The organism is Kineococcus endophyticus, assembly GCF_040796495.1.
Classification (GTDB): Bacteria; Actinomycetota; Actinomycetes; order Actinomycetales; family Kineococcaceae; genus Kineococcus; species Kineococcus endophyticus.
Genome location: NZ_JBFNQN010000014.1, coordinates 57,440 through 172,782, shown reverse-complemented (window position 1 = coordinate 172,782; position 115,343 = coordinate 57,440). Strand labels below are relative to the sequence as shown.

Annotated in this window: 104 protein-coding genes and 1 tRNA gene (1 of these 105 cut by a window edge); 60 read left to right on the top strand and 45 right to left on the bottom strand. The window is 74.5% G+C overall.

Features of this window, described 5'->3' with window-relative positions:
• Positions 1-163 precede the first annotated feature (163 nt).
• Positions 164-1,072, bottom strand: coding sequence for an aminoglycoside phosphotransferase family protein (locus AB1207_RS19640; RefSeq protein WP_367640110.1), 909 nt, complete (start codon positions 1,070-1,072; stop codon positions 164-166).
• Entirely contained in the window at positions 1,057-1,431 is a 375-nt protein-coding gene (locus AB1207_RS19635) for a VOC family protein (RefSeq protein WP_367640109.1), read from the bottom strand. The genes AB1207_RS19640 and AB1207_RS19635 overlap by 16 nt, the downstream gene beginning before the upstream one ends.
• Positions 1,432-1,531: 100 nt before the next feature.
• On the opposite strand from AB1207_RS19635, the gene AB1207_RS19630 reads away from it, so the two are divergent.
• The 4 genes from AB1207_RS19630 to AB1207_RS19615 are packed head-to-tail and all read left to right on the top strand — an operon-like array spanning position 1,532 to position 3,702.
• On the top strand, positions 1,532-2,011 hold the full coding sequence (locus AB1207_RS19630) for an RNA polymerase sigma factor (protein WP_367640107.1): 480 nt from the start codon (positions 1,532-1,534) through the stop codon (positions 2,009-2,011).
• Positions 2,008-2,598, top strand: a complete 591-nt coding sequence (locus AB1207_RS19625) for a methylated-DNA--[protein]-cysteine S-methyltransferase (RefSeq protein WP_437178987.1) — start codon at positions 2,008-2,010, stop codon at positions 2,596-2,598. Before AB1207_RS19630 ends, AB1207_RS19625 begins: the two co-directional genes overlap by 4 nt.
• Positions 2,595-3,131, top strand: coding sequence for a DUF1697 domain-containing protein (locus AB1207_RS19620; protein WP_367640106.1), 537 nt, complete (start codon positions 2,595-2,597; stop codon positions 3,129-3,131). Before AB1207_RS19625 ends, AB1207_RS19620 begins: the two co-directional genes overlap by 4 nt.
• 1 nt (position 3,132) lies before the next feature.
• Entirely contained in the window at positions 3,133-3,702 is a 570-nt protein-coding gene (locus tag AB1207_RS19615) for a DUF6328 family protein (protein WP_367640104.1), read from the top strand.
• Here AB1207_RS19615 and AB1207_RS19610 read toward each other — a convergent pair.
• Positions 3,654-4,670, bottom strand: a complete 1,017-nt coding sequence (locus AB1207_RS19610) for an ABC transporter substrate-binding protein (protein ID WP_367640103.1) — start codon at positions 4,668-4,670, stop codon at positions 3,654-3,656. The two genes, AB1207_RS19615 and AB1207_RS19610, sit on opposite strands and share 49 nt — an antisense overlap.
• 206 nt (positions 4,671-4,876) lie before the next feature.
• Here AB1207_RS19610 and AB1207_RS19605 point away from each other — a divergent pair, with 206 nt between their 5' ends.
• A complete protein-coding gene (locus AB1207_RS19605; RefSeq protein ID WP_367640102.1) occupies positions 4,877-6,043 on the top strand; it encodes a DegT/DnrJ/EryC1/StrS family aminotransferase in 1,167 nt (388 codons plus the stop codon).
• A 10-nt stretch (positions 6,044-6,053) separates the two neighbouring features.
• Here the strand turns inward: AB1207_RS19605 and AB1207_RS19600 are convergent, their stop codons facing one another.
• From AB1207_RS19600 to AB1207_RS19575, 6 genes are all read right to left on the bottom strand, one after another.
• Positions 6,054-7,142, bottom strand: coding sequence for a glycosyltransferase (locus AB1207_RS19600; RefSeq protein ID WP_367640100.1), 1,089 nt, complete (start codon positions 7,140-7,142; stop codon positions 6,054-6,056).
• Between the two features lie 73 nt (positions 7,143-7,215).
• Positions 7,216-8,361 (bottom strand): DUF418 domain-containing protein, encoded by a 1,146-nt coding sequence (locus AB1207_RS19595; protein ID WP_367640099.1) that lies wholly within the window; start codon positions 8,359-8,361, stop codon positions 7,216-7,218.
• Between the two features lie 67 nt (positions 8,362-8,428).
• The gene (locus AB1207_RS19590) at positions 8,429-10,267 is read right to left on the bottom strand and encodes a thiamine pyrophosphate-requiring protein (RefSeq protein ID WP_367640098.1); all 1,839 of its coding nucleotides are present in this window, start codon (positions 10,265-10,267) and stop codon (positions 8,429-8,431) included.
• A gap of 57 nt (positions 10,268-10,324) precedes the next feature.
• A complete protein-coding gene (locus AB1207_RS19585; RefSeq protein ID WP_367640097.1) occupies positions 10,325-10,654 on the bottom strand; it encodes a YtxH domain-containing protein in 330 nt (109 codons plus the stop codon).
• Positions 10,655-10,738: 84 nt separating this feature from the next.
• Positions 10,739-11,857 (bottom strand): aminotransferase class V-fold PLP-dependent enzyme, encoded by a 1,119-nt coding sequence (locus tag AB1207_RS19580; protein WP_367640096.1) that lies wholly within the window; start codon positions 11,855-11,857, stop codon positions 10,739-10,741.
• A 20-nt stretch (positions 11,858-11,877) separates the two neighbouring features.
• Entirely contained in the window at positions 11,878-12,093 is a 216-nt protein-coding gene (locus tag AB1207_RS19575) for a hypothetical protein (protein WP_367640094.1), read from the bottom strand.
• 150 nt (positions 12,094-12,243) lie between these two features.
• On the opposite strand from AB1207_RS19575, the gene AB1207_RS19570 reads away from it, so the two are divergent.
• The 9 genes from AB1207_RS19570 to AB1207_RS19530 all read left to right on the top strand — a co-directional run bounded on the left by AB1207_RS19570 (position 12,244) and on the right by AB1207_RS19530 (position 19,179).
• Positions 12,244-12,984, top strand: coding sequence for a metal-dependent transcriptional regulator (locus tag AB1207_RS19570; protein WP_437178993.1), 741 nt, complete (start codon positions 12,244-12,246; stop codon positions 12,982-12,984).
• Positions 12,981-13,910, top strand: coding sequence for a ribokinase (locus AB1207_RS19565; protein ID WP_367640091.1), 930 nt, complete (start codon positions 12,981-12,983; stop codon positions 13,908-13,910). The genes AB1207_RS19570 and AB1207_RS19565 overlap by 4 nt, the downstream gene beginning before the upstream one ends.
• Positions 13,907-14,908: a Gfo/Idh/MocA family protein gene (locus AB1207_RS19560; RefSeq protein ID WP_367640090.1), complete on the top strand. Its 1,002-nt coding sequence runs from the start codon at positions 13,907-13,909 to the stop codon at positions 14,906-14,908. Before AB1207_RS19565 ends, AB1207_RS19560 begins: the two co-directional genes overlap by 4 nt.
• 10 nt (positions 14,909-14,918) lie before the next feature.
• On the top strand, positions 14,919-15,356 hold the full coding sequence (locus AB1207_RS19555; protein WP_367640089.1) for a nitroreductase family deazaflavin-dependent oxidoreductase: 438 nt from the start codon (positions 14,919-14,921) through the stop codon (positions 15,354-15,356).
• 162 nt (positions 15,357-15,518) lie between these two features.
• The gene (locus AB1207_RS19550) at positions 15,519-15,935 is read left to right on the top strand and encodes a hypothetical protein (protein ID WP_367640088.1); all 417 of its coding nucleotides are present in this window, start codon (positions 15,519-15,521) and stop codon (positions 15,933-15,935) included.
• Positions 15,936-15,969: 34 nt separating this feature from the next.
• Positions 15,970-16,644 carry a histidine phosphatase family protein gene (locus tag AB1207_RS19545; protein WP_367640086.1) on the top strand — a complete coding sequence of 225 codons (675 nt, stop codon included), beginning with the start codon at positions 15,970-15,972 and terminating at the stop codon, positions 16,642-16,644.
• Positions 16,645-17,274, top strand: coding sequence for a nucleoside/nucleotide kinase family protein (locus tag AB1207_RS19540; RefSeq protein WP_367640084.1), 630 nt, complete (start codon positions 16,645-16,647; stop codon positions 17,272-17,274).
• Positions 17,275-17,384: 110 nt separating this feature from the next.
• Positions 17,385-17,753 (top strand): hypothetical protein, encoded by a 369-nt coding sequence (locus tag AB1207_RS19535; protein WP_367640083.1) that lies wholly within the window; start codon positions 17,385-17,387, stop codon positions 17,751-17,753.
• A gap of 25 nt (positions 17,754-17,778) precedes the next feature.
• Entirely contained in the window at positions 17,779-19,179 is a 1,401-nt protein-coding gene (locus tag AB1207_RS19530) for a threonine/serine exporter family protein (RefSeq protein ID WP_367640081.1), read from the top strand.
• On the opposite strand, the gene AB1207_RS19525 is transcribed toward AB1207_RS19530, so the two are convergent.
• Complete coding sequence (locus AB1207_RS19525; RefSeq protein ID WP_367640080.1) at positions 19,163-20,128, bottom strand: MsnO8 family LLM class oxidoreductase; 966 nt, start codon at positions 20,126-20,128, stop codon at positions 19,163-19,165. The genes AB1207_RS19530 and AB1207_RS19525 overlap by 17 nt on opposite strands.
• A gap of 55 nt (positions 20,129-20,183) precedes the next feature.
• Between AB1207_RS19525 and recC the strand changes: the two genes are divergently transcribed.
• From recC to recD, 3 genes are read left to right on the top strand one after another with little or no spacing between them, the layout of a single operon-like run.
• Positions 20,184-23,594 carry an exodeoxyribonuclease V subunit gamma gene (recC, locus tag AB1207_RS19520; RefSeq protein WP_367640079.1) on the top strand — a complete coding sequence of 1,137 codons (3,411 nt, stop codon included), beginning with the start codon at positions 20,184-20,186 and terminating at the stop codon, positions 23,592-23,594.
• Positions 23,591-26,977, top strand: a complete 3,387-nt coding sequence (locus AB1207_RS19515; RefSeq protein ID WP_367640078.1) for a UvrD-helicase domain-containing protein — start codon at positions 23,591-23,593, stop codon at positions 26,975-26,977. Before recC ends, AB1207_RS19515 begins: the two co-directional genes overlap by 4 nt.
• Positions 26,974-28,842, top strand: coding sequence for an exodeoxyribonuclease V subunit alpha (gene recD, locus AB1207_RS19510; RefSeq protein WP_367640077.1), 1,869 nt, complete (start codon positions 26,974-26,976; stop codon positions 28,840-28,842). The genes AB1207_RS19515 and recD overlap by 4 nt, the downstream gene beginning before the upstream one ends.
• Here recD and AB1207_RS19505 read toward each other — a convergent pair.
• From AB1207_RS19505 to AB1207_RS19490, 4 genes are all read right to left on the bottom strand, one after another.
• Entirely contained in the window at positions 28,832-29,359 is a 528-nt protein-coding gene (locus AB1207_RS19505) for a toprim domain-containing protein (RefSeq protein ID WP_367640076.1), read from the bottom strand. The two genes, recD and AB1207_RS19505, sit on opposite strands and share 11 nt — an antisense overlap.
• A gap of 27 nt (positions 29,360-29,386) precedes the next feature.
• On the bottom strand, positions 29,387-30,769 hold the full coding sequence (locus AB1207_RS19500; RefSeq protein WP_367640074.1) for an NAD(P)/FAD-dependent oxidoreductase: 1,383 nt from the start codon (positions 30,767-30,769) through the stop codon (positions 29,387-29,389).
• A 79-nt stretch (positions 30,770-30,848) separates the two neighbouring features.
• Positions 30,849-31,313, bottom strand: a complete 465-nt coding sequence (locus tag AB1207_RS19495; protein WP_367640073.1) for a VOC family protein — start codon at positions 31,311-31,313, stop codon at positions 30,849-30,851.
• Entirely contained in the window at positions 31,310-31,966 is a 657-nt protein-coding gene (locus tag AB1207_RS19490; protein WP_437178986.1) for a DNA-3-methyladenine glycosylase I, read from the bottom strand. The genes AB1207_RS19495 and AB1207_RS19490 overlap by 4 nt, the downstream gene beginning before the upstream one ends.
• A 67-nt stretch (positions 31,967-32,033) precedes the next feature.
• Between AB1207_RS19490 and aroQ the strand changes: the two genes are divergently transcribed.
• The 3 genes from aroQ to AB1207_RS19475 are packed head-to-tail and all read left to right on the top strand — an operon-like array spanning position 32,034 to position 34,792.
• Positions 32,034-32,519, top strand: coding sequence for a type II 3-dehydroquinate dehydratase (gene aroQ, locus AB1207_RS19485; protein ID WP_367640072.1), 486 nt, complete (start codon positions 32,034-32,036; stop codon positions 32,517-32,519).
• 40 nt (positions 32,520-32,559) lie between these two features.
• Positions 32,560-34,224 (top strand): FAD-binding oxidoreductase, encoded by a 1,665-nt coding sequence (locus AB1207_RS19480; protein WP_367640070.1) that lies wholly within the window; start codon positions 32,560-32,562, stop codon positions 34,222-34,224.
• A 1-nt stretch (position 34,225) separates the two neighbouring features.
• Positions 34,226-34,792 carry a PAS domain-containing protein gene (locus AB1207_RS19475; RefSeq protein ID WP_367640069.1) on the top strand — a complete coding sequence of 189 codons (567 nt, stop codon included), beginning with the start codon at positions 34,226-34,228 and terminating at the stop codon, positions 34,790-34,792.
• Positions 34,793-34,800: 8 nt separating this feature from the next.
• On the opposite strand, the gene AB1207_RS19470 is transcribed toward AB1207_RS19475, so the two are convergent.
• The 4 genes from AB1207_RS19470 to AB1207_RS19455 all read right to left on the bottom strand — a co-directional run bounded on the left by AB1207_RS19470 (position 34,801) and on the right by AB1207_RS19455 (position 40,259).
• Positions 34,801-36,480: an ATP-binding SpoIIE family protein phosphatase gene (locus AB1207_RS19470; protein WP_367640067.1), complete on the bottom strand. Its 1,680-nt coding sequence runs from the start codon at positions 36,478-36,480 to the stop codon at positions 34,801-34,803.
• A 50-nt stretch (positions 36,481-36,530) separates the two neighbouring features.
• On the bottom strand, positions 36,531-37,355 hold the full coding sequence (locus tag AB1207_RS19465) for an SDR family NAD(P)-dependent oxidoreductase (protein WP_367640066.1): 825 nt from the start codon (positions 37,353-37,355) through the stop codon (positions 36,531-36,533).
• A gap of 11 nt (positions 37,356-37,366) precedes the next feature.
• Positions 37,367-38,599 carry an MFS transporter gene (locus tag AB1207_RS19460; protein WP_367640126.1) on the bottom strand — a complete coding sequence of 411 codons (1,233 nt, stop codon included), beginning with the start codon at positions 38,597-38,599 and terminating at the stop codon, positions 37,367-37,369.
• A gap of 73 nt (positions 38,600-38,672) precedes the next feature.
• On the bottom strand, positions 38,673-40,259 hold the full coding sequence (locus tag AB1207_RS19455) for an EAL domain-containing protein (protein ID WP_367640065.1): 1,587 nt from the start codon (positions 40,257-40,259) through the stop codon (positions 38,673-38,675).
• Positions 40,260-40,468: 209 nt separating this feature from the next.
• On the opposite strand from AB1207_RS19455, the gene AB1207_RS19450 reads away from it, so the two are divergent.
• The 5 genes from AB1207_RS19450 (at position 40,469) to AB1207_RS19430 (ending at position 46,519) form a co-directional block, all read left to right on the top strand.
• On the top strand, positions 40,469-41,311 hold the full coding sequence (locus tag AB1207_RS19450) for an MIP/aquaporin family protein (protein WP_367640063.1): 843 nt from the start codon (positions 40,469-40,471) through the stop codon (positions 41,309-41,311).
• A gap of 62 nt (positions 41,312-41,373) precedes the next feature.
• Positions 41,374-42,909, top strand: a complete 1,536-nt coding sequence (gene glpK, locus AB1207_RS19445; protein ID WP_367640062.1) for a glycerol kinase GlpK — start codon at positions 41,374-41,376, stop codon at positions 42,907-42,909.
• A gap of 111 nt (positions 42,910-43,020) precedes the next feature.
• Positions 43,021-44,727, top strand: a complete 1,707-nt coding sequence (locus AB1207_RS19440; protein ID WP_437178985.1) for a glycerol-3-phosphate dehydrogenase/oxidase — start codon at positions 43,021-43,023, stop codon at positions 44,725-44,727.
• Positions 44,728-44,837: 110 nt separating this feature from the next.
• Positions 44,838-45,734: a CARDB domain-containing protein gene (locus tag AB1207_RS19435; protein WP_367640060.1), complete on the top strand. Its 897-nt coding sequence runs from the start codon at positions 44,838-44,840 to the stop codon at positions 45,732-45,734.
• A gap of 50 nt (positions 45,735-45,784) precedes the next feature.
• Positions 45,785-46,519, top strand: coding sequence for a glutamine amidotransferase (locus AB1207_RS19430; protein WP_367640059.1), 735 nt, complete (start codon positions 45,785-45,787; stop codon positions 46,517-46,519).
• Here the strand turns inward: AB1207_RS19430 and AB1207_RS19425 are convergent.
• The 3 genes from AB1207_RS19425 to AB1207_RS19415 all read right to left on the bottom strand — a co-directional run bounded on the left by AB1207_RS19425 (position 46,504) and on the right by AB1207_RS19415 (position 50,812).
• Positions 46,504-47,328 carry an SWIM zinc finger family protein gene (locus tag AB1207_RS19425; protein ID WP_367640058.1) on the bottom strand — a complete coding sequence of 275 codons (825 nt, stop codon included), beginning with the start codon at positions 47,326-47,328 and terminating at the stop codon, positions 46,504-46,506. The genes AB1207_RS19430 and AB1207_RS19425 overlap by 16 nt on opposite strands.
• Positions 47,328-50,390, bottom strand: coding sequence for a DEAD/DEAH box helicase (locus tag AB1207_RS19420; protein WP_367640057.1), 3,063 nt, complete (start codon positions 50,388-50,390; stop codon positions 47,328-47,330). The genes AB1207_RS19425 and AB1207_RS19420 overlap by 1 nt, the downstream gene beginning before the upstream one ends.
• Before the next feature lie 83 nt (positions 50,391-50,473).
• The gene (locus AB1207_RS19415) at positions 50,474-50,812 is read right to left on the bottom strand and encodes a hypothetical protein (protein ID WP_367640056.1); all 339 of its coding nucleotides are present in this window, start codon (positions 50,810-50,812) and stop codon (positions 50,474-50,476) included.
• A gap of 27 nt (positions 50,813-50,839) precedes the next feature.
• Here AB1207_RS19415 and AB1207_RS19410 point away from each other — a divergent pair, with 27 nt between their 5' ends.
• The 9 genes from AB1207_RS19410 to AB1207_RS19370 all read left to right on the top strand — a co-directional run bounded on the left by AB1207_RS19410 (position 50,840) and on the right by AB1207_RS19370 (position 62,239).
• Complete coding sequence (locus AB1207_RS19410; protein ID WP_437178992.1) at positions 50,840-52,207, top strand: sugar porter family MFS transporter; 1,368 nt, start codon at positions 50,840-50,842, stop codon at positions 52,205-52,207.
• Between the two features lie 80 nt (positions 52,208-52,287).
• Entirely contained in the window at positions 52,288-52,416 is a 129-nt protein-coding gene (locus AB1207_RS19405; RefSeq protein WP_367640054.1) for a hypothetical protein, read from the top strand.
• Positions 52,413-52,502: a K(+)-transporting ATPase subunit F gene (kdpF, locus tag AB1207_RS19400; protein ID WP_367640053.1), complete on the top strand. Its 90-nt coding sequence runs from the start codon at positions 52,413-52,415 to the stop codon at positions 52,500-52,502. Before AB1207_RS19405 ends, kdpF begins: the two co-directional genes overlap by 4 nt.
• A 14-nt stretch (positions 52,503-52,516) precedes the next feature.
• Entirely contained in the window at positions 52,517-54,190 is a 1,674-nt protein-coding gene (kdpA, locus tag AB1207_RS19395) for a potassium-transporting ATPase subunit KdpA (protein ID WP_367640052.1), read from the top strand.
• Entirely contained in the window at positions 54,187-56,310 is a 2,124-nt protein-coding gene (gene kdpB, locus AB1207_RS19390; protein ID WP_367640051.1) for a potassium-transporting ATPase subunit KdpB, read from the top strand. The genes kdpA and kdpB overlap by 4 nt, the downstream gene beginning before the upstream one ends.
• Before the next feature lie 5 nt (positions 56,311-56,315).
• Positions 56,316-56,909, top strand: coding sequence for a potassium-transporting ATPase subunit KdpC (gene kdpC / locus AB1207_RS19385; protein WP_367640050.1), 594 nt, complete (start codon positions 56,316-56,318; stop codon positions 56,907-56,909).
• A gap of 30 nt (positions 56,910-56,939) precedes the next feature.
• On the top strand, positions 56,940-59,543 hold the full coding sequence (locus AB1207_RS19380; protein WP_367640049.1) for a DUF4118 domain-containing protein: 2,604 nt from the start codon (positions 56,940-56,942) through the stop codon (positions 59,541-59,543).
• Entirely contained in the window at positions 59,540-60,220 is a 681-nt protein-coding gene (locus tag AB1207_RS19375) for a response regulator (RefSeq protein WP_367640048.1), read from the top strand. The genes AB1207_RS19380 and AB1207_RS19375 overlap by 4 nt, the downstream gene beginning before the upstream one ends.
• 60 nt (positions 60,221-60,280) lie before the next feature.
• A complete protein-coding gene (locus AB1207_RS19370) occupies positions 60,281-62,239 on the top strand; it encodes an APC family permease (RefSeq protein WP_367640047.1) in 1,959 nt (652 codons plus the stop codon).
• A gap of 3 nt (positions 62,240-62,242) precedes the next feature.
• Here AB1207_RS19370 and AB1207_RS19365 read toward each other — a convergent pair whose 3' ends face one another.
• The 8 genes from AB1207_RS19365 to AB1207_RS19330 all read right to left on the bottom strand — a co-directional run bounded on the left by AB1207_RS19365 (position 62,243) and on the right by AB1207_RS19330 (position 71,128).
• Positions 62,243-62,533: an SAV_915 family protein gene (locus AB1207_RS19365; RefSeq protein ID WP_367640046.1), complete on the bottom strand. Its 291-nt coding sequence runs from the start codon at positions 62,531-62,533 to the stop codon at positions 62,243-62,245.
• 92 nt (positions 62,534-62,625) lie between these two features.
• Entirely contained in the window at positions 62,626-64,134 is a 1,509-nt protein-coding gene (locus AB1207_RS19360) for an HNH endonuclease signature motif containing protein (RefSeq protein WP_367640045.1), read from the bottom strand.
• Positions 64,135-64,220: 86 nt separating this feature from the next.
• A complete protein-coding gene (gene glpK / locus AB1207_RS19355) occupies positions 64,221-65,741 on the bottom strand; it encodes a glycerol kinase GlpK (RefSeq protein WP_367640044.1) in 1,521 nt (506 codons plus the stop codon).
• 37 nt (positions 65,742-65,778) lie between these two features.
• On the bottom strand, positions 65,779-66,534 hold the full coding sequence (locus AB1207_RS19350) for an IclR family transcriptional regulator (RefSeq protein WP_367640043.1): 756 nt from the start codon (positions 66,532-66,534) through the stop codon (positions 65,779-65,781).
• 13 nt (positions 66,535-66,547) lie between these two features.
• Positions 66,548-67,054 carry a beta-class carbonic anhydrase gene (locus AB1207_RS19345; RefSeq protein ID WP_367640122.1) on the bottom strand — a complete coding sequence of 169 codons (507 nt, stop codon included), beginning with the start codon at positions 67,052-67,054 and terminating at the stop codon, positions 66,548-66,550.
• 32 nt (positions 67,055-67,086) lie between these two features.
• A complete protein-coding gene (locus AB1207_RS19340; protein WP_367640042.1) occupies positions 67,087-68,997 on the bottom strand; it encodes a DUF2264 domain-containing protein in 1,911 nt (636 codons plus the stop codon).
• 10 nt (positions 68,998-69,007) lie between these two features.
• Positions 69,008-70,000, bottom strand: a complete 993-nt coding sequence (locus AB1207_RS19335; RefSeq protein ID WP_367640041.1) for a hydroxyacid dehydrogenase — start codon at positions 69,998-70,000, stop codon at positions 69,008-69,010.
• A 33-nt stretch (positions 70,001-70,033) separates the two neighbouring features.
• Positions 70,034-71,128, bottom strand: a complete 1,095-nt coding sequence (locus AB1207_RS19330) for a substrate-binding domain-containing protein (RefSeq protein ID WP_367640040.1) — start codon at positions 71,126-71,128, stop codon at positions 70,034-70,036.
• A 23-nt stretch (positions 71,129-71,151) separates the two neighbouring features.
• On the opposite strand from AB1207_RS19330, the gene AB1207_RS19325 reads away from it, so the two are divergent.
• Positions 71,152-71,757, top strand: coding sequence for a histidine phosphatase family protein (locus tag AB1207_RS19325; protein WP_367640039.1), 606 nt, complete (start codon positions 71,152-71,154; stop codon positions 71,755-71,757).
• Positions 71,758-71,796: 39 nt separating this feature from the next.
• On the top strand, positions 71,797-73,197 hold the full coding sequence (locus tag AB1207_RS19320; protein WP_367640038.1) for a putative bifunctional diguanylate cyclase/phosphodiesterase: 1,401 nt from the start codon (positions 71,797-71,799) through the stop codon (positions 73,195-73,197).
• 6 nt (positions 73,198-73,203) lie between these two features.
• Here the strand turns inward: AB1207_RS19320 and AB1207_RS19315 are convergent, their stop codons facing one another.
• The 3 genes from AB1207_RS19315 to AB1207_RS19305 are packed head-to-tail and all read right to left on the bottom strand — an operon-like array spanning position 73,204 to position 75,340.
• Positions 73,204-73,611, bottom strand: a complete 408-nt coding sequence (locus tag AB1207_RS19315; RefSeq protein WP_367640037.1) for a RidA family protein — start codon at positions 73,609-73,611, stop codon at positions 73,204-73,206.
• Positions 73,608-74,396: an IclR family transcriptional regulator gene (locus tag AB1207_RS19310; protein ID WP_367640036.1), complete on the bottom strand. Its 789-nt coding sequence runs from the start codon at positions 74,394-74,396 to the stop codon at positions 73,608-73,610. Before AB1207_RS19310 ends, AB1207_RS19315 begins: the two co-directional genes overlap by 4 nt.
• Entirely contained in the window at positions 74,393-75,340 is a 948-nt protein-coding gene (locus AB1207_RS19305) for a sugar kinase (RefSeq protein WP_367640035.1), read from the bottom strand. Before AB1207_RS19305 ends, AB1207_RS19310 begins: the two co-directional genes overlap by 4 nt.
• A gap of 63 nt (positions 75,341-75,403) precedes the next feature.
• Here AB1207_RS19305 and AB1207_RS19300 point away from each other — a divergent pair, with 63 nt between their 5' ends.
• Entirely contained in the window at positions 75,404-76,687 is a 1,284-nt protein-coding gene (locus AB1207_RS19300) for a type III PLP-dependent enzyme domain-containing protein (RefSeq protein WP_367640034.1), read from the top strand.
• Positions 76,684-78,288 carry an N-acyl-D-amino-acid deacylase family protein gene (locus AB1207_RS19295; protein WP_367640033.1) on the top strand — a complete coding sequence of 535 codons (1,605 nt, stop codon included), beginning with the start codon at positions 76,684-76,686 and terminating at the stop codon, positions 78,286-78,288. The genes AB1207_RS19300 and AB1207_RS19295 overlap by 4 nt, the downstream gene beginning before the upstream one ends.
• Positions 78,289-78,304: 16 nt before the next feature.
• Here AB1207_RS19295 and AB1207_RS19290 read toward each other — a convergent pair whose 3' ends face one another.
• Complete coding sequence (locus AB1207_RS19290; RefSeq protein ID WP_367640032.1) at positions 78,305-79,957, bottom strand: acyltransferase; 1,653 nt, start codon at positions 79,955-79,957, stop codon at positions 78,305-78,307.
• Between the two features lie 165 nt (positions 79,958-80,122).
• On the opposite strand from AB1207_RS19290, the gene AB1207_RS19285 reads away from it, so the two are divergent.
• A complete protein-coding gene (locus AB1207_RS19285; protein ID WP_367640031.1) occupies positions 80,123-80,785 on the top strand; it encodes a PadR family transcriptional regulator in 663 nt (220 codons plus the stop codon).
• Here AB1207_RS19285 and AB1207_RS19280 read toward each other — a convergent pair.
• Positions 80,763-81,401 (bottom strand): hypothetical protein, encoded by a 639-nt coding sequence (locus AB1207_RS19280; RefSeq protein ID WP_367640030.1) that lies wholly within the window; start codon positions 81,399-81,401, stop codon positions 80,763-80,765. The genes AB1207_RS19285 and AB1207_RS19280 overlap by 23 nt on opposite strands.
• Positions 81,402-81,554: 153 nt before the next feature.
• Here AB1207_RS19280 and AB1207_RS19275 point away from each other — a divergent pair, with 153 nt between their 5' ends.
• Together AB1207_RS19275 and AB1207_RS19270 are read left to right on the top strand one after the other, a co-directional pair.
• Entirely contained in the window at positions 81,555-82,436 is an 882-nt protein-coding gene (locus AB1207_RS19275) for a DNA/RNA non-specific endonuclease (RefSeq protein ID WP_367640029.1), read from the top strand.
• A gap of 31 nt (positions 82,437-82,467) precedes the next feature.
• Positions 82,468-82,830 (top strand): hypothetical protein, encoded by a 363-nt coding sequence (locus AB1207_RS19270; protein WP_367640028.1) that lies wholly within the window; start codon positions 82,468-82,470, stop codon positions 82,828-82,830.
• A gap of 3 nt (positions 82,831-82,833) precedes the next feature.
• On the opposite strand, the gene arfA is transcribed toward AB1207_RS19270, so the two are convergent.
• Entirely contained in the window at positions 82,834-84,345 is a 1,512-nt protein-coding gene (arfA, locus tag AB1207_RS19265) for an arabinosylfuranosidase ArfA (protein ID WP_367640027.1), read from the bottom strand.
• Positions 84,346-84,476: 131 nt separating this feature from the next.
• Between arfA and AB1207_RS19260 the strand changes: the two genes are divergently transcribed.
• Positions 84,477-85,523 (top strand): LacI family DNA-binding transcriptional regulator, encoded by a 1,047-nt coding sequence (locus tag AB1207_RS19260; RefSeq protein ID WP_367640026.1) that lies wholly within the window; start codon positions 84,477-84,479, stop codon positions 85,521-85,523.
• A 38-nt stretch (positions 85,524-85,561) separates the two neighbouring features.
• Positions 85,562-86,524: a quinone oxidoreductase family protein gene (locus AB1207_RS19255; protein WP_367640025.1), complete on the top strand. Its 963-nt coding sequence runs from the start codon at positions 85,562-85,564 to the stop codon at positions 86,522-86,524.
• An 11-nt stretch (positions 86,525-86,535) separates the two neighbouring features.
• On the opposite strand, the gene AB1207_RS19250 is transcribed toward AB1207_RS19255, so the two are convergent.
• Together AB1207_RS19250 and AB1207_RS19245 are read right to left on the bottom strand one after the other, a co-directional pair.
• Entirely contained in the window at positions 86,536-87,276 is a 741-nt protein-coding gene (locus AB1207_RS19250; protein ID WP_367640024.1) for a VOC family protein, read from the bottom strand.
• Positions 87,277-87,292: 16 nt separating this feature from the next.
• Positions 87,293-87,523 (bottom strand): DUF3072 domain-containing protein, encoded by a 231-nt coding sequence (locus tag AB1207_RS19245; protein ID WP_367640023.1) that lies wholly within the window; start codon positions 87,521-87,523, stop codon positions 87,293-87,295.
• Positions 87,524-87,651: 128 nt separating this feature from the next.
• On the opposite strand from AB1207_RS19245, the gene AB1207_RS19240 reads away from it, so the two are divergent.
• The 6 genes from AB1207_RS19240 to AB1207_RS19215 all read left to right on the top strand — a co-directional run bounded on the left by AB1207_RS19240 (position 87,652) and on the right by AB1207_RS19215 (position 94,630).
• Entirely contained in the window at positions 87,652-88,791 is a 1,140-nt protein-coding gene (locus AB1207_RS19240) for an acyltransferase family protein (protein ID WP_367640022.1), read from the top strand.
• Between the two features lie 10 nt (positions 88,792-88,801).
• Entirely contained in the window at positions 88,802-90,604 is a 1,803-nt protein-coding gene (metG, locus tag AB1207_RS19235; protein WP_367640021.1) for a methionine--tRNA ligase, read from the top strand.
• Entirely contained in the window at positions 90,601-91,419 is an 819-nt protein-coding gene (locus tag AB1207_RS19230) for a TatD family hydrolase (protein ID WP_367640020.1), read from the top strand. The genes metG and AB1207_RS19230 overlap by 4 nt, the downstream gene beginning before the upstream one ends.
• Before the next feature lie 261 nt (positions 91,420-91,680).
• Positions 91,681-92,844 carry a resuscitation-promoting factor gene (locus AB1207_RS19225; RefSeq protein ID WP_367640019.1) on the top strand — a complete coding sequence of 388 codons (1,164 nt, stop codon included), beginning with the start codon at positions 91,681-91,683 and terminating at the stop codon, positions 92,842-92,844.
• Complete coding sequence (gene rsmA / locus AB1207_RS19220; RefSeq protein ID WP_367640018.1) at positions 92,817-93,683, top strand: 16S rRNA (adenine(1518)-N(6)/adenine(1519)-N(6))-dimethyltransferase RsmA; 867 nt, start codon at positions 92,817-92,819, stop codon at positions 93,681-93,683. Before AB1207_RS19225 ends, rsmA begins: the two co-directional genes overlap by 28 nt.
• A gap of 5 nt (positions 93,684-93,688) precedes the next feature.
• Positions 93,689-94,630 carry a 4-(cytidine 5'-diphospho)-2-C-methyl-D-erythritol kinase gene (locus AB1207_RS19215; RefSeq protein WP_437178991.1) on the top strand — a complete coding sequence of 314 codons (942 nt, stop codon included), beginning with the start codon at positions 93,689-93,691 and terminating at the stop codon, positions 94,628-94,630.
• A 159-nt stretch (positions 94,631-94,789) separates the two neighbouring features.
• On the opposite strand, the gene AB1207_RS19210 is transcribed toward AB1207_RS19215, so the two are convergent.
• Both AB1207_RS19210 and AB1207_RS19205 read right to left on the bottom strand, forming a co-directional pair.
• On the bottom strand, positions 94,790-95,059 hold the full coding sequence (locus AB1207_RS19210) for a hypothetical protein (RefSeq protein ID WP_367640016.1): 270 nt from the start codon (positions 95,057-95,059) through the stop codon (positions 94,790-94,792).
• Positions 95,060-95,737: 678 nt separating this feature from the next.
• Positions 95,738-97,516 (bottom strand): ABC-F family ATP-binding cassette domain-containing protein, encoded by a 1,779-nt coding sequence (locus AB1207_RS19205; protein ID WP_367640015.1) that lies wholly within the window; start codon positions 97,514-97,516, stop codon positions 95,738-95,740.
• 336 nt (positions 97,517-97,852) lie between these two features.
• Here AB1207_RS19205 and AB1207_RS19200 point away from each other — a divergent pair, with 336 nt between their 5' ends.
• Entirely contained in the window at positions 97,853-99,340 is a 1,488-nt protein-coding gene (locus AB1207_RS19200) for a sugar transferase (RefSeq protein ID WP_437178990.1), read from the top strand.
• A 21-nt stretch (positions 99,341-99,361) separates the two neighbouring features.
• Here AB1207_RS19200 and AB1207_RS19195 read toward each other — a convergent pair whose 3' ends face one another.
• Together AB1207_RS19195 and AB1207_RS19190 are read right to left on the bottom strand one after the other, a co-directional pair.
• Positions 99,362-99,892 carry a MarR family winged helix-turn-helix transcriptional regulator gene (locus tag AB1207_RS19195; RefSeq protein ID WP_367640013.1) on the bottom strand — a complete coding sequence of 177 codons (531 nt, stop codon included), beginning with the start codon at positions 99,890-99,892 and terminating at the stop codon, positions 99,362-99,364.
• Entirely contained in the window at positions 99,889-100,518 is a 630-nt protein-coding gene (locus tag AB1207_RS19190) for a TetR family transcriptional regulator (RefSeq protein ID WP_367640120.1), read from the bottom strand. The genes AB1207_RS19195 and AB1207_RS19190 overlap by 4 nt, the downstream gene beginning before the upstream one ends.
• Before the next feature lie 108 nt (positions 100,519-100,626).
• On the opposite strand from AB1207_RS19190, the gene AB1207_RS19185 reads away from it, so the two are divergent.
• From AB1207_RS19185 to pth, 5 genes are all read left to right on the top strand, one after another.
• A tRNA-Gln gene (locus AB1207_RS19185) sits at positions 100,627-100,698 on the top strand.
• 133 nt (positions 100,699-100,831) lie between these two features.
• Positions 100,832-102,325, top strand: coding sequence for a bifunctional UDP-N-acetylglucosamine diphosphorylase/glucosamine-1-phosphate N-acetyltransferase GlmU (gene glmU / locus AB1207_RS19180; RefSeq protein ID WP_367640012.1), 1,494 nt, complete (start codon positions 100,832-100,834; stop codon positions 102,323-102,325).
• A complete protein-coding gene (locus AB1207_RS19175; protein ID WP_367640011.1) occupies positions 102,322-103,299 on the top strand; it encodes a ribose-phosphate diphosphokinase in 978 nt (325 codons plus the stop codon). Before glmU ends, AB1207_RS19175 begins: the two co-directional genes overlap by 4 nt.
• A gap of 174 nt (positions 103,300-103,473) precedes the next feature.
• Positions 103,474-104,133, top strand: coding sequence for a 50S ribosomal protein L25/general stress protein Ctc (locus tag AB1207_RS19170; protein WP_367640119.1), 660 nt, complete (start codon positions 103,474-103,476; stop codon positions 104,131-104,133).
• Between the two features lie 28 nt (positions 104,134-104,161).
• Positions 104,162-104,758, top strand: coding sequence for an aminoacyl-tRNA hydrolase (pth, locus tag AB1207_RS19165; protein ID WP_367640010.1), 597 nt, complete (start codon positions 104,162-104,164; stop codon positions 104,756-104,758).
• Positions 104,759-104,841: 83 nt separating this feature from the next.
• Here the strand turns inward: pth and AB1207_RS19160 are convergent, their stop codons facing one another.
• Together AB1207_RS19160 and AB1207_RS19155 are read right to left on the bottom strand one after the other, a co-directional pair.
• A complete protein-coding gene (locus AB1207_RS19160) occupies positions 104,842-105,186 on the bottom strand; it encodes an LAVTG motif-containing sortase-dependent surface protein (RefSeq protein ID WP_367640009.1) in 345 nt (114 codons plus the stop codon).
• Positions 105,187-105,341: 155 nt separating this feature from the next.
• Positions 105,342-107,123 carry a DUF4012 domain-containing protein gene (locus AB1207_RS19155; protein ID WP_367640008.1) on the bottom strand — a complete coding sequence of 594 codons (1,782 nt, stop codon included), beginning with the start codon at positions 107,121-107,123 and terminating at the stop codon, positions 105,342-105,344.
• Between the two features lie 113 nt (positions 107,124-107,236).
• Here AB1207_RS19155 and mfd point away from each other — a divergent pair, with 113 nt between their 5' ends.
• Positions 107,237-110,824, top strand: coding sequence for a transcription-repair coupling factor (mfd, locus tag AB1207_RS19150; RefSeq protein ID WP_367640007.1), 3,588 nt, complete (start codon positions 107,237-107,239; stop codon positions 110,822-110,824).
• 3 nt (positions 110,825-110,827) lie between these two features.
• Here the strand turns inward: mfd and AB1207_RS19145 are convergent, their stop codons facing one another.
• Positions 110,828-111,340 carry a Uma2 family endonuclease gene (locus tag AB1207_RS19145; RefSeq protein ID WP_367640006.1) on the bottom strand — a complete coding sequence of 171 codons (513 nt, stop codon included), beginning with the start codon at positions 111,338-111,340 and terminating at the stop codon, positions 110,828-110,830.
• 111 nt (positions 111,341-111,451) lie between these two features.
• Between AB1207_RS19145 and AB1207_RS19140 the strand changes: the two genes are divergently transcribed.
• A complete protein-coding gene (locus AB1207_RS19140; protein ID WP_367640005.1) occupies positions 111,452-112,114 on the top strand; it encodes a nucleoside triphosphate pyrophosphohydrolase in 663 nt (220 codons plus the stop codon).
• Positions 112,115-112,125: 11 nt separating this feature from the next.
• Positions 112,126-113,073: an ROK family protein gene (locus tag AB1207_RS19135; RefSeq protein WP_367640004.1), complete on the top strand. Its 948-nt coding sequence runs from the start codon at positions 112,126-112,128 to the stop codon at positions 113,071-113,073.
• A gap of 26 nt (positions 113,074-113,099) precedes the next feature.
• Here AB1207_RS19135 and AB1207_RS19130 read toward each other — a convergent pair whose 3' ends face one another.
• The gene (locus tag AB1207_RS19130; protein ID WP_367640003.1) at positions 113,100-113,369 is read right to left on the bottom strand and encodes a hypothetical protein; all 270 of its coding nucleotides are present in this window, start codon (positions 113,367-113,369) and stop codon (positions 113,100-113,102) included.
• Between the two features lie 159 nt (positions 113,370-113,528).
• Here AB1207_RS19130 and eno point away from each other — a divergent pair, with 159 nt between their 5' ends.
• Positions 113,529-114,824, top strand: a complete 1,296-nt coding sequence (gene eno, locus AB1207_RS19125) for a phosphopyruvate hydratase (protein ID WP_367640002.1) — start codon at positions 113,529-113,531, stop codon at positions 114,822-114,824.
• A 36-nt stretch (positions 114,825-114,860) separates the two neighbouring features.
• Positions 114,861-115,343: the 5' portion of an FtsB family cell division protein gene (locus AB1207_RS19120; RefSeq protein ID WP_367640001.1), read on the top strand. 153 nt of this gene lie beyond the right edge of the window; only the first 483 of its 636 coding nucleotides appear in the window; it begins with the start codon at positions 114,861-114,863; the stop codon falls past the right edge of the window.

The following is a 115,343-nucleotide window of genomic DNA, read 5'->3' as shown; positions in this document are numbered from 1 at the left end:
CCAACGCCACCACCAACGGGGTACTCCGGGACCACTGATCACCGGCTCACCAGCTCGCGACATCCCTTGATCTTCCCGGCGAAGGCGTCTGATGTCGACGCCTGCCGATCATGCGGCCATCGACATGACCGTGAAGTCGCCCTCACGATCCCTGGGACGAACCCTAGATCTCGGGCAACAACCGCCGAGCGGACTCCAGCAGAGCGTCCGCGAGGTCCTCAGCACCCAGCGTCCGTGCGTACGTCCCGGTGCTCACGCGTTCCAGGAAGGCCCACTCCCACACGGCCTGCGGGTCGGTGCCGGTGCGCGCTGCCGCCTCCGCGCACCAGCCACGCAGCAGGCCGGCCGGCCGGGCGTCGGCGAGGAGTTCCGCGGACCAGTCGCGCAGGGCGACCCCGACGTCGTAGGCGGCGTCGCCGACGAGCCCGTCGGGGTCGACGAAGGCGGCGCCCGCGGGCCGGGCGGGGGCGAGCAGGACGTTGGCGGCCGCGGCGTCGCCGTGCAGCGTGCGGGACCTCTCGGGTGCGAAGGCCCGCGACCGCCGGGCCGCGAACTGCAGCGCCATGGCCGTGACGTAGTCGACGGGGCCGGCGCCGACGAGGTCGAGCAGGAACGTCGTGAGTTCCGCGGCCTTGTCGACGGTGGCGCCGTCCGGGGGCAACCGCCAGACCCGCGGCAGCAGTTGGGCCAGCACGGCGAGCTGCGCCTGCGGCGTCCTGCCCGTCGTGGTCAGGGACGGGCCCAGGCGTTCCAGCAGAAGGTCGTCGCCGTCGTGGGCCAGGACCCGCACCAGCCCGTCACCGTCCGCCGCCAGGAGCGTCCGCGTCGACAGCGCGTTGCCGGGGTCGGGCACGGGCAGCTTGAGCACGGCCGGTGTCCCGTCGTCGCGGGTGACCGCGTGGACCACGGCGGCCGTCCCGCCCGCGAGCGGTTCGCCGAGGCGCAGGCGCCAGGGGTGGACGAGGTCGTCGACGCGGTGGGGCAGATCGCGCAGCCAGGCACCACCGCCGTCGGCGCGTGCGGCTCGAGCGGCGACGACGCGGTCCGCGGTCGGGCTCAGCCTTCCAGGCACAGGCAGAACGGGTGCCCCGACGGGTCGGCGTACACGCGCCACGTCGGGTGGCCGGCGTCGCCCTCGAGCAGCCGGCCGCCGAGGGCGAGGACCTGCGCCTCGGCCTCGGCGTAGCCGCTGACGTACAGGTCGACGTGGGCCTGCTGCGGGACCGGGCCGCTGGGCCAGGTCGGTGGCACGTGGTCGGCGGCGAGCTGGAAGGAGAGCCGCCCACCGCCCGGACCCTCGCCCCGCAGGGTGACCCACTCGTCGTCGGAGGAGTCCTCGACCTCCCACCCGAGCAGCGCGCCGTAGAAGGCGGCCAGGCCACGGGGGTCGGGGGTGTCGAGGGCGACGGTGCCGAGGCGGACGGTGCTCATGGCCCGAGCGTGGCCCGTCGCGTGCCACGCTGTCCACGCCCTTCCCGGGGTGACCTCACATCCGGGACCCGGGGAGCGTTGGTGGGGTGTGGGAGCAGCGGTGGAACCCTTCGAGCGCGTCGTCGAGCAGCACGGCGCGACGGTCCTGCGCGTGTGCCGGGCCGTCGTGGGGGAGCACGCCGCCGAGGACGCGTGGTCGGAGACCTTCCTCGCGGCCCTGACCGCCTACCCGCGGCTGCGGCCGGGCAGCGACGTGCGGGCCTGGCTCGTGACGATCGCCCACCGCAAGGCCGTCGACGTGCTGCGCGCCCGGTCGCGGTCCGCGGTGCCGGTGGCCGAGCCGCCCGAGCCGCCGCCGTCGGGGGAGCACCCGGGCGACGGACGGGCCGAGGTCTGGCGCGCCGTGGCCGCGCTGCCGCCCAAGCAGCGGCAGTGCGTGGCCTACCACCACGTCGGCGGCCTGCCCTACGACGAGGTGGCCGCCCTCGTGGGCGGCACCCCGGCGGCGGCGCGGCGCGCGGCCGCCGACGGCATCGCCGCCCTGCGGCGGACCTGGACGACGACGGAGGTGGACTGGTGAGCATTGCCGAAGAGCTCCTCGCGCAGCGGTTGCGGGACGACTTGGCGGAGCGGGCCGCCGCGGCGGGGGTGCTCGACGTCGCCTACCGGACGGTCGACTCCCCGCTCGGCCCGCTGCTGCTCGCGGCGACGACGGCCGGTGTCGTCCGGGTGGCGTTCGAGCAGCAGGACCACGAGGCGGCGCTGGACGAGCTGGCCCACCGCGTGAGTCCCCGGGTCCTGCGGGCCCCCGCCCGGCTGGACCCGGTGGCCCGCGAGCTGGACGAGTACTTCGGCGGCCGGCGCCGGGAGTTCGACGTCCCGGTGGACCTGTCCCTGGCGACGGGCGCCTTCCGCCGCACCGTGCTGGTCGCCCTGCAGCACATCGGGTACGGCGTCCGCGTCAGCTACGCCGCGCTGGCCGCGGACGTCGGCAACCCCCGTGCGGTGCGGGCCGTCGGGACGGCCTGCGCCCGCAACCCCGTGCCGCTCGTGGTGCCCTGCCACCGCGTCGTGCGGACCGACGGCAGCAGCGGGCAGTACGCCGGTGGGGCCGAGGCGAAGAGCCGGTTGCTGCAGCTGGAGCGCGAGGCCAGGGTGGAGGCGTGAGATGGGTCGTCCTCCTGCGCGGGGTCAACGTGGCCGGCGTGACCGTGCGGTCGGCCGCGCTCTCGGCGTGCCTCCAGCAGGCGGGTTTCACGGGGGTCCGCTCCGTGCTCGCCAGCGGGAACGTGGCCCTCGAGGCGGAGGACGGGGCGAGCGCGCAGGACGTGCGGTCGCGGGCCGAGGCGACGTTGCGGGCGACGTTCGGGTACGAGGCCTGGGTCGTGGTCCTCACCCCGCAGCGGCTGGCCGAGGTCGCTGCGGCGTACCCGTTCGACCGGAACGACGAGCAGTTCCACCCGTACGTCGTGTTCTCCTCCGACACCGGGCGGCTCGCGGCGCTCGCGGCCGAGCACACGGCGAACACTTCGGAGTCCGTCGCCCTCGCCGGTGACGTCCTCTACTGGCGGTGCCCGAAGGGGTCGAGCACGGACACGCCCTTCGCCCGGCTGTCGGGTGCGGCGCGCTGGAAACCCTTCGTCACGACGCGGAACCTGCGCACCGTCGGCAAGCTGCTCGCCGTCGCGGAGGGGTCCTGACGTGACGACGAGCACCCCGGACCCGGAGGACGCCTACCGCGGGCTGCGCCGCGAGACACCGACCGAACGGCTGGACCGCAACTGGGTCGAACTCCTCCAGGAACTGCGGGTCGTGCAGACCGGGGTGCAACTGCTCACGGGGTTCCTCCTGACGCTGCCGTTCCAGTCCCGGTTCCGCGAGCTCGACCGGTACCAGTCGTCGGTGTACGTCGTGGTGCTGCTGCTCGCGGTGACGGCGGTCGTGCTGTTCGTCGCGCCGGTGGGGTACCACCGGGCCCTGTTCCAGCAGCGGTCCAAGGCCCGGCTCGTCCGGGCCGGGTCGGCGTTCGCGAAGGCCGGGCTCGCGACCGTCGGGGTCGTCGTCTCGGGCGGGGTTTCCCTCGTCGTCGACGTCGTCGGTGGCCGGGTGGCGGGCTGGACCGCCGGTGGTGCGGTGGCCGCGCTCATCCTCGTCTGCTGGTACGCCTTGCCCCGCAGGGCGTTGGCGGCCGTGGTCCGCGAACGCGACCAGGCGCAGGAGGGTCAGGCCAGCGCCGCCGCGAGCTCGGGCACGAGCCGGGACACGCCGTAGGGGACGGACAGGACGCTGTTGTAGGTCATGGCGCCGCGGACGTCGAGGTCCGGCATCACGAGACCCCCGCGGCGGACGACGGGCAGGTCGGCCAGCACGCGGTCGGCCTGGACGCCCGCGCGGGTGGTGTCGTCGGTGAGCACGACGAGGACGTCCGCGTCGAGCAGGTCGAGCTGCTCGGAGGAGACGTCGATGAAGAAGCTCTCACCGGTGTCGAGTGCGGCGAGGGCGGGCGGCAGTGAGAAACCGAGGTCGCGCAGGAACGCGCCCCGGGCGTCCTGCGGCGAGAACACGCCGTACTTGCCCTCGTACGGGAGGGCGACCACACCCGTGCGACCGGCGAACTCCGGGTGGGCGGCGACGGCGTCGGTGAAGGCCGCGTCGGCGGCGTCGGTCAGGCGACGTCCCTCCGCCTCGCGGCCGAGCGCCCCGGCGACGGCGAGCGTGGTGGCGGTGCGGTCGGCGGCGTAGGCCGCGGACCCGGCCGGCCGCGCGAGGACGGGGGCGACCTGGGAGAGCTGGTCGTAGCGCGCCTGGTCGATCCCCGAGACGAGGGCCAGGACGAGGTCGGGCCGCACGCTCGCCACCTGCTCGACGCTCGCCTGGGTGTCGGAGGTGAGCTTGAGCAAGTCGCCGGTGAGCAGGCCCGTGGCCCACGGCCCGAGTCCCTGCTCGGGGTAGAAGCTGAAACCGGTGTTCGTCAGCGGCTGCAGCCCGAGGGCGAGCAACGGGTCCGCGTCGGTGACGCCGAGGACGGCGACGCGACCGGCGGGGCTCTCGACCACGGTCTCGCCGAAGGCGTGCCGGTAGCGGAAGGGGAACCCCGACGGCGCGCTCGCACCCCCGGGACCCGCCTCGGCCTGCGCGCCCGGCGTCCCCGAGCCGCCGCAGCCCGCGAGGGCGACGGTGCTCACGGCGCCCAGCACGGAGGCGGACAGGAGGTGACGGCGGGTGAGCGGAGACGGCATGGAGGTGAGCTTAGCCTGTCCTCACCAGTGTCATCGTCCGGAGGTGCCGCGGAACACAGCGTGACCATGTGTGACGCGTTGCGCGGCAACCGTTTCGGTACCCGGACGGGGGATGCCCCCGACCGGGTTCCGGGTGTTAGCTTCTGCCGTCCCGGGGGGTCGGGACGAGGAGGCCGGCCACGTCCGGCCGTGTGAGGGGGATGGACATGGCACAGGCGCCGGTCACGCAGCAGGTCTCGCAGCAGAGCGTGGAGCAGGTCCCGGTCTACCGGCCGTACCTCGGCCCCGAGGTCCAGCAGGCCGCCCAGGAGGCGCTCGCCGCGGGGTGGCTCGGGATGGGACCGCTCAGCAAGCAGTTCGAGGAGGCCGTCGAGGAACGCCTCGGCCTCACCGACCGTCGGGTCGTGTCCACGAACTCCTGCACCGAGGCCCTGCACATCGCCGCGCGGCTCATCGGCCTCGGCCCGGGGGACGAGGTCATCGCACCGTCGTTCACCTACGTCGCCGGCCACCAGGCCATCAGCCGCACCGGTGCCGAGGTCGTCTTCGCCGACGTCGACCCCGAGTTCCTCACGCTCGACCCGGCGCGGGTCCGCGAACTCGTCACCGACCGAACCCGGGCGATCCTGGTCGTCGACTACCTCGGCATCCCCGCCCGCGTCGACGAGCTGCGCGAGATCGCCGACGAGCGCGGGTTGCGCATCATCGAGGACGCGGCGCACGCGTTCGGGTCCAGCAGTCGCGGCCGTCCCGTCGGGTCCTTCGGCGACATCACCTGCTTCAGCTTCGGACCCGTGAAGACCATCACGACCCTCGAGGGTGGCGCCGTCGTCACCCCCGACGCGACGGACGTGCAGACGCTGCGGGAGCTGCGGCACCTCGGCATCAACTCCGACACCGACGCGCGCTACCGCAACCAGCGGAACTGGGACTTCGACGTCGTGCGGCAGGGGTACCGCTGCCACCTCGGTTCGGTGCCCTCGGCGATCGGTCTGGCGCAGATGCCGTTGCTCGACGAGATCGTCGCCAACCGCCAGGACTACTGCCGCTACTACGACGACGCGCTGCGGCCCCTCGACGGACTGCTGACCTTCGCCACCGGCTGGGACGGCGTGGCGCCCTACCTCTACGTGGTCCGCGTGCTCGGCGGGCGTCGGCAGGCGCTCGTGGAGCACCTGGCGCAGCGGGGGATCGCGACGGGCATCCACTACTACGGCGCGCACGGGTACTCGTTCTACGCCGGCTGCCGGCGCGGGGACCTCAGCGTCACCGAGGAGGCCTCCGAACAGGTCCTCACGCTGCCCCTGCACCCGTACATGGAGAAGGCGACCCTCGACCGCGTCGTCGACGGCGTGCGGTCCTTCTCCGCCTGAGGGGGGAACCTCAGCGGAACGCGTTCAGCGCGTCCACCCAGGCGTCGGCCATCGGGCCGCGGTCGAAGGCGCGCACGTGGTCCAGGCCCAGCTCGGCCTTGCGGCGCAGGGGCTCCGAGTCGCGCAGGTTCGCGCGCAGCGCCTGCGCGAGGGCGTCGACATCCTCGACGGGGACCAGGTCCCCGACGCGGCCGTCGTCGAGGGCGGCGCGCACGCCCTCGGCGCAGTCGGCCGCCACCACGGGCACGCCGAGGGCCACCGCCTCCAGCAGGGCCAGCGGCAGGCCCTCGTGCCGTGAGGGCAGCACGAACAGGTCGGCGGCGGCGACGGTGGGCAGCAGGGGCACGTCGGCGCCGGCGAACTCCACGCTCCCCGACACCCCGAGGTCGTCCGCGAGCCGCTGCAGCGCCGCCAGTTCCGGGCCGTCGTTGAGCACGAGCACGCGGTGCGGCGCGTCCGCCACGACCTGCGCGTGGGCGCGCAGCAGCAGGTCGTAGCCCTTCTGCGGCGCGAGACGGCCCGTGGCGACGACCACCGGCACCGCGTCGTCCGCCCGGCCGGCGAGCAGGCTCCCCGGTGCACGGGCGGCGGCCCGCACGGCGGCCAGGTCGATGCCGTTGCGCACGACGCGGATCCGGTCGGCGGGCAACCCGTTGCGCACCAGGGGTTCCACCAAGGCTGCGGCCACCGCGACCGCCCCGTCCGCGTGCGCGTGCGCGAACCGCGTCGGGCGCTGCCACCGCGGCGACACCCACTCCTGCAAGGCCTCGTCGAGGTCGGCGTGCACGGCGACCACGAAGGGGCGGCGCGCCAGTCGCGCGGCGAGGAAACCCGCCAGCACACCGGGACCGATCTCCGAGGCCGTCACCACGACGTCTGCGTCCCGGGCCAGCGCCACCAGACGGGGCAGTCCGCCGAGGAGGCCCTCCCGCAACCGGCCCGTGCGGGGGGAGAGCCGTTCGACGACCGTGCCCGCCGGGGGAGGGCGTTCGCCGTCGCCGCGGCTCAGGACCGCCAGGCGGGCGCCGGCGTCCGCCCACCGGCGCGCCAGGTCCACCGTGATGCTGACGGCCCCGTTGGTGCGCAGCGAGTCGGCCACGAACAGGACGCGGGGGGTGGACAGCGGAACCTCCGAGGCGGACGACGGCCGGACCTCGCCGGCACCCGCGAGCCTAGCCCGCGGCGACGGGGCGGGGCAGGAACCGCTGCTGCACCCGGGCGCCCGCCGCCTCCAGCGGACCCCTCCGCCCGGTGCGCGCCAGCAGGTGCGCCACGGCGAGGACGACCGTGGCGACCAGGGCGTACACGAGGAGCGTGAGGCGGGGACGGTCCGCCGTGGTCGCCGCCCACCCCAGGCCCCAGCCGTAGCAGAGCGCCGACGCGAGGAGGTTCTGCAGCACGTAGCAGGACAGGGCGCACCGCCCGACCTCCGCGAGGCGGCGGCCCAGCCAGCGTGGACCCTGCGACGCCCGGCGGTCCTGCGCCTGCAGCACGAGCGCCAGCACGCCCAGCGCGACGAGGACCGCGGTGCCGTAGCGGGTGGCCAGGACGGCGTACCCGCCGCAGGCGACGAGCAGCACTCCTTCGGCGACGAGCCCGACGACCCCGAGCACGACGAGGCGGCGCCGCAGCCGCACCGCGCCGGGGTCGAGCAGGCCGGCGCGCACGAGACCCGCTCCGAGCAGGAAGGAGGCCACGGACAGCAGCAGCAGCCCGACGGGTTCGGCGCGGAACACCAGCAGGTTCTGCAGCCGGAAGACGACGAGGTCGAGGAACGAGCCGTCCGCGTAGGGAGTGTCGAGACCCGCCCCCACCCCTGTTCCCCCGCCGCCCACTGCCCGTCCCAGCACGAGCACCAGCGCGGTCAGCGCCACCGCGTGCACGGTGAGCAGCACGACGACGAGCCGGCGCCGACGGCGGTCCGGCCAGGCCAGCACGGGCCCGGCCACGAGCAACGCGACGGCGTACCCCATGAGGACGTCGAACTCGGCGACCAGCAGGAAGTGCACGGTGGCCTCGGCCAGCAGGACGAGGGCCCGCGCGCGGTGCGCCCGGCCCCAGGGGATCCCGCGCCGGACGGCGGACCGGTGCTGCAGTTCCAGCCCGATGCCGAACAGCAGGCTCAGCAGGGCCAGCGACTTGCCCAGGGGGAGCACCTGGGCCAGTGCCGGTCCCAGGCCCGCGTCGAGCGGTTCCAGGACGCTGCCGAGGAGCCCGTCGGGGTGGGTGAACACCCAGACGTTCGTGGCGAAGGTGCCGAGGACCGCCAGTCCCCGGGCCACGTCGAGCCCGGCGTTGCGGGGAGTCGCGAGGTGCACGCGCCCACCGTGGGGGGAGCGGGTGCACCCCCGCGTCGGCGGGAGGGAGTGCGCGGACGCGAGCCGGCTACTCCGAACGGCGTACGCGGTCCCGGACCGCGCGGGCCGCGGCCCCGACCGTCTCGCGCACGCCCTCGACGACGATCTCGCGCGCGGCCGGGTCGCCCTGCGCACCGGCCCTCAGGGTGGCCTTCGCCGTCGAGACGACCTGGTCGAGGCTGACGTGCGGCGGGATCATCGGCACATTCGGGTCGACGACCGCGTCGAGGACGAACGGCCGGTCCGCGCTCATCGCGGCGGTGAGGACGTCGTCGAGCCCCTCGGGCCCCTCGACGCGCCGGCCCGCGAGGCCGAGCAGTTCCGCCCACCCGGCGTACGGGACGTCGGGCACGTCCATCGCCGCGTCGAACGGCACCTCGCCCTGCATCGCGCGGGCCTCCCAGGCCACGAACGACAACTGCCGGTTGTTCATGACGACGACGACGAACCGCGGGTCGGCCCACGTCCGCCAGCGCTGGGCGACCGTGACGAGTTCGGACAACCCGTTCATCTGCATCGCCCCGTCGCCGAGCAGCGCGAGCACGGGTCGGTCGGGGTGGGCCTGCTTGGCCGCGATCGCGTACGGCAGCCCGCCGCCCATGGACAGCAGGGTCCCCGACAGGGACGCGGTCATCCCCGGTCGCAGGTCGAGGTCGCGCGCGAACCAGCTCGTGACCGTCCCGCAGTCGACGGCGACCTGGTGGTCGTCGGCGAGCCGGTCGGACAAACCGCGCACCACGAGTTCGGGGTTCAGGGGATTCGCCTCGGCCTGGGCCCGTTCGGCGCCCCACGCGTCCCACGCGTGGTTCCACCGGGCGATGTCCTCGCGCCACGACGGGTCCGGGTCGGCGCCCTCGAGCAGCGGCAGCAGGGCGGCGAGGGTCTCGCGGGCGTCCCCGACGAGGTTGACCTCGGTGGGGTAGCGCAGCCCGCAGCGGGTGCCGTCGACGTCGATCTGCACGGCACGGGCCTGGCCCGGGGCGGGGTAGTACTCCGAGTACGGCATGGTCGTCCCGACCATGAGCAGCACGTCGCACTGCCGCATGAGGTCGTAGCTGGGGCGGGTGCCGAGCAGGCCGATCGCGCCGGTCACCCAGTCGAGGCGGTCGTCGAGGACGGCCTTGCCGAGCAGCGCCTTGGCGACCCCGGCGCCGAGCCGGTCGGCGACGGCGGTGAGTTCCGCGGTGGCGCCCAGAGCGCCTGCGCCGGCGAGGATCGCGACCTTGCGGCCCGAGCGCAGGACCTCGGCCGCCTGCGCGAGCGCCTCGGTGCGGGGAGAACCCGGCAGCGACCCCGGGACCGCGGAGGTGTGGGTGTACCCGTGCCCCTGCGGGACCTCGACGACGGCGTCGGCGTCCTGGACGTCGCTGGGCAGCACCACGGCGGTGACGGTCCGCCGTTCCAGTGCGGTGCGCGCGGCGCGGTCGACGACGTGCTGCACCTGGTCGGGGCGGGTCACCTGGAACACGAACTCCCCGGCCACGTCGCTGTAGAGCCGGACGAGGTCGAGTTCCTGGTAGTAGCTCGTGCCGAGCGCGTTCGACGCGGTCTGCCCCACGAGGGCGACCACCGGCACGTGGTCGAGCTTGGCGTCGTACAGGCCGTTGAGGACGTGCACCGCGCCGGGGCCGGAGGTGACGACCGCGACCCCGAGGGGGGAGCCGCCGTACTTCACGTCGGCGGTGGCGGCGAAACCCGCCGTCTCCTCGTGCCGCACCTGGACGAACTGCGCGTCCCCGGCCTCGACGGCCCGACCGATCGCGGAGACGACGCCGCCGATGCCGTCGCCGGGGTAGCCGTAGAACCGGCGGGCGCCCCACAGGCCCAGACGCGAGACGACGTGGTCACCGACGGTGGGAGAACTCATGTCCCCACCCTCGGTGCCACGTCGTCGGTGCGCACCCGCAGGAGCGCGGCTCCCGGATCAGTCCGTGGGCATCCGGGTGTGGTGCTGGTCCCCGAGCGGGGAGTCGCCGGCGCTCGAACCGTTGGACCCGCTGCCGGACACCTTGTCCTTGACCGTGCTGGCCACGGACCCCGCTGCGGCGCCGACCTTCTCCTGGGCGACGGAGCCGGCCTGTCGGGCCAGGTCACCGGCCTTGTCCTCCAGGTCGACCACGCGGGACTGCACCTTGGGGTTTCCCCACAGCCGGCTCACCGAGCTGCTGATCTGCTCGTACCGTTCCCGGCCGGCGCGCGCGCCGAGCACGTACCCGGCACCCGCCGCCGCCAGCAGCAGAACCTTGCCCACCATGAACTTCCTCCTCTGCGCAGAACTGTCGGTCGGTCTTCTACCCAACCTTGGCAGTGCGGAACACGGGCCGCCCGCCGGAAGAGCTCAGGACCGGCCCAGGAGGGCGGTGACGAGCGCCTCGACGTCCGCGGCCGTGGTGTCGAGGTGACCGCTGACGCGCAGCACGGGCGTCGTCATCTCCAGCGGGGCCCGCTCGACCCCGGCCGCGGTGGTGACGATCCCGTCGGTGGTGATGAGGTCGGCGCGCAGCCCGGCGACGTCGAGGGCCTGCAGGGGGCGCAGGGTGACGGTCGCGCTGGGTTCGTCGAGCGGTTCGCAGACCTCCCAGGACCCGGCGAGGCCGTCGGCGAGGAGGCAGCGGGTGGCCGCCCCGACGGCGGCGAGGCCGGCGTGGACCGCGGCGGGGCCGAGGTCGACGTGCGCGGCGAGGGCCGCCGCGAAGCCGACGCGCCCCGCGATCGTCGCCTCGGCCTGCTCCAGCGGACCGCAGCGCTGCGCGAGGGGACCGCGGACGGCCAGGAGCCCGACCCCCCGCGGCCCCGCGAGCCACTTGCGCGAGGTGCCGTACACGACGTCGGCGTCGCGCGCGGCCGTGGTGTCGAGGTGCCCGAACGCCTGCGCCGCGTCGACGACGACGGGCAGTCCGGCCGCCCGGCAGACGGCGACGACGTCGGCGAGCGGCTGGACGGTCCCGGAGTGCGAACCGAGCCAGGTCAGGTGGACGAGGTCGGGCCGTTCCGCGGGCCGTGCCAGCGCCTGCGCGAAGGCGTCCGGGTCCCAGCGGTGCGGCCCGTCCACGACGAGCGTGCCGATCCCGAGCGACCGCAGGACACCGAGGTTCGGGCCGTACTCCCCGCGCGGGTGGGCGACCGCCACCGGCAGGTCGCCGGGCCAGCGCAGCAGCAGCTGCCGCAACGCGTCCTCGGCGCTGTGGACGAAGGCGACGACCCCCTCGCCGGGCTGCCAGCCGAGCAGGGCGCGCACGTCCTCGCGGGCGCGGTCCAGGACCGGTTCGGCCTCGAGGGCGGCGACGTACCCGCCGCGGGTCGCCTCGGCGCGCAGGTGGGTGGTGACGGCGTCGAGCACGGCCCAGCTGCTGCGGCCGGCGGCGGCGGAGTCGAGGTGCCGCACGGACCGCGGCGGACGGGTGCGGCGCCAGGAGGCGGCGAGGTCAGGAGCCAGGTCGGTCGTTGGGTCGGTCACCCGCCGATCCTGGCACCGCGTCAGCCGGCGGTGCGGGCCCGTCGGACGGGGCGGGTGCCACGGAGGCGGCCCACGCGCCACCAGGCGGCGGCCCACCACACGAGCGCGACGACGGTGGCCAGGGCCGCCGTGGTCCAGCGCGCTTCCGCTGCGCTCACACCGGCGACGAGCAGCAGGGCCAGTCCCACGAGGACGTCGGCCGCCGAGACCACGGTGTCCCGTCCGTTGCTGCGCACGTCGCCCTCCTCGCCGGTGGGTCTCGCGACCCGTCGAACAGTGCTCTCCGATCGACTGTAACCCGGAGTTCGGCGCACCGAAACCCGGATGCGACGAGCGGCCCGCCCAGCGTCCGGGGGAGGGTCGGGGCGAGGTGGCAAGCTGTGGCCGTGCCCCGCGCCTCGACGACTCCCACGACGGCGGCGGCCACGCCGGCCGCGGAGGACTGCCTCAAGACCGTCTACGCCGCGGGGGAGTGGTCCGACGCCAAGATCACGCTCTCGATGCTGGCCCAGAGCATGGGCGTGTCGCCGTCCACGGCGTCCGAGGCCGTCCGCAAGCTGACCGACGCCGGTCTGCTGCGCCACGAGCGGTACGGCGGGGTCGAGCTGACCGACGCCGGTCGCACCCGGGCCCTGGCGGTCGTCCGCCGGCACCGGCTGCTGGAGACGTTCCTCGTCGCCGACCTCGGGTACTCCTGGGACGAGGTGCACGAGGAGGCCGAGGTGCTCGAGCACGTCGTCTCCGACCGCATGCTCGACCGCCTCGACGCGCGCCTGGGCCACCCCGAGCGCGACCCCCACGGCGACCCCATCCCGCGCGCGGACGGCACGGTCCCGCAGCCCGGGGCGCACAGCCTCTCCGACGTCCCCGAGGGCGGGACGGGCGTCGTGGCCCGCATCTCCGACGCCGACCCGGAGGTCCTGCGGTACTTCGCCGAGCTGGGGATCGGGCTCGACGTCCAGCTGGAAGTGCTGCAGCGCAGGGAGTTCGCCGGGACGACGGTTGTCCGGCTGGGCGCCGGGCGCACGGTCGACCTGGGCGACCCCGCCGTGGCGGCGATCTGGGTCCTGCCCGTGCGCGGCGAGACGGGGACCGCGACGGGGACCCAGACGGGGGAGCGCGCGTGAGCATCACCTACGACAGCCACGGCAAGCCGCACGCGGAGAAGACGCGCGACGTCACCGTCGTCGGCAGCGTCAACGCCGACCTCGCGATCCGGCTCGACGAGCTGCCTCCGGCGGGGCAGACGGTGCGCGGCGCCGACGCCGAACGCGGCCTCGGCGGCAAGGGGGCCAACCAGGCCGTCGCCGCGGCCCGCCTCGGCCGCCGCGTCGCGATGGTGGGTGCCGTCGGCGACGATGCCGAGGGCCGCGGGCTGCGCGACGTCCTGGCCACGGAGGGCGTCGACGTCGAGCACGTCGCCGCCCTCGACGTCCCCACGGGGGTCGCCGTCGTCCTCGTGCACTCCGGGGAGTCGACCATCGTCCTGAGCCCCGGGGCGAACGACCGCGTCGACGACGCCCGGGTGCGGACGGCGGCCGCGGCGGTCAGCTCGGCCCGCGTCGTCCTGCTGCAGTGCGAGGTGCCCGACGAGGCGCTGCTCGCGGCGGCGGAGCTGTGCACGGGGCTGCTCGTCCTCAACCCCGCGCCGGCCCGGCCGCTGCCGCCGCAGCTGCTGACCCGAGCGGACCTGCTCGTGCCCAACGCGGGCGAACTGGCCGTGCTGGCCGGCGAGCCGGTCGCGACCGACGTCGACGGCCTCGTCGCGCAGGCGCGGGCCGTGCGCCCCTCGGGCACCACGATCGTGACCCGCGGGGAACGCGGGTCGCTCGTCGTCACCCCCGGTGGGCACGCCGAGGTCGCGGCCGTGCCGGCAGACCTCGTCGACGCCACCGCCGCCGGGGACAGCTACGTCGCGGCGCTCGCCGACGGGCTGCTCGACGGGCTCGGCCTCGTCGAGGCCGCGCAGTGGGCGGCCCGCGTCGCGGCCGTGACCGTGAGCCGGGCCGGGGCCTCGCAGTCCCTGCCCCGCAAGGAGGAGGTGCCGCAGTGAGCATCGGGTGGGGTTTCGTGGGCACGGGCGGCATCGCCCGGGACGTGGCCGGGGCGCTGGACCTCGCGCCCGGGGGGCGGCTGGCGGCGCTCGCCTCGCGCGACGTCGACCGCGCGCGCCGCTTCGTCCCCGAGGGACGGCAGGACGTCGGGGCCTACGGGTCCGTGGAGGAGATGCTGGCCGACCCCGCGGTCGACGCGGTCTACGTCGCCACGACGCACCCCCAGCACCACGCGCCGGCCAAGGCGGCGCTGCTGGCCGGCAAGGCGGTGCTCGTCGAGAAGCCGATGACCGTGAGCCTGGCCGCGACGCGGGACCTGGTGGACACGGCGCGCGAGCGCGGCGTCTTCCTCATGGAGGCGTACTGGACGCGGTTCCTGCCCGGGACCGTGGCGCTGCTGGACCTCCTCGGCCGCGGTGAGGTAGGGCAGGTGCACGGCCTGCACGCCGACTTCGGCTTCCCGGCGCCGCAGTCGCTGGCGCGGTTCCACGACCCCGCCATCGGCGGTGGCTCGCTCTTCGACCTCGGCCCCTACCCGGTGGGCCTGGCGTTGACGCTGTTCGGGACGCCGTCGACCGTGCGGGTGGCCGGGTCCCTCGCGCCGTCGGGCGTGGACCGGCAGGTCGCGCTCGCCCTCGGCTGGGACTCCGGCGCCGCGGCGGCGCTGTCCACGACGATGGTCGCGCGCACGCCGTCGCGCGCGTGGATCGAGGCGGAGCAGGGGTGGATCGAGGTCGGGTCACCGCTGCCGGCCGCGCCCCGCTTCACGGTGCACCGCACCGGTCCGGACGGCACCGAGCACGTGAGCGAGCACGACCACTCCGTCGCCCACGGGCACCGGTTCATGCTCGAGCACGTCCACGAGTGCCTCACCGCGGGTCTGACGAGCAGTCCCCTGGTGACGCCGCAGTTCTCCTTGGACCTCGCGACGGTCTTCGAGACGGCCGTCCGCGAGCTCGGGATCACCCGGGCGGCGGAGCTGCAGGGCGCTGACTAACCTCCGGAGCATGCCCTTGACCGGAGAGTACGAGCCCAGCCCCGAGGCGTGGGTCCGCGAGCAGGTGGAGCAGTACGAGTCCAGCGGCGGGACGGAGGCCACGCAGCTGCGCGGCATGCCGGTCGTCGTCCTGACGACCCTGGGCGCGAAGTCGGGGAAGCTGCGCAAGCAGCCCCTCATGCGCGTCGAGCACGACGGTCGGTACGCGGCGGTGGCCTCGCTCGGCGGGGCCCCGAAGAACCCCGTCTGGTACCACAACGTCAAGGCCAACCCCCTCGTGGAGCTGCAGGACGGGCCGGTGAAGAAGGACTACACCGCGCGCGAGGTGACCGGCGAGGAGAAGGCGCAGTGGTGGGAGAGGGCCGTCGCGGCCTACCCCGACTACGCCGACTACCAGCGCAAGACCGACCGCGAGATCCCCGTCTTCGTCCTCGAACCCGCCGAGTGATCCACCTGCTGGGCCTCTGACCTGCGACGACGCTGCTCACCCGGACGGCCGTTGGGCCGTCCGGGTGACTTGTCCTCAGATCATGGTCGCTCCTGTCGGACACTGGTTGTCACACAGAGAACACTCTGGGCAACTACCTCGGACACAGGACAGGAGACGACGATGCGACTCGGAACGGTGACCTCGGCCCCGGCGGTCCGCACCGCCTCCCGGCTGGACGGCGTCAGCGGCACGGAGTCGGTGACCCCGGCGCGCCGCATCACGCCGGAGTGGATCGACGAGGACCCGCTCGACGAACTGACCCAGTCCGACCGCGCGCTCCTCGGGCACCTCTACGGGGGCCTCGACGAGGCGGTCGACGTCAGCGCCGCGCCCGTGGCCTCCCTCGCCCGGGAGATCAACCGCGAGCGTGCCAGCGGCATGGTCTCCGACCACCGCGACCTCACGGCCGAGGACCTGCGCCGCATGATCGGCCGCCTGACGTTCACGGCCAAGGAGCCGGTGCCCGTCGAGGTGCAGCTGCGGCTCATGACCATGCTCAACGGGTCGACGCAGGGCCGCCTGGACGTCGTGCTCTGAGGCGGTCCGGAACGGGTTCTGCGATCGTGGCGGCGTGCGACTCCTCCTCGTCCGTCACGGCCAGACCCGTTCCAACGTCGAGCACCTGCTCGACACCGCCGTCCCCGGCGCCGACCTGAGCGAGCTCGGCCGCGACCAGGCCGCGGCCCTCGTGCCCGCGCTCGGCGGGCTGGGCATCGGGGCGGTCACCGCCTCGACGCTCGTGCGGACCCAGCAGACGGCGGCCCCGCTGGCCGCCCACCTCGGTCTGCCGGTCGCCGTCGCCGACGGCCTGCGCGAGATCGAGGCGGGGGACCTGGAGATGCGCGGCGACGAGGAGTCCGTGCGCCGCTACCTCGACGTCGTCGCCGCCTGGTTGCACGGGGACCTGTCCGTCGCCGAACCCGGCGCCGAGGACGGGCACGCCTTCTTCGCCCGCTACGACGCCGCCGTCGCCGACGCGCTCGCAGCGGCCCGCGCCGCGGACGTGGAGACCCTCGTCCTCGTCAGCCACGGCGCCGCCATCCGCACCTGGGCCGGCTCCCGCGTGCGCAACGTCTCGGCCGACTTCGTCATCGCGACCGGCCTGGAGAACACCGGGGTCGTCGAGCTCGTCGGCTCCCCCGAGGAGGGCTGGACCTGCGAGCGCTGGGCCGGGGCCGTGGTGGCGCCGGAGCAGGCCGCGGCGACCGGCGCGGGCGCGGCCGCCGAACCGGGCTCGGTGTTCTGAGTGGCTCCCTCGAACCCCGCCTACGAGGTCCTCCTCGAGCGTGCCCGCGCCCTGACCACCGGTGAGCGCCGCGTCCTCGGGCTCGTCGGGCCGCCCGGCGCGGGCAAGTCGACGCTGGCCGCCCGGCTGGTGGCCGACCTCGGTCCCGAGCTCGCCGTCCTCGTCCCCATGGACGGGTTCCACCTGGCCAACCGGGTGCTGGAGGCGCTCGGCCGGCGGGACCGCAAGGGCGCCCCGGACACCTTCGACGCCGGTGGTTACGTCGCCCTGCTGCGTCGGCTGCGGTCGCGCGAGGAGGCCGTCGTGCACGCCCCCGAGTTCCGCCGTGACCTCGAGGAACCCGTCGGCTCGGCGCTCCCCGTCCCGCGGGAGGTGCCGCTCGTGCTGACCGAGGGGAACTACCTGCTGCTGCGGGAGGGGGAGTGGGCCGGCCTGGAGGGGCTCCTGGACGAGACGTGGTACGTCGGTCCGGACGAGCGGACCCGGCTCGAGCGGCTCGTCGCCCGGCACGTGGCCTTCGGCAAGGACCCCGAGGCGGCCCGGGCCTGGGCCCTGGGCAGCGACGAGGCCAACGCGGCCGTCGTCGCGGCCGGCCGGCACCGGGCCCACCTGGTCGTCGACCCGGGTTGAGGAGGTTCTGCGGAGGGCGGTCCGCGGTGCAACCGGCGGGGGGCCCCGTGCGTCCACTCCGCGAACGCGCACGACCCGCAGAACCGCCAGACCACCGGGAGGTCGGATCCATGAACCGCCGCACCACGCTCACCCTGACCGCCCTCACCGCGCCCGCGCTCGCCCTCGTCCTCTCGGCGTCGAGCTCCTCGGCCAGCACGACGGGCGCGGACACCGACGCCGCCGTCGCGCAGGCCGTGACGACGAGCCCCCTGACCGCCGGCGTCCCCGCGGGCTCCTTCACCGTCGGCGACGTCCGCGTCGCGGGGACGTGGGCCGCCGCCGACCTCCAGCCCACCGACCCCGACGCGCTCGACCCGGCCACGGCCGTCCTGCGCTCGGACGGCACGCGGTGGACGGTCGTCGACCTCGGCACCGCCGGCGTCGGCTGCGACGTGGTCCCGGTCACCGACCGTGCGGCCCTCGCCCTCAGCTGCTGACGGAGCGCTTCGATAACGTCACCGCGTGGCGTTGCGCACCGGACTCTCGACGGCACGGTGGCGGACCCGGCTGGCGGAGATCGTCGCCGGGGACACCCCCTCGGTCGAACCGGTCGTCGACGGGGGGCTGACCCAGCCCGAGGCCCTCGACGCCCTCGACGCCGTCGCGCGCATGGCCGAGGCCCTGCTGTCGGCAGGAGCCTCGGCGGCGGACGTCACCTCGCTGGCGCTGCGGGCCGCGGCCGGGGCGGGCCTGCGGCACACCCAGGTCGACATCAACTACACCGCCGTCATCGTCTCGACGGCCGGGGCCGACCGCGTGCCGCTGACCTCGGCGCGCGTCGTGAAGGTCCGCGCCAGCGACTACTCCCGCCTCGGGGCGCTGTACGAGCTGGCCCACGAGGCCGGTGACGGCCTGCCGGCCGAGGAGATCAACACGCGCCTGAAGCGGCTGCTCTCCCAGCGCCGTCCCTACCGGCCGTGGATCTCCGCGGCCGGGACGGTCGGGCTGGCGGCCGCCGTGGCCGTGACGATCGGCGGCACCTGGGCCGTCGCCGTCTGCGCCGCGTTCGTCACCTGCGTCCTGCAGGTCGTCCTGTCCGCGCTGAACCGCCGCGGGCTGCCCGCCTTCTTCCAGCAGTTCGCGGGCGCGGCCATCGCGACCGCGTTCGCGCTGGCCCTCCTCGTCGCCGGACCGCACCTGCCCGACTGGGTCGGCCGGCTGCCACCGTCCCTGGTCGTCGGGTCCGGGATCGTCGTCCTGCTCGCCGGGCTCTCGCTCGTCGGGTCCGCCGAGGACGCGATCAGCGGCTTCTACGTCACCGCCGGCGCCCGCGCCTTCGAGACGGTACTGCTGACGACGGGCCTCGTCCTCGGCATCGCCGCCGTCCTCGACCTCGGCCAGCGCGCCGGCATCGGCCTCAGCCTGACGTTCTCCAGCGGGGAGTCCTACCCCCTCGCCGTCCAGGTCGCCGCCGGCGCCGTCGCCGCCTTCACCTGGGCCGTGTCCGGGTACGCGGGGCTGCGCGCGGTCCTGCTCGCCGGGCTCGCCGGGGCCACCGCCGTCTTCGCCGCCGGGGTCGCGACCCTGCTGGGGACCGGTCCGGTCGCGGCCGCCGGCCTCGCGGCGCTGCTCGTCGGGCTCCTCGCCGAGGGCACGGCGTGGCGCTGGGGCGTCCCGGGCCTCGTCGTCTCCGTCTGCGGGATCGTCCCGCTGCTGCCCGGCCTGGCCATCTACCGCGCGATCTTCTCGATCGTCGGGGGCGGCACCTCCGCGGGGCTGGCCCAGCTCGTCACGGCCTTCGGCACGGCGCTCGCCCTCGCGGCCGGCGTCACGCTGGGGGAGTTCTGCTCCCAGCCGCTGCGGCGGGAGTTCGACCGCATCGAGCAGCGCGTGCGGCGGCGTTCGCTCAACCGGCAGTTCTGAGGTCCCGCACCACCTCCACGAGCCGGGCGTCGTTGCGCGCCTCGACCTCCTCGTCGTACGGGGTGGCGGCGAGGAGGAGCTCGTCGGCGCCCGTCCGGTCCAGCAGCTCCTGGACCTTCGTGCGCACCTCCTGCGCGGTCCCGGCCACGGCGTCGGCGAGGTGCCGCTCGACGTCGGCGCGCTCGCGGTCGGTGAGGCTCGCCGCGGCCGCCTCGTCCGGGGTGGGCAGCGGACCGAACTCGCCGCGGCTGCGCGCGCGGGCGAGCGCCACCGCCTGCGGCAGGAGCTCCCGCCGCGCGGACGCCTCGTCGCGGGCGACGACGACGTCGAGGAGCAGGCTGACCCGGCCCGCCGGGTGCTCGCGGCGGTAGCGCCGCACCGGGTCCGCCTCCCGCAGCAACCGCCCGCCCACGACGACGGGCAGCCCCAGCCGCGCCGCCGTCCGCAGCCCCTCGCCCGTGGCCAGCAGCCACACCGGCGGCGCCGGGACGCGGGGGCGCAGGGTGAGCGGCCCCCGGCCGTGCAGCCAGTCCAGCAGTTCGGCGAGGCGCTCGTCCGCGTCGGCGCTCGCGTGGGCGCCCAGCGCGCGCCGGACCGGCGCGGTGAACCCCAGCGAGCGACCCACCCCGACCTCCACGCGGCCCGGGTGCAGCGCCGCGAGGACCGCGACCTGCTCGGCCACGACGAAGGGGCGGTGGTTGGGCAGCATGACCCCGGCGGTGCCCACCCGGACGCGGGACGTGGCCGCGGCGACGGCCGCCAGCAGCACCGTCGGCGCCGGGCCCACGACGCCGGGGACGGCGTGGTGCTCGGCGACCCAGAACCCGTCCGCGCCGAGCGCCTCGACCCGCCGTGCGCGGCGGACGGTGGCCCGCAGGGCCTCGGCGTCGTCCTGCCCGGAGCGGACGCGCGAGCGGTCCAGGATCGACAGCGCAGGAGCGGTCGGCACCGGGTCAGCACACCACGCGGACGTCGTGTCCGAGCGGTCGGGTAGACAGGGGACCGTGCTCCACGTCCACCGTTCCGAGAGCGCGACGGCCCTCGTCGCCGGGCTCGCCGACGTCCTGCGGACGCCCGCCGCCGGCGCCGACCCCTTCGCCCCCGACGTGCTCGCGGTCGGCGCGCGTGGCACCGAACGCTGGATCGCGCAGCGGCTGGCCCACCACCTCGGGGCCGGCCCGGACGGGGAGGACGGCATCTGCGCGCGCGTCGACTTCTCCTCCCCGGCCCGGCTCCTCGACGGCGTGGTGGCCGACGTCGTCTCCCGGATCCGTCCCGACGCGGCCGACGCGGTCGAGCGGTGGGCGCCGGACGCCCTGACGTGGCACGTCCTGGAGGTGTTCGACGAGCTCGCCCCCGCCGACGGCCGCCCCGGCACCGACGCGGGGGCGCGGTTCGCGGTGCTGCGCCACCACCTGCGCGCCGTCCCGGGCGAGGACGTGCCGCGCGTGCGCCGGACGGCCGCCGCGGCCCGGCTCGCCGGCCTGTTCGCCCGCTACGGCGCCGCCCGCCCGGGCCTGCTCCTCGACTGGGCCGCAGGTGGTTCCGACGTCCCGGACGACCTGCGCTGGCAGCCCGAGGTGTTCCGGGCCGTGCGCGAGCACGTCGGGGTCCCCGCCCCCGCCGAACTGCTGGACGACGTGTGCGCGGCGCTGCGCGCGGACCCGGCCCTCACCGGCCTGGGGGAGCGCTTCGGCGTCTTCGTCGTGACGCGGCTGGCCGAGTCCCGGTTGCGGGTGCTGGCCGCCCTGGCGGACCACCGCGAGGTGCACCTCTTCCTCCAGCACCCCAGCCCCGCGCTGTGGGCGGCGGCCCGGCGACCCGGCAGCCTGCGCCGCGCCGACCAGGGTGCCGACGAGGGGTCGGGCCCCGTGCGCCACCCGCTGCTGCTCTCGCTCTCCCGCGACGTGCGCGAGCTGCAGGCCCGGCTCTTGGACGCCGTGCCCGAGCTGCACGACGTGCACCACCCGGCCCCCGCGCCGCGGCCCACGCTCCTGGGGCGGCTGCAGGCGGCGCTCGCGGCCGACGAGGTCCCCGCTCCGGTCCCGGACCCGGACCCGGCCGACCGCTCGGTGCAGGTGCACTCCTGCCACGGCCGCGCCCGCCAGGTCGAGGTGCTGCGCGAGGTCGTCCTGGGGCTGCTCGACGACGACCCGACGCTGCAGCCGCGCGACGTGCTCGTCATGTGCCCCGACGTCGAGGCGTACGCGCCGCTCGTGCAGGCCGTCTTCTCCACCGACTCCCACCCCGGCGGCGGGCTGCGCGTCTCCGTCGCCGACCGGTCGGCCCTGCAGACCAACCCGTTGCTCGGGCTCGCCGCGCGGCTGCTCGTGCTCGCCCAGAGCCGGCTCACGGCCAGCGAGGTGCTCGACCTCGCCGGCACCGCGGCCGTCCGCGCCCGCTTCGACCTCGACGACGAGGACCTCGAGCAGGTCCGCGAGTGGACGGTCGACGCGGGCGTGCACTGGGGCCTGTCCGCCGAGCACCGCGCCGCCTGGTCCCTCGGGACGGTGGCCCAGGGGTCGTGGCGCGCCGGGCTGGACCGCCTGCTCGTCGGCGTCGCCGTCGGTGGCGGTGCGCAGGACGAGCTGCTGGGCGAGGTCGTGCCGCTCGCGGACGTCGAGTCCTCCCGCGTGGACCTCGCCGGGCGCCTCGCCGAACTGCTCGACCGCCTCGACGCCGCGGTGGCCCGGTTGTCCGGCAGGCGCGGGGTCGCCGCCTGGTGCGAGGCGCTGCTCGACGGTGTCCTCGACCTCGCCGACGTCCCCGCCGACGGCGCGTGGCAGCTGGCCCAGCTGCGCCGCGAGCTCGGGGCCGTCGCGCAGGACGCAGCACGCGCCGGGACGGCCGAGGTGGGGCTCGCCGACGTCGCCGCCCTCGTCGCCGAGCGCTTCGCCGGCAAGCCCCAGCGCGCCAACTTCCGCACCGGCGCCCTCACGGTCTGCACCCTGACGCCCATGCGCTCGGTGCCGCACCGCGTCGTCTGCCTGCTGGGCATGGACGACGGGGCCTTCCCGCGCGTCACCAACCCCGACGCCGACGACGTCCTCTCGCGCGACCCGCACCTCGGCGACCGGGATCCCCGCAGCGAGGACCGCCAGGTGCTGCTCGACGCCGTCTGCTCGGCCCGGGACACCCTCGTCGTCATCTACTCCGGCCGCGACGTCCGGACGGGGGCGCAGCTGCCGCCGGCCGTGCCCGTCGGGGAGCTGCTCGACGCCCTGGACGCCGCCCACCCCGGGGTGCGCGAGCGCGTCGTCGTCCAGCACCCGCTGCAGCCGACGGACCCGCGCAACTTCGCCGAGGGCGCCCTCGGCCGCCCCGGCGCCTTCAGCTACGACCGCAGCGCCCTGGCCGGCGCCGCCACGGGTGCCGCCGAACCGGCTGCGCCGCAGCCGTTCCTGGCGGCCGGGCTGCCGCCGGCCCCCGCGGCCGACCTCGACCTCGACCAGCTCGTGCAGTTCTTCCAGCACCCGGCCAAGGGCTTCCTGCGCCAGCGCCTCGACGTGGCCACCGCGACGCGCGAGGACGAACCGGCCGACGCACTGCCCGTGGAACTCGACGCGCTCGCCAAGTGGTCGGTCGGTGACCGGGCGCTCGCCGCCCGGCTGCGCGGGGCCGGCGCCGGGGACGTCGTCCGCCTCGAGACCGCCCGCGGGTCCCTGCCGCCGGGTCCGCTCGGGACGGCCGTGCTGCGCGAGGTGGGTCCGCTGGTCGACCGGATCGCCGGTGTGGCCGCCGAGTTCGACGCCGGGCCCGCCGGAGCCTCCCCGCGCAGCGTCGACGTCGAGCTCGACCTCGACGTGCCGGGCACCGGACCGGTCCGCCTGACGGGCGGCGTGCGCGGCGTCCGGCCCGTGCGTCCCGGGGGACGTGCGACCGGCGACGTCGCCGTGACGACGATCTACTCGCGGGTCAAGGCCAAGCAGACGGTCCGCGCCTGGATCGAGCTGCTGTCCCTGTCGGCCGCGCACCCGGGGACGGACGTCCGTGCCGTCGTCGTCGGGCGCGGCGGGCAGGGCAGTGTCGCCCTCCTCACGCTCGGTCCGGTGCCGGCGGCCGTCGCGCGCGGGCTCCTCGTCGACCTCCTGGAGCTGCGGGCCGCGGGGTTGTGCGCGCCCCTGCCCCTGCCCGTCGACACCGCGATGGCCTACGCGCAGGCCGCGTGGGCCGGTCGTCCCGCGCCCGCCTGCCGCCGCGCGGCGACGGGCGCGTGGACCTCGGACTGGTCCTTCCCCAAGGAGGACGCCGACGAGGAGAACGCCGGCGTGTGGGGGGCGGCGGCCCCCGTCGACGTCCTGCTCGACTGGACGCCGCCCACCGGCTGGCCGCCGGGAGCGCCGACGACGTTCGACGCTGCGGTGCAACGGTTCTGGGAGCCCCTCCTCGGCGCCTACCGGATGGACGAGCGGTGAGCGCGCCGACGGTCCACCGCACCTTCGAGGTGACCGGGCCGCTGCCGGCCGGGACGACCGTCCTGGAGGCCAGCGCGGGCACGGGCAAGACGTGGACGATCGCGGGTCTCGTCACGCGGTACGTGGCCGAGGGGGTCGCCGCGGTCGACGAGCTGCTCGTCGTGACGTTCGGGCGGGCGGCGACGGCCGAGCTGCGCGACCGCGTCCGCGAGCGCCTCGTCAGCACGCGCGACGCGCTGGCGGACCCGGCCACCGCCGCGACCTCGGCCGACGCCGTCGTCCGGCACCTCGCCGCGGGGCCGGAGGCCGACGTCGCGCAGCGGCGGGCGCGGCTGTCGGCGGCGCTGGCGGGCTTCGACGCCGCCACCGTGGCGACCATCCACGAGTTCTGCCAGCAGGTCCTCACGAGCCTGGGCACGGCCGCCGACGTGGACCCGACCGCGACGCTCGTCGAGGACGTCGACGACCTCGTCGAGGAGGTCTGCGACGACCTCTACGTCCGCTTCGCGGTGCGCCCCGGCGGCGGACCGCCCCCGTTCTCCCGGGCCGTCGCGCTGCGCATCGCGCGGGAGGCCGTGGGCCGCGCGGACGCACGCATCGAACCGCGGGGGGCCGCCCCCGAGACACCGGAGGACCTGCGCGTCCGGTTCGCCCAGGGCGTCCGGCGCGAGGTGGCCGCCCGCAAGCGCTCGCGGCGGGTGCTGGGGTTCGACGACCTCCTGACGCGGCTGCGCGACGCGCTGACCGACGATGTCGCCGGGCCCACGGCCTGCGACCGGTTGCGGCGCAGGTACTCCGTGGTCCTGGTCGACGAGTTCCAGGACACCGACGCCGTGCAGTGGGACGTGCTGCGGACGGCGTTCCACGGGTCCTGCCCCCTCGTCCTCATCGGGGACCCGAAGCAGGCCATCTACGCCTTCCGCGGGGCGGACGTGAACAGCTACCTCGAGGCCGTCGGCGTCGCGGACGAGACCGCGACGCTCGGGACGAACTTCCGCAGCGACCCCGCCGTCCTGGCGGGGACGGCGGCGCTGCTGCGCGGCGCCGCGCTCGGCGACGGGCGGATCGTCGTGCACCCCGTGCGGGCCCACCACCGCACGGCCGCGCTCGTCGGTCCCGCGGGGCCCGACCCGGCGCCGGTGCGCCTGCGGGTGCTGCGCCGCGACGGGTTGCCGGTCACGGCCCGCACGGGCGTGCCGGCCGTGGCCGACGTGCGCTCGGCGGTGGCGCGCGACACCGCCGAGCAGGTCGTCGGCGTCCTGTCGGAGGGGCTGCGCGTGCATCCGCACCGGGAGGCCGGCGGGCAGGAGCGCGACCTCGCCGCCGGGGACGTCGCGGTCCTCGTGCGCACCCAGTCCCAGGCCCAGCTCGTCCAGGAGGAGCTGCGCCGCCGCGGGGTGCCGTGCGTGCTCTCGCGCGGGCCGAGCGTCTTCTCCACTCCCGCGGCGCGGGAGTGGGTGTGGCTGCTGGAGGCCGTCGAGCAGCCGCACCGCGCGGCGCGGGTCCGGCGCACGGCGCTGTCCTCCTTCGTCGGCTGGACCGCGGCCGAGCTCGACGCAGCCGGGGACCGCGCGACCGACGAGGTGTCCGTCGCACTGCGCGGCTGGGGCACGGTGCTCGCCGAGCGCGGGGTGTCGGGCATGTTCGCCGCCCTCAACGAGGAGCAGGACCTGCCGCGCCGGCTGCTCGGCGTCGAGGGCGGTGAACGCCGGCTGACCGACCTGAGGCACATCGCCGAGGTCCTGCACGCCGAGTCCGCCCTCAACCCCGGCGGCGGTGTGTCCACCCTGCTGTCCTGGCTGCGCGGGCGCGTCGAGGACGCGGCCGGCGACGTGGACCAGGAGCGCTCGCGGCGCCTGGACACCGACCGGGACGCCGTGCAGATCGCCACGGTCCACACGAGCAAGGGCCTGGAGTACGAGGTCGTCTGCGTCCCGTTCGGGTGGGACTCCACCGGCGGCGGCTCCAAGGACCGGCTGCCCGTGGCCCACGCCCCGGACGGCCCGCGCGCGCTGCACGTCGGGGGGCCCTCGGCCCCCGGGTACGACGTGTTCTGCCGCGCGGCCGACACCGAGGACCTCGGCGAGGAGCTGCGTCTGCTCTACGTCGCGCTCACCCGCGCCGTCTCCCGGCTGCTCGTCTGGTGGGCGCCGGCCACGAACACCCAACGCGGTGCGCTGCACCGGTTGCTCATGACCGACGACGCCCTGGCGGTGCCCGAGAAGCTGCCGCTGCCCGCCGACGACGCCCTCCGCACCCGGCTCCAGGCGCTGTTCCCGCCGGCGTCGCCGGTCGCGGTCGAGGACGTGCCGCTGCGGTCGACGCCGCGGCGCTGGTCCGGACCGGTCACGCCCGTGGCCGAGCTGCGGGCGGCCCGGTTCGGCGCCGAGGTCGACCTGGGGTGGCGGCGCACGTCCTACTCGGGCCTGACGCGGGGCGTCCACGACGCGCACCTGCCCGGCCGGGCGGTGCTGTCCGAACCGGAGGTGGAGGTGACCGTCGACGAGGTCGACGGTGTCGAGCTCCCGGCCGCCGGGGCGGGGACGGACGACCCGCAGGGGTGGCGGTCCGTGCCCTCGCCGCTGGCCGACCTGCCTGCCGGCACGGGGTTCGGGACGCTCGTGCACGCCGTGCTCGAGGGGTTCGACCCGGCCGTCCCCGACCGGCCGGCCCACCTGGCCGCCCTGGCCCGCGAGCAGTACGCCGCCCCGCTGGCCGAACCGCTCGCCGCGGCCCTCGACCCCGTCCTGCGCACCGGGCTCGGGCCGCTGGCCGACGACCGTGCGTTGCAGGACTTCGCGGTGGCCGACCGGTTGGCCGAGCTGGACTTCGAGCTGCCGCTGGCCGGTGGCGACGACGCGGGGCCGTCGGCCGGGGGCCGGCTGGGGGACCTCGCCGTCCTGCTGCGCCGGCACCTGCCCGCCGACGACCCGGTGCACGCCTACGCCGGGCAGCTCACCGAACCGGCCCTGGCCGCCGAGGGCCTGCGCGGCTACCTCACCGGCTCGATCGACGCCGTCCTGCGGTGCGGGTCCCGGTTCCTCGTCGTGGACTACAAGACGAACCGGCTCGCCGGCCCGGGGGAGGAGCTGACCGCCTGGCACTACCGGCGGCCGGCCCTGGACGAGGCCGTCCTGGCGGCGCACTACCCGCTGCAGGCGCTGCTCTACAGCGTTGCGCTGCACCGGTTCCTGCGGTGGCGGCTGGCGGGGTACGACCCGGACGAGCACCTCGGCGGGTCGCTGTACCTGTTCCTGCGCGGCATGTGCGGACCCGACGTCGGGCCCGGGCCGGACGGGGTGCCGCCCGGGGTCTGGTCGTGGAAGCCCCCCGCCGCGCTCGTCGTGGCCACCTCCGACCTGCTCGCCGGGAGGACCCCGTGACCACCACGACCACCACGACCACCACCGTCGTCGACGAACCCGACCGCTCGGCCTCCCTCGCCCGCTCGGCCACGGGCCTGCTGGGCGAGGTCAACGGGCTCGGTCTGCTGCACGCCGCCGACGTCCACGTCGCCCGTCGGCTGGGCGCGGTGGCGGGGGAGGACGACGAGCGCGTCCTGCTGGCCGTCGCGCTCGCGGTCCGTGCCGTGCGGCACGGGTCGGTCGTCCTGCGCCTGTCGGCGGTGGGCGACCTCGTCCCCGAGGACGCCGACGACTCCGGCGCCGTCGCGCCGGTGGCCGTGCCGTGGCCGGAGCTGGAGTCCTGGCGGGAAGCCGTGCGCCGCAGCCCCCTGACCGTCGAGCACGGGCCGGGGGAGGACCCGGACGAGGGCGGACCGACGGCACCCCTGCACCTCGTCGGCGACGGGCTGTGGCTGGACCGGTACTGGCGGCAGGAGCTCGCCGTCGCCCGGGACCTGCGCGACCGCAGCCGCACCGTCGCGCCGTACGACCCGGCGGCGGTGGAGGCGGTCCTGGGGCGCCTGTGGCCCGGCGACCCCGCCGACGACCAGCGCGCCGCGGCCGCGGTGTGCCTCTCGCACGGTGTCTCGGTCCTGGCCGGCGGTCCGGGGACGGGCAAGACGACGACGGTGGCCCGGCTGCTGGCCGCCGTGCACGCGTTGTCCGACGGACCGGCCCGGGTGGCGCTGGCGGCCCCGACGGGCAAGGCCGCCGCCCGTCTGACGGAGGCCGTCGTCTCCGCGGCCGACGAGGGGGCGTTCACCGACGCCGAGCGCACCTTCCTGCGCGCGGCCGCCGCCTCGACGCTGCACCGGCTGCTCGGCATCCGGCCCGGGTCGGTCCGCGCCCGGTTCGACGCCGAGCACCGTCTCCCGCACGACGTCGTCATCGTCGACGAGGCGTCGATGGTCGGGCTCGGCGTCATGGCCCGGCTGCTGTCGGCGTTGCGTCCCGGCGCGCGGCTCGTCCTCGTCGGGGATCCGCAGCAGCTCGCCTCGGTGGAGGTGGGGGCCGTCCTGGCCGACCTCGTCGCCCCGGCCACGTCCTCGCCGCAGGCGGCCCCGCACGGGGTGGCCCGGCTGACGCGGACCCACCGCTACGCCGCCGGTGGGGGGATCGCCGCCGTCGCGCAGGCCGTGCGGGAGGCGCGGTCGGCCGACGTCGTGGACCTGCTGCGGGCCGGCGGCCCCGACGTGGAGTTCCTCGAGGTCCCCGACGGCGAGCTCGTCGCCGGCGCCGCGCTCGAGGTCGTGCGCGCCGACGTGGTCGTCCGGTCCCGGGGCGTCGTCGAGGCGGCCCGCGCCGGCGACGCCGCGACGGCGCTGACGGCCCTGGACACCCACCGCCTGCTCTGCGCGCACCGGCGCGGGACGCGCGGGGTGGCCCACTGGAGCGCCCTGGCGCAGCGGTGGGCGGTGGAGGAGCTCGGTGTCCTGCCGCGACCGGACGGCCGCTACGTCGGCCTGCCCGTCATCGTCACCGCGAACGACGCCGCCGTCGGGGTGTTCAACGGGGACACCGGGGTGGTCCTGGAGGAGGACGGGGTGCTCGTGGCCGCGCTCTCCCGGGGCTCCGGGCCGCTGCGGGTGCCGTTGGCCCGGCTGGCCTCCGTCGAGCCCGTGCACGCGATGACGGTGCACCGCAGCCAGGGGTCGCAGTTCGACACCGTCACCGTCCTGGCCGCGCCGGAGACGTCCCCGCTGGCCACGCGCGAGATGTTCTACACGGCCCTGACGCGGGCCCGCAGCCGCGTGCGGGTCGTCGGGTCCGCGCGCGCGGTGGCCGCCGCGGTGGAGCGACCCCTGGCGCGCGCGACCGGGCTGGCCGAGCGGCTCAGGGCCTGATGGCGCCGTCGCGCAGGTCCTGGATCAGGCGCGCCAGCACCGGCGGCGGGCTCGAGCGGGCGGCCTGCGCGGCCCGGCCGTAGGCGGCCGCGTCCTTCGTCAGTCCCTCGGGCAGCGCCGACAGGAACGCGGGCCACTGCGCCAGGCAGGTCTCCAGGTCGCCGGGCAGGACGTGCACGGGGACGTCCACGAGCTCGGCCCGGACCCGCCGGCTGTCCTCGCGGGCCCGGTGCCCGGCGTGCGGACCGTCGTCGGCGTCGAGCACGACGTCCACCGCGGCCCCGAGCGCCCGGGCCACGGCGGCGGCCAGCGGCAGGGCGTGCTTGCCGCCCGCGGCCACGACGGGCGGGCCGGTGCGGAGCAGTGCGGCGAGCACGGCGACGTCGGTCGCCCCCTCGACGAGGACGGCCCGCGGCTGCCCGGCCACCTGCAGCACGAAGCCCGCCGGCAGTGCGGTGCGCACCAGCCGGCGGGCTCGGTTCGTGCTGGTCCCGAGGGTGGTGGCGACGCGCGCCACCACGTCCTCGGGGACCACAGGGAGGGGTCAGCCGACCTTCGGCTTCTCCTCCGCCTTCGGGTAGATGTCCGTGTTCTGCGCCGGCGTGATGAGCGCGTCTTCCGGACGGGTCTGGTTCAGCGCGACGGCCTGCGGGGGCAGGACCGCGTGCAGCGCCCAGTCGGTGAGCACGCGGATGCGGTTGCTCATGGCCGGCAGGGCGTACAGGTGGTACCCGCGGGCGACGATCTTGGCCGGCAGACCGGTCATCTCGATGCCGAGGGGCTTGGCGACGGCCGTGCCGCCACCGAGGTCGGCGACGAGCCCGAGGTCCTTGTGGACGTAGTCGGCGGCCTGGCCGATCCCGAAGGACGCGGCGATGTTCTTGCCGACCGCGGTGCCCTGGCGCTGCGCGTGCTGCGCTGTGGGCGGGGTGATCGGCTGCGGGCCGTCGGCCGGCTTCGGCTTGGCCAGGTCCGGCACGGCGGCGGCGTCACCGGCGGCCCAGACGTCGTCGGCGCCCGCGACCTTCATCTTGGCGTCGACGACCAGGCGGCCGCGGTCCAGCGGCAGGCCCAGGGTGCCCATGAGCGGGTTCGCCATGATGCCCGCGCCCCAGATGAGGGTGCGCGAGGGGACCGGCGTGCCGTCGGTGAGGTTGATGACGTTGCCCTCGACGCTGGCCACGGAGACCCCGAGGCGCACGTCGATGCCGCGGCCCTTGAGGGCCGAGAGGGCGTACTGGCCCAGACGGGGCCCGAGCTCGGGCAGGACGGCCGGGGCGACGTCGATGAGCAGCCACTTCACGTCGCGCACGTCGATGGACGACCAGCGGTCGGCGACGCGGGAGAGCCAGCGGTGGGTCTGGGCGACGATCTCGGTGCCGGTGTAGCCGGCGCCGACCGCGACGACGGTCATGCGCTCGGCGCGCTCGGCGTCGAAGCGCGGGTCGTCCGGCAGGCTGTCGGCCGCGTCGAGCTGGGCCAGCAGGTGGTCGCGGACGAACGCGGCCTCGGTGATGGTCTTGACGCCGCGGGCGCTCTCGGAGACGCCCGGGATCGGGAACCGGCGGGTGACGGCGCCGGGGGCGAGCAGGAGCTTGTCGTAGGACAGGACCTGGGTCTCGTCGCTGACGACGCCGCGCTCGGACTTGGAGATCGTGATGGTCTTCGCCTCGGGGTCGACCGAGGTGGTGTGGCCCACGACGAGCTTGTGGCGCGGCAGCGCCTGCCGCAGCGACACGGCGACGTGGCGGGGCTCGATGACGGACGCGGTCACGTCCGGCAGCAGGGGGCTGTAGGTGAGGTGGTCAGTCGGGCTGACGATCACCAGCTCTGCCGCGGAGGCCGGGAGGAGCTTCTCGAGCTTCTTGCCGGCGTACAGGCCGGTGAAGCCACCTCCGACGATGACGACTCGCTGTCGATCGACCATGTGTGGCACCTCTTGTCTGTGGCTCGCCGGGACGGGGCTCCCGCTTCTCCACGATTCTGTCACTCTCGGACGGGACCGTTCACGCACCCCCGTCGGCCGCGGCCTCCAGCTCGGCGACCACGAGGCGCCGCATGCCGAGCATCGCGGTCATGGCCCGTTGCGCCCGTTCGGGATCGGGGTCCGACAGCAGCTCCGGCAGCCGGGTCGGGACGATCTGCCACGACACGCCCCAGCGGTCCTTCAGCCAGCCGCACTGCCCCTCGGCGCCGCCGTCGGCCAGCAGGCCGTCCCAGTACCGGTCGACCTCGGCCTGGTCGGCGCAGGAGACCTGCACGGAGAACGCCTCGGTCTGCGGGAAGTGCGGGCCGCCGTTGATGATCGTCCACTCGCGCCCGTCCAGGACGAACGAGACCGTCATCGGCGCCCCGTCGGGCCCGCCCGGCGAGGTCGAGACGACGCGCGAGTCGGGGAACAGCGCGACGTAGCGCTCGGCGGCGGCCAGGCCGTCGCGGTCGAACCACAGGCACGGGACGGTGCTGCTCACGCGTGGACCTCCTCGATCGCCGCCCGGGCGCGCTCCGCGGCGGCCCGTGCCGGGCACTCTCCCAGGTGGTCGTCGACGACGCCACAGGCCTGCATGGCGGCGTACGCCGTCGTCGGGCCGACGAACCGGAACCCCTTCGCCTTCAGGGACTTCGCCAGCGCCACGGACTCCGGGGTGGTGGCCGGGACGTCGCCCGGACCCTGCGGGACGGGCGGGGCCGGGTCCGGGGCCGCGGACCAGAACAGCTCGGTCAGGCTGCCGCCCGCGGCCTGCAGCGCGAGGAGGGCGCGGGCGTTCGCGACCGTCGCCTCGACCTTGGCGCGGTTGCGGATGATGCCCGGGTCGGCCAGCAGGCGGGCGACGTCGGCGTCGCCGTAGGCGGCCACCACCTCGGGGTCGAAGCCGTCGAAGGCCGCGCGGAAGGTCTCGCGGCGGCGCAGGACGGTGATCCAGCTGAGCCCGGACTGGAACGCCTCGAGGCTGACCCGCTCGAACAACCCGCGGTCGTCGCGGACCGGGTGGCCCCACTCGGTGTCGTGGTAGGCCTCGTACAGGGCGTCGCCGGTGCCGAAGCAGCGGAAGGTCGCGGGGCTGGGCGAGGCGGGCGAGGCGGGCATGGCGGGCATGGCGGGCATGGCGGGCGAGGCGGGCATGGACGGCACTGTGGCACCGACCGCCGACACGGCCCTCCCGTCGTCCACAGGTCGGTACTGTCCGCGTGTGAGCGAGCACCCCGCCGACGACGCGCCGACGATCCTGGTCCTCAACGGACCCAACCTCGGCCGCCTGGGCAAGCGGCAGCCGGAGGTGTACGGCTCCACCACCCTCGCCGACGTCGACGCCGGCCTGCAGCGGCTGGCCGCCGAGCTGGGGGTGCGCGTGGAGCTGCGCCAGACCGACGCCGAGCACGAGATGATCGGCTGGGTGCACGCGGCCGCCGACGCCCGGCAGCCCGTGGTGCTGAACCCGGGGGGCTGGACGCACACGTCCGTCGCCCTGCGCGACGCCTGCGCCGAGCTCGTCGCGGGCCTGGTGGAGCTGCACGTGTCCAACGTCCACGCCCGCGAGGACTTCCGCCGGCACTCCTACATCACGCCCGTCGCCACCGGTGTCGTGGCGGGCCTGGGCGTCGAGGGGTACGGGCTCGCGGTGCGCTTCCTGGCGCAACGGGCCGGGCGCGCCCCCCGTGTCGGCGGCGACGCGTAGGCTCCGCCCGAGCACAGCGCGTCGAGTGGTGGGAGTTTCCGTGGTCGAGCACATGAAGTGGTGGGGTTGGGGCCAGGAGGGCGTCGCCTTCCACCACGAGGACAAGCCGAACCTGGCGCCGTTCGTCAAGCGCGTCTCGGGCATCGACTTCCACGCCGCGCCCGCACAGGTGCCGCAGCTGTCCGAGCTGACGGTGCCGCCGTCGCAGGCCCCGGACGCGCTGCGCAAGGCCTTCGTCGAGGCCGTGGGGCAGGAGCACGTCCACGACGACGACCTCGACCGCGTCGTGCACGCCTACGGCAAGTCCATGCGCGACCTCGTCCGCATCCGGCGCGGTGACTTCGGCCGGCTGCCCGACCTCGTCGTCTACCCCGGCACCGAGGCCGAGACGGAGGCCGCACTGCGCGTGGCCCTCGAGTCCGACGCCGTCCTCATCCCCTTCGGTGGCGGCTCCAACATCGTGGGCTCCCTGGAGGCCCCGCGCGACGAGACCCGGCCCGTCGTCTCCCTCGACATGGGCCGGATGCGTCTGCTGCTCTCCCTCGACGAGACGTCGCAGACGGCGCGCATCCAGGCCGGCGCGCTCGGCCCGGACCTCGAGGAGCAGCTCAACGCCCGCGGCTGGACGATCGGGCACTTCCCGGACAGCTTCAAGCACTCGACGCTGGGTGGCTGGATCGCGACCCGGTCCTCCGGGATGCAGTCCGACCGGTTCGGCGACATCGCCGACATCACCCGGGCCGTCCGCGTCGTCACCCCGCACGGGATCGTCGCCACCGCCGAGGTGCCCGTCCAGTCGGCGGGCCCGAGTGTGCGCGAGATGGTGCTCGGCAGCGAGGGGCGGCTCGGGATCATCACCGAGGCCACCGTGCAGGTGCACCGCCAGGCCGAGCAGCGCGAGATCCAGGCCTACTTCTTCCCCGACTACGCCAGCGGGCTCAAGGCCATGCACGACATCGCCGCCTCCGACGCCTCCCCGAGCATCACGCGCGTCTCCGACGCGAACGAGACCCAGTTCACCCTGGCCACCTCCAAGAAGGGCAGCACCCTCGGGCAGCTGCTCAACAAGGGCGTGCAGCTGTACGCCAGCAAGCGCAAGGGCATCGACCTGTCGGAGATGTGCCTGTCGTTCATCGGGTTCGAGGGCTCGGCCCTGCACGTGCGGCGCAACAAGTCGCTCGTGGGCGAGATCGTCAAGAAGCACGGCGGCTTCGGGGTCGGCGCGGGCCCGGGCAAGCTGTACGACCAGAAGAAGTTCGACACCCCCTACATCCGCGACTTCATCCTCGACCGCGGCGCCTACGGCGACGTGTCCGAGACGTCCTCCTCGTGGGCGACGCTGAAGTCGGTGCACGACAACGTCGTGGCGGCGGCCGGCAAGGCCTTCGCCGAGGTCGGCGTCAAGGGTTTCGTCTTCTGCCACCTCTCGCACAGCTACCACTCCGGGGCGTGCCAGTACTTCACGTTCGCCTTCCAGCCGCCGACCGACCGCGACGGCCTCGAGGCCTACGACGTCGTCAAGGGTGCCATCCAGCAGGCCTTCATCGACAACGGCGGGACGCTGTCGCACCACCACGCCGTGGGCCGGGAGCACAAGCGCTGGATCGAGGACGACCTGTCCGCCGCCGGGGCCAAGATCGTGGGGTCCCTCTTCGCCGGTGTGGACCCGGGGCGCAACCTCAACCCCGGCGCCGTCGTCGACTGAGGTGCCCGGACCGTCCGACCGCGAGGACCGCTCCCGCCGTGCCGAGCGGGTCCTCGCGGTCCTGCGGGACCTGTGGGGTGACGAACCGCCCCCGGGGCCGGACCCGGAGCTGGCCTGGATCGTCGACGCGCTGGCGATCGACGACGCCCACGGCCGCGAGGCGGGGCTCGTCGTGCACAGCGACGCCATCGCGCTGTCGTCGCTGTCCGACTGGTTGGGCACCCCGCAGTTCGCCGACGAGCAGACCGGCGCGTGGCAGCTCGACACCGCCACCGGTCGCGTCGTCGTCGACGAGCGGGGCAGCGAGGTCCTGGGGGTGGGCCGGCAGTCGGTGGGCTCGGAGCGGTTGATGCTCGACGTCCACCCGGCCGACCGCCCGAACGTCGAGCGGGCCTTCGACCGGGCCGCCGCCGTCGGCACGCCGTTCCGCGTGACCTACCGGGGGCGCTCCCCGCTGGGGGAGTGGCTGTGGCGCACCAGCACCGGCCGGCGCCTCACGGTGGGGCCGGCCGGGGCCGTGCTCGTCGGGTTCACGACCGTGCACCGTCCGGCCCTCCCCGACGGCTGAGCCACGGGTCAGGCCACCAGCAGGTCCGCCCAGACCGTCTTGCCGTCGCCGCGCGGCGCCACCCACCACCGCTGGGCCAGCAGCTGGACGATGTGCATCCCACGGCCCCCCGTGGCGTCGTCGTCGCTGGTGCGCGGCTGCGGGTGCTGCGTCGAACCGTCCTCCACCCCTACGCACAGCAGCCGGTCGGCCACCTCGTGCCGCAGGGTCAGTGCGGTCGGGGACCCGGTGTGCAGCAACGCGTTCGTCACCAGTTCGCTGACGACGAGCTCGGCCTCGTCGGCCGTCCCGGTCAGCTCCCACGCGTGCAGCGTCGTGCGCAGCCAGTCGCGGGCCGCGCCCACGGCACGGGTGTCGGCGGGCAGCACCAGCCGGTTCTCCCGCGTGCCGGGCGCGGGGCCGTCGTAGTCGACGACGAGCAGGGCGGCGTCGTCGTGGCCTCCGCCCCGCACGGGCGCCAGCAGGCGGTCGGCCAGCGTCTCGGCGTCCACCCCGGGGCCGTCGGTCAGCGCGCGGCGCATCGCGGCCTCGCCCGTGGCCGTCGCCTCGTGTGTCCCCTGGCCGCCCTGCCCGGGCCACTCGACGAGACCGTCGGTGTACAGCAGCAGCCGGCTGGGCCCCGTGAGGCGGTGCCGGCTCTGCGGGTACGTCGCCTCCTCCTGCACCCCGAGCGGGGGACCGGGGTCGACGTCGAGGGCGCCGACGTCCCCGGCGGCGACGACGGGAGCCGGGTGCCCGGCGCTGGCCACCGCCACCTCCCCGGTCCGCTCGTCGAGCGCGAGGAGGCAGCACGTGGCGAACAGGTCGCCCTCGAAGGACTGCATCAGGCGGTTCGTCCGCTCCAGGACGGCCGAGGGTTCGTGCCCCTCGCTGACGTAGGCCCGCACCGCCGTCCGCACCCGGCCCATGAGCGCGGCGGCGGCCGAGTTGTGCCCCTGCACGTCGCCCATGACGAGGACGAAGGCCGTGTCGGTGCGGATGGCGTCGAAGAAGTCCCCGCCGATCTCGGCGCCGTCGGTGCCCGGCAGGTAGCGGGAGGTCACCCGCACCCGCTCGCCGGTGGGCAGCGCGTGGGGCAGCAGCGCCTCCTGCAGGGCCCGGGCCGTCTCGGCCGCGGCGCGGGCCAGGCGCAGCTCCTCCTCGTGCCGGGCGACGAGGCGGGCGCGGCGCTCGCGGTCGAAGAGGGAGACGACCATGGTCGCCAGGTCCGCGAGCCCGGCCCGCTGCTCGTCGCTCAGCTGCCGGGGCGCGGCCTCGTCGAAGACGCACAGCGTGCCGAGGGCTTGGTGGTCGGGGGTGAGCAGGGGGGCCGCGGCGTAGCTGCGCACGTGCCCGAGCGTGCCGTCGACCCAGGGGTGGGCCGCCCACCGGACGTCGCGGCGGGCGTCGGCGGCGTGCACGAGACCGCCCGCGCCGAGCGCGTAGTAGCACATCGACTCCCCGCGCTCGCTGGTCCCGGGGTCGAAGCCCTCGGCCACGAGCTGGCGCTGGTGGTGCTCGTCGATGATGTTGACGACCGCGTTCGGCAGACCCGTCAGGCGGGCTGCGAGGCGGACGACGGCCTGCAGTTCGGCGGGTGGGGCGGCGGCGACGTCGACGTACTCACGGAGGGCGGCGAGCCGGGCGGTCTCGTCGCCCAGGACGTCAGAGGTCTCCGCGGGAGCCGAGGCGGGGACGGCTGCGTTCATGCCTTTACGTTACGCCTCGACTACGCTCCGTGTCTGAGTTCTAGAAACCATCACTCGCCGGCGGTCGGGTGGCGGCGCTTGGCCCCCGACGGCATCCGGTTCCACACCGAGCTGACCACCCGGCGGGGCACGACGTCGAGGACGGCCGAGACCGCCTTCCACCGCTTCGTCGGCACGCTCACGGGCCGGCCCGCGAAGAGGTCCTCGAGGGAGGCGTCCACCACGTCCTCGATGTCCAGCCAGATCCGGCTCGACAGCGACGAGGTGCCGCCGGAGGACATGCCCGACCGGGCGTGGAACTCGGTGCGCACGTAGCCCGGCTCGACCACCGTCGCGCTCACGCCCGTCCCGCGCAGCTCCCCGGCCATCGTCTCGGTGAGCACGATGACGTAGGCCTTGGCCGCCGAGTAGTGCCCGCCCCCCGGGACCAGCCCGGCGACCGAGCCCACGTTGAGGATGCGGCCCCTGCCGCGCGGGACCATGGCGCCGGTCGCCGCGCGCGACAGGACCATCACGGCCCGGCACAGCACGTCGAACATGCGCTCGTGGTCGGCCGGCTCACCGTCGACGAAGCGCTGCCGCAGACCGAACCCCGCGTTGTTGACCAGGACGTCGACGGGCGCCTCCCGGCTGCCCACGCGGTCGGCGACCCGCTGCAGCGCCGCGCGGTCGGACAGGTCCGCGGCCAGCACCTCGACCTCGACCCCGAACTCGGTGCGCAGGGCGCTCGCGGTCGACTCCAGGCGCTCGACGTCGCGCGCGACGACGACGAGGTCGTGCCCACGACGGGCGAGTGAGCGCGCGTAGGCCGCCCCGAGGCCGGCGGTGGCCCCCGTGACGAGGGCGGTGGGACGGGAGGACGGGCTGCTGCTCACGGGGGGCGAGCCTAGTGAACGGGAACGGGGTCGGACTGCCGGGCGGCCCAGGTCCGCTGCGCCAGCAGGCAGACGGCCGCGGCGGAGACGACGGCCGTCGCCGCGACGCCGAGCGCCGTGCGCGCTCCGGCGAGGTCCAGCAGGATCCCGGCGACGGCGTTGCCGACCGCCGCCCCGGCCGTGATGGCGGTCGACAACCAGGCCTGGGCCTCCCCGAGGCGGTGCCCCGGGGCGAGCAGGTCGACGAGACCCTGGGCGGCGATGAGGTTGGGGGAGATGAAGAGGCCGGTGAAGAAGAGCACCACGAGCAGCACCACGAGGGGGATCCCCTCGCCGGCCGCGAAGGCCACGGTGAACAGGAGGCTGCCGAACAGCGTCAGCGTCACGAGCAGCCGGCGCCGGTCCGGGCTGCGCCAGTCGCGGCTGCCGTAGAGGAGCCCGCCGATCGCCGACCCCCCGGCGATGGGGGCGAAGAGGACGCCGAGCCGGTCGGCCGAGCCCAGCAGGTGCTCGGCCAGCCCCGCCATCGACACGTCGAGGATGCCGAAGCCGACGCTCATCACGGCCATGACGGTCAGGAGCAGCACGAAACCGGGACTGTGCAGCAGGGCGGCCCCCGCCCCGTGACCGCCCGCGCCGACCGGTTGCGGGCGGACCCGCCGGGCGCCGGGGGAGCGGGCGTAGACGAGGGTGCCCCCCACGAGCAGGACGACGGTGACGAGCAGCGGCAGCGGGGCGACCCCGAGCAGCAGGAGCACGCTGAGCAGCAGCGGCCCGCCGACGAAGATCGTCTCGACGGCTGCGGCGTCGAGGGCGTAGCCGCGGCGCCGGCCGCGCTCGGAGGTCACGACGACGCGCCACGTCGAGCGCATCGCCGGGCTCAGCGGCGGGAAGGCCGCCCCGGCCAGCACGGCCAGGACCGGCAGGACGGCCGCCGGCACGGCCGTCCACACCGTCGCGCCGGTGAGCAGCAGCAGGAACAGGCCGGAGACGCTCGCCGCCGGGATGAGCACGCGGGGCTGACCGATCCGGTCCATCGCCCGGCCCCACAGGGGCGAGCCGACGGCCAGACCCACGGCGAACAGGCCCGTGACGATCCCGGCGAGCGTGTAGTTGTCACGGGCCGTGCGCACGAGCAGGACGAGCCCCAGGGGAGCCGTCGCGATGGGGATGCGCGCCACCACCGAGGCCACGAACGGTCGTGCCACCACCGGATCGCGCAGCAGCGCGAAGTACCCCGACATCCCCACCGAGTCCCTCGTCCACGGCCGCGGCGCCGCGGCCCCGGGTCCGAGCGACCCGTCGGGGACGAGCTTGTCAGACGGGCCAGATGCGCGCGCAGCCGCCTCCGGCACCACGTGCCGATTCCAGGGCGGCGGACGCCTGGCGGTGGGCCTCCGCGGCGGTCACGGCGCGCACGGGCGCCAGGCTCGCCCCGATGCTCACCGACATCGTCGGGTGGTCGTCCACGGCCAGCTCCACGGCCAGCAGCAGGGCGTCCGCGACGCGCTCGACGACGCCCTCGCTGCCGGCCCGTGGCAGCCCCGTCAGCAGCACCGCGAAGAGGTCCGGACCCAGCGGCAGCCAGCGGTCCACCGAGCGGACCGCGCGCCGCATCCGGCGCACCACGGCCTCCCGACCCCCGCGCCGGCAGGTGCCGTCGACGCCGACGAGGAGCAGCCCGGTGCCGGTGCCGGTCGCCCGGTCGGCTTCGAGGGCCTGCGCCACGACGTCGGTGAGCGTGGGGTGCCGGGGGCTCGCCTCCGCGGCGTCCACGCTCTCCCGGGCCGGGGTCCGCTCGTCCGCCAGGACGTCGCCGACGAGGTCGGCGACGAGGTCCGGGTCGTGGCTCACGAGCAGCTCGCGCTCGGCGAGGGTGCGGCCCGGCCGGGCGAGCACGACGCAGGCCGCGTCCGGACCCAGGACGGCGAGCCCGTGGCCGTCGAGGTCGGCGTGGGCGCGCACGGCGACCCGGCCCAGGTCGGCCGCCGACCTCCGGGCGGCGGGACCGCCGAGGGACACCAGGGCCACCGGGTCCTGCCGGCGGCGGGTCCGCAACCGCAGGTGCGCCAGGGCCGCGTCTGCGACGGCGACCGGCACGGTCCGGGAGGGGGCCGAGCGCCAGGGGACCGCCGGCCGGGCGGGGGTGGGCAGGACGAGCGTCCCGGTGGCGGGCAGGTCCTCGGGCCGGACCGGGTGGGCGACGCCCCACCCCTGCACGAGGTCGGCCCCCAGGGCCAGGGCGCTGCGCCGGTCGTCCTCGTCCTCGACCGACTCGACCAGCACGAGGGCGCCGGTGCGGGCGGTGTGCGCGCCGACGGACCCGGCCAGGGCGGCCACCTCGTCGGCGGGCCGGCGGGCCAGGCGACGGAGGTCGAGCTTGACCACCTCGGGCCGCACGACGGTCAGCAGCGCCGTCACGTCGACGTCGGCGCCGAGGTCGTCGAGCGCCACCGGCAGTCCGAGGGCGCGGACGCGGCGGAGCAGGCGGACCGTCGGACCGGGGGCGCGCAGGAGGCTGCGGGCCGAGACGTCGACGACGACCTGCAGGCCGGGCGGCACGTCCGGGGCGTCGGTGAACCCCTCCAGGGAGGTGTTGAGGAAGACCGTGCGCGGCGCCGCGGGGAGGACGCCGGCGAGGGCGGCCAGGGCGGTGTCGCGGGCGGCCCGGTCGAGCTCGGCGGTGCGCCCGGTGGCGGCCGCGGCGCGGAACAGGTGGGCGGGGGAGGCGAGCGCGGAGTCGGCCGGGCCGCGCAGCAGCGCCTCGACGGCCACGCCGGCCCCGGTGACGGCGTCGTGGACGGGCTGGAGCACGGTGCGCAGCAGCCCGCGGCCCAGGACCACCCCGAGGGGGTCGGGGCGCAGGTCCGGGCGCGCGTCCGGCCGGGTGTCCAGCGTCGTCATGGTCGCGTCATCGGCAGGTCGCGTCCCCACCTTGAGCCGTCCGGGTGAACGGTGACTCAACGTCAGCACCGGTGACCTCGGCCGCAGTGCGGATCGTTCGACATCGTCGAACTCGCGGCGTTGACGGGACTTCCGGGCCTGCCTACCTTCACGAGCACGGCAAGGAGGCGGAACGACAGCCCCACCACTCGACTCAACGTGGAGTTCACATGTCCCACAGCAGTTCCTCGCCGGCCACGGCGCCTGCGCGCGCCGTGCCCCGCACACCGACCCTCGCCGGCGAGCTGCTCGCCGAGTTCGCCGGCACCGCCATCCTCATCCTGTTCGGCGTGGGCGTCGTCGCCCAGGTCGTGGCGGGCAAGAACGGCGGTGACGACTCCATCCACTGGGCCTGGGGCCTGGGCGTGACGATGGGCATCTACGTCGCCGGCCGCACGACGGGCGCGCACCTGAACCCGGCGGTGACCATCGCGCTCGCCGTCTTCCAGGGCTTCTCCTGGAAGAAGGTCCTGCCCTACAGCCTCGCCCAGTTCCTCGGCGCCTTCGTGGCCGCGCTCGTCGTCCGCTGGACCTACGCGGACGCCATCGACGCCCTCGACCCCGGGCACACGTACACGACCCAGGGCATCTTCTCGACGCTGCCCGGGGAGAACGTCTCGATCGGCACGGCCTTCCTCGACCAGGTCGTCGGCACCGCGATCCTCGTGTTCCTCATCTTCGCCATCAGCCAGACCAAGGCGATGCCGCCCGGGGCGAACCTGGCCCCCTTCATCGTCGGCCTCGTCGTCGTCGGGATCGGCATGGCCTGGGGTTCCAACGCCGGGTACGCCATCAACCCGGCCCGCGACTTCGGCCCGCGCCTGGCGTCCTTCGTGAGCGGCTACTCCACGGCGATGCGCGAACCCGGCGGAGCCTTCTACTTCTGGGTCCCGATCGTCGCCCCCGTCCTCGGCGGGCTCGTCGGCGGCGGCCTGTACAAGGTGCTCGTCGAACGGCACCTGCCCGACCCGGCCGCGGCCGAGCCCGAGGGCCGCGTCCGCACCGACGACTGAAACCCTCCCCCCGGCACGTCTCCAGACCCGTCCCACTCGACGCAGAGAACGGAATCCACGACATGGCAGACAGCACGAACGGCCCCCGGTACGTCGGCGCCGTCGACCAGGGCACCACGTCCAGCCGGTTCATGGTCTTCGACCACGGCGGCAACGAGGTCGCCAAGTACCAGCTCGAGCACACCCAGATCATGCCCAAGCCGGGCTGGGTCGAGCACGACCCGATCGAGATCTGGGAGCGGACGAGCTCGGTCATCCAGAGCGGTCTGCGCCAGGCGAACCTGACGGCCAAGGACCTCGCGGCGCTGGGCATCACCAACCAGCGCGAGACGGCCGTCGTGTGGAACAAGAACACCGGACGCCCGTACTACAACGCGATCGTGTGGCAGGACACCCGCACCGACCGCATCGCCTCCGCGCTCGATCGCGACGAGCGCGGCCAGAAGATCCGGCAGAAGGCCGGTCTGCCGCCGGCCACGTACTTCTCCGGCGGCAAGATCCAGTGGATCCTCGAGAACGTCGACGGGGTGCGCGAGGCGGCCGAGGCCGGCGACGCGATCTTCGGGAACACCGACTCCTGGCTCATCTGGAACCTGACCGGCGGTCCGCGCGGCGGCGTCCACGTCACCGACGTGACGAACGCCAGCCGCACCATGCTCATGGACCTCGAGACCTGCCAGTGGGACGACGAACTGCTGGAGATCTTCGGCATCCCGCGGGCGATGCTCCCCGAGATCAAGCCCTCCTCGTACACCGAGGGCTACGGCACGACGCTGGAGACCGGTCCGCTCGGCGGGGAGGTCAAGCTGACGGGCATCCTCGGTGACCAGCAGGCGGCCATGGTCGGCCAGGTCTGCTTCGACCCGGGCATGGCCAAGAACACCTACGGCACCGGCAACTTCATGCTGCTGAACACCGGTGAGGAACTGGTCCGCTCCAAGGCCGGGCTGCTGACCACGGTCTGCTACCAGTTCAACGACGAGAAGCCGGTCTACGCCCTCGAGGGGTCGATCGCGGTCACCGGTTCGGCCGTGCAGTGGCTGCGCGACCAGCTCGGCATCATCTCCGGTGCGGGCGAGTCCGAGTCCCTGGCCCGCCAGGTCGAGGACTCCGGCGGGTGCTACTTCGTCCCGGCGTTCTCGGGCCTGTTCGCGCCCTACTGGCGCTCCGACGCCCGCGGCGCGATCGTCGGCCTCTCGCGCTACAACACCAACGCGCACATCGCCCGGGCCACCCTGGAGTCGATCTGCTACCAGAGCCGCGACGTGACCGAGGCCATGTCGTCCGACTCCGGTGTGGCCGTCGAGGTGCTCAAGGTCGACGGCGGCATCACGGCGAACACGCTGTGCATGCAGCTGCAGGCCGACATCCTCGGCGTCCCCGTCTCCAAGCCCGTCGTGGCCGAGACCACGGCCCTCGGGGCGGCCTACGCGGCGGGTCTGGCGGTCGGTTTCTGGAAGAGCCTGGACGAGCTGCGCGAGAACTGGAACGAGGGCGCCCGCTGGGAGCCCACGTGGGACGAGCAGCAGCGCACCGACGGCTACGGCGGCTGGAAGAAAGCCGTCGAGCGGACGTTGAACTGGGTGGACGTCGACTGACGACACCCTCTCCGGCGGCGCCGGGCGCGCGTGGAGCGCGCCCGGCGCCCACCATGGACGAGCACCAGTCGCACCACTCGATCCGGTACGGAAGAAGCTGAGGAGCAGGACGTGGAGATCAAGGCACTGTCACCGCAGGCACGGGACGACGCGCTGCGCGAGATGGCGGAAGGTGAACTCGACGTCCTCGTCATCGGGGGCGGGGTCGTCGGGACGGGGGCCGCGCTGGACGCGGTGACGCGCGGGCTGCGCACCGCGATGGTGGAGGCGCGCGACTGGGCCTCGGGCACCTCGAGCCGGTCCAGCAAGCTCATCCACGGCGGTCTGCGCTACCTGGAGATGCTCGACTTCGCCCTGGTGCACGAGGCGCTGTCCGAACGCGGTCTGCTGCGCAACAAGCTCGCGCCGCACCTGGTCAAGCCCGTGCCGTTCCTCTACCCGCTGTCCAAGCGTTTCGCCGAACGTCCCTACGTGGGGTCCGGCATCGCGCTGTACGACGGCATGGCGCTGTCCAGCGGGAACAACAAGGGTTTCCCGCTGCACCGGCACCTGACCCGCAAGGGCGTGCAGAAGGAGGCCCCCGGCATCCGCAAGGACGCCATGGTCGGGGCGATCCAGTACTACGACGGCCAGGTGGACGACGCCCGCCACACCATGACGATCGCCCGCACGGCGGCCACGTACGGCGCGCTCATCGCCAACCGCACGCGGGTCAAGGAGTTCGTCCGCGAGGGCGAGCGCGTCGTCGGGGCGGTCCTCGTCGACCTCGAGTCCGGCCGGGAGATCCGCGTCCGCACCAAGCAGGTCATCAACGCGACCGGGGTGTGGACCGACGAGACGCAGGAACTCGTCAACGCCCGCGGCCAGTTCAAGGTGCGCGCCTCCAAGGGCATCCACCTCGTCGTGCCGCGCGACCGGATCCAGTCCAAGACCGGGCTGATCCTGCGCACCGAGAAGTCCGTCCTGTTCATCATCCCGTGGGGCCGGCACTGGATCATCGGGACGACCGACACCGACTGGACGATGGACAAGGCGCACCCCGCCGCGACCAGCGCCGACATCGACTACGTCCTCGAGCACGCCAACGCCGTCCTGAAGTCCCCGCTGACGCGCGAGGACGTCGAGGGCGTCTACGCCGGGCTGCGCCCGCTGCTGTCGGGGGAGTCGGAGTCGACCTCCAAGCTGTCCCGGGAGCACGTCGTCGGTCACCCCGTGCCGGGCCTGGTCGTCGTGGCCGGCGGGAAGTACACGACCTACCGGGTCATGGCCAAGGACGCCGTCGACGTGGCCGTGGAGGGTCTGGACGGGCGCGTGCCCGCCTCGACCACCGAGAACGTCCCGATGGTCGGCGCCGAGGGCTACCACGCGATGTGGAACCAGCGGCACGGTCTGGCGGCGCGCGCCGGGATCCACGTCGACCACGTCGAGCACCTGCTCAACCGGTACGGCTCGGCGATCGACGAGGTGCTCGCGCTCGTCGCGCAGGACCCGACGCTGGGCGAGGTGCTGCCGCACGCCGACGACTACCTGAAGGCCGAGGTCGTCTACGCCGTGACGCACGAGGGGGCCCGTCACCTCGACGACGTCCTGGCCCGGCGGACCCGCATCTCCATCGAGACCTACGACCGCGGCACGAAGTCGGCCGAGCTGGCCGCCGACCTCATGGCCGGGCCGCTGGGCTGGAGCGAGGAGGAACGCGCGACGGAGGTCAAGACCTACCTCGAGCGGGTGGCCGCCGAGCGCGCCTCGCAGGAGCAGCCGGACGACGCCTCCGCCGACGCGGTGCGCCTGCAGGCCCCGGAGATCGTGCCCGTCTGAGGTCCCGCACCGGATCTGCCGGAACTCACCCGTTCGGCCCAGTCGTGGGTCTACGGTGAGCCTCGCGCGACGGGGGGTCGCGCCGGGAACGACGGGTCCGGGGGGATCACATGAGCTGGTCGAAGGCTGTCCGCGCGCTGGCGGCGGGTGCGGTCGTGGTGGGTTCGGTGGCCGGGGCGGGAGCCGTCAGCGCGGCTCCGCCGGCGCCGGACCTCGTGGTGACGGCGGTGGCCCTGCCGCCGGGAACGGTTGGGGGCCAGCAGGTCCGCTTCGGGGTGACGATCCAGAACCGGGGGAGCGCGCCCACCCCCGCGGGGACGATCAGCGGGATCGGGTTCCAGGTCGACGGCCGACTCGTCACCTGGTCGGACCAGTTCACCGACTCCCTCGCGCCCGGGAGCTCCGTCACCCTCGCTGCGGTCGGCGGCCCCTCGGGATCGGCGACCTGGACGGCGACGGCGGGCACGCACCGCCTGCGGGCCTTCGTCGACGACGCCGCGCGCATCCGGGAGTCGAACGAGGGCAACAACACGCTCGACACCACGTTCTCGGTGGCGGCGGGCATCGCGAACCGCGTGCAGGGGCGGGACGTCGTCGCCTCGGTGGCGCCGCTGCCGGTGCCGTCCCTGTCGGCGACGTCGGTGACGGGTGACCTGTTCGCCGGGTGCACGGACACCGACGGCGTCCTCGTCGACGGCACGGAACGCCTCCTGGGGGCTTGGACGGTCGGCAACGACACGTTCGCCAGCACCAAGTGGACGGGTGGCCTCGCCTCCGTCCCCGCGGGGGCGACGAGGGTGCGCACCGGAGTGAGCTTCTCCCAGGTCCTCTACGCCTACCAGGGCGGTCTGCCGATCACCTGCGCCGCAGGGCAGACGGCTCAGTTCACAAGGTTCGCGGCCTCCTCGGTCCGCACCACGCGGTACGCCCCGACCAGCACCGGCCCCGGGACCGAGGTCGCCTCCGTGAGCACCCCGGTCGACGTCGACTTCGACGTCCAGCCCTGAACCGGGCGGCTCCACCCGCGCGCCGCCCACCTGCTCGTTAGGGTGCGCGGGTGAAGCCGTTCCTGCTGCTGGCCACCCGCGAGGACGACGTGGTGGCCGCGTCCGAGGTCGCCGCCTTCGTCCGCGAGGGCGGGCTGGGACCCGGTGAGCTGGAACGGGTCCGGCTCGAACGCGACCCGCTGCCCGAGCTGGACCTCGACGCGTTCTCCGGCGTCGTCCTCGGCGGCAGCCCGTACTGCACGTCCGACCCGGACACGGCGAAGTCCCCGGCCCAGCACCGGGTCGAGGCGGAACTGTCCGCCCTGCTCGACGAGGTCGTCGCTCGCGACCTGCCCTTCCTCGGCGCCTGCTACGGGATCGGGACCCTCGGCGTCCACCAGGGGGGGACGGTCGACCGCGAGCACGGCGAACCCGTCGGCACGGTGCCCGTCGAACTGACCGCCGCCGGCCGCCGGGACCCGGTCTTCGGCGGGCTGCCGGAGGTGTTCGACGCCTACGTCGGGCACAAGGAGGCGCTGCACGCCACCCCGCCCGGCGCGGTGCTGCTCGCCACGTCCGGGCCGTGCCCCGTCCAGGCGTTCCGGGTGGGGCGCAACGTCTACGCCACCCAGTTCCACCCCGAGCTCGACGCGGAAGGTTTCGTCGAGCGCTGCGGGGTGTACCGCGACGAGGGCTACTTCGAGCCGTCGGAGTTCGACGCCCTCGCGGCCCGCCTGCGCACGACGACGGCCCCGTTCGCTCCGCAGGTGTGGCGCCGCTTCGTGGCGCGCTACGCCCGCGACTGACCCCTGCGCCGGTCCTCCACACCCTGCGCGAGCGCGACGTACCAGGGTCGCAGCGCGTCCGCGGTGCCCGCCGCACCCGGACCGAGGACGAGCTCGTCGAGGTCGTCGGCGACGGTCCGCCCCGGCACCCGGTCGCGCAGCCCGAGGTCGGGCAGGTCACCGGCGAGCCGGTGGAACGAGGTGACGTGCACCGCGAGGTCCTCGACGGGGTCCGAGGGCCCGGAGGCCGCGTCGGTGATGCGGCGCAACAGCTCCGGCAGTTCCACCCCGCGCAGGGTGAGCGTCGTCGCCGGGGTGGCGTCGAGCTGCTCGGCCAGGGCGTAGACGACGGCGGCGGCGTGCTTGCAGGGTTCGCCGTCGTCGGGGCAGCTGCAGTCGTAGGTGACCTCGGCGTCGGTGGGCAGGAGTTCCACGCCGATGCCGGCGAGGAGGTCCACCAGACCGGGCGGGACGTCGCCGGAGAACAGCGGGGCGAGCAGCAGGGGGTTCTCCACCACGGTCGCCACGACGGCGTCCACCTCGGCGGCGGTCCAGCGCCGCACGGTGACCTCCACGAGGTAGGGCCGTGGACGGGAGCCCTGCACGCGGGCCCCGACGGCGCCGGGGCGCGGCCGCAGTTCGACGACCTGACCGGCGCGGGCGTAGGTGCGGCCGCGCTGCAGGCGGCCGCGGTCGCCGCCGCGTTCGACGGCGTCGACGAAGCGTTGCGACCACCAGTTCTGCGCGATGCGCCCGCGCTGGGACCGCAGCTTCGCCCCGCCGCCGGGACGTCGCCTGCCGTACTCGGAGAAGGGCCGCGAGGGGGCCATCACTCACCCACCGCGTCGTCGCCGAGCCGCAGCAGTTCCCGCAGCGCGTCGGTGTCCAGGTCGGTGATCCAGCCCTCGCCGCTGCCGACGACGCGGTCGGCGAGGTCGCGCTTGCGGCTGATGACGGCGTCCACCCGTTCCTCCACGGTGCCCACGCTGACGAGCTTGCGGACCTGCACCTGCCGGCGCTGACCGATGCGGAACGCCCGGTCGGTCGCCTGGTCCTCCACCGCCGGGTTCCACCAGCGGTCCACGTGCACGACGTGGTTGGCGGCCACCAGGTTCAGACCCGTCCCGCCGGCCTTGAGGGACAGCAGCATGACACCCGGACCGTCGGCCTCGGCGAACTCCGCGACCATGGCGTCGCGACCTCGCCGGCTCACCCCGCCGTGCAGGAACGGGACCGGTTCGCCCGTGAGCCCGGCCAGGTGCGGGCCGAGCAGGTGGCCGAACTCGGCGAACTGCGTGAAGCACAGGACCTTCTCGCCCTCCGACCGCGCCGAGGTGACGATGTCGTCCAGCAATTGCAGCTTCCCCGAGCGGTGCCGGCCGCGGTGCAGGACCCCGGAGGAGTCCCCGAGGTAGTGCGCGGGGTGGTTGCAGATCTGCTTCAGCCGGGTGAGGGCGGCGAGGATCAGCCCGCGCCGGGACAGGCCACCGGGGTCGGAGTCCTTGTCCTGCAGTCGTTCGGTGAGGTCGTCGACGGCGCGCCGGTACAGCGCCGCCTGCTCCGGGGTGAGGTTGGCCCGCACCGTCATCTCGATCTTCTCGGGCAGGTCGCCGGCGACGGCGGGGTCCGTCTTGACCCGGCGCAGGACGAACGGCCGCGTCACGAGGGCGAGGCGTTCGGCGGGTTCGGCGTGACCGAGCTTCTCGATGGGGACGGCGAACCGGTCGCGGAACGTCGCGGCGCTGCCGAGCAGTCCGGGGTTCGTCGCGTCCAGGACGGCCCGCAGGTCCTCGAGCCGGTTCTCCACCGGCGTCCCGGTCAGGGCGACGCGGTGCCGGGACCCCACGGCCCGCACGGCGCGGGCCTGCCGGGTGGCGGCGTTCTTGACGTACTGGGCCTCGTCGAGGGCGACGCGGTGCCAGTCGGCCGCCGCGAGGTCGGCGACGTCGCGCACCAGGAGGCCGTACGTGGTGACCACGAGGTCGCGCTGCGCGACGAGCGCCGTGAACTCCGCGCCGCGGGGCCGTCCCGTCCCGTGGTGGACGTGGACGCGCAGGTCGGGGGCGAACTTCGCGGCCTCGGCGGCCCAGTTGCCGACGACCGACATCGGGCACACGAGCAACGTGGGCCCGGGCTCGTCGCCGCGTTCGTGCGCGAGCAGCGCCAGCAGCTGCAGCGTCTTGCCCAGTCCCATGTCGTCGGCGAGGACGGCGCCGAGCCCGAGGCGGGACATCGTCGCCAGCCAGGTCAACCCCCGCCGCTGGTAGGGCCGCAGGACGGCGTGCAGCCCGGGCGGGTCGGGCAGTTCCGGCAGCCGCTCCGCCGCCTGCCCGGACAGCACGTCGCCGAGCACCCCGCGCGCGTCGACCGACGTCACCGGACCGGGGAGGTCCTTGCCGGTGCCGACGGTGGCCAGCACGTCGAGCAGCGACGCCTTGCCGTTGCCCCGCGTGCGCAGGAACCGGGCGCTGCGCGCGAGCGCCTCGGGGTCCACCTGGACCCACTCACCGCGGAACCGCACGAGGGACGACTTCGACGCCGCGAGGGCGAGGAGTTCGGCCTCGGTGACGGGGGAGTCGCCGAGGGCCGCCTGCCAGCGGAAGTCGAGCAGGTCGTCCTTGCGCACCTGCGGGTCGGTGATGGCGCCCGGCTGGGACGCCGACGCCGACAGCGAGAACGTCAGGGCCTTCTTCGTCCAGTGCCGCGGGAGCTGCAGCGCGACGCCGGCCGCGGTCAGGCGCGGACCACCCTGCTCGACGAGGTCGAGCAGTTCCTCGATCGTCAGGTCCACGCCGTCCTGCGCGGCGGCGTCGGCCCGTCCGCTGAGCAGCCGCTTGAGCGGCGGGTGCGCCGCGCCGGCCCGGGCGGCGCCCGTGAGCAGGACCAGGAGCGGGTCCTCACCAGCCGCCGAACCGCCCGCGCGCGTCTCGGTGCGCGCCTCCTCGAGCGTCAGCACGAGGCTCGGGTCGTCCAGCGGCCGCAAGCGCACCTGCAACCGCCAGCTCTGGTCGGGAGCTTCGGGGGAGTCGTCCCCGTCGAGATGCCCGTCGGCCAGGTGCGCGGGGACGTCCTCCCACGGTTCGGGTTCGACGACGCGCAGCAGCACGTCGTACCCGGCGTCCTCACCGCTGCGCTGCCACTCCCGGACGCGGCGCGACAGGGCGGCCCAGCCCTCCCCGCGCAGGGGCTCGCCCGTGCGCAGCGCGCCGATCCACGCGCGTGCGCTCGCGCCGTCGGGCAGGTCGTGCGGCACGACGTGGGCCGTGCGGGCCGCGACGAGGACGTCGACGACGACCCCGCACAGGTCGTCGAGCAGGTCCAGGGCCTGTGGCGGCCCGTGCGCGGGACCACGGTGGGAGCGTTCGGCCCGCAGCACGGGCGGGCACGCCTGGGCCACCGCGGTGCGCCACCGTCCGACGGCGCGGTCGGGGGCGGGGACCCAGCGCGCGGTGAACCCCCGGTCACCCGCGGGCGCGAGGTCCGGCACCACGTGTCCGGCGTCGACGGCCCGGCGGGCCCCCGCGGCCACGTGCACGAGCCAGGCCAGCCCGTCGGACAGGCGCACCCCGTCCCCGGCCGGCGCGCTGAGTTCCAAGAGCAGCGTCACGGCCCGCTCGCCGGTCAGCTCGACGACGTCCAGGTCGACCGGCAGCAGCCGCAGGTCCGTGCGGGGTCGCCCCGTGGAGGCCGCGGGCCGGCCGGACGGTGTGCAGGGCAACGAGACCGGGAGCGTGCCGGTGACCGGGGAGGCCAGCGCTGAGATCAGGGCGTCCCAGGTCCGGGGCAGTGCCGCGAGGTCGGCGGGGCGTGCCGGTCCGGGGCGGCGGCGGGGCGCCTCGACCCACAGGGCCAACCGCTGCTCGCGGGTCCAGAGGCCGTGGACGACGAGCACCCGCGCAGCCTACGTGCTGCGCGCGGTCCGCCCTCCGGGCTCCTGTGGACGAACCGTGCGCCGACCGCGGTGGGTGACGCAGGTCAGCAGCGCGGCGACCGCGAACAGCAGCAGCTCCTGCCAGCGCCCGCCACCGAGGCGCAGGACCCCGTCGTGGCCGCCGTGAGGAGGGCGAACGCCGGTCGGGAGTGCAGCGACCCGGCCAGCACCGCGCCGAGGAACAGGACCGTGGCGGCCGCACCGCGCAGCCCGGCTGCGTCGCAGACGACGGCCAGGACGACGAGGACGACTCCGGACAGGAGGAGGCGACCGCTGCGGGGCAGGGGGTGAGGCGTCAGGGACCGGGCGACGGTTCCGGCGGGCGCGGTCGGCGTAGCGGTGCTTGGGTCGGGAACGTGGACCGGTCCCGTGGCGCAGCTCACACCTCCGAGGCGACGCGGGGAGGGGAGCTGACCGGTGCCGTCGTCGTCGTGGCGCTGGTCTCGGCCGTCTCCGGCCTGCTCTACGGGTACGACACCGGGATCATCTCCGGCGCGCTGCTGCAGATCGGGGAGGACTTCGACATCGGCAACGGCTGGGAACAGGTCATCGCGGCCTCCATCCTCGCCGGCGCGGTCGTGGGGGCGCTGACGTGCAGCCGGCTCAGCGAGCGCCGGGGGCGACGCGGGACCCTGCTCGTGGTCGCCGTCGTGTTCGTCGTCGGCACCCTGGGCGCCGCCTTCGCCCCGAACCCCGAACTGCTGTCCCTGGCCCGGGTGGTGCTCGGTTTCGCCGTGGGCGGGGCGACGCAGACCGCCCCCACGTACGTGGCGGAGCTCTCGCCGACGGCCTACCGGGGTCGGCTGGTCCTGTGCTTCCAGATCGCCATCGGGGTCGGCATCCTCGTCGCCACGATCGTCGGGGCCAGCGAGGCCGTCGACTGGCGGGTCTCGATCGGGGCGGCCGCCGTGCCGGCCGCGGTGATGCTCGTCCTCATGCTGCGGCTGCCCGAGAGCCCGCGCTGGCTGCTCAAGGCCGACCGCGAGGACGACGCGCGCACCTCGCTGGAGAGGGTCCGACCCGGCGGCGCAGACGTCGACGCGGAACTGGCGGAGATCGGCGGGCTGGTCCACGAGGAGAGCCGGTCCAGCACCCGCGGGTGGCGGGGCTGGCGCGAGGGCTGGGTCCGGCCGGCGGTCGTCGTCGGCTGCGGACTCGCGGTGTTCACCCAGCTGTCCGGCATCGAGATGATCGTCTACTACTCCCCGACGATCCTCACCGACAACGGCTTCCCGGACTCGACGGCGCTGCGGGTCTCGGTGGCCCTGGGGGCGACCTACCTGCTCGCCCAGCTCGTGGGCCTGGCGATCATCGACCGGGTCGGCCGCCGCCGCCTGACGCTCATCACGCTGCCGGGCGCCGCGCTGGCCATGGTGGTGCTCGGCACGTTCTTCGTCACCGGCCACAGCGGCAAGGCCCAGGTGCCGTGGATCATCGCCACCCTCGTGGTGTTCATGGCCTTCACGGCCGGCGGGATCCAGCTCATGGGCTGGCTGACCGGCTCGGAGATCTACCCGCTCGCCGTCCGCTCGGCCGGGGCCGCCGCCCAGTCCGCCGCCCTGTGGGGCACCAACCTGCTCATCACGCTGACCCTGCTGAGCGTCATCGACACCATCGGCACCGGGCAGACCTTCTGGCTGTACGCGGCCTTCAACATCGCGGCCTTCGTCTTCCTGTTCAAGCGCATGCCGGAGCTGACCGGCCACAGCCTGGAGGACATCGAGGGCCGGCTGCACGAGGGCCGGTTCCGTCCGCGGGACTTCGCCCCGAAGGGCTGAGCCACCCGTCAGGAAGGCGTCAACGAGGACGCCGGTCGGCGTCAAGGACGCGTCAGGACGGGCGGTGGAGGATGCCCGCGGTGCTGTGGTGGTGGGGTTCGTCCCGCCCTCACCCTGGAGTTCCCGTGCTCGACGTCGGGTTCGTCGCCCTGACCCTCGCCCTCGCCGCGGTCTGCGCCCTGCTGGTGCGCTCGCTGGAGCGCCGGTGACCGCATCGGCGGCGGTGGGCCTCGTGCTCGCCGTCGTGATCGCCGGCTACCTGCTGTACGCGCTGCTGCGCCCCGAGAAGTTCTGACGGAGAACCCACAGATGACCGACACCACGGCCGGCCTGCTCCAGATCGGCCTGCTCATCGTCCTGCTCGCCGCGGTGCACGTCCCGCTCGGCGACTTCATGGCCCGCACGTTCACGAGCACGCGGCACCTGCGCGTCGAGCGCGGGTTCTACCGGATCCTGCGCGTCGACGGCGACGCCGACACCCGCTGGCCGACCTACGCCCTGTCCGTCCTGGCGTTCTCGACCGTCTCGATCCTCTTCCTCTACGCGTTGCTGCGCGTCCAGAACGTCCTGCCGCTGTCCCTGGGCCGGCCCCGGATGGAGGCGACGCAGGCGTGGAACACGGCCGTGTCGTTCGTGGGCAACACGAACTGGCAGTCGTACTCCGGCGAGGCGGCCCTCGGGCACCTCGCCCAGATGGCGGGGCTGACGGTCCAGAACTTCCTGTCGGCGGCGGTCGGGCTCGCGGTCGCGGTGGCGCTCGTCCGCGGCCTGGTCTCGCGCGGTTCGGGGACGATCGGCAACTTCTGGGTCGACCTCACCCGGGGGACGCTGCGCATCCTGCTGCCCCTGTCGATCGTCGGGGCCGTCGTCCTGCTGCTCACGGGGGTCGTGCAGAACTTCGCGGGTGACACCACCTACACCACGCTGGCCGGTGGCTCGCAGACCATCGTCGGGGGCCCGATCGCCTCGCAAGAGGTCATCAAGGAACTCGGCACGAACGGGGGCGGGTTCTTCAACGCGAACTCCGCGCACCCGTTCGAGAACCCGAACGCGTTCAGCAACCTGTTCGAGGTCTTCCTGATCCTCGTCATCCCGTTCTCCCTGCCGCGCACGTTCGGCACGATGGTCGGCGACCGGAAGCAGGGCCTGGCGGTCCTGTCGGTCATGGGCGCCGTCTTCGGCGTCTCGCTGGCCGTGACGACCTGGGCCGAGACGCACGCGCTCGGCACCGTCCCGCAGGCGGTGGGCGCGGCCCTGGAGGGCAAGGAGAGCCGGTTCGGGGAGTGGGCGTCCGCGCTGTTCGCGACCGCGACGACGTCCACGTCGACCGGGGCGGTGAACTCGTTCCACGACAGCTACACCGCCCTCGGCGGGGGCATGGTGATGCTCAACATGATGATGGGTGAGGTCACGCCCGGCGGGGTCGGTTCCGGCCTCTACGGGATGCTCGTCCTGGCGATCATCACGGTGTTCGTCGCCGGGCTCATGGTGGGGCGCACCCCCGAGTACCTGGGCAAGGGGATCCGCCAGCGCGAGATCACCTACGCCGCGCTCTACATCCTCGTCACCCCCGGCGTCCTGCTCGTCGGTGCGGCGATCGCCCTCTCGAGCCCGGACACGCGCTCGGCGCTGCTCAACAGCGGCCCGCACGGGCTGACCGAGATGCTCTACGCCTTCGCCTCGGCGGCGAACAACAACGGGTCGGCCTTCGCCGGGCTGTCGGCGAACACGCCGTTCTACAACATCGCGCTGGGACTGGCGATCTACCTCGGCCGGTTCCTGCCCATGCTGTTCGTCCTGGCGCTCGCGGGGGCCTTCGCGGTGCAGAAGCCCGCGGCCGCGACGGCCGGCACGCTGCCCACCCGCACCCCGACCTTCGCCGGCATGCACCTCGCCGTCGTCGTCGTGGTCACCGCCCTGACGTTCTTCCCCGCCCTGGCCCTCGGCCCCATCGCCGAGGCCCTCACTGGAGTCCAGTCGTGAGCACCGTCACCAGCACCCCCACCCCTGCCCCCGGTGCGCCGGAGCCCGAACCGGCCGCCCCGCACCGCGTCTCCAGCGGCGCCTTCAGCCCCGCGCAGCTCGTGCAGTCGCTGCCGGACGCGTTCCGCAAGCTCGACCCGCGCCACCTCGTCAAGACGCCCGTCATGTTCGTCGTCGCCGTCGGCGCGGTCCTGACCACGGTCCTGGCGGTGTCGGACCCGTCGGTGTTCTCGTGGGTCATCGTCGCGTGGCTGTGGATCACGGTCCTGTTCGCCAACCTCGCCGAAGCCGTGGCCGAGGGGCGTGGCCGGGCGCAGGCCGCGTCGCTGCGCAAGGTGAGCAGCGAGACGGTCGCGCGGCGCCTCGTCGACGGACGGGAGGAGGAACGGATCTCCTCCAGCCAGTTGCGCGTCGGTGACCTCGTCGTCGTCGAGGCCGGCGAGACCGTCCCCGGTGACGGCGACGTCGTCGAGGGCGTCGCCAGCGTCGACGAGTCCGCCATCACGGGGGAGTCCGCCCCCGTCATCCGCGAGTCCGGCGGCGACCGCAGCGCCGTCACGGGTGGCACCACGGTGCTGTCCGACCGCATCGTCGTGCGCGTCTCCGCCAAGCCGGGGGAGAGCTTCGTCGACCGGATGATCGCCCTCGTCGAGGGGTCGGCCCGCCAGCGCACGCCCAACGAGATCGCGCTGAACATCCTGCTGGCCAGCCTCACCCTGGTGTTCCTGCTGGCCGTCGTCACCCTGCAGCCCATGGCGGTCTACTCGGGGAAGCCGCAGAGCACCGTCGTGCTCGTGGCCCTGCTCGTCTGCCTCATCCCGACGACGATCGGGGCCCTGCTGTCGGCCATCGGCATCGCCGGCATGGACCGCCTCGTGCAGCGCAACGTGCTGGCCATGTCGGGCCGCGCGGTCGAGGCGGCCGGGGACGTCGGGACGCTGCTGCTCGACAAGACCGGGACCATCACCCTGGGGAACCGGCAGGCGCACGAACTGGTCGCGGCGCCGGGGGTGACCCTGGCGGTCCTGGCCGACGCCGCCCAGCTGTCCAGTCTGGCCGACGCCACCCCCGAGGGCCGCTCCGTCGTCGTCCTCGTCAAGGAGCAGTTCGGGCTGCGCGCCCGGTCCGAGGGCGAACTGCCCGGTGCCGAGTTCGTGCCGTTCACCGCCCAGACGCGCATGTCGGGGGTCGACATCGCCACGGAGACGGGAGCGCGCCAGATCCGCAAGGGCGCCGCGGCCGCCGCCACGCACTGGGTCCGCACCCTCGGCGGGGACGTCCCGGCCGAGGTCGGGCAGGTCGTCGAGGACATCTCCACCGCCGGCGGCACCCCGCTCGTCGTGGCGGAGAACGTCGTCACGGACGGGCGGGACAGCGCCCGCGTCCTGGGGGTCATCCACCTCAAGGACGTCGTCAAGGAGGGCATGCGCGAACGCTTCGAGCAGTTGCGCGCCATGGGGATCCGCACCGTCATGGTGACGGGTGACAACGAGCGGACCGCGCGGGCCATCGCCGTCGAGGCAGGCGTGGACGACGTCCTCGCCGAGGCCACGCCGGAGGACAAGCTCGAGCTCATCCGCCGCGAGCAGTCCGGCGGTCGCCTCGTGGCGATGATGGGCGACGGCACGAACGACGCCCCCGCCCTCGCCCAGGCCGACGTCGGGGTCGCCATGAACACCGGGACGACCGCGGCCAAGGAGGCCGGGAACATGGTCGACCTGGACTCCAACCCGACCAAGCTCATCGAGATCGTCGAGATCGGCAAGCAGCTCCTCATCACCCGCGGCGCGCTGACGACGTTCTCCATCGCCAACGACATCGCCAAGTACTTCGCCATCATCCCGGCGATGTTCGTCACGACGTTCCCGCAGCTCGACGTGCTGAACGTCATGCGTCTGGCGACCCCGGAGTCGGCCATCGTCTCCGCGGTCGTGTTCAACGCGCTCGTCATCGTGGCGCTCATCCCGCTGGCCCTGCGCGGTGTCCGCTACCGGCCCTCCAGCGCCGCCGCCCTGCTGCGCCGCAACCTGTTCGTGTACGGCCTCGGCGGGGTGGTGGTGCCGTTCGTGGGCATCAAGCTCCTCGACCTGCTCATCTCCCAGATCCCCGGAATCGGCTGAGACGGATGTCCCTCACCTTCACGAACCTGTTCCGCCAGGCCCGCACCGGCCTCGGCCTGCTCCTCGCCGCCACCGTCGTGCTGGGGTTGCTCTACCCGCTGCTCGTGTTCGGGATCGGCCGGCTCACCCCGGGGCGGGCGGACGGGCAGATCGTCACCAGCGCCGGCACACCGGTCGGCTCGGCGATCATCGGCCAGCAGTTCACGGGGAACGAGTGGTTCTGGCCGCGCCCCTCGGCGGCCGGGAAGGACGGCTACGACCCGACCTCCAGCGGCGCCTCGAACCTCGGCCCGGAGAACTCCGACCTGCTCAAGGCCGTCGAGGAGCGTCGGGCGACCCTCGCCGCCGCCGACGGCACCGCCCCGGCCGACGTCGCGCCCGACGCCCTCACGGCGTCGGGGTCCGGCCTGGACCCGGACATCTCCCCGGAGTACGCCCGGCAGCAGGTCGCCCGGGTCGCCGCGGCCCGCGGGCTGAGCGAGCAGCAGGTGGCCTCGCTCGTCGCGGCGCACACCGAGGGCCGTCAGCTCGGCTTCCTCGGGGAGCCGGTCGTCAACGTCCTGCAGCTCAACCTCGCGCTGCAGCAGCTCGCCCCCTGAGCGGCCGCCCCGATGTCGCACACTGCTGAGGTGGACCCCGACAGCAGGCCGACCCGCACCCCGCGGAGCGAGTTCGTCCGCCGGGGGCGGCTCCGGGTGTTCCTCGGCGCCGCCCCCGGCGTCGGCAAGACCTTCGCCGCCCTCGACGAGGCGCACCGGCGCCGGGACCGGGGCACGGACGTGGTGGTGGGGCTCGTGGAGTGCCACCGCCGGGAACGCACCGAGGCCCTGCTCGACGGGCTGGAGGTGCTGCCGCGCCGGACGGTCGGGCACCGGGGACTCGACGTCTCCGAACTCGACGTCGACGCCGTCCTGCGCCGCCGCCCCGAGGTCGTCGTCGTCGACGAACTCGCGCACACGAACGCCCCCGGCGTCGTGGAGGAGGGGGGCAACGCCAAGCGTTGGCAGGACGTCGAGCAGATCCTCGCCGCCGGCATCGACGTCGTGTCCACGGTGAACATCCAGCACCTCGAGTCCCTCAACGACGTCGTCGAGCACATCACCGGCATCGAGCAGCGCGAGACGATCCCGGACGCCGTGCTGCGCGCCGCCGACCAGGTCCAGCTCGTCGACATGACCCCGGAGGCGCTGCAGCGCAGGCTCTCCCACGGCAACGTCTACGCCGCGGACCGCGTCGACGCGGCGCTGTCGAACTACTTCCGCACGGGGAACCTGACGGCGCTGCGCGAGCTGGCGCTGCTGTGGCTGGCCGACCGCGTCGACGAGGGCCTCGAGCGCTACCGCGCCCAGCAGGGCATCGAGGCCACCTGGCCGGCCCGCGAACGCGTCGTCGTCGCCCTCACCGGCGGACCGGAGGGCGCCACCCTCGTGCGGCGCGCTGCACGGCTGGCCGGTCGCGGCGCGGGCGGGGAACTGCACGCCGTCCACGTGGCCCGGGGCGACGGCCTGGTCCGCAGCTCCCCGGCGCGGCTGGCCGAGCAGCGCGCGCTCGTCGAGGCCCTCGGCGGCACCTACCACCAGGTCGTGGGGGAGGACGTGGCCACCTCGCTGCTGGAGTTCGCCCGCGGGGTCAACGCCTCGCAGATCGTCGTGGGGGCCAGTCGGCACCGGCCGTTGTCCTCCCTCGTGCGCCGCAGCGTGGGCGACGCCGTGGTGCGCGGTTCCGGGGCCATCGACGTCCTGGTCGTGACGCACGAGGAGCAGGCCAAGCCGTTCGGCCTGCCCCGGCCCGCCCGCGCGGCCCTGTCGGGGGAGCGCCGGATCCTCGGCTGGGTCGTCGCCCTGCTGGGTCCGCTCGCCGTCACCGGCGGGCTGCTGCTGTTCCCGCGCCAGGACCTCTCGACCGACCTGATGATCTTCCTCGTCGTCGTGGTGGCGGCCGCCCTGGCCGGCGGTGTCCTGCCCGCGCTGGCCGCGGCCCTGGCCGCGGGGCTGGCCGTGAACTGGTTCTTCACGGAGCCGGTGCACCAGTTCACGATCGCCCAGCCCGCGAACGCGGTCGCCCTCGTCGTCTTCCTGCTCGTGGCGTTCGCCGTGTCGTCCCTCGTCGACACCTCGGCGCGCCGCACGCGGGAGGCCCAGCGCTCCCGTGCGGAGTCCGAGGCCCTGTCCGTCCTGACCCGCACGGCCCTGCTGGCGACCGACCCGCTGAGCGAGGCTCTGCGACACACCCGGGAGACGTTCGCCGTCGACTCCGTGACGCTGCTCGAACGCACCGACGTGCGTTCGCCGTGGACCGTGGCCGCGGCGACGGGGGACCCGGTCTGCACCCAGCCGGCCGACGCGGACGCCGAGGTCGTCGTCGACGACCTCACCTGCCTCGTGCTGCGCGGGCGCCTCCTCGTCGCCGGTGACCGCCGCGTCCTGGAGGTCTTCGCCGCGCAGATCGCCGCGGTGCGCCAGCGTCAGCGGCTGCGCGCCGAGGCGGCCCAGGTACGGCGGCTGGAGGAGGGCGACGCCGTCCGCGGAGCCCTGCTGACGGCCGTCTCGCACGACCTGCGCACTCCGCTGGCCACGTTGAAGGCGTCGCTCGACAGCCTGCGCGCCACGGACATCGAGCTGCCCGAGGAGGTCCGGACCGAGCTACTCGACGAGGTCGCCCACTCCGCGGACCGCCTCCAGGCCCTCATCGACGACCTGCTCGACCTCACGCGCGTGCGCAGCGGGGTCGTCGAACCCCACCTGGTCGTCGTCGACCTCGACGAGGTCGTGGCGGCCGCCGTGCGCGACCTGCCGGGCGTCGACGTGCGCGTCCCCGCCGACCTGCCGCCGGTCTCCACCGACCCCGGTCTGCTGCAGCGCGTCGTGGCCAACCTCGCGCAGAACGCCGTGCGGCACGGCGCCGGCTCGGGGAGCTCGGGGGTGCAGGTGGACGCGGTCGTGGCGACCGAGGACGGGCACCGCGCCGTCCGGCTCCTCGTCGTCGACCACGGTCCGGGCCTGCCGGGGGCCGCGCAGGAGCGCGCCTTCACGCCGTTCCAGCGGCTCGGGGACCGCTCGACCGCGGGCCTGGGACTCGGCCTGGCCGTCGCCCGCGGCCTGGCCGAGGCCGTCGGCGGCAGGCTCGACGCCGAGGACACCCCCGGCGGCGGGCTGACGATGGTCCTCGAGCTGCCCCTGGCCGGGCACGCGCACGAGCTGGCCCCCGAACCTGCGGCAGGATCGAGCGCGTGAGCAGAGTGCTGGTGGTCGACGACGAACCCGGTCTGCGGAGGGCGCTGTCGATCAACCTCTCCGCCCGCGGCTGGGACGTCACGGTGGCCGCGGACGGGGCCGGCGCGCTCGAGGCCGCCGCGGCCACCCACCCGGACGTCGTGCTGCTCGACCTCGGGCTGCCCGACCTCGACGGACTCGACGTCATCGCCGGCATCCGCGGCTGGAGCCCGGTGCCGATCATCGTGCTCACCGCCCGCACGGCCTCGGCCGACGCCGTCGACGCCCTCGACGCCGGGGCCGACGACTACGTCACGAAACCCTTCGCGATGGACGTGCTGCTGGCGCGGTTGCGGGCGGCGGTCCGACGGGGCGCCGGCACCGACAGCTCCGCACCCGAGGTGCTCGACGCGGGCGGTCTCCACATCGACCTGGCCCGCCGGACGGTGTCGCGGGACGGGGAACCGGTCAAGCTCACCCCGACCGAGTGGCACCTGCTGCAGGTCCTGGTGACGAACGCCGGGCGGCTCGTGGGGCAGACGCAGCTGCTGCAGGAGGTGTGGGGCCCGGCCTACGGCCGCGAGACGAACTACCTGCGGGTCTACGTCGGTCAGCTGCGCCGCAAGCTGGAGGAGGTGCCGTCCGCGCCCAGGCACCTCATCACCGAACCCGGGATGGGGTACCGGTTCGAGCTCTGAGCGTCAACGAGGCGTCAAGATCGGCCGATCGGCTTGCCGAGCCGTCGGGTCGGTGCGTCCATGAACGTCGTGTCTACGCAGTCCCCCGCCCGTCCCCTGCGGGACTCCGCCCGGTCCTGGTTGCTCGACGGTCTCACCGACCGCGCGGCCCACCAGCCCGGTCCCCACCGCAAGCCGCACCGCGAGCACGCCGGGCACCCGTGGTGGAAGGTCGTGTGCCTCACCGGGGTCGACTACTTCTCCACCCTCGGCTACCAGCCGGCGATCGCCTTCCTGGCCGCCGGCGTCATCTCGCCGGTGGCGACGCTCGTCCTCGTCCTCGTGACCCTCTTCGGTGCGCTGCCGGTGTACCGGCGGGTCGCGCGCGAGAGCCCGCACGGGGAGGGCTCGATCGCGATGCTGGAGAAGGTGCTGCCGTGGTGGGGCGGCAAGCTGTTCGTCCTCGTGCTCCTCGGCTTCGCCGCGACCGACTTCCTCATCACCATGACGCTGTCGGCCGCCGACGCGACCAAGCACGCCCTCGAGAACCCCTACGTGCCGCAGTTCCTCGAGGGGCACCAGCTGGGGGTGACCCTCGTCCTGCTCGCGCTGCTGGGCGCGGTCTTCCTGCGCGGGTTCTCCGAGGCCATCGGGGTCGCGGTCGTCCTGGTGGTCGTCTTCCTCGGCCTGAACCTCGTCGTGGTGCTCGACGCCGTCGTCCACGTCATCGGTCAGCCCGTGTCGGTGCACCGCTGGTGGGAGGCGGTCCTGGCGCAGGGCAGTTCCCCGTTCGCGGTCGTCGGCGCCGCGCTCATCGTCTTCCCGCAGCTCGCCCTGGGCCTGTCCGGCTTCGAGACGGGCGTGCTGGTCATGCCGCAGGTCGAGGGCGGCTCGCGCGGACAGGCGCTGCTGCAGCGCATCGCGGGGACCCGCCGGCTGCTGACGGTCGCGGCCCTGACGATGAGCGCCTTCCTGCTGGCCTCCAGCTTCGCCACGTCCGTGCTCATCCCGGCCCACGAGTTCCAGCCCGGCGGCGGGGCGAACGGGCGCGCTCTCGCGTACCTGGCGCACGAGTACCTCGGCAACGGTTTCGGCACCGCGTACGACGTCTCGACCATCGCCATCCTGTGGTTCGCCGGTGCGTCCGCCATGGCCGGGTTGCTGAACCTCGTGCCGCGGTACCTCCCGCGGTACGGGATGGCGCCGCAGTGGGCGCGGTCGGTCCGGCCGCTGGTGATCCTCTTCACCCTCGTCGCGTTCCTCGTGACGTGGATCTTCGACGCCGACGTCGACGCCCAGGGCGGCGCCTACGCCACGGGCGTGCTCGTCCTCATCACGTCCGCGACCGTCGCCGTGACCCTGTCGGCGCACCGCCACGGGCAGAAGGGCGCGCGGGCGTTCTTCGCGGTGGTGACCGTGGTGTTCCTCTACACGACCGTCGCGAACGTCGTCGAACGGCCCGAGGGTGTCAAGATCGCCGCCTGCTTCATCGCGGCGATCATCACCGTCTCGCTCGTGTCCCGCGCCCTGCGCGCGTTCGAGCTGCGGGCCGACGGCGTCGAGTTCGACGAGACGGCGCAGCGGTTCCTCGACGAGGCCGCGTCGCGCGGTGCGCTGAACATCATCGCCAACGAACCCGACGCCCGGGACGCCGCCGAGTACGCCGAGAAGTGGTACGACGAGCGCCGCGACCAGCACATCCCCTCCGACGAACCGGCCGTGTTCCTCGAGGTCACCGTCGCGGACGCCTCCGACTTCGAGACGAAGCTGCGGGTGTGCGGGGAGGAGCGGTTCGGCCACCGCGTCCTCACCGTCCGCAGTGCGGCCGTGGCGAACTCCGTGGCGGCCGTCGCCCTCGCGGTGCGCGACCGCACCGGCGTCCTGCCCGACGTGTGGTTCGAGTGGTCCGAGGGGAACCCGCTGGCCAACATCGTGCGGTTCCTGTTCCTCGGGGTCGGGGAGGTCGCACCGGTGACCCGTGAGGTCGTGCGCCGCGCCGTCCCCGACCCGGCGCAGCGCCCGCGGGTGCACGCCGGCTGATCGTCAGGCCGCCACGAGACGCGCCGGGGGCTTGGCGGGGGCGAGGCTGAGCCGCGGGTCGACGGTCAGCGCCGTGGTGCCGCGCGCCTCCAGCAGCAGCCGCAGTGCGCCGACGCCGAGTTCCACGCACGCGCACTCCGCCCCGAGCACCTCGCGCAGCAGGTCCCGCGACGTGAACCCCACTCCCGTCCGCACCCCGCCGGGGTCGAGGAACGTCCGCAGGACCACCGCGGTGCCGTGGCGGCGGACGGGGACGAACAACCGGGCTGGTGAACTGGTGGCGCTGGTGGACATGACGGCGACGCTAGGCCGCCGGCGCCGGACGGGGAACGTCCTTGACGCACACCTGACACCCTGCGAGGCAGCGCTGACGCCCTGCTGACGCCCTAGAAGGGTGGTGGGTCGTCGGCGTCGCGGGCAGCGCGCAGCACCGCGACCCGTGCGGCGCGGTCGTCGACGTGCTCCCACACGAACTGCGTCTTGAACCGGTGGTGTGTCCGGCACAGGGCTTGGAGGTTGTCGGCGGTGGTGGGGCCTTCGGGCCAGGGGACGACGTGGTCCAGGTCGCAGTCCGCTGCCGGGCGCACGCACCCCGGGCCGCGGCAGGTGGCGTCGCGGGCGACGACGAACCGGCGCAGGGCGGCGGAGGGGCGGTAGACGTCGGCGGCGACGTCGATCACGTCGCGGGTGCCGGGGGCGGTGACGACCGTGCGCCAGACCGCGTCGGGGTCGGCGGCCAATTCACGCGCCGTCTCGATGGACACCGGGCCGAGGCCGTCCACCCAGGCCGAGTTCTCGGGAAGTTCCCCACCGTTGTCCTCGTCGGTGCCGAACAGGGTGGTCGCGTCGATGCGCAGCAGGACGTGGACGCTGGTCGCGGGGCGGTGGGTGCGGCCGGTGGTGACGGGGTGCTCGGCGTCGGCCGGTTGCTGGTGCTGCTCGTCGGAGGTGGCGGGGGTGAAGCGGGTGAGGCCGTCGCGCAGGACGTCGACGAGGGCGTCGTTGACGCGGGTGGCGTGGTCGCGGGTGTCGTGCAGGCCGTGGGTTCTGGTGTGGTCGGTGGTGGCGTCGGCGCAGGCGGTCGCGAACGTCATCAACCGCCGTCCCAGGCCGAGGGGGAGTTCGAGGGACAGGTGGGCGGTGGCGCCGTCGTCGCAGTCGGTCAGGACCGCTTCGCGTCCGGGGTGGCGGGTGTGGCGGACGACGCGTTCGTGGTGCGGGGTCATCCGTTCCAGCAACCGGAAGCAGCGGCCGTGCAGGGCCGAGCCGACCTTCCCCTCGCGGGCCCAGGTCAGCGCGGTGGTGTGGAACCGGTCCAGGGCCGCGGTGAGAGCCTCGCCCTCCAGCAGCGCGGGACCCTCGGTGACCTCCCCGTCGGCGTCTGCGGTGAGGGTTCCGGTGTGGGCGGTGAGGCGGCGGGACTGGGCCAGGATGGTGCGGGCTTGGCGGGCGGTGACTTCACCTGCGGCGACGGCTTCCCAGACGGGGCGTTCGGCGGTGCCGGCGGTGTGGGCGGTCCAGACGTGGGTGAGGGCCGATTCGATGGGGACGCCGCAGCTGCGGGAGTGGTGAAGGGCGACCAGTTCGATGGCCGCCTGCAGTGGGGTCCAGGCCGCGAAGGGGTGGCCGTGGTGGCGGCCCATGATCTGGATGCGGCGGTCGGACAGTTCCCCGGCCTGGTCGGGGTGGGGGTGGGTGCTGAGTTGGGTGATGAGGTCGGCCAGCCCGAGCAGTTCGCGGGCGTGGGCTTGGTCGGCGGCGCGGCGCAAGGCGGCGAGGTGGGCGTCGAGGTCGAGGTCGGTGAACCCGTCGGCGTCGAGAGGGAACCGCGACGACCGGGTCGGCGGCACAGGGTGCGCGGGGTGTTCCGCGTGCTCCTGAACCGTCGCCGTCATGTCCTGATCCTACCGCTCAGGACTCGTTCGAACAAGACGAACGTACTGTGCCGCAACGGTTCCGAAGAGTTCTCGATGGGTGAGGGTCAGTGCCGGATCCACCCGAACGTCCGCCGGACGGCCTCCTGCCAGTCCTCCCACCCGCGGTCGCGGAGCTCGGGTTCCATCGACGGCGTCCACTGCCCGGCGCGGTGCCAGCGGCGGCGCAGCGCCTCGCGGTCGGGCCAGAAACCCACGGCGAGGCCGGCCGAGTAGGCCGCGCCCAGGGAGACGGTCTCGCTCACCATGGGCCGCACCACGGGGGCGTCGAGGACGTCGGCGACCGTCTGCATGAGGAGGTTGTTCGACGTCATGCCGCCGTCGACGCGCAGCGAGTTCAGCCGCAGGCCGGAGTCGGCGTCCATGGCCTCGACGACCTCGCGGGTCTGCCAGGCCGTGGACTCCAGAGCGGCGCGGGCGATGTGGCCCTTCGTGACGTACCCCGTCAACCCGATGAGCAGCCCGCGCGCCTCCGCCCGCCAGTGCGGCGCGAACAACCCCGAGAACGCCGGCACGAAGTAGCAGCCGCCGTTGTCGGGGACGGTGCGGGCCAGGGTTTCCACCTCCGGGGCGGTGGAGATGAGGCCGAGGTTGTCGCGCAACCACTGCACGAGAGCGCCCGTCACCGCGATGGAACCCTCCAGCGCGTAGACCGGGGGTTCTCCCGCGACCTGGTGGGCCACCGTCGTCAGCAGTCCGTGGGAGGACCGGGTGATCTCCGAGCCGGTGTTCATCAGCAGGAAGCTGCCCGTCCCGTACGTGCACTTGGCGTCGCCGGGGGAGAAGCAGGTCTGGCCGAACAGCGCGGCCTGCTGGTCGCCGAGGGCGGCCCCGATGACGGCGCCGGGCACGACGGTGCGGGCGCGGCCGTACACCTGCGAACTCGGCACGATCTCCGGCAGGCTGCGGCGCGGGACGCCGAACACCTCGAGCATCTGGGGGGAGTAGTCCAGCGTCGCGAGGTCCATGAGCATCGTGCGGCTCGCGTTCGTCACGTCCGTCACGTGCCGCCCGCCGTCCGGCCCGCCCGTGAGGTTCCAGACGAGCCAGGAGTCGATCGTGCCGAACAGCACGTCGCCGGCCTCGGCCCGTCGCCGCAACCCCGCGTCCGCCTGCAGCAGCCACGCGATCCGGGGGCCGGAGAAGTACGTCGTCAGCGGCAGCCCGCACACGTCGGTGAACCGGTCGGCGCCGCCCTGCGCGGACAGCTCCTCGACGAGGTCCGCCGTGCGGGTGTCCTGCCACACCACCGCCGGGCCGACGGGGTCGCCCGTGCGCCGGTCCCACGCGACGACGGTCTCGCGCTGGTTCGTGATGCCGATGGCCACGACGTCGGCCGGGCCGGCGTCGACCTGCGCCATGGCCTGCGGGACGAGGCGGGCGACGTTGCGCCAGATCTCGGCAGCGTCGTGCTCGACCCAGCCGGGACGGGGGTAGTGCTGGCGGTGCTCGCGCTGCGCGACCGCGACGAGCCGGCCCGCGTGGTCGAAGAGGATGCACCGCGTCGACGTGGTGCCCTGGTCGATCGCGACGACGTAGCCCTGGTGCTCGGGTCGGTGGTCGCTCACGGCGTCATCCTGCCCGACGGCCCGCCGGGCACGGGGTTCAGCGGTCCCGCGCGCCGAGGCCGCGGGAGATCGACCGGGCCGCCTGCCGGACGGCGGGCACGAGGCCGGCGCGCGGGCGCCCCCGCGCGTCGACGATCCGGTCGACGTCGCCGTCGACCCCGATCGCGCCCACGACGATGCCGCCGTGGTCGCGCACGGGGGCGGCGATGCCCGCCACGCCCGGCAGGGCCTCCTCGACCTCCAGGGCCCAGCCCTGCTCGCGCACGGCGGCCAGCGTGCGCCGCAGGACGGCCGGGTCGACGACGGTGCGCCCGGTCATGGCGATGAGCCGCCGGCGGTCGGGGCGCACGGGTGCCGAGGCGAGCAGCACCTTGCCGAGCGCGCACGCGTGCGCCGGCATCGACGTGCCGGTGCGCAACTGCTGGGCGCTGTCGTCGGGGCGGAACACGTGGTGCACGACCAGGGCGCGCCCCTCGGACAGCGTGGCCAGGAGGACCGACTCCCCGGTCCGGCTGGCCAGGGAGTCGGCCCAGTTCACCGCGCGGGCGCGCAGGTCGTTGGCGTCGATGCGCGGTCGGCCGAGGTCGGACAGGTCCGGTGCGGCGCGGTAGTCGCCGTCCTCGTCCTGGACGACGAGTCCGACGCCGACGAGCGTGCGCACGATGCCGTGCGCCGTCGTCTTGGCCAGGCCCAGGGCGTTCGCGATGTCGACGATCCCGAGCCCCTGCCCGGCCCCGGCGAGCAGGCGCAGCACGGCCACGGCGCGCTCGACGGACTGGATGGGGCCGGGCACGGGGTTCCGCCCCTCAGGCCCGGGGCAGGTCCTCCGCCGTCGCGTCGGACGGCACGACCATCTCGATGGCGCCGCTGCGCACGTCGTAGATCCCGCCGGCCACGGGCATCGTCGGCGGCAGGAACGGCCAGGACCGGATGCGCTGGACGTCGTGGACGAGGGTGGCGCGCTGGTCGGCGATGGTGCGGAAGTCGATGCTGCGCGAGTCCACGCCCTGGGCGAGCACCTTCGCGTGCACGTCGGGGTCGGTGTTCTTCGTCATCCCGCAGTCGGTGTGCGCGAGGAGGAGCACGCGCTCGACCCCGAGCAGGTAGTGGGCCAGGACGAGGGTGCGCAGGGTGTCGTCGGTGACGCGGGCGCCGGCGTTGCGCAGGATCTTCGCGTCGCCCTTGGCCAGGCCCAGCATCTCCAGCGGGGAGATGCGCGAGTCCATGCAGGTGATGACGGCGAGCCCGACCCCGGCGACCCCGGGGCGTCCGTCGTCGACGAAGGTCTTGGCGTACTCGGCGTTGGCGGTCATCACGTCGCTGAAGGGATCCACGGCGACAGTTCTTACCACTCCACCGCCGGGGCGTCTCCCGGGCTGGGCGGCAGGGTGATCCGGCACCGGGCACCGTCGGCGAAGACGACGGCGACGTCCCGCGCGGCGACCCGCACGTCGGGTGCCGCGCCGGGGTCGGCCGCGGTCAGGGCGGCCAGCACGACCGCGGGCGAGGGACCCGCGACGCCCCGCAGCCGGGGAACGAGCGCCCAGGCGCCGTAGGCCGTGCCGGCGGGAGCCCGCACGACGTCGGCGACGTCGAACCCCGCGACCGCCGCGAAGCGGCTGTGCAGGTCCGCCGTCGACAGCCCGACCCCCGTCCCGGCGAGGTCCGTCGTGAGCTCCTCGGGCCGGCCGGCCGCGAGGGCCCAGCCGGTGGCGCTGACCGCGGTGCCGGCGGGGACCGCCTCCCACGCGAAGACGCGCACCTCCCACGCCCCGCGTGCCGCCACGACGGTCAGCACCTGCGCCTGCGGCAGGTGCCCGCCGGGGAAGACCGGCCGGTGCCGGCTGGCCGCCCACCCCGGTCCGGTCCCGGCCGGCTCGAACCCTGCCCGCACGCCGTCCCGCAGTCCGCCCCGCCCGTCCGGGCGGTGCACCGCGACGGTGTTGTCGGCGACGTTCGCGGCCGACGTCGGCCCGGTGCGGGTCGAGTAGGCCAGGCGGGCGTAGAGCGGATCGACGGCCGTCGGCTGCCCGGGCCGGGAGTGGTCGGACCCGTGGTTGTGCACGCGGACCAGACCGTCGGGGGTGTTCTGCACCAGCCAGCCCGCCGGGGCGACGGGGGTCGTGCGCGCGGGCCCGGCGGCCGGGACGGGTTCCTCCACGGCCGTCCACAGCGGGTGGTCGGCGGGCGCCAGCAGCGCGAGGAACGCCTTCGACAGCCAGTACGGCGACCCCGGCCCGGAGTACGGCTGCACCGTCGCGGCGTGCGGGCCGTACCACCCGCGGACGAACACCCCGTCGCGGGTCGCGCCGCGGTCCAGGAAGTGCCGCACGGCCCCTGACAGCAGCGACCGGCTGACCCCGGGGGACCACGGCGTCGCCCCCGTGACGGCGCCGGCGGCGACGGAACCGGCCGCGGCGAACCGGTAGGTGAGGGAGCGGCCCTGGTGCAGCGGCGCGCCGTTCGCGTCGAACGTGCGGGCGAACACCTCGAGGAACTCGCGCAACCGGCCGCCGACCCGTCGGGCCAGAACGGTGTCCGCCCGCAGGTGCGCGTGCAGCACGGGGTACAGGTGCATCGCCCAGCCGACGTAGTGGTCGAACATCCGGCCGTCGCCGTCGGAGTACCAGCCCTCGCCCCGGTACCAGCCCTCGAGGAGTTCCAGCCCGCGGTCGACCGCGTGCTCCGTCTCGGCGTCGCCGCGGTCGGCGCCGGTGAGGAACGACGCCACGGCGAGGGGGAACAGGTACCAGTTGTTGGGCGCGGGTTCGTGGCGCAGGCTGCCACGCAACCAGGCCTCGACCTGGTCCTGCTCGCGGCCGGACAGCCCGTCCCACAACCACTCCCGCGTGAGGTCGAGCGCGAGGGCGATCGAGGCGGACTCCACCATGGGCTGGCCGCCGTCGTGGACCGACCGGACGGGGGGCCAGGACTCGGCGTCGTCCGCACCCGGGGTGCGGGTTCCCGCGAGCAGTCCGCGGCGGTAGTGCGCGAGGTGCCCGTGCGGGTCGTCGCCGCCCGTGCCGGCGACGCGGAACGCTGCGACGAGGAACGTGCGGGCGAAACCCTCCAGCCCGTCGGACGTCCAGCCGGCCCGCGCGGGTTCACCGGGCAGGTCGATCCGGCCGAAGCCCGGGGTGGCCCAGGGCCTGACCGCCAGCAGCAGGTCGTCGGCCGTGGCCAGCCAGTGCGCCCGGGTCCAGCCCGTGACGGGGGAGAGGACCCGGTCCTCGGGGACCTGGGACAGCAGCGGCACGGGGTTCCCCTCAGGCGGTGCGGGACAGGGCCGGGTGGGCCACGGGGTGCAGCAACGGGAGTCCGGCGGCCAGCCGTTCGACCTCGGCGGCCGCGGCGGACGTCAACCGCCGCAACTCGTTGCCCTGCGACCCGGCGACGTGCGGGGTCAGCAGGACGTTCGGCAGGTCCCACAGGGGGGAGTGCGCCGGCAGGGGTTCGGGGTCGGTGACGTCGAGGACGGCGGTGAGGCGGCCGGACAGGAGTTCGCCCTCCAGCGCCGCGGCGTCGACGACGGCCCCGCGCGCGGTGTTCACGAGGGTCGCCCCGTCGGGCAGCGCGGCGAGGACGCGGGCGTCGACGAGGCCGCGCGTCTCGGGCAGCAGCGGGGTGTGCACGCTGAACACGTCGCTGCGCTCGGCGAGGTCGAGCAGGCCCACGGGTTCGGCGCCGAGGGCGCGCAGTTCGGCGTCCGGCACGTAGGGGTCGTGCACGAGCACCTCGAGGTCGAAGGGGCGCAGCAGTTCCAGCACGCGGCGGCCCACGAGGGAGGCCGACAGGATGCCCACGGTGGCCCCGAAGTTCCCCCGGCCCTCGGGCAAGGGGGCCGGTCGCGACCGTCGGGTGTGGAACCCGCGGGCGGCGGCCAGCACGTCCTTGCCCGCCAGCAGCACGACGGCCAGCGTGAACTCCGCGACCGGCACGGCGTTCTGCGCGGCCGCGGAGGACACGACGATCCCGCGTTCCCACACGGCCGGGGTGACGTGCGCGCGCACCGACCCCGCGGCGTGCACGACGGCCCGCAACCGGGGCGCGGACCCGACCGCGGCGGGGTCCAGGACGGGGCACCCCCACCCGGTGACCAGGACGTCCACCTCGGCGAGCACGGCCCGCGCGGCGGGGGTGGAGAACTCCGTCAGGACGCCGGGGGACAGGTCCACGCACCGGCCCAGCCGGTCCAGGAACGGACCGTCGACGACCCGGTCGTAGGTGGGCGGGCTCATCGCCAGCGCGGCGCGCATCATGCGCCGGACTGTTCCGGCGGCCCGGCGGGGGCGTCAAGATCGAACGATCGCCCGCGATCGTTCGATCGAGCGGACGCTGTGGCGTTCGACGAGGTGCGGGGCGATCTCGAGGTGCCGGCACGGGGCGTCCGGAGCCGCGCGCCGCCACGCGAGCAGGTCCACCGCGGCCCGGCCCACCTCCCGCTTCGGCGGGGCGACGGCCGTCAGCCGCACGTCGCCGAGGCCGGCCACGACGTCGTCGTAGGCCACGACGCTCACGTCGTCCGGCACCCGCAGCCCCGCGCCCGCGAGGCGGGGGACCAGGGACAGCGCGTCGGTGTCGGAGTGCACGAGCAGGGCCGTCGCCTTCAACCGGCGGACGGCCTCGGCGGGGTCGGGCGCCTGCGCGCCGTGGGTCGCGTCGGCGCCGTCGCTGCTCAGCAGCGGCTCGGACAGCACGGGCAGACCGAGGGAGCGCAGCGCGTCCCGGAAGCACCCGCGCACGGTCCGCGCCGAGGGGGAGTCGTCCCGGCAGAACAGCACGATCCGCCGGTGTCCGTGCGCCCGCAGGTGCGACAGCGCCAGGTGGACGCCCGTCGCGTGGTCGCTGCGCACCGCGTCCCGTTGCGCCAGAGCCGATCCCCGCGGGGCGAACCGCTCCACGACGACGAGCGGGACCTCCGGCGGGCAGATCCCGGCCACCGGGTCCGTGGCCACCTCCTCGACCGAGCGCCAGCGCGGGGCGTAGAGGACGCCGGCGAGGTCCGGGGTCCGCAGGGCCCGCCGCACCGCCGCCGCGGCCGCGGCCTGGTCCCGGGCGACCTCCAGGACGTAGCGGCCGCCGTGCGCGGCGACGGCCGCGTCGGCCCCGCGCAGGATGACCCCGAGGTAGCCGTTGGGCTCGCCGATCGCGACGACGCGCCCCAGGGCCGGGGCGTCCCGCCGGGCCGCGCTGACGACCCCGTGCCGCCGGTGCAGCCGCCCCGCCGCCGCCAGCGCCTCGACGTCCCGGCGCACCGTGACGGCGGCCGCTCCGAGTTCGACCGCGAGGTCGGCCACCCGGGCCGTGCCGCGGGCCGCGACGAGCGCCGCGATCCGTTCGCGCCGCGCCGCCGGGCCGTCCGCGGGGCCTGCCGTCGCGTCCGTCACCGGCCGAACGCTAGCCTCCCGGAGTGTCGATCCTCCTCGTCCGCCACGGTCAGACCGCCTGGAGCCTGTCCGGTCAGCACACCGGCAGCACGGACGTGCCCCTCACGCAGGCAGGGGAGGACCAGGCCCGCCGCCTCGCCCCGGTGTTCGCCGGCCGCGACGTCGCCGCGGTGCTGGTCAGCCCCCGGCAGCGGGCCCGGCGCACCGCCGAGCTCGCCGGCCTCGGCACCGCCCCGGGCGGTCTGCAGGTCGACGACGACCTCGTGGAGTGGGACTACGGCGCCTACGAGGGGCGGACGACGGACGAGATCTCCGCCGAGCTCGGCCGGCCGTTCTCCGTCTGGCACGACGGCGTCCTGCCCGGGGACACGCCGGGGGAGACCGTCCACCAGGTCGCCGTCCGCGCCCGCAGCGCGCTGCGACGGGCCGAGGCCCTCGTCGGGCCCGAGGGGCGTGACGTCGTCCTCGTCGCGCACGGGCACTTCCTGCGGATCCTCCTGGCCACCTGGCTGGGCCTGTCACCGACGGCCGGCGCCCTCTTCGCGCTCGAGGCCGGCACGTGGGGCCAGCTGGGCCACGAGCACGGCCGGCCCGTGCTCGAGCGCTGGAGCGTTCCCCCGATCGGCTGAGACCGCTCAAGTCGCGGCGGGAGCTGCCGATGGGCGGGCGTGAGTCCCGCCTCCGCCGCCGCCTGGGTCGTCGCCGTCCTGGTCTCGGTGGTGTCCGCGGTGGCCCTGACGGTCCTCGTGCGCCAGCGCGACCGCGTCCGCGCCGACCTCGCGCGCACCGACCCGCTCACCGGCCTGGGCAACCGCCGGGCCCTGCACGAGACCGCCGAACCCCTGCTGGCGCGCGAGGGCCGGCTCGGCCTGCTGCTGCTCGACCTCGACGGGTTCAAGGACGTCAACGACACCCTGGGGCACGCGGCGGGGGACGAGGTCCTCGTCCAGGTCGCGCAGGTCCTGTCCGCCACCCTCGCCGACCGGGGCACGATCACGCGCCTGGGCGGGGACGAGTTCGCCGTCCTCGTGCCCGACCCCCAGGACGCCGAGCTGGAGGTCCTCGCCAAGCGGCTGCTCGCGGCGCTCTCGGTCGGCGGACTGCACGCCGGCGTCGTCCCCATCGACCTGCAGGGCAGCATCGGCGTCGCGGTCTCCGGCCCCGACGGGCGCTCGCTGGGGGAACTCCTGCAACGCGCGGACATCGCGATGTACGCGGCCAAGCGCTCCCGCGTCGGGGTGCTGCGCTACGACGCCGCCAGCGACCCCCACTCCACGGGCGCCCTGGAACTGCTCGGGCAGCTGCGCGGCGCCATGGACGAGGACCAGCTGGTCCTGCACTACCAGCCCAAGGTGTCCGGGGACGGCGGTCGGTTGCTGGGTTTCGAGGCCCTCGTCCGCTGGGACCACCCCGTGCGGGGACTGCTGCTGCCCGCCGACTTCCTGCCGTTCGTCGAACGCACCCACCTCATCCACGCCCTGACCCGCTGGGTCCTCATCACCGCGCTGCGGCAGGCCGCGACGTGGCGGGCGCAGGGCCTGCAGACCTCGATGGCCGTGAACATCTCCGCCGTCAGCCTCGACACCGGCCTGCTCGGCATCGTCGAGGAGGCGCTCGCCCTCACCCGGTGGAGGCCCGCCGACCTCGTCCTGGAGATCACCGAGACGGCGATCATCCACGACCCCGTCGGCGCGCGCGCCACCGTCGCCCGGTTGCGCGAACGCGGGGTCCGGGTCGCCGTCGACGACTTCGGCGCCGGGTCGACCAGCCTGGTGCACCTGCGTGGGCTGGCCGTCCACGAGCTCAAGATCGACCGCCAGTTCGTCAGCGAACTCGTCGCCCACCCCGAGGACGACGTGATCGTCTCCTCCGTCATCGCGCTGGCGCACAAGCTGGGCCTGGCCGTCGTCGCCGAGGGCGTGGAGACCGTCGCCGCGGCGGACCGGTTGTGCGCGTTGGGGTGCGACGAGCTGCAGGGTTTCTTCTTCGCCCGGCCGCTGCCCGCGGAGCAGGCGATGGCGTGGGCCCGCGCCGAGGGCATGGCCGGGCAGGTCGTCGAACTGGGCTGAGACCCCTCAGTCCAGGACGGCGAGCGCGTCGATCTCGACGAGCATCTCCTCGCGCGGCAGACCCGTCATGACGGTGGTGCGCGCGGGCAGGACACCCGAGGGGCAGTTCCGCCCCACGAACTCGCCGTAGGCCTCGTTCATCGCGGCGAAGTCGTCCCGGGTCGTCAGGTAGACGCGCAGCATCACGACGTCCTCGAGGGTCGCTCCGCCGGCGCGCAGGACGGCCTCGACGTTGCGCAGGGTCCGCAGGGTCTGCGCCTTCACGTCACCGGGGTGCAGGTACTCCCCGGTCGCGGGGTCGACGGGACCCTGACCGGAGACCTGCAGCAGCGGGCCCTTGCGGACGCCCTGGGAGAACGTGTGCGCGGGGGCGGGCGCGTCGGTCGTGGAGACGGCGGTCTTGGGGTGGCTCACAGCGGAACTCCTCCGGAGGTTTGCGGTGGGGGACGGAACCCGCAGTCGCGGGCGATGTCCGCGGTCGCGGACAACAGCGGGGGCACGAGGTCCAGGACGGCCTCGTGCGGCAGCAGGACGTCGGGCACCGACAGCGACACCGCGGCCAGGACCTCGCCGCGCGGCCCGGTGACCGGGGCGGCGACGCAGTTCACGAACGTCTCGTTCTCGGCGTGGTCCTGCGCCCAGCCGCGGTCGGCCACGTCCTGGAGTTCGGCGAGGAACAGTGCCGGGTCGACGATGGTGCGCCCCGTGCGGCGGGCCAGGTCCAACGCGGCGACGACCTCGGCGCGGTCGGCGGGGGACAGGCCGGCGAGCAGGACCTTGCCGACGGCCGTGCAGTGCAGGAGGGCCTCGGACCCGATGCGCGAGGCCATCCGCACGGGGGCGTCGCGCGGTTCCAGCTTGTCGACGTAGGTCGCCCGGGCGCGCGCGCCGTGCCCGTCGAGGACGGCGACGTGGACGGTCTGCCCGACCTCGTCGCGCAGCGCCCGCAGCCGCGGCGCCGCGGTGCGCAGGACGTCGACGTGCTCCAGCGCGAGGTCGGCCAGGCGGTACAGGTGCGCCCCCAGGACGTACCGGTGGTCGGGGCCGCGGTGGACGAGACCGGTGTCCTCCAGGTCGCGCAGCAGGCGCAGCACGGTGCTCTTGTGGGCCCCCGTCGCCTCGGCCAGGCCGCCGAGCGAGCCGGTGCCGGTGGCGACGAGGTCGAGGAGCTGCAGGGCCCGCAGGAGGCTCTGGCTCACAGCGACGGCACGTCCAGCGGGCGGTCGGCGCGCACGACGAGAGCCGCTGCGGCGCAGCGGTGCCCGAAGACGACGGCGTCGTCGACGGCGAGGTCCCGCTGCCGGGCGGCGAGGTACCCCGCGGCGAACGCGTCGCCGGCACCGACGGGTTCGACGACCTCGACGCTCAGCGCGGGGACGTGCCGGTCGGGGGCGCCCGGTTCGAGGACCAGGACGCCGTGCTCCTCCTGCTTGAGCAGGACCCGCCGGGCACGGGGGAACAGTTCCCGCAGCCGGGCGGGGTCGTCGGTGCCGAACACCGCGCGCGCCTCGTCGGCGCCGAGCAGGAGTTCGTCGGCCGCGGCCGCCAGGTCCCGCAGCGGGGTGTCGTCGCGGTCGCGCCACAGCACCGGGCGGTGGTTCAGGTCGACCGACAGCGTCGTCCCCGCGGCGTGCACCCGGGTCGCCAGCGCGGCGCAGAACTGCGCCGCGGAGTCCGACAACCCGGTGGTGATGCCGCTGACGTGCACGACGGCGGCGCGGTCCAGGACGGCGGCCACGGCCGGGTCGTCCAGGTCGGCGGGGGAGAGGGCGGAGGCGGCCGACCCGCTGCGGTAGTAGTGCATGCGCGATCGCCGCGACCCGTCCGCGGCCGTCCCGGGAGCCTTCACGTACAGCCCCGTGGGGCGGACGGGGTCGGTGGCGACGGCGCTGACGTCGATCCCGGCGTCGGTGGCCAGCGCCCGCACGTGGTCGGCGAACCCGTCGTCACCGAGGCGGGAGACCCAGGCCACGTCGACGCCGAGCCGGCCGAGGGTCAGGGCGACGTTGAGTTCCGCGCCGCCGACGGTGCGGGTGAAGGTCTCGGCGTCGGCGAGGGGGACGTCCTGCGTCGGGGTGAGCACCACGAGCGCCTCACCGACGCACACGACCGCACCCGGGGACGGGACCTTTGACCTCGGCACGGGCCGATGCTAGAACGGCGTGACGATCGCGCGCAACGGCCGTTGCGCGCAGTGCAACGACTCGTGGAGAGTTCCGTGGCCTACGACGCGCACCACCTCGGACCCCTCGACCCCCGGTTCAAAGCCGTCCCCGTCACGGCCTGGGGCGAGGACGCCGCGGCCTTCGCCGCACGCCGTCCCCGGTTGCAGGACCTGCCCACCCCGCTCCTGACCCTCGACGCCGGGGCGCTCGCCGACAACGTCGCGACGCTCGCGCGCTGGACGGCCGAAGTGGGCGTGGACCTCGCGCCGCACGGCAAGACGACGATGGCGCCCTCCCTGTGGCGCGAGCAGTTGGCGGCCGGCGCCATCGGTCTCACGGTCGCGACGCCCTGGCAGTTGTCCGTCGCCCTGCGCGAGGGCGTCGACTGGGTGCAGGCCGCCTACCCCGTCCTGGACCCCGCCGTGCTGCGGTGGTTGTCCGCACCCCGGTCCGGCCGCGTGCTCGTCTGGGCCGACGGCGTCGACGTCGTCGAGCGGATGGCCCCCCACGTCCGGGACGCCGCCCAGCCCCTCGACGTCCTGGTCGAGCTCGGTGGCACCGGCGGGCGCACGGGGGCCCGGTCCCTCGACGCCGCCGTCGCCGTCGCGCGCGCCGTGCGCGAGACCCCCGGGCTCCGCCTGGCCGGCGTCGCCGGGTACGAGGGCGCCTTCGCCCACGACGCCTCCGACGCGAGCCTGGCGACCGTCCGGGCCTGGGTCGACGACCTCGCCGCGCTGCACGGGCGGCTCACCGAGGAGGACGTGTACCCCGCGGACGTCCCGGGCGGCCTCGTGGTGTCCGCGGGCGGCAGCGCCTACTACGACGTCGTCGTCGAACGCCTCGCCCGGCTGCACGACCCGGCCGCGGGTGTCCGCGTCGTCCTGCGGTCGGGGGCCTACGTCGGCCACGACGACGGGTTCTACCGCGAGGTCACCCCCGTGAACCGCGTGCGGTCCGGGCGCCTGCGGTCCGCGCTGCACGGGTGGGTTCGCGTCGTCTCGCGGCCCGAACCCGGCCTGGCGCTCGCCGACGCCGGCAAGCGCGACCTGCCCTTCGACGAGGGACTGCCCGTCGTCCAGGCCGTGCGCCGCGGAGGTGACGGCGACACCGAGGACCTCGCCGGGTACGCGGTCAGCGCGATGAACGACCAGCACGCCTTCGTCCGGTTCCCCGCCGACGTCGACCTGCGGGTCGGGGACGTGCTGCGGCTGGGGATCTCCCACCCCTGCACGGCCTTCGACAAGTGGGGGCTGCTGCCCGTGGTCGACGACGCCCTCGCCCCGCAACCGGTCCTCGTCGACTGGGTGCGCACGGTGTTCGGGTGAACCTCCTCGTCCGCGGCGCCACACTGGTCGACGGCACGGGGGCGCCCGCGAGGCGGGGGGACGCGCTCGTCGTGGACGGCCGGATCGCCGAACTCGGTGACGTGGGGACCACCGCTGGGGCGCGCGTCCTCGACGCGACAGGTCTCGTCCTCGCCCCGGGGTTCATCGACCTGCATGCGCACTCCGACCTCGCCGTCCTCACCGACCCCGAGCACCTGGCCAAGACGACCCAGGGCGTCACGACCGAGGTGGTGGGGCAGGACGGACTGAGCTACGCCCCCGTCGACGACGACGCGCTGGACGTGCTGCGCGAACAGCTCGCCGGCTGGAACGGTGTGCCCGACCTCGCGTGGGACTGGCGCACCGTCGGGGAGTACCTGGACCGGGTGGACCGCGGCGCCGCCGTCAACGTCGCCTACCTGGTGCCGCAGGGGACCGTCCGCACGGTCGTCGTGGGCACGGAGGACCGGGCCGCCACCGCCGCCGAACTCGTCCGCATGCAGGACCTCGTGGCGGCCGGGATGGCCGACGGGGCCTTCGGGATGTCCAGCGGGTTGACCTACGTCCCCGGGATGTTCGCCGACACCGCCGAACTCGTCGCCCTGTGCGAGGTCGTGGCGCGGGCGAGGGGTTTCTACGCACCCCACCAGCGGTCCTACGGCCGGGGTGCGCTGGAGGCCTACGCGGAGGTCGTCGAGGTCGCCCGACGGTCCGGGGTGGCCCTGCACCTGACGCACGCGACGATGAACTTCGCCGTCAACGCCGGCCGGGCCGGGGAGTTCCTCGCGCTCGTCGACGCGGCGCTCGCCGACGGGGTGGACGTCACCCTCGACACCTACCCCTACCTGCCCGGGTCGACGACCCTCGCCGCCGTGCTGCCGAGCTGGGCGTCGACCGGGGGACCCGCCGCGGTGCTGGCCCGGCTCGAGGACCCGGAGGCGTTGCGGCGCATCCGGTACGCGCTCGAGGTCGAGGGTTCCGACGGCTGCCACGGGGTCGTCGCGGAGTGGGGGACGCTGCAGGTCTCCGGGGTCCGGAACCCCGAGCTGTCCGGTCTCGTCGGTTCCACCGTCGCGGACGTCGCCGTCGTCCGCGGGGCCGACCCGTTCGACGTCTTCGTCGACGTGCTGCGCCGCGACCGCCTGGGGACGACCATCCTGCAGCACGTGGGGCACGAGGAGAACGTGCGCGCGATCATGCAGCACCCGCAGCACTGCGGCGGCAGCGACGGGCTGCTCGTGGGCGCGCGACCGCACCCGAGGGCCTGGGGGACGTTCCCGCACTACCTCGGCCACTACGTGCGTGAGGAGGGGGTCCTCGGCCTGGAGGAGTGCGTGGCGCACCTGACCTCCCGCCCGGCCCGCCGGCTGGGACTCACCGACCGCGGGGTGCTGCGGCCCGGAGCCGTCGCCGACCTCGTCCTGTTCGACCCCGCCACCGTCGCGGCCGGAGCGACCTTCGAGGAGCCTCGGCGGCAGGCGGTCGGGATCCCGCACGTGGTCGTCGGAGGAGTTCCGGTCGTCGCCGACGGCGTCCGGACCGGGGCGGTTCCCGGACGGGCGCTGCGGCACCCGACGAGCGTTGCCGCCGTCGCCTCGTAGGTGTGGCGGGAGCCGGTCAGGGGTGCAGGGTCAGCGCCGGTTCCGGCCGGTGGACACCCCGCGGCCGGAACCCCAGCACGTCGCCGACGCCGCAGAGGTCGGCGAGCAGCCACACGATGGCCAGCCACATCTCCGTGCCCTGCAGGCCCGGGTCGCGACCGACGGCGAAGGAGAAACCCCGGCCGTCCTGCCACGTCCGCAGCGCGTCGGTGAGCAGAGCGCGCGCGGCGGTGACCACCTCCTCGCGGCGGTGCGCGGTCTGCTTCCCGGCCAGCCACAACGGGTGGGCGACGTCGAGGACGTTGCAGGCGTTGCGCCGGTCGGCGGCGAAGAACCGCTGGTCGCGCAGGTGGGCCAGGACGGTGTCGACGAGGCGGTCGGGGTGGGGGAGCGGGACGTCGAACTGCGCGAAGGTCCCGCGGGAGGCGCGGTAGAACCCGTTCACCGTCTGCAGGGCGCCCTCGCCCGCCGGAGGCGTTCCCCACACGCCGGTACGGGGGTCGCACTCCAGCGTCAGCCAGCCGAACAACGCCGCCGTGGTCCCGGGCTGTCCGGGTTCCCCGAGGTCGAGGTTCCAGCGCAGCGCCGTCCCGAACGCGTCGACCCACGCCCCCGCGCCCCAGGCGCGCGTCGTCCAGGGCAGGCCGTCGAGGGCCGTGACGAGCTCCGCGGGCGTCGTGCGGGCCACCTGGTGCACGGGGTGGCGGAACCTGCGGCCGTGCAGGTCGAGCGCGTACCCCACGCAGAGCACGTGGTACAGGACGTCGCCGTCGTCCGGGTCGGGGGTCCCGGGAACGGGGGAGCCCGTCGCGTCGAACCGTCGGACCAGACCGTTCCCGCTGTCCTGCAACGACTGCAGCCGGTCGAGGTGCTCGTCGAGCGGCAACGGGCCGGGGGCGCCGTCGGAGAGGAGGGCCGCGACCTCGAGGGCGTCGCACTGCGCACGGACGGTGGGGCCGGCGCCGGGCCGGTCGACGAACTGCCCGCCGGGCAACCCGGGGTCCCAGCTGCGGGAGAGGACGTCGGCCGCCTGCTCCCGGGCGCGCCGTTCGAACCGCGCGAGCGCGTCGGCGAGGTCGTCGGAGGCGTGTCCGGCAGGGGGGACCCGCCAGCGGATCCGCCGGGCGGGGTTGCCCCCGACCACGGCCCCGGCGGGGACGTCCTTCGTCACGACCGCACCGGCGGCCAGGACGGCGTGGTCGCCCACGCTCACCCCGTCCAGGACCACGACGTGGGAACCGATCCACACGTCGTCGCCGACGGTGATCCCGCGGGAGGTGAGCGGTTGCCGGAACACCTCCGTGCCTGGTTCCATCCCGTGGTTGAACGCCAGCAGTGACGTGTGGGCCCCGATGCGCACCCCGTTCCCGCCCTGGACGGTGCCGCGGACGACGGCGCCGTAGTTCACCGTGCTGTCGGCCCCGAGGTGGACGGACCCGCTGACGTACGCGTGCGCGGCGACGTAGCTGCGGTCGCCGAGCGCGAGGTCCTCGGTCTCGACCGCGGCGAGCGGGCTGACGAAGGCGTCCGTCCCGAGGCGCCAGGCGTGCTGCTCTGCGAACGCGGCCTGCGCCTGCCGTTCCTCCGCGTCCGCCTCGTGCCGGAAGCGCCACGGTTCGACGTCGAACCCGTGCGCTCCGCGCGTCGTGGGGATGGGACCACCAGGCATCCGGACCTCCGTCGTCGGAGTGGGTAAGCGCTTGCCGGAAACCTAGCACCGGCTGTGCGGGCGCGGGAGGGCCTCGGAAGACGGTCCTCTTCTCAAGCGACCCATTCCGATATATCGTTGAGGCATCGCGAGGCACTCAGCCTCGCTCGACACGGAGGTACAGCCATGAGAGGCACACGGTTCAGCGGCCCGCGCGGCGGGCAGTTCGAGCAGGCGCGACGGCACCACCCCGGGGGCGGTGGCCCGTTCGGCGGGTTCGGTCCCGGTTTCCCCTTCGACCTGCCGGGTTTCGGTCCGGGCGGTCACCGGGGTCCGGGGTTCGGAGGACCCGGAGGGTTCGGCGGCCGGGGCGGAGGTCGTGGTCGGCGCCAGCGCGGTGACGTCCGCGCGGCCGTCCTCGTGCTGCTGGCCGAAGGGCCCAGCAACGGTTACCGCATCATCGGCGAGGTGGCGCGCCGCAGCGACGGCGCCTGGAAGCCCAGCCCGGGATCGGTGTACCCGATCCTGCAGCAGCTGCAGGACGAGGGACTCGTCGTCGCGGACCCCGCGGACGCCAAGCAGTTCACCCTCACCGAGGAGGGCCGGCGCTACGTGGAGCAGGAGTACGGCGACACCCCGCCGCCGTGGGAGTCCCTGGACGGCGGACCCGACCGCGAACGGCGGCACGAGTTCCGGCGCCAGCTCGGCGCGCTGGTCATGACCTACCAGCAGATCGAGCTGACGGGACGCCCCGAGGACGTCCGGCGGGCCGGTGACGTCCTGGAGGAGGCGCGTCGGAACCTGCTCGCGATCCTCGCCGAGGACCTCAGGGGGACGACGGGATCGTGACGGCGGGACTGGCCACGACGGGGGTCAGGGCGTGCACCAGGGCGAGGCGACCGGCCCCCGTCCCGGCGCTCAGGACGGCGAGGACGCCGCCGGGCAGCAGGTCGGCGCGCACGGCGAGGTTCGCCACGGTGTCGTGCCGGTGGTCCCCCTCGGGCGCGTCGGGCCCGCCGGTGCGACGCACCGGACCGGTGCTCGCGGTCGCGCCGGCGCGGTGGTGGCGGACGTGCTCGGTGATCCAGTCCGGGCCGACCGCGACGTCCGGGGTGCTGGTGAGGACCACGGTGCCCGGCGCGTCGGACAGACGGCGGCGCAACCCGTCGGCGGCCCGGGTCAGGAGCCCGGCGACCTCCGCCGCCGGGTCGTCCACCCCCTCGGGCGCGGGGTGGTGCTCGACCTCGAGGTCGACGTCGTCGAGGAGGTCGACGAGCGGGCCCCAGCTCGCCAGGACCGGTGCCGTCGCGGCGGGAGGCGCCGACGTGGTGAGCAGCAGCGTGGTCGCGATGCCCGCCGCGGACGCCTCGTCGGCCGCCTCGATGAGGTGCTCGAGGCTGTTCTCCAGGAGCGGGACGTCGGCGGGCAGCACGGGGAGCAGGGCGACCGCCCGGGTCACGCGCACGTGGGACCGCCCTCTCGACAAGTTGTGAATCCTTGTCTACTCAGGGTCACCAGATCGGTCAAGGCGTGCACCACCGCCGAGACACCTGATCGTCACCCGCCCGTCACCCGCCGTGCGGGACCCGTGTCGGAGGCCGGGTGCAGGGTGGCCTCCGTGGACCACTCCGTGAGCCGGACCGACGCCGTCCCCGACCTCTCGCGCCGCGCGGGCTACGACCCGCACTTCCTCGCCCCGGGGCCGCCCGTGCCGCTGCCGGTGCCGCGGGACGGGGCCGAGGTCGTCGTCCTGCCCTACACGCACTTCTCGGTCGTGCACCGGCCCGACCGCCGGCTCGCGGCGGCCACCGTCGTCGCCGTCGACGGCGCCGCCCTCGTCGACGTGCCGCGGTCGGGCGACGCGTGGTTCCTCGACCCGCGCCTCGGACCAGACGAGCAGGCGGGGGCGCAGCTCTACGCCCGCAACGACTTCGACCGCGGCCACCTCGTGCGCCGGCGCGACCCGGGCTGGGGTCCGGAGGCGGCGCGGGCGAACGCGGACACGTTCTCGTACACGAACGCCGCCCCGCAGGCCTCGCGCTTCAACCAGGCGGTGGACCTGTGGCTGGGGCTGGAGGACCACGTCCTGGACCACGCCCGGCAGTGGGGGCAGCGCCTGGTGGTCGTGACCGGACCGGTGTTCGCCGCGGACGACCCGGAGTACCGCGGGGTGCGCATCCCGCGGCGGTTCTACAAGGTCGCGGCCTACCTGCTGCCCGGCCCGGACGGGACGGTGCCCGTCCTGGCGAGCGCGGGGTTCGTGCTGGACCAGACGCCCCTGGTCGAGCAGATCGTCGGCACCCCGGAGGCGCAGGACGTCCCCGAGCTCGGCGGGTTCCGCACGTTCCAGGTCCCCGTCGAGGACGTGGCCGAGCTCACCGCGCTGGACCTCGGCCCGCTCGTGGCCGCCGACCGCCTGCCCGTCCTGGTCCCGGCCGCGGTCGGGGAGCCGGTGCCGGCGTGGCGTCCGCTGGCCGGGGTGGGCGACCTGCTGCTCTGAGCCGGCCGGCCGGGGGTGCTGTCATGGAGCCGTGACGGCGGAGTGGTGGGAGCGGTCGCGGGCGGCCGAGACGGAGCGCGCCCGGGAGCTGCTGCGCGCCCTGGTGTCGGAACTGCGGCACCGCGGTGAGGCGCCGGCGCCCCTGCGCGCGCGGGCCGGGACGGCGCGGTACCGCACCGACGTCGTGGGGTGGTACCTGCGCGCCGACGGGTCCCTCGGGGTCGGCGAGCAGGGGGAGTACTACGTGCTGGACGTGGCGCCCAGCGTGCGGGCGCGGTTCCGCGGGGTCCATCTGGACCCCGCGGAACCACCCCTGCAGGTCGGCCGCGGCGCGCGCGACGGCGAGTCCGTCGAACTCGCCGAACTGGTGCGCCGCCGGCTCGCGAACCCTTGAGCGTCAGCCCTTGCGGAACTGCACGACGGCCCAGGACAGCGGCGGCAGGACCACCGTCGCGAGCCCGTCGGTGACGGTGACGTCCTCGAGGGGGCGCAGGCCGACGGCCGAGTGGTCGCCCTCGAGGTTCGTCGTGTGGCGGTCCTGCCCCTCGGTGGCGGCGAGCACCTTGGCGGTGGCGACGCGGTCGACGTCGAACGCCCGCAGCGGGACCTCGACGGAGGCCGGCTGCTCCTGGTCGCGGTTGGCGAGGAACACGGTGAGGAACTCCTCGTCGTAGGTCGCCGAGGCGTCGACCACGTCGACGGCGTCGAACTTCGCCGTCTCGTACTTCTCCGACGTGGTGACCACCTGCAGGACGTTCCCGGTGGCGAGGCGGCGGACCTGCTCGAAGGGGTGGGCGATGGTCTGCTTCCACGCCTCCCCGCCCGGCTCGCTGCGCAGCAGGCCGATGACGTTGACGAGCTGGGCCTGGGCGCCGATGTGCACGCGGTCGGCGTGGCGCAGCAGGGAGTTCAGCAGGGTTCCGACGACGACGGCGTCGGTGACCGAGTACTCGTCCTCGATGACGCGCGGGGCGACGTCCCACGGTTCCACGCCCGGGCCGTGGTGCGGCTTGGACTGGTACCAGACGTTCCACTCGTCGAAGCTCAGGTTGATCTTCTTGGTGTGCTTGCCCTTCGCGCGCACCGCGTCCGCCGTCGCGACGACCTGGTCGATGAACAGGTCCATGTCGACGGCGGAGGCCAGGAAGCTCGCCGCGTCGCCGTCGTGCTCCTGGTAGTAGGCGTGCAGGGAGACGTAGTCCACCGCGTGGTACGAAAGTTCGAGGACGGTCTGCTCCCACTCGCCGAACGTCGGCATCGCGCGGCTGGAGGAACCGACCGCGACGAGTTCGATGTCCGGGTCGACCGTGCGCATCGCCATGCCGGTCTCGGCGGCGAGGCGACCGTACTCCGCGGCCGTCTTGTGGCCCGTCTGCCAGGGACCGTCGAGCTCGTTCCCCAGGCACCAGAGCTTGATGCCGAACGGGTCCTTGGAGCCGTGCTGGATGCGCAGGTCGGAGAACTTCGTGCCCGAGGTGTGGTTGCTGTACTCGAGGAGGTCGCAGGCCTCCTGCAGACCGCGGGTCCCGAGGTTGACGGCCATCATCGGCTCGGTGCCGACCTTGCGGGCCCAGGCGTCGAACTCGGCGAGCCCGAACTGGTTGGTCTCCACCGAGCGCCAGGCGCGGTCGATCCGGCGGGGGCGGTCCTCGCGCGGGCCGACGGAGTCCTCCCACTCGAACCCGGAGACGAAGTTCCCGCCGGGGTAGCGCACGACGGTCGGGCCGAGTTCCCTGGTGAGTTCGAGGACGTCGGTGCGCAGACCGTCCTCGTCGGCGCTGGGGTGGTCCGGTTCGAAGATCCCGGTGTAGACGCAGCGGCCCATGTGCTCGACGAACGAGCCGAACAGCCGGCGGGGGACCGGACCCACGGTGAAGGCGGGGTCGAGGGCGAGGCGGGCGGTGCGCACGGGTGGCTCTCCTGGGTTCGCGTCACGTCGGTGTGCGGGCGGGTCCTGCGGCGTCGCGCTCTTGCAACGTTGGAAGGCAGTCAACGCGAAAGCGGGGGCGGCGTCAAGACAGCCGGTGGCACAATGCGGCGGTGCCCTCCCCGCCCGTGCCGTCGCGCGCGACCCCGCGCCCCACGACGTTGCGGGACGTCGCCGAGGCCGCCGGCGTGTCGATCAAGACGGTGTCCAACGTCGTCAACGACCACCCGCACGTGCGGCCGGAGATGCGCGAGAAGGTCAAGGCCTTCATCGCCCAGCTCGACTACCGCCCCAACGGGATCGGCCGGCAGCTGCGGCAGGGCCGGACCGGTCTGGTGGCCCTCGCGCTGCCCGACGTCACCAGCCCGTACTACGGCGAGCTCGCCTCCACCCTCGTGGACGCGGCGCGCGGGCGGGGGCTCACGCTGCTGGTCGAGCAGACCGACGGCGACCTCGACCGAGAGCGCGAGGTCGCGACGGGTTTCCCCGTCCGCCTCGTCGACGGGCTGATCTTCGCGCCCCAGACCCTGCCGGTGGAGGAGTTCCAGCAGCGGCGGGACACCACCCCGGCCGTGCTCGTCGGGGAGTACGGCGAGGGTTCCGGGGTCGACCGGGTGACGATCGACTCCGTCGACCTCGGCGACAGCGCGGTGCGCCACCTCCTGGAGATCGGCCGCCGGACCATCGCCTTCGTGGGGGACAAGGACCCGGGGACCTCCCGGCCACCGGTCGTCGCCCAGCGCGTCGAGGGGTACCGGCGCGCGCTGCGCCGGGCCCGCCTGACGTTCGACCCCGAGCTGCTGCAGCCGCTGGCGGAGTGGACCCGGCAGGACGGGTTCCTCGGCACGACGGCCCTGCTCACGGCGCGCCCGGACGTCGACGCGATCTTCGCCGCGAACGACCTCGTGGCGTTCGGCGCCCTGCACGCCCTGCGCCGCCTCGGTCTGCGCGTGCCGCAGGACGTCGCCGTCCTCGGCGTCGACGACGTCGAGCAGGCGCAGTACTCGGCGCCGACCCTGACGTCGATCGCGCTCGACCGCTCCGAGATGGCCGAGATGTCGCTGCGGCTGCTGTCGGACCGGCTCGCCGGCTTCGACGGGCCCGAGCGGCTGCTGACCGTGACGGGTCACCTCGTCGTGCGGGAGAGCACCGGCGGCTGACACTGGAGGTGCGTGTCGCGGGCTGGCAGGCTGCGCCCGTGCGCGCAGTCCAGGTGGAACGGACCGGAGGGCCGGAGGTCCTCACCCTCGTCGACCTCCCCGACCCCGAGCCGGGGCCGGGACAGGTGCTCGTCGACGTCGCGGCGGCCGGCGTGAACTTCATCGACACCTACCGCCGCAGCGGGGTCTACCCCCTCGAGCTGCCCGCGGTGCTGGGCAGCGAGGGAGCCGGTCGGGTCGCGGCGCTCGGACCCGGGGTCGAGGGGTTCACCGTGGGGCAGCCCGTCGCCTGGAAGGAGGCGCCCGGCAGCTACGCCGAGCAGGTCCTCGTCGCGGCCGGTGAGCTGGTGCCCGTTCCCGACGGTCTCGACCCGACGGTCTGCGCGGCCGTCCTGCTCCAGGGGCTCACGGCGCACTACCTCGCGACGGACACGTTCCCGGTGCAGGCCGGCACGTGGGCGCTGGTGCACGCCGGGGCCGGCGGGGTCGGGCTGCTGCTCACCCAGGTGCTCAAGCGCAAGGGCGCCCACGTCCTGGCGACCGTCTCCACCCCGGCCAAGGCCGAGCTGGCACGGGCCGCCGGGGCCGACGAGGTCGTGGGCTACGCGCAGGCGCCCGCCGCGGCGCGCGACCTCACGGGCGGTCGTGGGGTCGACGTCGTCTACGACAGCGTCGGCAAGGACACCTTCGAGGCCAGCCTGACCGCGCTGCGCCCGCGCGGGCTGGTGGCGCTGTTCGGCGGGTCCAGCGGTCAGGTGCCACCCTTCGACGTCCAGCGCCTCAACGCGCTGGGGTCCCTGTTCCTCACCCGCCCGAGCCTCGGCGCGTACACGCAGACCCGCCAGGAGCTGCTGGCCCGCACGGACGAGCTCTTCGGGTGGGTCGCCGCCGGAGAGATCGTCGTCCGCGTCGGCGGGACGTACCCGCTCGCCGACGCGCGCCGGGCGCACGAGGACCTCGAGGGCCGGCGGACGACGGGGAAGTCGCTGCTGCTGCCCTGACTGCCCCGGGACTACTCGACGGCTCCGGACAGGACGCAGAACTCGTTGCCCTCGGGGTCGGCCAGCACCGTCCACGTGACCCCCGGCCCCTGGCCGATGTCGGCCCTGCGGGCGCCCGTCTCCAGCGCGCGGGACAGCACGCGTTCCCGGCCGCGCCCGGACCGCGTCGCCCGCACGTCGAGGTGCCAGCGGTTCTTCACCGTGTGCGGGGTGGGCGAGGCGACGAACTCGAGGAAGGGACCGGACGTCCCGCGCAGCTGCGCCACCCGGGAAGTGCTGCGCGCCAAGGGCATCCCCGCCAGGGGTGCCCAGAACTCCGCCAGCGCCGGGGGGTCGGCCGCCAGGCACACCACGGCGGCCACGCGCCCGGTCCCGTCGTACTCCGGTCGTGGGTCCAGGACGCAGAACTCGTTGCCCTCGGGGTCGGCCAGGACGACCCACGGGGCGTCGCCCTGGCCGACGTCGACGCGCTGCGCCCCGGTGTCGAGCAGGAACTCCACCGTCTCGCGCTGGTCGGCGGGAGAGGAGGAGTCGAGGTCCAGGTGCACCCGGTTCGGCGGGGACCCGGGCGCCCTGGGGGCCCCGCCGGGGAGGAACACCAGCTCGACGCCGGGTTCGCCCTCAGGCGGCACGACGTCCGTCTCGTGCGCGTCGGCGTAGCCGAGCCGCCACTCCAGGGCCCGCCGCCACCAGTGCGCGAGCCGGACCGGGTCGACGGCGTCGACCACGACGTTCACCAGACGGCTGTCCACGCCCGGACGCTACCGTTCAGGAGTTCCCGCGGCCCGTCTCCTGCTGCAGCTCGTCGATGAGCTCGGAGGCCCGCGCCTTGTCGAGGTCGTCGGGGAGCTCACGGCCGGCCTCGCGCGCCAGCGTCTGCAGGTAGCTGCGCTGGGGGCCGGTCATCGGTTCGTCGCCGGTGACCCAGGTCTCGGGGTCCTTCTCGGCGTTCTGCGTGGGGTCGGGGTTCTGGTCCTGGCCGGAGGTCTGCTCGCTCACCCGGCGACCGTACGGCCCGTTCGAACGCGGCGCGCGCCGACGGGTCCGGTGCCCGGGGTGAGCGAGGGTTCCCCCCGCCCGGAGCCACCGCTACGGTGTGCCGCGGCAAGTGTCGGGAGGGGGGTCCCATGGCAGGAGAAGTGGTGGCGGAAGGGGGCGTCGCGGCGCCGGTGGCGTCGGTCGCCCCGGACGGGTCGTCGCCCGGTCGGTCACGGGCCGCGTGGCCCGACGCCGCCAAGGCCGTCTGCATCCTGCTGGTCGTCCTCGGCCACGTCGCCTACATCCTCCTCGACCTCGCCGGTGCCCCCTGGGCGGCGGGTGCCCCGCCCGTCTGGGACGACGTCGACGTCGTCCTGCGCCCCTTGCGGATGCCGCTCTTCTTCGCCATCTCCGGGCTGTTCGCGGCCGCCGCCCTCACGCGTCCGTGGCGGGTCGTGCTGCGGCCGCGGGTGGGGCAGAACCTCTACCTGCACGTGGTCTGGCTGCTCATCGGGTTCGCGGTCTCGACGGCCGTCGCCGTCCCGACCTTCATGGCGCCGGAACGTCTCCGCGACCTCCCCGCCGCGGTGGCCACGGCCTCGACCGGCCTGTGGTACCTCTACGCGCTCGCCGTGTACTTCGTGCTGGCCCGGCTGACGCGCCGCTGGCCCGCCGCCGTTCCCGTCGCGGCGGCCGCGGTGCTCGCCGTCGTCTCCTTCTGCGGCGTCCTGCCCGGGTCCGGAGACACGCACTCCGTCGTGGAGAACCTCGTGTGGTTCCTCGCGGGGGCCCGCTTCCCCGACGCCGTCCGGTCGTTGACCGCCCGGCAACGGCCCGCGCTCGTCGTGGGGGTCGGGGGTCTGCTCGTGCTCGTGCTGGCCGCCGTCCGCCTCGTCCACCCGCCCGTCCTCGTCGACGCGCTCGTCGAGATCCCCACGCGCGCAGCCGCGATCGTGGTCGGCGTCTGCCTGGCCGTCCTGCTGACCCAGCGGTTGCCGCGCCTCAGCCAGCCCCTGCTGCGGCTGGGCCGGCGGACCCTGCCCGTGTACGTCGTGCACGGCATCGTCCTGCTCCTCGTGCAGCGGCCGCTCGGCGCGGTGACGAACCCCGCCTTCGGCCGGCTGCCGCACCCGGCGCTCGCGGTCGTCGTCGTCGCCTACCCGCTGGTCGTCACCGCGGCCCTCGTGTGGCTGTGCCTGGCCGTGCAGACGCTGGCCGGCCGGATCGGCGCGGGCTGGTTGTTCGCCCTGCCCGGCGGGGCCCGGTCCCGGGTGCGACCGGCCCCCTAGACTCGGCGGCATGACCCACGTCCTGTCCGCGGTGGCCTGGCCCTACGCCAACGGCCCCCGCCACATCGGCCACGTCGCCGGCTTCGGCGTCCCCTCCGACGTGTTCAGCCGGTACATGCGGATGGCGGGTCACGACGTCCTCATGGTCTCGGGCACCGACGAGCACGGGACGCCGATCCTCGTGCAGGCCGAGCAGGAGGGCCTGAGCCCGCAGGGGCTGGCCGACCGCTACAACCGGGTCATCACCGAGGACCTGCAGGGCCTGGGGTTGTCCTACGACCTCTTCACCCGGACCACCACGGCGAACCACTACGCCGTCGTGCAGGAGATGTTCCGCACGGTCCACCGCAACGGGTACATGGTCGCGCAGAAGGGGATGGGCGCGATCTCCCCGTCCACCGGACGGACGCTGCCCGACCGCTACGTCGAGGGCACGTGCCCGATCTGCGGCTTCGACGGCGCCCGCGGCGACCAGTGCGACAACTGCGGCAACCAGCTCGACGCGATCGAGCTGAAGAACCCGCGCAGCCGCATCAACGGCGAGACGCCGGTGTTCGTCGAGACCGAGCACTTCTACCTCGACCTGCCCGCCGTGGCCGACGCGCTCGGCTCCTGGCTGCAGACGCGCGCCGACACGGGGCGCTGGCGGCCGAACGTCCTGAACTTCTCCAAGAACCTCCTGGAGGACATGAAGCCCCGCGCCATGACGCGGGACATCGACTGGGGCATCCCCGTCCCGCTCGCCGGGTGGGAGGAGAACCCGGCCAAGCGGCTCTACGTATGGTTCGACGCCGTCATCGGCTACCTGTCGGCCTCGGTCGAGTGGGCCCGCCGGTCCGGTGACGACGACGCCTGGCGCGCGTGGTGGACGGACCCGTCCGCGGAGTCGTACTACTTCATGGGCAAGGACAACATCACCTTCCACTCCCAGATCTGGCCGGCGGAACTCCTCGCCTACGACGGCCGCGGGTCGCGCGGTGGCGAGCCGGGGAGGTTCGGGAACCTCAACCTGCCCACCGAGGTCGTGGCGAGCGAGTTCCTCACCATGGAGGGCAAGCAGTTCTCCTCCAGCCGCGGGGTCGTCATCCACGTGCGCGACGTCCTGGCGCGCTACCAGCCGGACGCGTTGCGGTACTTCATCTCCGCAGCCGGACCGGAGAACAACGACTCCGACTTCACGTGGCAGGAGTTCGCCACCCGCGCGACCAGCGAACTCGTCGCCGGCTGGGGCAACCTCGTCAACCGCACCGCCTCGCTCATCGCCAAGAACGTCGGCGAGATCCCGGCGGCCGGTGAGCTCACCGACGCCGACCGGACGCTGCTCGACACCACCCGCGCGGGGTTCGGCGTCGTGGGCGACCTCATCGAGCACCACCGTCAGCGCGCCGGGCTCGGCGAGGCCATGCGCGTCGTCGGCGAGGTCAACAAGTACCTGACCGACCAGGAACCCTGGAAGATCAAGAACTCCGACCCCGACCGGATGCGGACCGTCCTGCACGTCACGGCGCAGGCGGTCTCGGACTGCCGGACGCTGCTGTCGCCGTACCTGCCGCACTCGGCGCAGAAGGTGCACGAGGCCTTCGGTGGTACGGGGACCGTCTCGCCGCTGCCGGAACTGCGGGAGGTCACCGACCTCGACGACGGCCGGCCGTACCCGGTCCTCTCCGGCGACTACCGCCGGGGCGAGACCCTGCCCGCCTGGGGTCCGGCGCCGATCGTGCCGGGGACGCCGGTCGCCGCGCCGACGCCGATCTTCACCAAGCTCGACGTCGCCGCGGTCGTCGAGGAGGAACTCGCGCGGCTGCAGCAGTGACGGGACGCCCACCCGCACCGGAACCCCTCGCCGTCCCGGTCGCCGACAACCACACGCACCTCGACTCCGAGTCCGAGGAGGACGTCGAGGCGCTGCTGGCGGCGGCCGCGGCGGCGGGGGTTCCCCGCAGCGTCCAGATCGGCTGCGACCTGCCCGCCGCGCGGTGGACGGTCGCGGCGCTGGACCGGCACCCGCAGCTGCTCGGCGGGGTCGCGCTGCACCCGAACGAGGTCCCGGACCTGGTGGCCGCGGGGGAGTACGACGCCGCCCTCGCCGAGATCGCCACGCTGGCCCGGCACCCGCGCGTGCGCGTCGTGGGGGAGACCGGGCTGGACCACTTCCGGACGCCGCCGGAGCAGTGGCACCTGCAGGAGGAGTCCTTCCGCGCCCACATCGCGCTGGCCAAGGAGCTCGGGCTCGCGCTGCAGATCCACGACCGCGACGCCCACGACGACGTCCTGCGCGTGCTGGTCGAGGAGGGCGCCCCCGAGCGCACCGTCTTCCACTGCTTCTCCGGGGACGCCGCCATGGCGCGCGTCTGCGCCGACGCGGGGTACTACCTCTCCTTCGCCGGCACCGTGACGTTCAAGAACGCGGGTGACCTGCGGGAGGCGCTGCGGGTCGCACCGCGGGACCGGATCATGGTCGAGACCGACGCGCCGTACCTGACGCCGGTGCCCCACCGCGGGCGTCTCAACGCCGGGTACCTCGTGCCCCTGACGGTGCGCTCCATGGCGCAGACGCTCGGGGCGGACCTCGACGAGCTCTGCGCGACCATCGCCGCCACCACGGAGGCCGTCTACGGTCCCTGGTGACCTTCGTCACGGCCTGTGCCGGTGCGAGTCACCCGATCGGCGCAACGGGTGCAGATCCGGACGGGTGGAGCGTCGCCGGTCGTGGCGCAGCGTGTTCAGGGATCACGGCAGCTTGTCGAAGAGGTCTCGGAGCGGTTACGGTCCGCTCCAGTCGGCCGGATCGAGGTGGCCGGACCACACGCTGCACCTGGGGACGGGGGTCCCTCCGAGGTGCGCTCGCGTCCAGACCTCGTGCCCGGGCACATCGTCGAAGGACCTCTCGTGCCGTTCCCCCTGGTCTCCGCTGCCCGCACCACCTCCCGCACGGTCCGGCTCGTCGCGGGCGGCACCTGCCTCGCGGCGGTGGTCGGCGGGACGGTCGCCTTCACGGCGCTCGACAAGGACGTCGTCATCGACGCCGACGGGCAGCGCACCCAGGCCAGCGCCTTCGGCGGCACCGTCGGCGACGTCCTCGCCGACCGGGGCATCACCGTCGGCGAGCACGACATCGTGGCCCCCGCCGCGACCACCCAGCTGCAGGACGGCCAGACGATCGTCGTCCGTTACGGCCGCCAGCTGACCCTCACCGTCGACGGTGAGACCAAGACCTACTGGACGACGGCCCAGACCGTCGACGCGGCGCTCGCCGACCTCGACGTGCGCGCCGACGGCGCCAAGCTGTCGGCCTCCCGCTCCGAACCGCTCGGCCGCCAGGGCCTGTCGCTCGACGTCACGACGTCCAAGGCCGTGACGCTCGTCGCCGACGGCCAGACGCGCCAGCTCACCAGCACCGGCGCCGACGTCAACGCCCTCCTCGCCGAGGCCGGCGTGACGATGCGCCCGGGCGACGAGATGTCGAACGCGGGCAAGGACCGCCTCGCCGCGGGCATGACCGTCACCGTCGTGCGCGTCGACCGCTCCACGAGCACCGAGACGGTGGGCATCCCGCACGGCAGCCGCACCGAGCAGACCGACCAGCTCTTCACCGGTGAGAAGAAGGTCGTCACCGCCGGGGTCGACGGGTCCAAGACGGTGACCTTCGCCGACCTCTTCCGCGACGGCGTGCGCGCCGAGCACAACGCCACCGGCGAGGTCGTCGACACGGCCCCCGTCGAGGAGGTCGTCCAGGTCGGCACGAAGGCCAAGCCGGCTCCCGCCCCGGCCGCCGCGTCCAGCGGTGGTGGCGGCGGCGGGTCCGTCGGCGGCGGCGTCGACTCCCTCAACTGGGCCGGCCTGGCCCGCTGCGAGTCCGGCGGCAACCCCTCCATCGTCTCGGCCAGCGGCAAGTACCACGGCCTCTACCAGTTCTCCGTCCAGACGTGGCGCGCCGTGGGCGGCAGCGGTCTGCCGAGCCAGGCGTCGGCGTCCGAGCAGACGTACCGCGCCAAGCTGCTGTACCAGCGCGCCGGTGCCGGACAATGGCCCGTGTGCGGCAAGAACCTCTGACCAGTTCCCTCCTGTCGGCCCGCGACGTCCGCGAGCTGGCCGACCGGCTCGGCGTCCGGCCGACGAAGCAGCTCGGCCAGAACTTCGTCGTCGACGCCAACACGGTGCGCCGCATCGTCCGGGTCGCCGACCTCACCGCCACCGACGTGGTGGTCGAGGTCGGCCCCGGGCTCGGCTCGCTGACCCTGGCGCTGCTCGAGGTGGCCGACCGCGTCGTCGCGGTCGAGATCGACCCCGTTCTGGCCGCCGAACTCCCCACCACCGTGCGGGACCGCGCGCGTCAGGGCACCTCGTTCGACGTCGTGGTCGCCGACGCGGTGCAGGTGGCCGAACTGCCAGGCCCCGCCCCCACGGCCCTGGTCGCCAACCTGCCGTACAACGTCGCCGTCCCCGTCCTGCTGACGATGCTGCAGCGGTTCGACTCCCTCCGGCACGGCGTCGTCATGGTGCAGTCCGAGGTCGCCGACCGCCTCGTGGCCGGCCCCGGCAGCCGCACCTACGGCGTCCCCAGCGTCAAGACCGCGTGGTACGCCGAGGCGCGCCGGGCCGGGTCCGTCCCGCCTCCGGTCTTCTGGCCCGTGCCGCGCGTGGACTCCGGGCTCGTCGCCTTCACCCGGCGGCCCGCCCCCGCGACGGCCGCCTCGCGCGAAGAGGTCTTCGCCGTCGTCGACGCCGCCTTCGCCCAGCGCCGCAAGACGTTGCGCGCCGCGCTCGCCACCTGGGCGGGGTCCCCGGTGCGGGCCGAGGAACTGCTGCGCGCCGCCGACGTCGACCCGCAGGCGCGCGGGGAGCAGCTCACGGTCGCCGACTTCGCCCGGATCGCCGAGGCGGGACACTAGGGTCGATCCCCGTGTCCGAGAACCGACCCGGCGTCACCGCGCGAGCCCCCGCCAAGGTCAACCTGCTGCTGCAGGTCGGGCCGTTGCGCGACGACGGGTTCCACGACCTCGTGACGGTGTTCCAGGCCGTGTCCCTGCACGAGGACGTCACGGCCACGCCCGCCGACACCTGGGGCATCACGGTGGAGGGCGCGGGCGGCACCGACGTGTCCGGCGTGCCCCTGGACGGCAGGAACCTCGCCTTGCGCGCGGCCCGGCTCCTCGCCGAGCGTGCCGGCGTCGAGGAACCCGTGCACCTGCACGTCCGCAAGGAGGTGCCCGTCGCGGGCGGCATGGCGGGTGGGTCGGCGGACGCGGCTGCCGCCCTCGTGGCCTGCGACGCGCTCTGGCAGCTGCGGACCGGCCTGGACGGACTCGCCGCCCTGGGCGCCGACCTCGGGTCCGACGTCCCCTTCGGCCTGCACGGGCGCACGGCCGTCGGCACCGGGCGCGGCGAGCAGCTCGTGCCCGTCCTCACGCGCGGCGCGTTCCACTGGGTCTTCGTCCTCGACGACACCGGGCTCTCGACACCGCGCGTCTTCGCCGAGTGCGACCGGCAGCGCGGGCCGGGCTGGACCGGGCCGGGGGCCGACGGGCGGCTGGAGGCCGTCGAGGCGGCGCTGCGCGACGGCGACCCCCGGGCCCTGGCCGCGGCCCTGTCCAACGACCTCGCCGACGCCGCCTGCGCCCTGGCCCCGCAGCTGACCCGCACCCTCGACGCCGGCCGGGCCGCCGGAGCCCTCGGCGCCGTCGTGTCGGGCTCCGGGCCGACCGTGGCGCTGCTCGCGGAGTCGGCCACCGCCGCGCGCGACGTCGCGGCCGTGCTGGCGCCCGTCGTGGGGGAGGGGCGGCTGCGAACCGCCTCCGGGCCCGCCGTCGGCGCGCGCGTGCTGGAGGCCGTGGCCTGAGGGCTTGCACCGCGGGGCCTGGTCGTGCCGCCCGCTGGAGTGGTACGTCCCGACCCGTTCATCCGCTCTGGACGGGTTGCGACGTACCACTTCCGGGGGCGGCACGTCGAGAACCGCCCTCGAGTTGACCGCGCAGCCATCAGACATCGCGTCGGCAGCTCAATCGACGGGGAGCTGCAGCCGGGCGACCTCGGCGCGGTAGACGTCGCTGACCGCGTTGACCTCCAAGCCGGCGTGCTCCCCCAACTTGTCCACCAGCGTCAAGACATGGCCCCACATGCTGCCCATGACCGGATCCTGCTCATCGCGGACGGCAATGCCGTACATCGAGACTCGCACCAGCAGCTCGGCCAAGCTCTCGGCTGTCACCGGCAGTCCCCGACCGTGGGGGTTGACTCGCTCCTGGATCCACTCGTCTGCGCTGCTCACGCTGTCCTCCTTCGACGACGACTCAACCCGGGCATCCCCGCAGGCTGCGTCGTGAACCCCGGCTCCGCTCCGCGGGTCGAGCTTCACTCCGCGGCAGGGATCGGTGACATCAGGGATGCCCCGGATCTCACCCTGATCTTGACCAGGCCGCGGTGCGCCACCGCACGGTTGATGACGCTGGCCGCGCGTGACCGGGACGTGCTCAGAGGCGTCGGCTGGACGTGCCGGGTCCAGGTCGATCACGGTACGGACCAGACGCCCAGCAGGCTGTGACAGCGCTCCGGGAGTCGACCAGTCATCAGCAGGGTCGGTCTGGGTCGGACCACCCACACGCGCACAGGACGCCGACCGCGACGCACGACGTCACGGTCATCCCGCGAGCCGAACGTCGGACGACCCTGCGATCTCGCTGATGTCACCGGTGCCAGGCGAGCCGCTGTGCGACGTTCCACCACCTCGCACTGCGTTCGAGGTGTCGGGACGCGACGCACCAGCGCTGACGTCGAGCTGCCCCGGCTCGTTCGACCGAGCGCCCGCTCATCCGGCGCTCGAGGCGTCGAGCGACGTTCTGACACCGCGCGGACTGCGGGACGTCGCGCAACGCATCGCGCCGGGGTTACCGGGCCCTCGCTCGCCGGATCGAGGAGGAGGGCTCGTGCTCCGTGCCGGACCAGCCGCTCAGGCGACGAGCTCGGACAGCTCCAGCCAGCGCTCCTCGAGCGTCGCCACCTCGGCCTCGAGCTCCTTGAGCTTGCCGTCGAGCTCCATCGTCCCTGCGTAGTCGGACGGGTCGGCGGCGGCCATCTCCTCGTGCAGCCTCGCGATCTGGCCCGTGAGCTTGTCGAGGCGGCGTTCGGCGGCCGTCATCTCCTTCTGCGCGGCGCGCAGGTCCGCCCCGCTCAGACCCGCCGGTTCGACCGCGGGAGCGGCGCTCGCGGTCGGCGCCGCGCCCACCCCCGCCTCGCGCAGCCGCAGGTACTCCTCGAACCCGCCGGGCAGGTGCCGCAGCCGACCCTCGAGCACGGCGTACTGCTGGTCGGTGACCCGGTCGACGAAGTACCGGTCGTGCGAGACGACGATCAACGTTCCCGGCCAGGTGTCGAGCACGTCCTCCATCGCGGCGAGCATGTCGACGTCGAGGTCGTTGGTCGGTTCGTCGAGGATGAGGACGTTGGGCTCGGACAGCAGCACCAGCAGCAGGTGCAGCCGGCGCGCCTGACCACCGGACAGCTCCCCGACGCGCGCGGACAGGTGCTCGCGGGCGAACCCGAGCCGTTCCAGCAGCTGGGCGGGGGTCATGTCCTTGCCGTCGACGAGGAACGTCGTCTGCGTCCTCGCGAGCACCTCGCGGACCCGGTCGCCGGCGATGTCGGCGAGCTCGCGGAACTGCTGGTCGAGGATGCCGATGCGCACGGTCGAACCGGTCTTGACCCGGCCCTCCGTCGGCTGCCGCAGACCCGCGACCAGCGACAGCAACGTGGACTTGCCGGACCCGTTGGCGCCGAGGATCCCGGTCCGCTCACCCGGGGCGATGCGCCACTCGACGTCGCGCAGGACCTGCTTGTCCCCGAACGAGACCGACACGTCGAGCAGGTCGACGACGTCCTTGCCGAGCCGGGCGGTGGCGAGGCGGGACAGCTGCACGCGGTCGCGCGGCGGGGGGACGTCGGCGATGAGGGCGTTGGCGGCCTCGATCCGGAACTTGGGCTTCGACGTGCGGGCCGGGGCGCCGCGCCGGAGCCAGGCCAGCTCCTTGGTCATGAGGTTCTGCCGCTTGGCCTCGGCCGAGGCGGCCTGGCGGTCGCGCTCGACGCGCTGCAGGACGTAGGCGGCGTACCCGCCCTCGAACGGTTCGACGATCCGGTCGTGGACCTCCCACGTCGTGGTGCACACCTCGTCGAGGAACCACCGGTCGTGCGTCACGACGAGCAGCGCGCCGTCGGTCGGGCTCCAGCGGGTCCTCAGGTGCCCGGCGAGCCAGGCGATGCCCTCGACGTCGAGGTGGTTGGTGGGCTCGTCGAGCAGCAGGACGTCCCAATCGCCGACGAGGACGGCCGCGAGCGCCACGCGACGGCGCTGACCACCGGAGAGGTCACCGACGCGGGCGTCCCACGGGATGTCGCTGACCAGACCCGCGATGACGTCGCGGACCTTCGGGTCGCCGGCCCAGACGTGCTCGTCGGTGTCGCCGACGACGCTGTGTCCGACGGTGGCGTCGGAGTCGAGGTCGTCGGTCTGGTCCAGGACGCCCACGCGCACCCCGCCGCGGCGGGTCACCCGGCCCGCGTCGGGGGTCGTGCGCCCGGCCAGCAGCCCCAGCAGGCTCGACTTGCCGTCGCCGTTGCGGCCCACGACGCCGATGCGGTCCCCCTCGTCGACGCCGAGGGTCAGGGAGTCGAAGACGACGCGGGTGGGGTGTTCGAGACGGAGCGCTTCGCCGCCGAGCAGGTGTGCCACCCCTCCAGGGTAGGCGCCTGAGCGGTCCGATCACTCTCTGCGATCTTCAGTGACCATTGCGTCAAACGGGTGAGGCCATCCGGTCGATTCCTGCAGGTCGATCGTCACAGCGGCTGTCACCCCTTGCGTCGTTCGGGTGGCCTTCCCCTACTCTGTGCCACGCACCGCTGGTCCCGTGGGGGCGGCGCCGCGGTGCCGCCGCCGGTGACCGGTGGGCGACGCACCAGTCCAGGGGGGACTTTGAGCATCAGCGACGTGCCCGGGGCCAGGACGGCTCCCGGGGAGCTCGACGACCAGTTGCTCGGCACCTCACCCGCAGACGGGACCGCTGACGCCGTGCGTCGCGAACGTCTGCTCGTCCCGCGCCAGCGCGGCAGCCTCGGGTTCCCCGAGCGCACCCCGGCGTGGCAGCGCACGTACGTCCAGAAGATCGTCGCCGTGGACGCGCTGGCCGCGGCCTTCGCGGCCTTCGTGGGCTTCTTCGCCCGCTTCAACGGTTCACCCGCCGACCTGTCGCTGACCTCCGGTCGGGCGGTCGTCGCCTGCGCCGTGCTGCTCCCCGTCCTGTGGGTCGTGGCGATGGGGGCACTGCGCACCTACGAGCCGCGCTTCCTCGGGGTCGGCTCGGAGGAGTTCCACCGCGTCCTGACCGCCGGGCTCGCCGTCGTCGCCCTCGTGGGCACCAGCTCCTGGGCCTTCGGCCTGGAGATCGCCCGCGGCTACGTCGTGGTCGCCTTCCCGATCGCCATCTTCCTGACGCTCATCGGTCGCTACGCGCTGCGCCAGCAGCTGCACGCGCGCCGCACCCGCGGTGAGGCCAGCCAGACCGTGGTCGCCGTCGGCCACCGCGCTGCCGTCGCCGGCATGGCCCGCCAGCTGCACCGCGCCAGCTACCACGGCATGCGCATCGTCGGGGCCTGCGTCCCCGGCGGCCGCGGAAGCGCCGAGGACGACGCGGAGCTGCGCGAGCTCGGCATCCCGGTCATCGGCAGCCTGGACGACGTCCGGCACGCCGTGACGAGCGTGGACGCCGACGTCGTGGCCGTCACCGCCTGCCCCGAGCTCGACGGCCCCGGTCTGCGCCGGCTGGGCTGGGAGCTGGAGGCCACCCGTGCCGACCTCGTCGTCGCACCGGCCCTGACCGAGGTCATCGGCCCGCGCGTGGCGATCCGCCCCGTGTGCGGCCTGCCGCTGCTGCACGTCGAGCGGCCCGAGCTCGAGGGTGTCCGTCGCCTGGCCAAGACGACGGTCGACCGGGTCAGCGCCGGCCTCGCCCTCGTGGTCCTCAGCCCGCTGTTCCTCTTCCTGGCCCTCGCCATCAAGATCGACAGCAAGGGCCCGGTCTTCTTCCAGCAGCAGCGCGTCGGCAAGGACGGCAAGACCTTCCCGATGATGAAGTTCCGCTCGATGGTCACCGACGCGGAGAAGCTGCTCATCGACCTGCGCGAGTCCACCGACGGCAACGGCGTCCTCTTCAAGATGAAGGTCGACCCGCGCATCACGCGCATCGGCCGCGTCCTGCGCCGGTACTCGATCGACGAGCTGCCGCAGCTCATCAACGTCGTCCGCGGCGAGATGTCCCTCGTCGGGCCTCGCCCGCCGCTGCAGAAGGAGGTCGACGAGTACGGCTACGACATGCGTCGCCGTCTGCTCGTCAAGCCCGGTCTGACCGGTCTGTGGCAGATCAACGGCCGCAGCGACCTCGACTGGGACGAGTCGGTCCGCCTCGACGTCCGCTACGTCGAGAACTGGTCCTTCACGTTCGACTTCATGATCCTCTGGAAGACCGCCGGGGCCGTGCTCCGCGGTCGTGGGGCCTACTGAGGCCTGTCCGGACCCGGGGGCTCAGCCCTCGAAGGGCGCCGACACCCGACGCAGCAGCGTCGCGAGTGCTCGGCGCTCTTCGCGTCCCAGGACGTCCAGCATCCGGTGCTCGGCCTCGACGAGGTCGGCCAGCGCCGCGTCGACGACGTCGGATCCCGCGGGCGTCAGCCGGACGCGCACGCTGCGCCGGTCGCCCGGGTCGGGGTTGCGCTGCACCAGCCCGCGCGTGACGAGCCGGTCGACGCGGTTGGTCATCGTGCCGCTCGTCACGAGGGTCTCCACCAGCAGCTGCCCGGGGGACAGCTCGTGCGGGGCACCCGCGCGGCGCAGGGCCGCGAGGACGTCGAACTCCCACGTCTCCAGGTCGTGCGCGCTGAACGCGCTGCGGCGCAGCCGGTCCAGGTGGCGGGCCAGCCGGGCCACGCGGGACAGGACCTCCAGCGGCTCGACGTCCAGCTGCGGTGCCTCCCGGCGCCACGCCGCGACGATGAGGTCGACCTCGTCCGTGGGGGCGTCCCGGCCCGGTCCGTCGGCCTCGCGGGGGAGGGTCACAGCGCGGGTCCCACGGGCGGGCGGGGACGGGCGCGGGGGGACAGCCGGGGTTCCGGCTCCAGCCCCGTGAGGCCGTTCCAGGCGAGGTTCACCAGGTGCGCGGCCACCTCCTCCTTCGCCGGCTCCCGGGTGTCCAGCCACCACTGGCCCGTCATCGCGACCATCCCGACGAGCATCTGCGCGTACATGCCCGACCGCTCCGGGGCGTACCCCCGGGCGGCGAAGGCGTCGACGAGCAGGTGCTCGACCTGCCGGGCGATGTCGGAGATCAGGCTGGCGAACGTGCCGGTGGGCTGCGTCGCGGGGGAGTCCCGCACGAGGATGCGGAAGCCCTCGGTGGAGAACTCGATGTAGTCCAGCAGGGCGATCGTGGCGCGCTCCAGCAGCGTGCGCGGCGACCCTCGCCCCGACAGGGCGCGGGTGATGGCCCCGAGCAGGGCGGCGATCTCACGGTCGACGACGACCGCGTACAGCCCCTCCTTGCCGCCGAAGTGCTCGTACACCACCGGTTTGGACACCCCTGCGGCCGCAGCGATCTCCTCGACCGTCGTGCCCTCGACGCCCTTGGACGCGAAGAGGGACCGTCCCACGCCGATGAGCTGCTCGCGGCGCTCGCCTCCCGTCATGCGGGAGCGGGGACGGCCGGGGGTCACGGGGTCATCCTGCCGGACGGGCTCCGGGGCCCTGCCGGGGGAGCGCCGCGGGTCCTGGCAGGATGGGACGGCACGACGCTGTCCCGGGTGGTGTAACGGCAGCACGGCGGGTTTTGGTCCCGTCCAGTAGGGGTTCGAATCCTCTCCCGGGAGCGCTGGTCCCGGCGGGGTCGCGAGGGCGGATATCCTCGCCCCTGTCCGTCGACGCCACCGGCCGGCGCAGGCCCGGGATCCCGCGAGGGAGCCGGACGAGCCGACCGGACGAGCCGCGAGGAGCGCGCCCCGCGTGACCACCGCACCGTCAGCCACCGTCCGAACCCCCGGTCCCGCAGCCGTCGTCGTGCTCGCGGCCGGTGAGGGCACCCGGATGAAGTCCGCGACGCCGAAGGTGCTGCACCCCCTCGGCGGTCGTCCGCTGGTGGCGCACGCGCTGCGTGCGGCGCGCGAGGTCGGCCCCGAGCACCTCGTCGTCGTCCTGCGGCACCAGGCCGAGGTCGTCGCCGGCGCCGTCCAGGCGGCCGACCCGGACGTCACGGTGGCGCTGCAGGACGACGTCCCCGGGACGGGCCGCGCGGTCCAGTGCGGGCTCGAGGCGCTGCCCGCCGGCCTGACCGGCACCGTCCTGGTGACCTACGGCGACGTCCCCCTGCTGTCCGGCGAGACGCTGGCCCGGCTCGTGCAGGCGCACACCTCCGGCGGCAACGCCATGACGGTCCTGACCGCCGAGCTCGCCGACCCGACCGGCTACGGGCGCGTGCTGCGCGACGAGGCCGGGGTCAGCGCGATCGTCGAGCAGAAGGACGCCACCGAGGCCCAGCGGTCGGTGCGCGAGGTCAACTCCGGCATCTACGCGTTCGAGGCCGCCGCCCTGCGGGGCGCCCTGGCCCGGGTCGGCCGCGACAACGCGGCCGGGGAGGTCTACCTCACCGACGTGCTGGCCCTGCTGCGCGCCGACGGCGGCCGCGTCGAGGCCCTCGCCCTGGACGACGAGTGGGAGATCCGCGGTGTCAACGACCGCGCCCAGCTCGCCGAGCTCGCCGCCGAGGCCAACCGCCGCACGCTGCGCCGCTGGATGCTCGCCGGCGTGACGGTCCTCGACCCGGCCACGACGTGGGTGGACGCCGACGTCGAGCTGGCCCAGGACGTGACGCTGCGGCCCGGGGTGCAGCTGCACGGCGCCACGCGCGTCGCCACGGGTGCCGTCGTCGGCCCCGACACCACGCTCACCGACGTCGAGGTCGGTGCCGGCGCGGTCGTCGAACGCACCCACGGCAGCGCGGCCGTCCTCGGCGCGGGCGCCCACGTCGGGCCGTTCGCGTTCCTGCGGCCGGGGACCCGGCTCGGGGACGACGGCAAGATCGGCACCTTCGTCGAGACGAAGAACGCCCGCATCGGGCGGGGCTCGAAGGTGCCGCACCTGTCCTACGTCGGGGACGCGACGATCGGGGAGCACTCCAACATCGGTGCGGCCTCCGTCTTCGTGAACTACGACGGCGTGACCAAGTCGCACACCACGATCGGCGACCACGTCCGGATGGGGTCCGACAACATGTACGTCGCGCCGGTCACCGTCGGCGACGGCGCCTACTCGGGGGCCGGCACGGTGATCCGCAAGGACGTGCCCCCCGGGGCGCTCGCGATCAACGTGGCGCCCCAGCGCAACCTCGAGGGCTGGACCCTCGACAAGCGACCAGGAACTCCCGCGGCCCAGGCGGCGCAGCGGGCCGTGAACGAAGGCCCCACCGCGGGCGAGGCCGAAGGGCAGGAGACCGACCGATGACCGGCATCACCACCACGGGCGAGAAGCGCATGGTCCTCATCTCCGGGCGGGCACACCCGGAGCTGGCGGAGCAGGTCTCGAAGGAGCTGGGGGCCGAGCTCGTCCCGACCAGCGCCTACGACTTCGCGAACTCCGAGATCTACGTGCGGTTCGAGGAGAGCGTGCGCGGGTCGGACGCGTTCGTCATCCAGAGCCACACCGCCAACGTCAACCAGTGGATCATGGAGCACCTGATCATGGTCGACGCGCTCAAGCGGGCGTCGGCCAAGCGCATCACGGTCGTCGCGCCGTTCTACGGCTACGCCCGGCAGGACAAGAAGGGCCGCGGCCGCGAGCCCATCTCCGCCCGCCTCATCGCCGACATGTTCAAGACCGCCGGCGCGGACCGGCTCATGTCGGTCGACCTGCACACCGCCCAGATCCAGGGGTTCTTCGACGGTCCCGTCGACCACCTGTGGGCCCTGCCGATCCTGGCCGACCACGTCGGCAAGCGCGTCGACCGCTCGAACATCACGATCGTCTCCCCGGACGCCGGCCGCGTCCGCGTGGCCGACCTCTGGTCCGACCGCCTCGGTGCGCCCCTGGCGATCATCCACAAGCGCCGCGACCCGAACGTGCCGAACCAGGTCAAGGTGCACGAGGTCGTCGGTGACGTCGAGGGCCGCACCTGCGTCCTCGTCGACGACCTCATCGACACCGCCGGCACGATCGTGCAGGCCGCCGAGGCGCTGAAGGCCAACGGCGCCGCCGACGTCATCGCCACCGCCACGCACGCCGTGCTGTCCGGCCCGGCCGTCGACCGCCTGAAGAACTCGCCCATCTCCGAGCTCATCGTGACGGACACCCTGCCCATCGCGCCGTCGCAGCAGTTCCCGCAGCTGACGGTCCTCTCGATCGCCCCGCTCCTGGCCCGCGCCATCCGCGAGGTGTTCGACGACGGGTCGGTGACCTCCCTCTTCGACGGTCACAGCTGACCGGCTGACCGCAGGAGGCGGCCGGCGGAGCGGGTAGACTCTCCGCCGGTTGCCTCGGCGAGGGTGGCGCTCGGTCCAGATCGAGCGGACACCGTGATCGACGCGGTGGATGAGTCGCTGTTCTCTCCCGGGGCCTTGCACGCCGTCCGTCCCGAGATCGAGGAGACCACCACCATGGCCGAGACCAAGCTCACCGCCGAGAAGCGCACCAGCTTCGGCAAGGGCGCCGCCCGCTCCATCCGTCGCGCCAGCAAGATCCCCGCGGTCGTCTACGGCCACGGCGAGGCGCCGCTGCACATCACGCTGCCCGGCCACGAGACGCTGCTCGCGCTGCGCGCCTCCAACGCCCTGCTCGACATCACCGTCGACGGCGAGTCGCACCTGACCCTGCCCAAGGACGTCCAGCGCGACCCGATCAAGGGCTTCATCGAGCACGTCGACCTGCTCGTCGTGCGTCGTGGCGAGAAGGTCGTCGTCGACGTCCCCGTCCACGTCGAGGGCGAAGCCGGACCGGAGACCGTCGTCCAGCAGGAGCTGACGACGCTGTCCGTCGAGGCCGAGGCCACGCACATCCCCGCCTCCCTCACCGTGTCCGTCGAGGGCCTGGAGGCCGGTTCCCAGGTCGCCGCCTCCGACGTGCAGCTGCCCTCGGGTGTCACCCTCGCCGGTGACGCCGAGCAGCTCGTCGTCGTCGTCAGCGCCGCCGCCACCGCCGCCCAGGTCGAGGCCGAGCTCGAGGCCGCCGAGGCCGAGGCCGGCATCGTGCGCGAGGAGTCCGACTCCGAGGCCGGCGAGACCCCGGCCGAGGAGAAGTCCGAGTCCGACGAGTCCTGAGCCCCACCCCGCAGGAGGACCGCACCCCGTGAGCGACGCCTGGCTCGTCGTCGGCCTGGGAAACCCCGGTGCCGAGTACGAGCGCACCCGGCACAACGTCGGCCAGATGGTGCTCGACGAGCTGGCGTCGCGCACGGGCGGGTCCTTCAAGCGGCACCGGTCCGGGGCCAGGGTCGCCGAGGTCCGCCTCGGCGTCCTGCCCGGCGGTGCGCCCGGGCCGCGGGTCGTCCTCGCGGCCCCCACGTCGTACATGAACGTCTCCGGCGGCCCCGTTGCGGGGCTCGCCGGCTACTTCGACGTCCCGGTCGAGCGGACCGTCGTCCTGCACGACGAGCTCGACATCGACTTCGGCGCCGTCCGCCTCAAGCGCGGCGGCGGCGAGGGCGGCCACAACGGCCTGCGCTCCATCTCGAAGTCGCTGGGGGACAAGGACTACGCGCGGGTGCGCGTCGGCATCGGTCGTCCGCCGGGTCGGCAGGACCCCGCCGACTTCGTGCTCAAGGAGTTCTCGAGCACGGAGAAGAAGGACCTCCCGTTCCTGCTGATGGACGCCGCCGACGCCGTCGAGAAGCTCGTCCTCGAGGGCCTCGAGGCGGCGCAGCAGAAGTTCCACGCGCCGGCCTGAGGGACGCCCCTGCGTGCACGAGGACACGAACGACGAAGGGCCGCCGGGGAAACCCGGCGGCCCTTCGTCGTCCGTTCAGCGGATCAGTGCGAGCGACCCGGCTTGCGGCGCCCGGCGATGACCATCGCGGCGCCACCGAGGACCAGCACGGTGCCAGCCGCGGCCCAGGGCAGGACGTCGGCGCCGGTGTAGGCGAGCTCGTCGTTCGAGTCGCCGACGGCGGCCGGGGTGGTGGTGCGGGACACCGACGCACCCGGCGTGGAACCGCCGGTCGTCGGGCTGGCCGACGGGGTGACGACGTCGGAGACGGTCGGGGTCGGCGTGTTCGGGACGTAGCCGGTGCTCGCGAGGGCCGCACCGGAGGTGGCGCCCAGAGCGGCGACGGTCAGAGCCCCGGCAGCAGCCAGTCGGACGGTGGTCTTGCGCACGGTGGATTCCCCCCACTTCGAGTGCCCCAGCGAACCCTGTGATCGTGAGGCGGCCCCCAGGATGACGGAACGTCACCCCCGAGTCCAGCCGATCGGCCCTATCCGCGGGTCGTGGTGTGACGGGAGTGACGACATCAACACGTTCGGGTGAACACCTACGGAGTACAGCTGCCCGCCGTCACGGTGGGTGCCGTCGCCGTCGTGGGGCCCTCCACGGTCCGGGGCAGGGCGCCGGCGGCCCCGCTGAAGCGCCAGTCGACCGTCGTGGACGTGCCCGGCCGCACGGACACCGTGACCCGCACCAGCCGCCACCCCTCCTCGCTGTCGACGGCCGCCGCGACCGGCTGGCCGTCCACCGTCACCTGGTCCAGACCGACCCACGGGGCGACCCAGAGCGAGACCGTCTCGACGGCCGTGCGCCGGTCGGCGGCGCGCGGTGCGGCGGCGTTGGAGACGTACGAGGGCACCTCGGCCGGCACCGAGTTCGCCAGGGACAGGGACAGGGAGCTCGTCGCCGTCCCGGCACCCGAGCAGGGCGGGGAGACCGTGAACGTCGGGGCCACCCAGTAGTCCAGCTTCGAGGGCACCACGCCCGTCAGCCCCACGCGGGCGACCGCGTCGCGGGGCGGGCCGAGCACGCCCGCCACCCCTGCCGCCACGAGCGCCGACTGCTCCTCGGGCCGGCTGGACCACACCGCGAGGTGACCGGTGTCCACGGCCTCCCGGGCCCCGTCGAGCGCGGCCGTCGACAGGCCGTCGGACAGTACGGCCTCGAAGGCCGCGGCGGAGGTGACGGCCAGGAACGCCTTGCGGGCGTCCTGGTCGGTGCCGAAGCGCACGTACGCGTCGAACATCAGGGTGCGGGCCAGGTCGGCCGTCGCGACGTCCCCGAAGGGCCCGAGCTGCAGCGGCGGGTGCTCGGTGCCGAGCAGCTGGCCCAGGCCCACCGGGTCGACGAAGACGACGACGTCGGGGGTGGGCAACCCGGCCACGGTGACGAGGGAGGACGTCAGGACGCCGGCCTCGTCGGCGCTGCCGCCGAGGGTGACGTTCTGCACGCGGGCCGCGTCCTGGCCGTAGAGCGCGAGGTACTCCTGCCCGACCAGCCCCACGTCGGCGCGGGCGGCGTAGAGGTCGTTGTCCGTCCCGGTGCGGGTCAGCGAGATGCGGCCGCCCTCGACGGACAGGTAGGCGTAGGCCCCCACGATGCCCTGCACGGGACGGACCTCGGCCGGGTTGGTGAACGCGACGAGGTAGGTGCGCGGCCCCTGCGCGCCGAGCAGCGCGGGCAGCTGCGGCAGCACCTGCGTCGCCGTCCCCAGGGGGCCCGACACCTGGTCCAGCTGCGCGGTCACGGGGTCGAGGCGAGAGCTGATGACGGACAGCACCTCCGGGCTCTCCCCGTCGTGCAGCGCGGTCCGGGCCTCCTCGATGCGCGTCTGGTAGTCCAGGACGATCGGGGTCAGCTGCTGGATCCCGGCGACGTTGACGGTGCGGTCGGCGGAGACCAGGCCCTGGCCGAGGACCCCGTCGACCACGCCGAGGGCGTCGGGCAGCGGCTCCGTGAGCAGCGCGGCCGCGTGCGCGCCGCCGGCCACGGCCTGCAGCTGGGCGCCGGCCCACGGCACGTGGGTGGCCAGGCGGTACGGCAGCTGGGACGTGGCGCGGTCGGCGGCCGCCGCCTCGTCGGCGACGCGGGTGGCCCGCTCCCGGGCGCCGGACCAGTCCTCGGCCCGCACCTCACCCTCCAGGCGGGGCGCCTCGGCGGCGACGCGCTGCAGGGCGCGACCGGCCTGCACGCTCGCGACGGCCACGGCGGCCGCCCAGGCGAGCAGGAGCAGGAGCAGCAGGCCCAGCACGATGCGCAGGACGGGCGGGCGCCGCCGGGCCGGGGTGGGCGCGGGCTCGGTCAGGTGCTGCTCTGCGTTGCCGGACACGCCGCGACAGTAGCGACCGTGGGCCCCGTGCCCCGGGGCCTCGCCGTGACCGGGCTCGTGTCGGAGGGCGGTCGTAGGCTGGACGCACCGCCCGATCCGACCCCGGAGTGTTCGTGAGCCTCACCGGCCTGCTCGACGTCCTGCGCACCGAACCCGCCGTCCGCGCGGCCGTCCAGACCGCCCACGAGGGCGGCAGCAGCGCTCTGGACGTCGTCGCGCCGCTGGGTGTGCGCCCCGCGCTCGTGGCGGCCTTCGCCGCCGAGCGCCCCCTGCTCGTCGTCACCGCCACGGGGCGCGAGGCCGAGGACATGGCGACGTGGCTGCGCTGCTACCTCCCGCACGACCACGTGGCGGAGTTCCCGGCCTGGGAGACGCTGCCGCACGAGCGGCTCTCCCCGCGCAGCGACACGGTCGCCCAGCGCCTGTCGGTGCTGCGGCGCCTGGCCCACCCCTCGCCCGACGACCCGACGGCGGGGGAGGTGCGGGTGGTCGTGGCACCGGTGCGCGCCGTCCTGCAGCCGCTGGTGAAGGGCCTGGCCGACCTCGAGCCCGTCCGCCTGCGGCCGGGCGACGAGGTGGGCCTGGACGCCACCGTCGCGGCGCTCGCGGCCGCGGCCTACACGCGCGTGGACATGGTCGAGCGCCGCGGCGAGTTCGCCGTGCGCGGCGGCATCCTCGACGTCTTCCCGCCCACGCGCCCGCACCCGCTGCGGGTGGAGTTCTTCGGCGACGAGGTCGAGGAGGTCCGCTCCTTCTCGGTGGCCGACCAGCGCTCGCTGGAGAAGGAACCCGACGGCGTGTGGGCGCCCCCGTGCCGCGAGCTGCTGCTGACCGAGGAGGTGCGCGAGCGCGCCCGCGCCCTGCAGGCGACGCTGCCCGGCGCGGCCGACGTCCTGGCCAAGCTGGCCGAGGGCATCGCGGTCGAGGGCATGGAGTCGCTCGCGCCCGCCCTCGTCGACGGCATGGAACCGCTGCTGGACGTGCTGCCCGCCGGCACCCACGTCGTCCTGGCCGACCCGGAGAAGGTCCGCGCCCGTGCCCACGACCTGGTCGCGACGGGCGCGGAGTTCCTGGACGCCGCGTGGATGAACGCCGCCAACGGGGGCCAGACGCCCGTCGACCTCGGCGCCTCCTCGTTCGCCTCCCTGGCCGAGGTGCGCGCCCACGCCGAGGTGACGGGCCGGCCGTGGTGGTCCATCACCTCCCTGGTGGAGGACGAGGAGCTGCGCGACCTCGAGGACGTGCGCATCCTGCGCGTCAGGGCGCGGGACGTCGCCGGGTACCGGGGCGAGACGGAGAAGGCGCTGCACGAGCTGCGCGACCTGGCCTCCGCCGGCTGGCGCATCGTCGTGACGACCGAGGGCCAGGGGCCCGCCAAGCGCCTCGTGGAGATGCTCTCGGGCGAGGACGTCCCCGCCCGGCTCGTCGACGACCTCGTGGAGGAGCCCGCGCCCGCGGTCGTCACGGTGACGACCGCCAGCGTCGAGCACGGGTTCGTCGCCGAGGCCCTGAAGGCCGCGCTCGTCACCGAGTCGGACATCACCGGCGTGGGTGGGCAGTCGACGAAGGACATGCGGCGCATGGCCCCGCGCCGTCGCCGCAACGCCGTCGACCCGCTCTCGCTGCGCCCCGGCGACTTCGTCGTGCACGAGCAGCACGGCATCGGGCGGTTCGTCGAGATGGTCCAGCGCACCATCCAGGGCGCCACGCGCGAGTACCTCGTGCTGGAGTACGCCGCCAGCAAGCGCGGGCAGCCGGGGGACCGGTTGTTCGTGCCGACCGACACCCTGGACCAGGTCACCCGGTACACCGGGGGCGAGGCGCCGACGCTGTCGAAGATGGGCGGCTCGGACTGGGCCAAGACCAAGAGCAAGGCGCGCAAGGCGGTCAAGGAGATCGCCGGCGACCTCATCCGCCTGTACTCCGCGCGGATGGCGACCAAGGGGTACCAGTTCGGTGGCGACACCCCCTGGCAGCGCGAGCTGGAGGACGCCTTCCCCTACGTCGAGACGCCGGACCAGCTGGCCAGCATCGACGAGGTCAAGGCCGACATGATGAAGCCGATCCCGATGGACCGGCTGATCTGCGGTGACGTCGGGTACGGCAAGACGGAGATCGCCCTGCGCGCCGCGTTCAAGGCCGTCCAGGACGGCAAGCAGGTCGCCGTCCTCGTGCCCACGACGCTGCTCGTGCAGCAGCACTTCAAGACGTTCGCCGAGCGGTACGCGCAGTTCCCGGTGTCGGTCAAACCGCTGTCGCGGTTCACCCCCGGCGGGGACGCGAAGGAGACGATGGCCGGGCTCGCCGACGGTTCCGTCGACGTCGTCATCGGCACCCACCGCCTCATCTCCGGGGAGGTGAAGTTCAAGGACCTCGGTCTGGTGATCGTCGACGAGGAGCAGCGCTTCGGCGTCGAGCACAAGGAGGCGCTGAAGACGTTGCGCACCAACGTCGACGTGCTCGCCATGAGCGCCACGCCCATCCCGCGCACGCTGGAGATGGCGGTCACCGGGATCCGCGAGATGTCCACGCTCGCGACGCCGCCGGAGGAGCGTCACCCCGTCCTGACCTACGTGGGCGGCCAGGAGGAGAAGCAGGTCACCGCGGCGATCCGGCGCGAACTCCTGCGCGAGGGCCAGGTGTTCTACGTCCACAACCGCGTGTCCTCCATCGAGCGCACGGCGGCCCGCCTCAAGGAACTCGTCCCCGAGGCGCGCATCGCCACGGCGCACGGGCAGATGGGTGAGCACCGCCTCGAGCAGGTCGTCGTCGACTTCTGGGAGAAGCGCTTCGACGTGCTCGTCTGCACGACGATCGTCGAGACGGGCCTGGACATCTCCAACGCCAACACCCTCATCGTCGAGCGCGCCGACACCATGGGGCTGTCGCAGCTGCACCAGCTCCGCGGCCGCGTCGGGCGTGGTCGCGAACGGGCCTACGCCTACTTCCTGTTCCCGCCGGAGAAGCCCCTCACCGAGACCGCGCACGACCGGCTCGCGACCATCGCCCAGCACACCGACCTCGGCTCGGGCATGGCCGTCGCGATGAAGGACCTCGAGATCCGCGGCGCCGGGAACATGCTCGGCGGGGAGCAGTCGGGCCACATCGCCGGCGTCGGGTTCGACCTCTACATGCGGATGGTGGCCGACGCCGTCGCCGACGTGCGCAACAAGGTCCCCGGCGCGGCGAACGAGGACGCCGAACCCGAACCCACCGAGGTCAAGATCGAGCTGCCGGTCGACGCGCACCTGCCGCACGACTACGTGCCGTCCGAGCGGCTGCGGCTGGAGGCCTACCGGCGCCTGGCCGCCGCCGACTCCGCGCAGGACCTCGTCGAGCTGCACGCCGAGCTCGTCGACCGCTACGGCACTCCGCCGCAGCCGGTCCTCAACCTGCTGGAGGTCGCGAAGTTCCGCATCGCCGCCCGCCAGGGCGGACTGCGCGAGGTCGCGCTCATGGGCAAGCAGGTGCGGTTCGCGCCGGTCAGCCTGCCGGAGTCGCGGGAACTTCGCCTCAAGCGGCTCTACCCGGGGACGATCCTCAAACCCGCCCTCGACGTCGCCCTCGTGCCGGCCCCCATGACGGCGCGCATCGGCGGGAAACCGTTGCGCGACGCCGAGATGCTGTCGTGGGCGACGGAGTTCGTGAACGCCGTGCTGCTCGAGCAGTCCGCCTCCGTCGCGGCGGCGGGGGCGCGGTAGGCATCAGGGCAGGAGGGTTCTGAGATCGACGACGAGACTCGCGGGACCCACGTCGAGCGGGACGGCGGGGTCGCCGTCCCGCAGGACCCGGTCGGCGCGGAACACGCCGCTGTCGTCCAGCACGTGGACCGACAGCGTGCGCTCGCGAGGGTCGACGATCCAGTAGCGGGGCAGGCCGGAGGCGGCGTACTTGGTCATCTTGAGCAGGAGATCGTCGCGGCGGTTGGTGGCGAGCACCTCCACCACCAGTGCCGGGGTGCCGGTGAACCGCCGGTCGTCCGTCTCGTCCGCGCGGGCCCAGACGAGGACGTCGGGGATGAACTCGTCCCTCCCCGGTTTCCAGCCCCACGCCACCGTCGCGTCGTGCGTGGGGGGGAGGACCTCGCGCAGCCCAGTCACCAGTGCGACGGAGATCCTCTGGTGCCGCAGGCCAGGCGCGGGGGTCACGACAGCCATCCCGTCGATGTACTCACGGTGGGGGTCATCCGGCATCGCCTCGTACTCGTCCCAGGTCATGGGCTCGCCAGCGGGCAGTGGTGTGGTCACCGACATCGCACTCGCCTCCTCCTGAGTCCTGAGCCGATGGTGGAGCGCAGGCTCGCGACGGGGCACTCGTACCGTGGCCCCATGACCGACCCGGCGCCCGGCAGCACGCTCCTCGACCTCGTCGCCGTCATGGACCGGCTCCGCTCGCCCGGCGGCTGCCCGTGGGACGCGCAGCAGACGCACGCCTCGCTCCTGCCCTACCTGGTCGAGGAGAGCTACGAGGTCGTCGACGCCGTGGAGAACGGCACGCGCGAGGAGCTGCGGGACGAGCTCGGGGACGTGCTGCTGCAGGTCGTCTTCCACGCCCGCGTCGCCCAGGAGGACGCCGAGCAGCCCTTCGACATCGACGACGTCGCCGCGGCGCTCGTCGCGAAGCTGGAGCGGCGCCACCCGCACGTGTTCGCCGGCGAGGCCGTCGCCGAGGACCTGCAGGCCGGGTGGGACGCCATCAAGGCGACCGAGAAGCGCCGCGACAGCGTCCTGGACGGCATCCCGCTGCAGCTGCCGGCGCTGGCGCGCGCCGACAAGGTCCTGGGGCGGTTGCAGCGCAACGGGTTGGACACCCCCGCCGACCCCGAGGAGGGGCTGACCGAGGAGCACGTGGGGGCTGAGCTGCTCGCCCTCGTCCGCCGCGCCCGCGCCGCGGGCGTGGACCCCGAGGCGGCGCTGCGCGGGGCGACGCGGGCGCTGGAGGTCGACGCGCGCCGGGCCGAGGCCGCCTCGGAGCACGTCTCCGGTCGGTAGGGTCGCGGCTCGTGACCCACGTGCTGGCCATCGACATCGGTGGCACCAAGATCGCTGCAGGACTCGTCGCCGACGACGGCACCGTGCGCCACGACCGCGAGGTGCCCACCGACTCCCGCGACGCCGCCGCCGTGGGGGCCGCGCTGTCCGCCCTCGTCACCGACGTCCTCGTCGACGCGCGCGACGCCGACCTCGAGGTCGCCGACGTCGTCGGCATCGGGTCGGCCGGTCCCGTCGACACCACCACGGGCACGGTCCACCCCGTCAACATCGTCTCGCTGCGCGGCTTCCCCCTCGTCGACCACGTCGCCGCGGCGGCCACGCAGGCGCTCGGCCGGCCGGTGCGGGCGGCGCTCGCGCAGGACGGGCAGTGCTTCGCCGCCGCCGAGCAGTGGATCGGCGCCGCGGCCGGGTCGCCCTCGATGATGGGCGTCGTCGTCTCCACGGGCATCGGCGGCGGCATCGTCCTCGACGGGCGCATCCTCGCCGGCAAGACCGGCAACGCGGGGTTCATCAGCCACGTCGGCGTCGTCCTCGACGGCGAGCTGCTCCCCGGGTCCGGGGCGTTCGGCGTCGTGGAGGCCTACGCCAGCGGCCCCGCCATGGTCCGCGCCGCGCACGCCCAGGGCTGGCGCGTGGGGGAGCAGGCCGACGCCAAGGCGCTCACCGCCGACGCGCGCGGCGGCGACGCCATCGCCACGGCGGTCATCGCGGCCGGGACGCGCGCCCTGGCCTCGGCGTTCCTGTCGACGGCGGCGCTGTTCGACCTCACCGACATCGTCGTGGGCGGCGGCGTCGCCTCCGCCGGTGACGTGCTCATGGACCCCCTGCGCCGCGCCTACGCCGAGTTCGCCGTCTACCCGCACCTGGCCGACGTGCGCATCACGCCGTCGGCCCTGCCGCGCGGGTCGGGCCTGGTCGGCGCCGGCCGGCTCGGCTGGACCGAGCTCGCGGGCTGACCCCGCGGGGCCACGGGCCCCCGGGGTCAGCGCCGCAGCGGCTCCACGTGGCGCCCGTCGAGGCGCAGCGCGGACCGGGTCGAGAAGCCGGCGTAGGCCAGGTCGACCTCGACCTGCACCTCGTGGCCGCCGATCGGGAAGCGGATCTCCTTGTCGGAGAACCAGATCCGGTCCTCCTCCAGCACCTTGCCGTCCAGCCGGACGACGATCTTGCCCGTCATCGCGCTGACGTCGACGTCCACGTCGTGCTCGACCCCGTCGACCTCGATGCGCCACGCGTTGTCGGCCTCGCTCATGAGCAGCACCCTCCGGCCTCGCCGTCCGGTCGTCCGGACTCCTCCTCAGGGGACGCCCAGCCTCGGGCGGTGGTTCCCGCGGGGGGAGAGGCGACTAGGCTCGGGCCGCACCACCAGCACGAACCCCCGAGACGACATCGAGAAGCACGAGGAGTGCGCGTGGCCACCATCGAGGCCGTCGGAGCTCGCGAGATCCTTGACTCGCGCGGCAACCCCACCGTCGAGGTCGAGGTCCTGCTCGACGACGGGACCTTCTCGCGGGCGGCGGTGCCGTCCGGCGCCTCCACCGGCGCCTACGAGGCCAACGAGCGCCGCGACGGCGACAAGGGCCGCTACCTGGGCAAGGGTGTGGAGCAGGCCGTCGAGGCCGTCATCGAGGAGGTCGGGCCGGCCCTCGTCGGCCACGACGCCCACGAGCAGCGCCTCATCGACCAGGTCATGCTCGACCTGGACGGCACCCCGAACAAGAACCGCCTCGGCGCCAACGCCGTCCTCGGCGTCTCCCTGGCCGTCGCGAAGGCGGCCGCCTCGGCCGCCGACCTGCCGCTGTTCCGCTACCTCGGTGGCCCGAACGCCCACGTCCTGCCCGTGCCGATGATGAACATCGTCAACGGCGGCGCCCACGCCGACACCGGTGTGGCCATCCAGGAGTTCATGATCGCCCCCGTCGGCGCGGCCTCCTTCCGCGAGGCGCTGCGCTGGGGCGCCGAGACGTACCACGCGCTGAAGTCGGTGCTGAAGTCCCGCGGGCTGGCGACCGGCCTGGGTGACGAGGGCGGCTTCGCCCCCGACCTGCCGAGCAACAAGGACGCCCTCGACCTCATCCTCGAGGCCATCGGCAAGGCCGGCTTCCAGCCCGGTTCGGACATCGCGCTGGCGCTCGACGTCGCCGCGACGGAGTTCTTCGGCGAGGGCGGCTACGACTTCGAGGGCTCCAAGCGCTCGGCGGAGTGGATGACCGGCTACTACGAGGGCCTCGTCGCCGAGTACCCGCTGGTGTCCATCGAGGACCCGCTGTCCGAGGACGACTGGGACGGCTGGGTGCACATCACCAACGCCCTGGGCGGCAAGCTGCAGCTCGTCGGCGACGACCTGTTCGTCACCAACCCCGAGCGCCTGCAGAAGGGCATCGACCTCGGCGCCGGGAACTCGATGCTGGTCAAGGTCAACCAGATCGGCTCCCTCACGGAGACGCTGGACGCCGTGGACCTGGCCCACCGCAGCGGTTTCACCACGATGATGAGCCACCGCTCGGGTGAGACCGAGGACACGACGATCGCCGACCTCGCCGTCGCGGTGGGTTCGGGCCAGATCAAGACCGGCGCCCCGGCGCGCTCCGAGCGCGTCGCGAAGTACAACCAGCTCCTGCGCATCGAGGAGGAGCTGGACGACGCGGCCCGCTACGCCGGCGCCAAGGCGTTCCCGCGCTCGGCCGGTTTCACCGGGCGCGCCTGACCGCTCGATCGACGCCTCCGGGAGAAGCTGGACCCCATGGCGACGCGACGTCCGACTGCGCCCCGCAGCCCCTCCCGCTCGGCGGGGGCTGCGGGGCGCGGTGGCGCACCCCGGCAGAGCGCGCGCCCGGCGGCGGGACGCGGCCCCGGCAGCACGGCCCGCAACGGGTCGCGCCCGGCGCCGGCGGCCCGTGGCCGCAGCGCCGCGACGATGAGCCCGGCCGAACGTCGGCGCACCCGCGGACCGCGCGTCCTCGTGCTGTCGGCCGTCGTCCTGCTGCTGGCGATCTTCCTCGTCCCCAGCCTGCAGAAGTGGCTGGAGCAGCGCTCGGAGATCGGCCGGCTCAACGCCCAGATCGCCCAGCAGCAGGACGACCTCGCGGCCGCGAAGGCCGAGCAGGCCCGCTGGAACGACGACGCGTACGTGATCGTCCAGGCCCGTGAGCGGCTGCGGTACGTCATGCCCGGCGAGGTGCCCTACGTCGTCGACGGCAGCAGCGACGCCGATGCCGTGTCCCCG

What these genes read in the sequence shown, in the direction of transcription:
- AB1207_RS19635 (WP_367640109.1), bottom strand. Translation starts at nt 1,431, where the DNA reads ATGAGCACCGTCCGCCTCGGCACCGTCGCCCTCGACACCCCCGACCCC.
- AB1207_RS19610 (WP_367640103.1), bottom strand. Translation starts at nt 4,670, where the DNA reads ATGCCGTCTCCGCTCACCCGCCGTCACCTCCTGTCCGCCTCCGTGCTG.
- AB1207_RS19605 (WP_367640102.1), top strand. Translation starts at nt 4,877, where the DNA reads ATGGCACAGGCGCCGGTCACGCAGCAGGTCTCGCAGCAGAGCGTGGAG.
- AB1207_RS19590 (WP_367640098.1), bottom strand. Translation starts at nt 10,267, where the DNA reads ATGAGTTCTCCCACCGTCGGTGACCACGTCGTCTCGCGTCTGGGCCTG.
- AB1207_RS19585 (WP_367640097.1), bottom strand. Translation starts at nt 10,654, where the DNA reads ATGGTGGGCAAGGTTCTGCTGCTGGCGGCGGCGGGTGCCGGGTACGTG.
- AB1207_RS19555 (WP_367640089.1), top strand. Translation starts at nt 14,919, where the DNA reads ATGCCCTTGACCGGAGAGTACGAGCCCAGCCCCGAGGCGTGGGTCCGC.
- AB1207_RS19550 (WP_367640088.1), top strand. Translation starts at nt 15,519, where the DNA reads ATGCGACTCGGAACGGTGACCTCGGCCCCGGCGGTCCGCACCGCCTCC.
- AB1207_RS19535 (WP_367640083.1), top strand. Translation starts at nt 17,385, where the DNA reads ATGAACCGCCGCACCACGCTCACCCTGACCGCCCTCACCGCGCCCGCG.
- AB1207_RS19500 (WP_367640074.1), bottom strand. Translation starts at nt 30,769, where the DNA reads ATGGTCGATCGACAGCGAGTCGTCATCGTCGGAGGTGGCTTCACCGGC.
- AB1207_RS19490 (WP_437178986.1), bottom strand. Translation starts at nt 31,966, where the DNA reads ATGCCCGCCTCGCCCGCCATGCCCGCCATGCCCGCCATGCCCGCCTCG.
- AB1207_RS19470 (WP_367640067.1), bottom strand. Translation starts at nt 36,480, where the DNA reads ATGAACGCAGCCGTCCCCGCCTCGGCTCCCGCGGAGACCTCTGACGTC.
- AB1207_RS19460 (WP_367640126.1), bottom strand. Translation starts at nt 38,599, where the DNA reads ATGTCGGGGTACTTCGCGCTGCTGCGCGATCCGGTGGTGGCACGACCG.
- AB1207_RS19455 (WP_367640065.1), bottom strand. Translation starts at nt 40,259, where the DNA reads ATGACGACGCTGGACACCCGGCCGGACGCGCGCCCGGACCTGCGCCCC.
- AB1207_RS19450 (WP_367640063.1), top strand. Translation starts at nt 40,469, where the DNA reads ATGTCCCACAGCAGTTCCTCGCCGGCCACGGCGCCTGCGCGCGCCGTG.
- glpK (WP_367640062.1), top strand. Translation starts at nt 41,374, where the DNA reads ATGGCAGACAGCACGAACGGCCCCCGGTACGTCGGCGCCGTCGACCAG.
- AB1207_RS19435 (WP_367640060.1), top strand. Translation starts at nt 44,838, where the DNA reads ATGAGCTGGTCGAAGGCTGTCCGCGCGCTGGCGGCGGGTGCGGTCGTG.
- AB1207_RS19425 (WP_367640058.1), bottom strand. Translation starts at nt 47,328, where the DNA reads ATGGCCCCCTCGCGGCCCTTCTCCGAGTACGGCAGGCGACGTCCCGGC.
- kdpA (WP_367640052.1), top strand. Translation starts at nt 52,517, where the DNA reads ATGACCGACACCACGGCCGGCCTGCTCCAGATCGGCCTGCTCATCGTC.
- kdpC (WP_367640050.1), top strand. Translation starts at nt 56,316, where the DNA reads ATGTCCCTCACCTTCACGAACCTGTTCCGCCAGGCCCGCACCGGCCTC.
- AB1207_RS19370 (WP_367640047.1), top strand. Translation starts at nt 60,281, where the DNA reads ATGAACGTCGTGTCTACGCAGTCCCCCGCCCGTCCCCTGCGGGACTCC.
- AB1207_RS19365 (WP_367640046.1), bottom strand. Translation starts at nt 62,533, where the DNA reads ATGTCCACCAGCGCCACCAGTTCACCAGCCCGGTTGTTCGTCCCCGTC.
- AB1207_RS19360 (WP_367640045.1), bottom strand. Translation starts at nt 64,134, where the DNA reads ATGACGGCGACGGTTCAGGAGCACGCGGAACACCCCGCGCACCCTGTG.
- AB1207_RS19345 (WP_367640122.1), bottom strand. Translation starts at nt 67,054, where the DNA reads ATGACCGCCAACGCCGAGTACGCCAAGACCTTCGTCGACGACGGACGC.
- AB1207_RS19335 (WP_367640041.1), bottom strand. Translation starts at nt 70,000, where the DNA reads ATGATGCGCGCCGCGCTGGCGATGAGCCCGCCCACCTACGACCGGGTC.
- AB1207_RS19290 (WP_367640032.1), bottom strand. Translation starts at nt 79,957, where the DNA reads ATGCCTGGTGGTCCCATCCCCACGACGCGCGGAGCGCACGGGTTCGAC.
- AB1207_RS19285 (WP_367640031.1), top strand. Translation starts at nt 80,123, where the DNA reads ATGAGAGGCACACGGTTCAGCGGCCCGCGCGGCGGGCAGTTCGAGCAG.
- AB1207_RS19240 (WP_367640022.1), top strand. Translation starts at nt 87,652, where the DNA reads ATGGCAGGAGAAGTGGTGGCGGAAGGGGGCGTCGCGGCGCCGGTGGCG.
- metG (WP_367640021.1), top strand. Translation starts at nt 88,802, where the DNA reads ATGACCCACGTCCTGTCCGCGGTGGCCTGGCCCTACGCCAACGGCCCC.
- rsmA (WP_367640018.1), top strand. Translation starts at nt 92,817, where the DNA reads ATGGCCCGTGTGCGGCAAGAACCTCTGACCAGTTCCCTCCTGTCGGCC.
- AB1207_RS19190 (WP_367640120.1), bottom strand. Translation starts at nt 100,518, where the DNA reads ATGACGGGAGGCGAGCGCCGCGAGCAGCTCATCGGCGTGGGACGGTCC.
- AB1207_RS19175 (WP_367640011.1), top strand. Translation starts at nt 102,322, where the DNA reads ATGACCGGCATCACCACCACGGGCGAGAAGCGCATGGTCCTCATCTCC.
- AB1207_RS19170 (WP_367640119.1), top strand. Translation starts at nt 103,474, where the DNA reads ATGGCCGAGACCAAGCTCACCGCCGAGAAGCGCACCAGCTTCGGCAAG.
- AB1207_RS19145 (WP_367640006.1), bottom strand. Translation starts at nt 111,340, where the DNA reads ATGACCTGGGACGAGTACGAGGCGATGCCGGATGACCCCCACCGTGAG.
- AB1207_RS19140 (WP_367640005.1), top strand. Translation starts at nt 111,452, where the DNA reads ATGACCGACCCGGCGCCCGGCAGCACGCTCCTCGACCTCGTCGCCGTC.
- AB1207_RS19130 (WP_367640003.1), bottom strand. Translation starts at nt 113,369, where the DNA reads ATGAGCGAGGCCGACAACGCGTGGCGCATCGAGGTCGACGGGGTCGAG.